The organism is Bacteroides sp. BFG-606 (assembly GCF_024788145.1).
Lineage (GTDB): Bacteria > Bacteroidota > Bacteroidia > Bacteroidales > Bacteroidaceae > Bacteroides > Bacteroides vicugnae.
This window is the reverse complement of the sequence record NZ_JANUIL010000001.1, coordinates 346,030-461,372: the sequence shown is the minus strand read 5'-3', so window position 1 is coordinate 461,372 and position 115,343 is coordinate 346,030. Positions and strand designations below refer to the sequence as shown.

Sequence of the window (115,343 nt, the reverse complement as noted above, 5' to 3'; positions counted from 1 at the left end):
GACCGTATTGGAAGTGATTTACAATGAGAAATAATAGAATCGAGAAATAATATAATAAGGTGTCGATATACTGGTGTGCCGTTTTTAAATACGGCATCTGTTATTCGCACATTGGTATATTGTCTAATTAAATAATTACTATAATGTCAATTAATGAACTACAAGACGAAGTGATTGCAGAATTCAGCGACTTCGACGATTGGATGGACCGTTATCAATTACTTATTGATCTCGGAAATGAGCAGGAACCACTTGAAGAAAAATATAAGACGGAACAAAATCTGATTGAAGGATGCCAGAGCAGGGTATGGCTTCAAGCGGATGATATAGATGGTAAAATTGTTTTTAAAGCAGAAAGCGATGCTTTGATTGTAAAGGGAATTATTGCCTTGTTGATTAAAGTCCTTTCCGGACATACTCCTGATGAAATCTTGAATGCAGATCTTTATTTTATAGACAAGATCGGACTGAAAGAGCATCTATCACCAACGCGTAGCAATGGTTTGCTGTCGATGGTAAAACAAATACGAATGTATGCATTAGCATTCAAAGCGAAAGAGAAATAAAATTCACCACAGAGGACGCTGAGTACACAGAGTCTTTTTGAATTACACATTTTGCGATTACTACATATCCCTGCTGTCAGTATAAACCTTTGTGTCCTCTGAGTCCTCTGTGGTGAAAACTCATGGTCAGTATGATACCGATAAACAGGAGGATTGACCCGAATAGGACGATGAGATACGGGGTACCGTTAATCAGGTCGTCCATATTTTCTGCTTCGGGATATTTGATACTAAGATACACTGACAATGAGTTGTTTAGTACATGCATGAGTATACAAGGTATCAGACTGCCTGTTTTGTAATAAGTCCATGCCAACAGGATACCGATCAGAAATGCCGGAAGGATCTGGGCGGGATTTATATGAAAGACACCGAACAGAAGTGCGGAAATCAGAATTGCTTTAGTCGGATTGTATTGCTGAAGTAAAGCGTGGGTGATGGCTCCGCGAAACAATAACTCTTCAAGTACGGGGCCTACGATAGCTATTGCAAGAATACCGCCCCAGCCGGATTGGAGAATGTTGAAAGATTGTTCCATGATATTAGGAATCCAATCCAGCAGGCTCATTAATGAGGAGACTGCAAACCCGCAAGTGAGGATTGCGATGGCACTGCAAACCAGATAAGAGGCCGATACTGGTAACCATGTTGCCCTCTTTTTACTGATATAACCGGCTTTCCATAGATAAATACCCATCATAATCTGACCGGCTAGCTGTGCCGGAATCATAATCATTTGCGTCAGAGTGACTTTATCCAGATTTCCCGTGGTGACGAACAAATAGATCGTACAAGGAATCATAATCAGGATTGGAGCAACAATCTGCGCAATGAGAAGGTCTATTAATACTAATTTGATAGCCGTTTTCATGGTTTTTTATTTAGTGGTAAAGAAACTATAGATAAACATTGCTAACATGGATATAGCTATTACCACCAAAGAGATACTCATAAATGACTTTTGCATAAGAATCTATTTTTTAAGAATTGTTTCTGTCTCTTCAGCATCCTTATGGAGCTGTGTTATTAACTCGTCGATACTGGAGAATTTCAGTTCGGGACGTGTCCGTTTTACAAAAGTAAGCCGGATGAATTTATCATATATGTCGGAATGGAAGTGGAGGATATTCACCTCAATCGTCCGGTTCGGACCATTGTCTATCGTCGGGCGGACACCTATATTCAGCATCCCCATATACGTTTTCTCGTCAAATGTCACCCATACGGCATATACTCCATCGGCAGGAATCAGTTTATCGGGATCATCCACCCTTAAATTGGCTGTTGGGAAACCTATTTTTCTGCCTACCTGATAGCCGCCTACTACTATCCCGTCGAGGAAATATTCATATTTCAGACAATGGGCGGCCAGGCTAACTTCTCCTTCATGAAGAAGTTTACGGATCAGGGAAGAGCTTACCGGAATGTTGGGCTCGTCCCCTATTTCTATATTGCTGGTATACGCTTTGGCGCGAATTACTTCTATGCCAATTTCTTTTCCATAACGTACATAATCCTCGAAACCTTCGCTGCGGTTATGCCCGAAACGATGGTCATAGCCGATTACCAGATATTTTACCAGATAACGCTCTTTTAGCAACTGTGTCATAAACTCCCGGGCAGTGAGCCGGGAAATTTCAGGAGTGAAGTCAAGCATCAGGCAGTAATCTACCCCGATGTCTGCAAGCAGGCTTATTTTTTCTTCGGGAGTAGTCAGCAGTTCCGGACGATACTTCGCATTCATCACTTTTCGGGGATGAACGGGAAAAGTAACCAATGCAGAGCGTAGACCTTTCGCGGCGGCTATCTCCTTCACTTGCTGAATCAGATAGCGATGTCCTGCATGCACCCCATCAAAGAAACCGATAGTAGCTACGCAGGGTTCCGGGGTAATTGCCGATGTGTCACGTATAATCTGCATATCTCTAAATTTATTTAAGGTTGAAAAGATGGCTCCAGTCTTCGCCTGCTTTCGCTGTATAGGTGGAAATTCCTAAATTTTGGGCTGTCTTACAGTTCATTTCAGAGTCATCAATAAAGAGCGTCTCTTGCGGTTCGATTCCGGCATCCTCTATGATTGCCTTGAAGATCTCCGGTTCGGGCTTGGCCATTTTCATTTCAAAAGAGAGGTATGTTTTTTCAAAATAATCTTCCACCTTAAAGGTGCGGTAAGGAAACAAATGAGCGCATGTCCATTCCCAATGAATTTGGTTAGTATTGCTCAATAAGTAGACGACATATTTCTCACGTAATTTTAATAATAAATCAAGTTTTTGTGTGGGTATATCTACTAGAAAACTATTCCAGGCTGCATCTATTTGTTTGTCGCTAACTGCTTTGCCTATCATTTTACGAACTCCGTCACGGAATTCGGCAGGTGTAATCAATCCTTTTTCTTGTTGCATCAGGATTCCGTCCTGATTCTGGATATCCAGCAAGTCATCCACGTTTTGGAGCCCTAACTTCTGAAAGTGCTCAATGCAACGTTGGCGGTCGAGATTGATAAGTACACCACCCAAATCAATAAGAAGGTTTTTTATTCCTTTACTTTTCATTTCTGTTTTTTTTGTGAATAATACGTTGAACAAGGCGAATAAGTTCTCCAACCCATAACACCGTGGACGAAACGCCTATAATAAGAAGCCAGGTTTGCCAGTCAAGCGGTTCCGTACGGAATACAGCTCCACCGAACTGTACGATGAGGAATTGTCCGCCAAGAATAGCCAATACAATAAGTTCCATTCCATACGATTTGGAAAGTCCCTTGAATGCCGAATCGGTAGTGCCGAATACACGGGCATTGAACAAATTCCAGAATTGCAGCATGACAAAGAAGGTGAAGAAAATGGTCAGGTTGTGCACATTCATTCCTTGTGTACTGTGGTCGAAATAATAAATCATTCCGAGCAATACGATGAGGAAGATAGAGCCCACACCTATTATATTAGATCTCATTGCCTTACTGATAATAAAATCGGTACTGCGACGGGGTTTCTCAAGCATGACAGTTTCGCTGGGTGGAATGGAGGCAAGAGCCAAAGCGGCAAAAGTATCCATAATCAGGTTCACCCATAACATCTGTGTTACAGTCAACGGAAGTTCCGTACCGATTACGGAGCCTAGCAGAACGATAAGCAATGCCACAAAGTTGATTGTCAGCTGGAAAACTATGAAACGCTGGATATTCTTATACAATGAACGTCCCCACATAACAGCGGTTCCGATACTGTTGAAGGAGTCATCGAGCAATGTGATATCACTGGCCTCTTTGGCTACAGAAGTACCTGTACCCATTGACAAGCCTACTTGGGCATGATTTAAAGCCGGGGCATCATTCGTTCCGTCTCCGGTCACAGCTACGACAGCTCCTTTTTGTTGAAGCAGTTGTACCAGACGCTGTTTGTCTGTCGGGCGGGCGCGGGACATGATTTTTAAGTCCATCACTCTGTCCAGTGCTTCTTCGTCGCTCAATTCGGCAAATGCAACACCGGTGATTCGATTTCGTTCCGTATCAGTTTCGGGGTTCCAGAGACCGATCTGGCGTGCGATTTCCGTGGCAGTTCCCGGAGTGTCACCGGTCACGATCTTGATGCCGATACCTGCAGACTGGCATTTCGCAACCGCAGCAGGCACATCCGGACGAATCGGGTCGGAGATGGCAACCACTCCCAAGAAATTGAGGTCGTTGGCTGAAACTAGTTCCGTGCAATCGTTCGGCTCATTTTCTCCGACAATCTTGAATGCAAATCCAAGTGTACGCATAGCCATATTTTGATAGCTCAACAGTTGTGCTTCCACTGTAGAACGATACTCTACCGCATCCACTCGCCGTCCATCCAGAACAACTTCTTTACACTTGCCCAGAACAATTTCAGGAGCTCCTTTTATATAAAGTATTTTTTTGCCGATCAGGGGAGATTCAACAAGAGTTGCCATGAATTTCCGTTCGGTAGAGAAGGTGAGTTGATCGAGGACATGTGCTTGCTCGCGGAGTTGCAGGTAATCTCTTCCCTGTTTGTTAAGCCAGAGCAATAAAGCCACTTCGGTTGGATTTCCTACACCTTTCGGTTTCTCTCCATGGGTTGATTCTTCAAGGAAAGCTGTTGAATTAGCACTGATTCCCTCTGCGATAAGTGCGCTGATATCATCATCAGACAAGTCGCTGCCATTTTTGATACCATAGAAATTGGGTTCGTGCACTTGCATCAGATTTTGCGTCAGTGTGCCGGTTTTATCCGTACAAATCACGGTGATGGCTCCCATTGTTTCGCAAGCGTGCATTTTCCGCACCAAGTTGTTGGTGGAAAGCATACGGCGCATATTCAATGCCAGACTAAGCGTGACACTCATTGGCAATCCTTCAGGCACAGCTACTACAATCAGTGTAACTGCCATCATAAAATATTTCAGTGTCCGTTCGAAAACCGGAAGCCACTCATGCCACCCGTTCAGCGAACCGAAATCAAAAAATAACAATACATCCTTGACAAAGAATATGAGAAAAGCAAGACCGGCAACGGTAAAGCCGATCTTTCCGATCAGATTTGCAAGTTTGGTCAACTGTATGTTCAGCGGGGTGGGCTCGAGGTTGTCCTCTGTGCTCTGCCGGGCTACTTTCCCGATTTCAGTAGCATCACCCACATGCAGCACACGCATGGTTCCATGACCATCCACTACTGTAGTACCACGCATCACCAGATTAGAAGCATAAGTCGCTTCTTCATCAAAATCCGTTTCTACAGTGGTTTTATTGATAACAGGTTCTCCGGTCAGATTGGATTCATTCACTTGCAGAGAGATAGCTTCCAGTAACTCTCCATCAGCGGGAATTTCTTCACCTGTTTCCAGAATCACAATATCACCTACCACTATGTCTTTACGAGGGATTTCCTGTACACGTCCGTTCCGGATCACTTTTACCAATGTTTCTTCATTGACTGCATTCAGCAAGTCAAATTTCTTGCTGGCATCATATTCGAAAAAGAAACCGATTCCGGTAGCCAGTAAGATAGCGGCTATGATTCCGATCGTTTCAGCATATTCGTTTTCGATGATGGAGATGATTAACGAGAAAGCGGCTGCCACTAATAACACACGCACAACCGGGTCTTCAAATTTTTCCAGATAGAGCTTCCAGAGAGAAGGACGCTTGGGGGGCGTTAACAGGTTAATACCATTTTTCTCCCTGCTTTGTAGGACTTCGTTATCCGTAAGTCCTAAATGATAATAGTCATTTTTATTTGTACTCATGCAGATACATGCGTTTAATTTGAACTGCAAAAATACAACATATAATTGTGATAGAATGTTTAATTAAAACTTTTTATGAAGTCGAATATGTTAGCGTGGTTTACCGCATGACCGATAAGGGATTGTAAACCAGAATGTGGAGCCTTTGCCCTCTACGGAATCCGCCCCGATTTGCCCGCCAAGTTTGGCGACAATGGTTTGAGAAATGGAAAGTCCCAGTCCCGCTCCCTTCTTATCTTTGTTCAGTTTCACGAAGCGCTCGAATACATCCGGTAATTTCTCTGCCGGAATTCCGGCTCCGGTATCCTTGACATAAAAGTAAAGTTCGGTGTCTCTGGCTTCATAGCCGAGGCGGATACTACCTTCATGGGTGAACTTAATGGCGTTGCCGGCAAAGTTGGAAAGCACTTGTGCCACCCGGTTCCGGTCTGTTTGAATCATGCAGGAAGAGCGAGACGGCTCTGCTATAATTTGTATCTTTCCTCCGACGTCATCAACTCTCATTTGAAAAAGTTGTTGTAAATCTGAGAGTAACAGATTGACGTCGACTGTTGCCTGCACAAATTCCAATGTTCCGGCTTCGATTTTTGACATATCGAGTATGTCGTTGACCAGTTGCATCAGGAGGTCGGCATTCATTTTTATGATTTCCTGATATTGAGCTTTCTCCTCTTCTGTAGTTGCACTGCCTAATACCTCTGCAAATCCGGTAATAGCATTGAGAGGGGTACGGATTTCATGGCTCATGTTGGCTAAGAAGGCAGATTTTGAAATATCAGCTTTTTCTGCTTTTTCCTTGGCTAGTAGCAGTTCCTTTTCAGCTTGTTTCCGCCGGGTAACATCGTGTACGGTGATTACCATATTCTCTTCTTCGTTAAGGAGGAAGTAAGAACCGGATATGACAGCATCACATTCTACGGTAGTATTATCAGACGTAACTACGGATAAAGTGGCTTCCAGATCCGTGAAGTTTCGCCTCTGTTCGAAAGCTTGGCGTATGGCGGTACGTATCGGACAAGAACCGCAGAAGCTATGTGTGCCGCAACCTCCCTCGGCTGCTAATGCATTGCGACATTGCAACAGGTCGCCCACTCTTTTTTCTTCTGTTCCTTTTTTGGTTCCGGTTTTTTGGTAATAGTTGGTTTTCAGAACTTTAAAGTCATTATCTATTAATAGGATAAAGGCGTGTACATTCTTTAAGATGGCACCGGCGATATGGCTGGTGCGTTCCAACTTTCTGGATTCACGGAACAATCGTTGTTGCATCCGCAGGCATTTTCTACGCTCCCATAAAAAACTGATTAGTAGGACTGCGCATAAAACTATTAAGGTAGACAATAGTGCTATAAGCATAGTATGATATTGTTGTTTTAGCTTGATAATATGGATACAAAGATAGTTTTTTTCTTTAGTTTGGAAATAGTGTTGAACAAATATCTTGCTGTTTGTGTTATATTATTTAGAAAACCAATTAAAAATACGAACGTTATGAAAAAGTACATTTGCACGGTCTGTGAATATATTTACGACCCCGAACAAGGAGATCCGGAAAGCGGAATTGAGCCAGGAACAGCATTTGAAGATATTCCTGATGATTGGACTTGTCCATTATGTGGAGTCGGAAAAGAAGACTTTGAACCGTACGAAGGATAAAACCAAGAGAGAGAATTATTAAGAGGAGAATGACTGGGTGTATGAATATATGCCCGGTCATTTTTTTATTTTTATGGCTGGAAATTATTCTGCTGATTATAAATGTAATATCTTTGACGCAAAAATCGGAAGTTATGTATAATAAAGCAACTGTTATGACCGATCTGAGGTGTTTTTTATCTCTCTCTCTGTTATTAATATGCGGCCTTCTGATGGCTGGTTGTAGTGATGATGAAAATGAAGAACAGCCTCCTGCTCCGGATGTTCCGGATTATAGCACGATCATAGTGAAAGATATACAGAATATACCTGCGGATTTTACATTCGACCGGGTTGAGGTGAAAGTGACGGGGGCGGATTGGCAAGTGATTGAGACTCTTGAATTTTCTTATAAGGACGGACAGATTGTGATGATACTTCCCACGAGTTTTCCTTCGGAAAAGCTTCAGGCGGTAGACCGGCGTAATGGCATGGGCGGTTACTGGACCGGGACCTCGGATGATGCGGATGCTCTTGTGGCGACCCTAGGGGATTTCTTTGTTTTTAATGGCGATAAGAGAGTGGGACGGATTGCTATTTCCAACTGGTCCGGTAAAGAGTCTTCTGCCGGAAAAGCTACACTGGTGGGGTATCAGTATGCCGACCGTCCTTTTACGTTGACAGGCAGTGACAAATCGTATTATTATAATAATTGTTCTTTTAATAAAGGGTGGAATATATTTGCCAATATCAATCCGACCTCGGAAGACGGGACTGCAAAAGTGCTTCGTACAACTACTGTTCCGGAATCTACGTTATTTTGGCGCTTGGCTGAATCATACATATACAATTAATTTATAAAAGATAATGCTATAAATAAAAAGGAGAATCAGTTGTATCAATACATACTTGATTCTCCTTTTATTTTCTTTATTTTATCTATTAAGAAGCTTTTTTCTCTTTCACATCACTGCTGGCTTCCACTACATTCACCACATAGTCACCAAGTTTTTCACATTCGGCGATGATATCCATGTAGTAAACTCCCATTTGATAATCATATTCTTTGTTGTTCACATCCAGAATATTTTGATTCTTCAATTGGTTGCGGTAGTTATTGATTTCGTTTTCAAGATTGAAGGATTTGTTAATGTCGATGCTTTGATGTTCCGGTTTCTCTACCACCACAATCATTTGAGCAAGCGCATCGTTAGTCAGTTTCATCATGAAGTGGATATGTTCGTATTGTTTTTCGGTAAAGTCCAGATTAGTCTGGCGTTTCCGGTTGATGGTACGTGCCAGGTTATAGCAGCTATCGCCGATGCTTTCGATTTCTGTCACTTCACGCAACATAGCACGTATTTGTAGCTTACTTTCAGAACTCAAACGGCCTTCGGACACCTGATTCAGGTAGTTGGCTATTTCAAGTTCCATATTGTCACTGATATTTTCATATTTCTCTATCCGGCTGAACAATTTATTAAAATCGTCATCCTTTTCCGTATGCAACAGATCCTGCACCATGCCGAACATCCGGTGTGTACGTTCTGCGAAAAGATGGATTTCCTTGCGTGCCTGAAGGATAGAAAGTTCGGCAGTGGAAAGCATACCGCCGGTGATAAATCGCAGGCGGGGTTCTTCGTCTTCTTCTTTCGGATGAATTAAAGCACATACGGTACGCTCAATCAGTTTCACAGCCCATATCAGTATACAAACGTTACAGATGTTGAAGATTGAGTGGAAAGCCGACAATTTGTAGGAGATGGCAACTTCCGGATTATTGCTTTGGAAAAAAGTATCTACTACCCAGTTTACCAGTTCCATGAAAGGATGGAAGACAATCAATACCCAGATAACGCCGAATACATTAAAAACAAAATGGGCCAATGCTGCCCGCTTAGCCTGTGTGTTGGCTGTAAGTGCGGCAAGATTGGCCGTGATAGTAGTTCCGATGTTTTCTCCCAATACGAGTGCTGCTCCCAGTTCCAGGCTGATCCATCCGTTGGCACACATAATTAATGTGATTGCCATGGTGGCTGCGGAGGCTTGCACAATCATCGTCAGTATCGTACCGATAAGCAAGAACAGAATGATGGAGAAAAATCCCATATCCGTGTAGTTCTGTACGAAGGCAAGCATTTCCGGGTTGGCATTCAGGTCGGGTGCATTTGATTTCAGATAAGAAAGCCCCATGAAAAGGAAAGAAAAACCAAAAATGAATTCACCGATGGATTTGCGGTTACTTTTACCGGAGAAGATAAATGGAAGGGCGATGGCTAGGAGAGGAAGGGCAAAGGCAGCCATATCAACCTTAAATCCGAAAATTGAAATGATCCAGGCGGTTACGGTAGTACCGATATTGGCACCCATAATGACGCTGATGGATTCGGCGAGTGTGAGTAGTCCGGCGTTAACGAAACTGACGACCATTACCGTCGTTGCTGAAGAAGACTGGATAAGGGCCGTGATTAACACTCCTGTTAGAACTCCCGTTACCCGGTTGGTGGTCATTGCCGTTAGAATACTTCGCAATCTATCACCCGCGACCTTTTGTAAGCCCTCGCTCATGATTTTCATTCCGTAGAGGAAGAGTCCTAATGAGCCTATGAGCTTTAAAAAATCATAAAAAGAATATTCCATCTATAATATTTTTAATGGTTATTTGTTCTCTATCTGATTATAAGTATATTAGTACCAAATTATTCACCTTTTAACGAACTCGATGAAACAGATGTTACAAATATGTTGCAAAAATAACAATATTTCTAAAGAATTCCCTATCGGAAGCTCACTTTTGGATATTTATTACGGTTTTAATCTTAATTTTCCTTATCAAGTAGTGAGTGCCAAGGTCAATAATCGCTCCGAGGGACTTAATTTCAGAGTATATAACAATAAGGATGTAGAGTTTCTGGATGTGAGAGATCAGTCCGGTATGCGTACTTATGTCCGTTCGCTTTGTTTTGTCTTGTTTAAAGCTGTCACGGAATTGTTTCCCGAGGGAAAATTGTTTGTGGAACATCCTGTGTCAAAAGGCTATTTCTGTAATTTGCGGATTGGGCGCCCTATTGAACTTGAGGATGTGAAGCGTATCAAGCAACGGATGCAGGAGATCATTGCGGAAAATATTCCTTATCACCGCATTGAATGTCATACGGCAGAGGCAGTACGGGTTTTCAGTGAGCGGGGGATGAATGATAAAGTGAGGTTATTGGAAACTTCCGGTTCCCTTTATACCTATTATTATACGTTGGGTGATACTGTTGATTATTATTATGGTAATCTGCTGCCCAGCACCGGATATCTTAAATTATTCGATATTGTGAAGTATTATGACGGGCTGCTGCTCCGGATTCCGAGCCGGGAAAATCCGGATATGCTCGAAGAGGTCGTGAAACAGGAGAAAATGCTGGATGTCTTTAAGGAATATCTGAACTGGAGTTATATCATGGGACTTAATAATGCCGGAGATTTTAATCTTGCCTGTGAGGAAGGACATGCCACTGACTTGATTAATGTTGCGGAAGCATTGCAAGAGAAAAAGATAGCGCAGATAGCCGATACTATTTTCCATCGTGGCGAAAATGGTAACCGGGTAAAACTGGTCTTGATTGCCGGACCGTCTTCTTCGGGAAAGACAACTTTCAGCAAACGGCTTTCTATTCAGCTGATGACAAATGGATTGAAGCCATTCCCGATCTCTTTGGATAATTATTTTGTAGACCGTGAAGAAACCCCTTTGGATGAAAACGGAAACTATGATTATGAATCACTTTATGCGCTCGATCTGGAATTGTTTAATCAACAGTTGCAGGCGCTTCTCCGTGGCGAAGAGGTGGAACTGCCCCGTTTTAATTTCTCTCTAGGCAAAAAGGAATATAAAGGGGATAAACTGAAAATAGAAGATAATACAATTCTGATTCTGGAAGGTATTCATGCCCTAAATCCGGAACTGACACCGCATATACCGGCTGAACGGAAATTCAAGATTTACGTTTCAGCATTGACCACTATTTCGTTGGATGATCATAACTGGATTCCGACTACTGACAACCGTTTGTTGCGCCGCATTATCCGCGACTTTAACTATCGGGGATACTCTGCACGTGAAACCATATCACGTTGGCCTAGTGTGCGTGCCGGTGAAGATAAATGGATATTTCCTTATCAGGAGAATGCTGATGTAATGTTTAATTCAGCACTACTCTTTGAATTTGCCGTACTTCGTTTGCATGCAGAACCTATTCTGATGGGTGTCCCGCGAAACTGTCCTGAATATTGTGAGGCCTACCGGTTACTGAAGTTTATCAAATATTTTATTCCGGTGCAGGATAAGGAAATTCCGCCTACTTCTTTGTTGCGTGAATTTTTAGGAGGAAGCAGCTTTAAATATTAAGTAGAAAAATTAGGATATATTCGTGATTTGTATTTCCTTTGCAGAAAATACAAATAAACCTTTTGTTGTAGTGAAGCAAAGGAACACAAAAATAAACAATATTTGAGTGATATTTAGGGAAAGAATGTTATGGTTGTTATACAAAACTTTAAAATATTGAACCTTTGATTGCTTTTGCTGTTAAGAAGGGACTACATGCAACAAAAAAAAATGTGAATATGATTTTTTATAATAGTCTTTTAGCGAAGTGGTTCTTAGGAAAAGGGAAGAAACACTATTTTATGTTAGGCTGGTTTTTCTTTACCCGCTATAAATATCTGGAAGTCTGGGAAGAAATGGAACTACGGATTCATGCCAGACAGTATTGGGAATGTTTTTCTTTAACCCTGATACCAGCACTTATTTTATCAATCCTGTTTTCATGGTGGTGGATGGTGTTGCCATTCGTGACTTATCACATACTTTATTGGTTTGAAAAGATCCTCCGTCCTCATTCTATCTTTAATTGGGAGGCGATAAAGCATAGTGGCGATACGCTTTATCTCAGGAAGAGAAAAGCGTATGCCTGGAAGAAATGGTACGGGAAGAAAGAATTGCCCGCATCCAGATGGAATGATTAAAACTTCACTTTAAATGCTTCTTTATCCAAAGCAGATGTCCATACTCGGTATCGTTGGAAGTCCAATGCTCATTAATGGGAGTAATCAGTGCTTCTTTCGGACAGTCTAGTACATTGTATACGATGTAGCTGGTTGTCGGAGGACATACATCATCGTTGAATCCCCATGTCATATAGGTATCTGCTTTGATTAATTTCGCAAAGTTCACAACATCATAATAGGCCATTGTCTTTATTTTTTCAGGAGTATCCATATCTACCGAATTCCTGAAGAAATGAGGATATCCGCCGGCACGTCCGGCTTTATAGCCTGCCATGTCACTTAATGCAGGATGATTGGCGACACAGGCTGTCACCCGTTGATCCAGTCCGGCAGTGATTAATGCCAAGGCTCCTCCCTGGCTACCTCCTTGTGCTATTACGTTTTTACCATCCCATTCAGGTAGGGAAGTCAGGAAATCAATAGCGCGTACACAGGCCAGATATACCCGTTTCATATAATAATTGTCGCGGCTGTCGAGTCCATTGGTTAAGTAGCCGTTCTCTCTGCCATTAAAAGCATTGCTGATTTCTTTGAATGCTTCGTCACTCATTTCCGGATGAAGGCCGTGTATCTCCATCTCAAAACGGATGCAGCCTTGCTCTGCATAATATTTGTGTCGCAGTGGTTCTTTGATTGTTTTGATTCCTGCTCCCGGAGGGCATAATACAACCGGAAATTTGCCCTCTTTCTTGGGATAGAACAAATATCCGTAGACGCATTGCCCGCGTTTGTTCAATTGCAATTTTACGAGATAACAATCTATTTTATCGGTTGAGTATTTTTCTACATGCTCTTTGGTGTACGTTAGAGGAAATTCTTTTTGTTCCGCTTTTGCTTTTTCCCAGAATTCATTGAAATCCGAAGGCATGGTAGTATATGGAAGAAGCTTTTCCGGCGAAAAACCGACTTTTACATGATGTGAGTAAGTCTTTCCATCTACGGTCGCTTTCAGCCGGCAATCACGGAATCCGGGTTCTTTCATTGTGCCGAGAGGAATTACGGCTTTGCCGTTTTTCAAAGTCACACTCCCTTTGGTGTCAGCGTTAGGCATCATGTCTCCTCCTATTTCATAGGTGACGGTTACGTTATCCCTGGGTATACCATATTTATAGAATTGTACTTCTACAGTTGCTTTTTCTCCTGTTTGATAGAGCCAGTCGGCATGGTTGGGAACTGTGACCCAAAGAACGTCACTTCTATAAGGGTAGTTTTCGGCTACGGCGGATAACAAAGTTAGTGACAATAGCCATACGGATAAAAGTAGTCTCTTCATGGTGTTATTCATTGTTTTTATGGATTTGAAATAGTAAGTTGTTTTAATTCTGTTGCAATATTACGCAAGATTCGGGAAAAGGAGGGTAGAAAAAATGTGATTTTAGATGGACTATTTGGTACTCTGACAAAAATAGCGGAAGTTTTTCACCCGGATGAAAAGCTTCCGCTATTGAACAGAAGAAAGGTTCTTCTTTTATCAGGATGGAACCTTTTATCTTAAGGCTTCCACCTCTTCCGGTGTCAATGGAATCTTTTTGCCTAATCGGCGGGCACCGGTTTCTGTAATCAGATAATCTTCTTCATTGCGGATACCACCGAAGTTTTTATAAGTTTCCACTACATCATAGTTAATGAAATCAGTGAACTTCTTTTCTGCTTTCCACATATCGATCAATTCAGGAATAAAGTAAATGCCCGGTTCTACGGTATGTACAAATCCCGGCTCCAATGGGATGGCGAGGCGTTGCGATTTGCGACCGAACTGTGTGCTCTTCGGCTGGCCGTTGTAACCTACCCATATCTCTCCCAGATTCTCCATATCATGTACATCCAATCCCATCATGTGACCTAATCCGTGTGGATAGAACAACGCATGGGCACCTTCGCGTACAGCATCCTCGGTATTTCCTTTCATCAATCCGAGCGTCTTCATGCCATCCACCATGACGCGGGCCGACAGTTCGTATACGTCCATATAAGGAATACCCGGGCGGAGAGCTTTTACAGATTCCAGGTGCATCGCATTCTGAATTTCGTATACTTCACGCTGACGGGTGGTGAACTTCTTATCGGCAGGAATGGTAGACGACATATCACCCGCATAACCGGATTCAACTTCTGCACCGGCGTCGATTAAGAACAAATCACCCGGCCTCACTTTATTTCCGTGATAATGGTTGTGCAGAGTCTGCCCGTTGATAGTGGCGATGGTGGCGAATGAAAGTTGGCAGTTGTTAGATTCGGCCACCCGGTTCATTTCAGCTACCACTTCATATTCATACATACCCGGACGAAGTACCTTCATGGCTGTAATATGCATATCGGCAGTAACATCGCAAGCCTTTTCTATCTCTGCGATTTCTTCTGCAGATTTATAGTTGCGTTGAGCGATCACGGCACGGATGAATGGAACAGAACCTTCCTGATGTGCGGGAGGAATACCCAGCCAGTCCATCAGCTTCAGCTTATGTTCAGGACGGTAAGGAGGCAGATAGTGAACTGCTTTCCCTTTCTGCACACACTGATGGAGATAGCTTACAATGTCAGCAGACGGCATCAGATTTTTTACGCCTACACGTTCGCATTTTTCGTGCAATGTCGGTTGTGACCCCATCCATACGATTGCGTCGATAGACAACTCATCACCAAAGATGATTTCTTTGTCTTCATCTATATCGATAATAGCCGAAAGTCCGGCACATGAAAGTCCGAAATAATAAAGGAAAGTGGAATCCTGACGATAACGGAACGTGTTATCTTCGTAATTCAGTCCGCACTCGTCATTTCCGAGAAATAACAACACTCCGGAGCCTAAGTTCTTTTTCAGCAGGGCTCTCCGCTGCATATACGTTTCTTTGGCAAACATATGGTCCTAGTTTTTAAGTTCGTGCAACAAAGATAACGAATTTTGTGTTATAGGATTAAAAATTATCTCCCTAATCTGTGTAATCTCTCGTTAAAAAGTTACTTTTGTAGCGAGAAACAGTAGAAAGCAAAAACGAATATGGCACAAGGTTCCCGTCAAATACAATCTCAGGCGCAACAGCAGGTACAGACGCTCTCGCCCCAGCAGATTCTGGTCGTGAAACTGTTGGAGCTTCCCGCAGTAGAGCTGGAAGACCGTATCCATGCTGAACTGCTTGAAAATCCGGCACTTGAAGAAGGTAAAGAAGAGAATGCTACGGATGATGAATATTCTGATACCGACAATGCAGAGGATGGCATGGATAGCGATGCCAACGACTATGATTCTTTGAGTGACTATCTGACAGAAGATGATATTCCCGATTATAAATTGCAAGAGAACAACCGTTCGAAAGATGAACAGGCGGAGGATATTCCATTTTCCGACTCCACCTCTTTTTATGAAATCCTGAAAGAACAGTTGCGTGAACGTAACCTGACAGAGCACCAGTGTGACTTGGTGGAATATCTGATCGGTTCATTGGATGATGACGGATTGCTTCGCAAATCTTTGGAAAGTATCTGCGACGAACTGGCGATTTATGCCGGTATCGAATCGACCGAGGAGGAACTGGAAGAAGCATTGAGCATCTTACAGGACTTCGATCCGGCAGGTATCGGTGCGCGTAGTCTTCAGGAATGTCTGTTGATACAGATTTGCCGGAAAAAAGAAGAAGAGAAAACTCCCAGTCCTATCTTGAATCTGGAAGAAAGGATTATCAGAGAATGTTACGAAGAATTCACCCGTAAACATTGGGAGAAGATTATAAAGAAACTGGATATTGATGAAGAGACTTTCCGGGAAGCCATTACTGAAATAACCAAACTGAATCCACGTCCGGGTGCTTCTTTGGGAGAAGCAATCGGCAGGAATCTCCAACAAATAGTTCCCGACTTTATGGTGGAAACGTATGATGACGGAACCATCAATGTAAGCCTCAATAACCGCAATGTTCCCGAACTCCGTATGAGTCGTGACTTCACGGAAATGGTGGAGGAGCATACAAAAAATAGGGCCAACCAGTCTAAGGAATCTAAAGAAGCGATGATGTTTCTGAAACAGAAAATGGATGCGGCACAAGGATTTATCGATGCTGTCCGTCAGCGTCAGAATACCTTGATGACTACCATGCAGGCGATTATCGACCTGCAACGTCCTTTCTTTTTGGAAGGAGATGAATCACTGTTGAAGCCGATGATTCTGAAAGACGTGGCGGAACGTACGGGATTGGATATTTCGACCATCTCCCGTGTGAGTAACAGTAAATATGTACAGACGAATTACGGTATCTATCCGCTCAAATACTTTTTCAGCGACGGATATACTACAGAGGATGGCGAAGAGATGTCTGTCCGTGAGATTCGTAAGATTCTGAAAGAGTGTATTGAAGGCGAGGACAAGAAGAAACCCCTGACCGATGATGAATTGGCGGATATATTGAAGGAGAAAGGGTATCCCATTGCCCGCAGGACAGTAGCCAAATACCGTCAACAGCTGAATATCCCCGTAGCACGACTGCGGAAATGAGAGTTTTTTAAGTATTAAGTATAAAGTATTAAGTATTAGTGCTGATGGACAGAGAGAGAGAACATATCATAGCGGATAAGACGATGTTGCAGGTGGCGAGAGTCACTTCGATGGTCTTTACTCCATTTTCTATTCCGTTTTTATCGTTTCTGGTGTTATTCCTGTTTTCTTATCTTCGTATCATGCCGATACAATATAAGTTGATAGTGTTGGGAATCGTTTACTGCTTCACCATACTGACACCTACTATTACCATTTTCCTGTTTCGTAAAATCAATGGATTCGCCCGTCAGGAGTTGAGTGAACGTAAGAAACGTTATGTGCCTATCCTGCTGACCATCATCTCGTATGTGTTCTGCCTGCTGATGATGCGCAAGCTGAATCTCCCGTGGTATATGACCGGTATCATTCTTGCTTCTCTGGTAGTGTCCATCATTTGCATTGCGGTAAACCTGAAATGGAAGTTGAGCGAACACATGGCAGGAATGGGCGGAGTGATCGGGGGATTGATCTCTTTCAGCGCCTTGTTCGGTTACAATCCGGTCGCATGGCTATGCCTGTTTATTTTGATTGCCGGTATATTAGGTTCTGCACGCATTGTGTTGGGGCATCACACGCTGGGTGAGGTTCTTTCCGGTTTTGCTGTCGGTCTGATATGTGCCCTTTTGGTACTTCATCCGGTGAGTAACATCTTATTTCGAGTATTTTTATTTTAAAACAGTATAAATCCTAAAAACTAATCATTATGAATTTTCCACAGAATTTGAAGTACACGAACGAACACGAATGGATTCGCGTTGAAGGAGACATTGCATACGTTGGTATCACCGATTATGCACAGGAACAATTGGGCGATATTGTGTTCGTAGATATCCCGACTGTTGGTGAAACGTTGGAAGCCGGTGAAACTTTCGGAACGATTGAAGTAGTGAAAACTATTTCCGATCTTTTCCTGCCTGTAGCAGGTGAGGTGCTCGAACAAAATGAAGCATTGGAAGAAAACCCGGAACTGGTAAATAAAGATCCCTATGGCGAAGGTTGGCTGATTAAAGTGAAACCGGCCGATGTAAAAGCGGTAGAAGATTTGCTGGATGCCGAAGCCTATAAAGCTGTGGTAAACGGATAATTCTTACCGTACTTAAATTGTAAATAGTAAATTGTAAAATAGTAAATTGAAATGACTCCAATTGTAAGTATTATCATGGGCAGCACGTCCGACCTTCCTGTTATGGAGAAGGCTGCACAGCTACTGAATGATATGCATGTACCGTTCGAAATGAACGCTCTTTCTGCTCACCGCACGCCAGAGGCTGTGGAAGAGTTTGCGAAGAATGCCCGCAACCGTGGCATTAAAGTAATTATCGCTGCTGCCGGAATGGCTGCCGCCCTTCCCGGTGTGATTGCGGCTAATACTACATTGCCGGTGATCGGAGTACCTGTAAAAGGTTCCGTGCTCGATGGTGTGGACGCACTTTATTCTATCATTCAGATGCCTCCGGGCATTCCTGTAGCAACGGTTGCCATTAACGGAGCGATGAATGCCGCTATCCTTGCCATCCAGATGCTGGCATTGAGCGATGAGAAACTGGCAGAAGCTTTTGCTGCTTACAAGGAAGGACTGAAAAAGAAAATCGTAAAAGCAAACGAAGAACTGAAAGAAGTGAAGTTTGAATATAAAACAAACTAATGTGATTTACGATTTGACAATTTACGATTTACGATTGAAATATCTTCGTGAATCGTTTATTGTCTGCACATTTGTTATACTCAAAGTGCTTTTAATCGTAAATCGTTAAATCGTAAATTAAAATGGTTGATCTATTCAATTATTTTCGAAGAGAAACCACAGAAGTAAATATTGGGGCTGTGCCGTTGGGCGGCCCCAATTCTATTCGTGTCCAGTCGATGACAAACACGTCTACGCAGGATACACAGGCTTGTGTGGAACAGGCGAAACGTATTGTTGATGCAGGTGGAGAGTATGTCCGCCTTACAACCCAGGGCATCAAAGAAGCCGAGAACCTGATGAACATTAATATCGGACTGCGTAGCCAGGGATATATGGTTCCGTTGGTTGCCGATGTGCATTTCAATCCGAAAGTGGCGGACGTGGCTGCTCAATATGCGGAAAAGGTGCGAATCAATCCGGGAAATTATGTAGATGCTGCGCGTACTTTTAAGAAACTGGAATATACAGACGAGGAGTATGCGCAGGAAATACAGAAAATCCATAACCGGTTTGTCCCGTTCCTGAATATCTGTAAAGAGAATCACACGGCTATCCGGATCGGAGTAAATCATGGCTCTCTGTCCGACCGTATCATGTCCCGTTATGGCGATACCCCCGCAGGAATGGTGGAGTCCTGCATGGAGTTTCTCCGTATCTGTGTAGAGGAAAACTTCACAGATGTGGTGATTTCCATCAAGGCCTCCAATACGGTGGTCATGGTAAAAACCGTCCGTCTGTTGGTAGACGTCATGGAGAAAGAAGGGATGGCTTTCCCGTTACACCTCGGAGTGACAGAAGCCGGAGACGGAGAGGATGGGCGTATCAAGTCCGCCCTTGGCATCGGTGCATTGTTGAGTGACGGATTGGGAGATACCATTCGGGTATCTTTGAGTGAAGCTCCTGAAGCTGAAATCCCGGTAGCCCGCAAATTGGTGGATTATGTTCTGTTGAGGCAGGACCATCCTTATATCCCGGGATTGGAAGCGCCGGAATTCAATTATTTGTCTCCCGAACGCCGCAAGACAAAAGCTGTCCGTAATATCGGAGGTGAACATGTGCCTGTGGTTATTGCCGACCGCATGGACGGGAAGACAGAGGTAAACCCGCAATTCACACCGGACTATATTTATGCCGGAAGAGCTTTGCCCGATCAACGGGAAGACGGAGTGGAATATATTCTTGATGCGGATGTATGGCAGGGAGAAGACGGAACTTGGCCTGCATTCAATCATGCACAGTTGCCGTTAATGGGAGAATGCAATGCAGAGCTTAAATTCCTGTTTATGCCCTACATGGCACAAACGGACGAAGTGATAGCCTGCCTGAAACATCATCCGGAAGTGGTGGTGGTTTCCCAAAGCAATCATCCGAACCGTTTGGGTGAGCACCGTGCACTGGTTCATCAACTAATGACGGAAGGTTTGCAAAATCCGGTTGTCTTCTTCCAGCATTATTCGGAAGATGATGCGGAGAATTTGCAGATAAAGTCCGCAGCCGATATGGGAGCCTTGATTTTTGACGGTCTTTGTGATGGCATCTTCCTGTTCAATCAGGGCAACTTGAGCCATGCCGTGGTCGATGCCACTGCTTTCGGAATCTTGCAGGCTGGACGTACCCGTACCTCCAAAACGGAATATATATCTTGTCCCGGTTGCGGCCGTACACTTTACGACTTGGAAAAGACCATTGCCCGTATCAAGGCAGCCACTTCACATTTGAAGGGACTGAAGATCGGTATCATGGGATGCATCGTGAATGGTCCCGGTGAGATGGCAGATGCAGACTACGGCTATGTAGGAGCAGGACGGGGGAAAATCAGTCTCTATAAAGGTAAGGTGTGCGTAGAGAAAAATATTCCTGAAGAAGAGGCGGTGGAACGACTTCTGGAGTTTATCCGGACAGATCGGGAAGAAAACCAACAATGATATTATATTGGGCACGGAATGCAGGTGATGAGGTACTGATCTCATAGAAAACCTGTAATCCGTGCCTGACTAAGTACTACATATCTTCCAACGACAAACACATTGTTTCAATGGTATAACGAGGCAGTAGCTTTTTCTTCAAATGTTCAACTTTCTGTTCCAGCAACTCCGGCTTAAAGTTTTTACGTTGGCGTTTTACTTCAGCAACTACTGCTTTGTTTTTTTCAAGACAGAGTGCAACAATGTCTATCTCGTTTTGATTCCCTTTGGCTTCCCACCATGACCCGATAGCACGGAATTGATAACTTTCAGCGAATTTCTGTTTGAAGTAAAGTTCTAATATCTTTCCGCTGTAGGTTGGATAATCAGCTTCTATGATATTACGCAGCCCTACAAAGTTTTTAATTTCTATCAATGAACGGTTACGGTCGAAGTAATTGAACCAAAACCTAATAAAATTATCGCATATTTCATATCGGACAGTTGTTGAGCTTTCTTTAGCTAAAATGGGACGTTGGCGTATGATAATATTATAATCGTCTATCAAGCGTTTCAGATAGCCGCCTACGCTTTTTTCTCCTAGTGTTGCCTCAATTTCTGCTTGTGTATTTCTACCTCCGGCAATTGCACTTAAAATAGAAAAGTAGGTCCCGTAATTTTTCCCAAATTCTTCTATCAACAGATTTTTTCCTTCTTCGGTAAAGGGAGAATTGTCGCGAGCCATAAAATGGATCATGCTTTCCACGTGGAGCGTATGGTTGTCACAGAAAAGTTCCACGTATTTAGGTACCCCGCCAGTAAAAGTATAAAGTGCTAAAAGATCATCATTCGAATGTGCCGGGGCATATTCACACATGATTTCTTTCAGAACAGAGAGCTTGAATGCTGACAGCTTGATTATGTTATCAGCTCTTCCGAAGAGCGGCTCTTTATTGTCTTGGAAAATTCTCTGCATCAGAGAATAGATGGAACCACTGACGATCAAATTCATGTGTGAGGACTTCCGATATTGGTCCCAAATATTTTGCATATCGCTGAATATGGATTCATTAATAGTATAGAATTCCTGAAATTCATCAATAACCAGATTGAAAGTCCGTTGAGTCGAAAGCTGCATTAGGTATTGGAATAAGTTTCGGAAACTTCTGATTTCTGTCGGAACAAAGATTTGCAGGGCTTGTGCGATAAGTGGGATGAATTCTTCGCACAAGGTTGCCTCATTTTTACGTCCTATAAATAGATAGACAGTGGGGGTCTGTTCAACAGCTTTCATGATGAGGCTTGTCTTCCCAATTCTACGGCGGCCGGTAACGACTGTCATTCTTGAACTTTCCTCAAATGCCAATTTCTGAATTCGTTTTAACTCTTTTAGTTCTTCTTCTCTATTATAAAACCTCATAGTCTGTGAATTGTATTAGTAACCGTGGTTACTGTAACCACGGTTACAAAGATATTTATTCTTAAGAGAACGGCAAACTTTTTCTTTCTTTTTATAAATTCTTTGCCCTTCCCTATTAAAAACTTTATGATTATCTCTATTGATTTATACCTGTTTTATTGTCAAACTGTCAGGATGATATTTAAGTATATGAATATCAGTATTATATTACTTGACAATAGATGCTGATAATAGGCTGACAATAAAATATATCTACTTTTACTGTCAGCCTGTTTTTATCTCTTATGCTACCTTTAATAACTTGATAAACAATAGCTTTATGGGCACCTTTCGAAATAATACCGCATTTTTATAACAGCTTTCCAAAGTGATATCCTTTCATTAATATACCTGTATAGTTCCGCTAACACGCCAGTATAGTTCCTCTAAAGTGTTAGTATTGTTCCACTAAAGCACCGGTATCTTTAGTTCGTCACAGCCGTGGTAACTTCTTCTCACGGCCGTGACAAATTCCTACCACAGCCGTGGGAAGATCTCGTCACGGCCGTGGGGAGTTAACAATACCGACACTTTAATGAAACAATACCTGCTTGGTAAGTGAAAGATACCGGCTATATAGCATTCATTTAATAGGGGCATACTCATTTTATAAAGCGTATGTGTTTCTTATGTCGATGATATTGTTACTGTAGACAATGATAGTCTTCAGTAGTTTATAACATGGATCAAGCTGGGAATTAAGTCAGAGTATATCGACACATTGGAACGAATCCCATAATCTTGCCCCAAAGGGGTCAAAGAACAGGCTGACAATAAAAGTTCTAATTTTTTATTGTCAGCCTATTGTCATGGCTTATTGTCAGCATGTAAACCGATGATAATCATTATACTATCGGGAAAAAACTTTGGTTGACAATAAGAATCATTAATTTTATATGTAAATCTGATATCTGTCTTTCCAATAGTACACATCTTTACAAAAATAGAGGGGAACTCCTGGATGAATCCATTTGTTCCCCTTGCAGGTGTAGCTAGCCTCTGTCTCTTATATTTTTAAAGGCAAGTAGCAACATATAGATGTTACGTTTTCGACTTTGCAGTCGTTCAAGTGCCGCTCCATTCGAATTGACTTGCCTTTGTGATTATTACTAATTTGTTGTTTGTATCTATTGTAGCAAATTTATAGGCACAAAAAAAGCGGAGAGCATTTGCCTATCCGCCAGAGAGGGAGTCCAAGCCCTAAACACACAAACAGGAAACACTCCCCGCATATTGCAAGGAGCATCTATCTGCTTCTCTGTGTGTTTGGAATTTTGGACTTTTCTCTGGCACAGAAATCAGCTAAACGCTTTTTTTCTTAAAACAAACAATACAGTCGCGCTACGACTGATTGTGCAAAGATAACAATTAATTAAGTTATACAGTCTTTCATTCTTTGTTTTTTCTCTGTACGGAGTGTTTTTGTTCTATATCTCGTAAAATCGTTTGAAATAGTCCGGTTCCCTTGCTATGACTATACCTCATAAGATTCATATCGTTTATTTTTTATATTTTCACCAAATCTCTCGGAGTTATGCGAATTATTGTTATTTTTGCCTCACATAATTTCTAAACAATAATTAAATTATTTATTCGTATGAAAAAGGCCTTATTATTATTCGCTTTAGTAGCGATAAGTGCGGTGAGTATCAATGCTCAAGATAATCTGAAATGGGGTGTGATGGCAGGTATGAATGTTAGTAAATACACCATTACAGGTTTTGACAGCAGGATAGGTTTTCACGCAGGTGTTAAAGCAGAGTTGGGATTGTCTCAGGATGCGAATGGTAGTGGTGCCTATATGGACTTCGCTGCATTGCTTACATTGAAAGGTGCTAAAATTGATGGAGGATCACTTGCGAGCATAAAATTTAATCCATACTATTTAGAAGTACCGGTACGTGTCGGGTATAAATATGCTGTCAATGATGATTTTTCGTTATTTGGTAGTGTCGGTCCTTATATGGCTGTCGGTCTGTTTGGAAAAGCAAAATTGAAAGTGGACGGTGATATTGCAGATATTGCGGAATTAGGAGATAACTCCATGTCTGAAGATATATTTGGAGATGATGGTCTGAAACGATTCGATTTCGGTCTTGGACTGAAAGCCGGAGTTGAGTTCAGTAAGAAATATCAAATTGCCATAAGCTATGATTTCGGACTTGTTGAAGTGGCAAAAGATTTAGGAATGAAGAACAGAAACCTGATGATCTCATTGGGATATATGTTCTAAAACCGATTTTGCAACTTTGTTGCATGAATCATTTGCTACCTTTGCATCAACTAAATGATGAATGTTATGGGACATTGTAGTTGTGGCGCTCATTCATGCGCAGCAGAAAAAAAGGTTGATGCAAAGGTTTCGGTATTTCATGAATATGGGAAAGTGATATTCTCTCTCCTGCTTCTGGCAGGTGGAATAATTATGAATGCTCTCGATTTAGCATTCTTCCGTGAAGGATCTGTTGCTTTGATATGGTATATCGTGGCCTATCTTCCGGTAGGAATACCGGTGATGAAAGAAGCCTGGGAAAGTATCAGGGAAAAAGACTATTTCAGTGAGTTCACTCTAATGATTATAGCTACTTTGGGAGCTTTTTATATTGGTGAATATCCGGAAGGAGTAGCCGTGATGTTATTCTATACAGTAGGAGAACTGTTTCAGGATAAAGCGGTAGATAAAGCCAGGCGTAATATCGGAGCCTTATTGGACGTAAGACCTGAAAAAACATTAGTGTTCCGGGAAGGCAATCTTGTTATTGAAAGCCCTAAAAAGATAAAAGTCGGTGAAATCATAGAAATAAAGGCAGGCGGACGGGTACCATTGGACGGAGCCATGCAGAATGAAGTGGCTGCCTTTAATACAGCCGCATTAACGGGCGAAAGCGTTCCTCGTAATATTCGGAAAGGTGAAGAAGTTCTTGCCGGAATGATTGTAACTGACAAGGTTATCCGGATCAAGGTAACGAGACCTTTTGATAAGAGTGCACTTGCCCGAATATTGGAACTTGTTCAGAATGCCTCCGAACGTAAGGCTCCGGCTGAATTGTTTATTCGTAAGTTTGCACGCATTTACACACCTATTGTTATAGTGCTTGCAGTATTAATTGTGTTGTGTCCATTTGTCTATTCACTTATTAATCCTCCATTTGTATTTGCATTTAATGACTGGCTATACAGGGCTTTGGTCTTTCTCGTGATTTCGTGTCCTTGTGCATTGGTGGTTAGTATTCCGTTAGGCTACTTTGGGGGGATTGGAGCAGCATCCCGATTGGGTATTTTATTCAAGGGTGGTAATTATCTGGATGCTATCACCAAGATCAATACGGTGGTATTCGATAAAACAGGAACCCTGACAAAAGGAACCTTTGAAGTACAGGCTTGTAAAAGTGCAGGTGAGATTTCTGAAGAAGAATTAGTGAAACTGGTTGCTTCGGTAGAAAGTGATAGCACACATCCGATTGCCAAGGCTGTTGTGAATTATGCGAAAGAACAAAATATTGAACGTGTAGCTGTTACCGGTACGAAAGAATTTGCCGGCTATGGTCTGGAGGCGACGATAAACGGGACTACGGTTCTGGTCGGTAACTGCCGGTTACTTTCTAAGTTTGATATATCCTACCCGGAAGAACTGTTGGAAATAACGGATACCATCGTAGTCTGTGCCGTTGGAAACCGTTATGCAGGTTATCTGCTGTTGGCTGATGCCCTGAAAGAGGATGCAAAGGCAGCTATTGACAATTTAAAAGCTTTAAATATTGAAAACATCCAGATACTATCCGGTGATAAACAGAGTATTGTTACTAACTTTGCAGAGAAGCTCGGTATATCGGAAGCTTATGGCGACTTGTTGCCGGAAGGAAAAGTGAATCATCTGGAAGAATTGCGGCGGGATGAGGCAAACCGGATCGCGTTTGTCGGTGATGGAATGAACGACGCACCGGTGCTCGCTCTAAGTCATGTCGGCATTGCTATGGGAGGACTGGGTAGTGATGCGGCTATTGAAACAGCCGATGTCGTGATACAGACAGACCAACCGTCGAAAGTAGCCGAAGCTATCAAAGTTGGAAGGCTGACACGAAGAATCATTTGGCAGAATGTATCACTGGCATTTGGAGTGAAATTGCTTGTATTGATTTTGGGAGCCGGTGGAATCGCTACTCTTTGGGAAGCTGTCTTCGCAGATGTAGGCGTTGCGTTACTTGCCATAATGAACGCCGTCAGAATACAGAAAATGATAAAATAGGAGAAAGATGGAAGAAGATATTTATTTGGATAAACTGGTCAGAAGAGACATCAAGCCAACTGCAATAAGGCTTTTGGTGATAAAAGAGATGATGCAGGCAGAGCGTGCAGTGTCATTGCTTGACCTCGAAACATTGCTCGACACAGTCGATAAATCGACCATATCCCGTACTATTGCTCTCTTCTTGTCTCATCACCTTATACATAGCATAGACGATGGAAGCGGCTCGTTGAAGTATGCCGTTTGCGACAACTCTTGCAATTGTGTGGTACAGGATTTACATTCGCATTTTTATTGTGAGAAATGTCATCGTACATTCTGCCTGGAAGGCACCCATATCCCGGTGATTGATTTGCCTGAAGGATTTACTTTGCACAGCATTAATTATGTCCTTAAAGGGATTTGTCAGGAATGTTCTTCTCAAAGATGAAATATCCATAACCTTGCATGGTTACTGGAATTGAGGTCTTGAAAGATTTATGGACTCAATGTATAGGGAGGGTATGTGAGTAATTGGAATAAAAGCCGAAAAAGAGAAAAAACATCTCTTTTTCGGCTTTTCGCTAATATTGTTTGATTAGTCAATATTTGGATTCAATGCATGCCAGTCTTTAATGGCTGGGATAATCCCCATTTCAATCACTTCGTCACGAAGTTTGCATAAATGCTCGTAGCTCTTTTCCAATTCTTCCTGTTCGGCAGGAGTTCCGGCTACTTCTTTATAAGTGACGCCGTCTTTAGTAATTGAAGTTTCCATCGCCATCATGATATGGTCGAATTTGCCATTGGAAACATACGTTCCGGCAGGCCAGCGGAAAGGTTGTCCACCCATAGCAGCGGCAATCATTTCGATAGAAAGATAAGCCGGGCTTTGGAAAGAAGAACGACCGCGCAGGTCGATAATATGCTTACCACCTTGGATGACACGTACTTTCAGTGCTTCCCAATCTGCCAGTGGAAGGCGGGTAGTGCCGATGAAATCGGTCAAAGGTTCTCCTTTTATTTTGGTTGTAGAGGCGAATACAGCCATTTGTTCGCCATGACCACCATACGTACGGCAATTCTGAATGTCGGAAGCCGGGATATGGAAGAATTTCACCAGTTCGTTTTGCAGGCGGGTGCTGTCCAGGGCAGCCAGTGTAGAAACTTGAGAGGGTTTCAAACCTGAATACAACAAAGTTATCAGTCCGGTGATGTCCGCCGGATTAAAGATCACAACGATATGTTTTACGTTCGGGCAATATTGATGAACATCTTTACCGAATTGAGCGGCAATTTCTGCATTTCCCTTCAGCAAATCTTCGCGGGTCATACCTGCTTTACGGGCAGCTCCACCGGAAGAGACAATGTAAGAAGCTCCTGTCAGTGCTTCTTTGATATCGGAAGTAAATGTAAGGTTGACACCTTCAAAACTGCAGTGATACAATTCTTCAGCTACTCCTTCCAGAGCCGGGGCAAATGGATCATACAGGCAAATATTCGGAGTGAGTTTCATCATCATGGCTGTTTGTGCCATATTGGAGCCGATCATTCCGGCAGCTCCTACAATCGTAAGTTTCTCGTTGGTTAGAAATTCCATAAGTTTATATGTTTAAAGGTGAATAATTTACTCTTTCTTTTTGTCGCTACAAAGTTAACATATTAGAAAGCAGATTGTTCATTGCAAATAGTTTTGCCCGATAACGAAAAGTTATGGCTGACTGTTTGAGGGATCTATTCAAAATAGATTATCTTTGTGTTTTATTACAATAAATAGATAAGAATATGAGCATCGAATTAGGAAAGTTCAATCAGCTTGAAGTCGTGAAAGAAGTAGATTTCGGCGTATATCTCGATGGTGAGGAAGAAGGTGAGATTTTGTTGCCTACCCGTTATGTGCCTGAGGACTGTAAGATAGGAGATTTTTTGAATGTGTTTCTCTATCTGGATATGGATGAGAGATTGATTGCTACGACACTGACTCCGTTGGTGCAGGTAGGTCAGTTTGCTTGTCTGGAGGTCTCCTGGGTAAATCAATATGGAGCTTTTCTGAACTGGGGATTGATGAAAGACCTGTTCGTTCCGTTCAGTGAGCAGAAGATGAAAATGCAGGTTGGGCGGAAATATGTGGTTCATGCGCATTTGGATGAAGAGAGTTATCGTATTGTGGCTTCAGCAAAGGTGGAACGTTATCTGTCGAAAGAAAAGCCGGAATATGCTCCGGAAGCAGAAGTGAATATCCTTATCTGGCAGAAGACGGATTTGGGCTTTAAAGCGATTATAGATAATAAGTATAGCGGTTTGCTGTATGAAAATGAAATATTCTGCCCGTTGGAAACAGGGATGGAGATGAAAGCTTTTGTGAAACAGGTGCGTGAAGATGGTAAGGTAGACCTGATTCTTCAGAAACCCGGTTTTGAAAAGATTGACGATTTTTCGAAAACGCTGCTCGACTATATCAAAGCGCATGGAGGACGAATCTACTTGAATGATAAAAGCCCTGCGGAAGATATTTATGACACGTTTAGTGTCAGCAAGAAAACCTTTAAGAAAGGGGTGGGCGACTTGTATAAGAAACGTCTGATTACCTTGCATGAGGATGGCATTGCTTTGGCGGATTCCTAAACAGAATAGGGATTTCCCTACATACGAATAGAGAGAATCATTGGGGTGGGGAGTTTCCTCACCCTATTTTTGTGCTATCAGATTAAAGATATAAATAATAAAAACTAGATAAGCTATGCGTAAGATTATAATAAGTTTCTGCATCCTGTTCGCTGCCCTCTCTTTACAGGCGCAGTCTGTTAACGGAATCCGTATCGATGGCGGGAATACTCCGATTCTTGTTTACTTGGGAGGGAACCAGATATGTTTACCCACTACTACCTGCTTTATAGCCAATTTAAATCCCGGACATTATACTGTTGAAGTGTTTGCCACCCGCTTTACCCGTGCGGGAGAGCGAGTATGGAAAGGAGAAAAATTATATAAAGATTTCGTTTATTTTGATGGGAGAGGAGTGAAAGAAATATGGGTGGACGGACGTGATAACATACGCCCGGAAAGACCCGGCCGTCCAGACCAGGGAGAACATCGTCCGGGATATGGTCATAACAGGGTGATGAACGATCAGCTCTTCCAAACGTTTTATAAAGAGATGAAGAATGAGCCTTTTAAAGATGATCGTATGAAGTTGCTCAATGCTGCATTGGCTGGTTCTGATTTCACATCTGCCCAATGTCTCCAACTGACCAAACTGTATACATTCGACGATGACCGGATGGAGATTATGAAGATCATGTATCCCCGGATTGTAGATAAGGAAGCTTTCTTTACGGTGATTAATACCCTGACATTTAGCTCCAGCAAGGAAAAGATGAAGGATTTTATGATAGGGTACGGTAAACGTTGATACTATTAACTAAAAACGATACGGTTATGAAAAAGATACATATTATGCTGTGTTTGGCGTTGGGAATATTGGTCAGTGGCTGTTTTACCAGCTATGTATCTACCAAACAGATGATGGGTATAAATCAGGGAATGACTCAATCGCAGGTAGAGTCCGTTTTAGGAAAACCTGATTTCCGGCGTTTTGACGGTGATATGGAAGAATGGGAATTCCATCGTGATAACGGTACGCCTGTACTTACTTCGGAACCTGTGACGATAATCGTTCAGTTTGTAAATAGAGAGGTGGTTAGTATGGATACGTTCAAAGGTTATGGCAGACCTTCACCGCATCCGGTCGTTATTCCTCCACCAGTCAGTAATACTGTTCAGGTCTTCCCTGACAATAATGAGCCGGTCAAGGAAATACGTTTAATGACTGATAGTGAGTTTAAAAGCTTCATAGATAAGCTGAAATTTACGATTCCGAGGGATGACCAAAAGGCGTTGATTGATAGTATGCTGGGAAACCATGATGTCAATTCAACTCAATGTGTGGCGATAGTAAAAGAATTTTCTTATACTCCCGATCAAGTGGAGGTGATGAAGAAGTTGTATCCGTATGTTAGGGATAAGCAGAATTTTAACAAGGTGATTGATATCTTATTCACTAACATATATAAAGACGAGGTGCACAAGTTTATCAGAGAATATCATCAGAATAATAAATGATAGGAGATTGAATTATGAAACGAATACTGTTTTTACTCTTTGCTGTCGGTCTGACTGCCAATATGACCGTAATGGCTGGAATGAGCACTAGCAAGGTACGTAAGGAGACGCGTTTTCTTACCGATAAGATGGCATATGAATTGAGCTTGAGTACACAGCAATATAATGATGCGTATGAGATTAATTACGACTTTATTTATTCTGTCCGTAATATCATGGATTACGTAGCACGTGGTTACGAATGGGCATTGGATGATTATTATGAAGCGCTGGATATCCGTAACGACGATCTTCGTTGGGTATTGAGTGATGCACAGTATCGCCGGTTCCTCGATGCCGAGTATTTCTATCGGCCGATCTACGTAACCGGAGGGAAATGGAGTTTCAGGGTTTATGTCAATTACCCGAATCGTAGTTTGTTTTATTTTGGTGTGCCTTACCATTACCGTACTTATTGTGGAGCACATTATCGTCCGCACTTTCACCATGTGAGTTATTATCGGGGCAGATATACTAATTTCAACCATTATTCTGCACCGCATCGGGTGAGAGATCAGCGAGTATTCCACTCGTATCGTCGTTCGGATTTCGGTTCTGTCCGGTTCCGTCCGAATACTTCCACTCGTCCGCATAATGCACCGACACGTCCGGGTAATTCTTCCCGTCCGGGTTCATCGACAACACGTCCTGGTACATCTCGCCCAAGTACCTCTACTCGCCCTGATGCTTCTACTCGCCCCGGAACGACAACAAGACCTGGTACGTCGACACGTCCCCGTCCGGAATCTGGAGCAGATCGGCCTTCGACTTCTGTCAGACCATCTACACCGTCCGGAAGTGGAAGACCTGGTAACAATGTTGCTCCTGATAAAAATGGGAATACGAATAGAGTAGAAAGTGATCGTAATTCTGGTCGTCGTCCGGAAACGGGTTCCGGTTCTTCAAGCTCTAATCGTAGACCAACAAGCGGAAGTTCAACTGGTTCCAGTTCCTCCAATCGTGAAAGTGGAAAAACAAGTAGCAGTTCGAGAGAAAGTTCAAGTAGACGAAACGATAGTAGTTCCTATAATAGAAATAACAGCTCCGATAGAAATAACAGCTCTTCCAGTTCCAGTCGTAGTAGCTCCAGTCGCAGTGATTCTGGTCGCAGCAGCGGTAGTACGACCAGTCGTAGCAGCAGTACCACTTCTAACCGGAGTAGCGGTAGCTCGAGTTCTACTCGAAGCAACGGTAGCTCTACCCGGAGCAATGTCTCTAGCGGACAAACAGAAAGACGCTCTTCTTCCGGAAGTACGAGAAGCAATAGCACTAAAAGCTCTTCCCGTTCCTCTGAAAGAAACAGCAGCAGTTCAAGAAGATAACCTATTCCTTTATTATTTATATCAATCTCATTACTCCTCAGCGGAAGGAGAACTAGACTCAGGGTTTTCACCGGCTAGACTATTCCGGGCAGCGCCCGTAACTTGGATATCGGGGCGGATACTATCCGCCTCGATTTCACTTATTATTCCTTTCTGTGCAAGCCGCTTGGCAATCAACTTATAATAGCCTTCCATATTCTCCTTTAACTGTCCGCCTTCTGCAAAAGAGCTGCGGAAATGCTTGGGCTTCGGGATAATGGAAGCCAGGAAAATACTTTCTTCCGTGTTCAGTTGTGAAGGGCGTTTATTGAAATAATAAATAGAAGCTTCCTGAATACCATAAACGAGCGGCCCCCATTCAACAATGTTCAGATATACTTCGTACATGCGTTCTTTAGAAGTTAATCTTTCATTCTCTATTAGCCATACAATCAATGCCTCTTCCAATTTACGTGCAAAGTTCTTATTACGGTTCAGGAATACATTCTTTACGAGTTGCATGGTGATCGTGCTTCCTCCACGTGCAAAGCGTTTCACTTGCAGGTCGTAAATCAATGCTTCCCGTAGGGCGTCGGGCAGGAAACCGCGATGGTAAAAGAATGCTCCGTCCTCACTTTGCATAACGGACATTCTTAGGATGGGGGAAATGCTATCCAATGGTGTAAAGTGTTCGCACGAAGGGCCAATAGGAAAAGTCCGCACCGGTATTCCGTTCTCATAAGCTGTATAAATGAACTCGTCGGACATTTTGGAGAGTGAAGTGGCCCCATAGCTTGTGATGCGGAAGTCTTTCTCTTTCAGTTCGGATTCCAGTTTGAGACTATCCAGTTGTGCAAAATCAATATCTAATAGAAAATGATAGGCTAGCTCGCCACTTGTCTTGATGCCTTCCAGATTGCTGAATAATCCTTTGGGGAGAGAGCTGAACAGATCATCTGCCGGAAACCAGGATTTGTTGACCGCAGCAGTGAAATGCCAGTTTCCTTTCTCTTTCTCGGCTCGCAAATAAGGATGAAACTGGAGTTTGTTGAAATCAACAATGGTCGTACTATCCAGCTCGAGTGAGTGCCCGCTTATGTTCATCTCGTAACAGAGTTGTCCACGATCGAGATGAATTACTTCAGGAGAGAGGGCTTTATGAAATACGTCAAGTCCGTTCACTCTCGCTTTTCCTTTGAGGAGCAGTTGATTGGATGCACGCTTATCTTTAGTCATATTATAAGATAGGGTGTCGAAAGTGACTTCTGCTCCAAAACGGCGGGTAATATAAGGTAGTGAGATTTTTCTTTTTTCCGGGGCAAAGAGAGATGCTTTTAATGTATAGTCTCTTCTGTTCAGTTCGCCTGCCGTTTCCCATAGTTGTTGAGGCAGTGTATCTTCTTTTATCTGAATGGTTGATTGGAAATGATTGTTCTCAATAATAAAAGAAGGAATGTTGACTGCAACGAAATTACTATCTTTACGTTCGGTTATATTGATTTGACTGAGTTGCCCGTTTTCAGGCAGGAAACCGTAAATGAGGTTTAATATCCGGTCAATACGGTTGGCATAGTCACTTTCTATGACAGGTTTGGGGGCTGCTTCTTGTTGCCGTTTAAAGAACAGGAAATCGTAGTTAGCTATGCTGTCATGCTTGATGAAGTTGATTGCCAGCCCGTTCATAAGTACATTCCGTACTTCGATTTCTCCTTTTAGCAATTCCCAAAAACTTAGTTTTACATTGACGGATTGTAATGTCAGGAGGGTATCCCGTTGGTTGGGAACAATAGAAAGTCCTTGTAAAGCCACTTCATTGCAGCCTTTCATTCGTAACTCCTGATAATGAATTTGCAGACCGTATGTTTGTTCGGCACGTGTAGTTCGTTTGTCAACGATATGGCATAAAATGACATTGCGGAATGCAAAGAGACAAATGAGGCTGGTAAGCAAGATACCGATAGCCGATAGAATGATAATTCTTTTTTTGCTGGACGTTTCCATCTTCTTTTTCTTGATGTGATAATCGCTGCAAAGGTAGATAATAATTCGGGCAACAGGCGGAGTATTTTCCTCTTTTTTAGAGTTATATCCATCAGTAGAAAAAAGAAAATACGAAAAAATGGTTGGTTGTTCGCTTTTGAGCGTACAACTGTCCGTTTTCGTACACCGCTCTGTTTTGTGATTCCGTTGATTATTAGTTGGTTATCTTTTTGGCACGCTCGTTGCATCTCTATAGTCGCAAGCGGACAACGAAGAAAAATGAGAAAAACTTCAGAAGGTTGCAACCGTTTGAGACGCTTGATCCGTCTAATAAACAGAAGAATAAAAACAGAATGTTGAACAAATAAAAAATATACAATTATGAAGACTACAGTATTATTCAGAATGATCGTTTTAGTTGCTATGGTATTTGCAGGAATCGCTAATGCAACAGTGAAGGCACAGGGTAATAACTTCATTACTAATGAAGAAAAAGTAGATGATCTCGTAGTATCGAAAGTGATTTACAGACTCGATGGTTCTCTCTATCGCCACATGAAATATGATTTTACTTATGACGATCAGAAGAGAATATCCTCCAAAGAAGCTTTCAAATGGGATGCTTCTATTGAAAAATGGATACCGTACTTCAAGATTGATTATACTTATTCATCTAATGAAATCACTTTGGTATACGCACGTTGGAATGACTCTCACAGAGCTTACGACGCATCTGTTGAAAAGAGTGTTTATGAACTGAACGACGCTAATATGCCGGTTGCTTATATGAACTACAAATGGAATGATAAATGGATTGAAGAATCCGGTTCCAGCTGGGCTATGAATGTGTCTGTTCCGGCAACTAATGAAGCAACTCTGCTGACTGCCAGCAGATAAAAATAAATCGGAGTTGTGAAACTCCTTCTCTCTCTTTTAATTTAACTACATTAAAAACGGTGGATTTCCTTATGGGATAATCCACCGTTCTGTTTATCTGATGAACAGTTATGATTAGCTTTTGTAACTCTTCAATATTTATTTAACGAGTGGTAGATATTCTCCATAACCTTCCTCTTTCATTTTATCTTTCGGGATAAAACGAAGTGAAGCGCTATTGATGCAATAACGTAATCCACCTTTCTCTTTCGGCCCATCTGTGAATACGTGTCCCAAATGAGCATCTCCGGTTTTACTGCGTACTTCCGTACGTATCATGCCGTGCGAAGTATCTTTCTTTTCTGCGATCAGATCTTTTTGAATTGGTTGGGAAAAGCTTGGCCACCCGCAACCTGAATCGAACTTGTCAGTAGAAACAAACAGAGGTTCTCCGGTAGTAATATCTACATAAATGCCGGGACGATGCTCATTCCAGTATTCATTGTGGAAAGCTGGTTCGGTGGCATTCTTTTGGGTTACGGCATATTGTTCCGCCGAGAGTTTCTTACGAAGGGTTGCATCATCCGCTTTTTGATACACTTTAGCTTTCGGCGCATTCGCTTTGCGTGCCATTTCGAATAAAGCAGGATTGATATGGCAGTATCCACCCGGATTTTTATCCAGATAGTCCTGGTGGTAAGTCTCTGCCGGATAGAAATTAGTCAATGGCTTTACTTCTAGGACAATAGGAGTTTTATATTGTGCGGATAATAATTGAATTGCCTGCTTGATGACAGGGAGATCTTCTTTATCTACATAATAAATTCCGGTTCTATACTGTGTTCCCCGGTCATTACCTTGCCGGTTGAGGCTGGTAGGATCTATTGTCTTGAAATATAGATCGAGCAGTAAATTCAAATCTACCGTTTTCGGATCATAAACCACCTTTACTGTTTCGGCAGCATTGGTTTTTCCGGAACAGACCTGTTCATAACTCGGATTGGCAACATTACTGTTGGCATATCCTACCTGAGTACTTTCTACTCCTCGAATTTGTTTCAGGAAATGTTCTGTTCCCCAGAAACATCCTCCCGCAAAATAGATTTCTGCTTGATTCTTCATTGGTTTAGCAACTCCTAAAAATATATTACTAATCATTATAATCACTATGACGATAAAATACTTCATATCCGTTAGTTCTTTCTATAATAACGAATGAACCAACGGATATGTTTTAAGGAACTACTATACTAAACTCAACTTTATTTCTTTTTTATTCAATGACCTGTCCTTTGTAGAAGTCCAGAATTTTAGTCCGGAACAGATAGTCGTATTTTGCCTGCAACTTATCCGAAAGAGCTTTCGTCAGATTAAGTTTGGCTTCATTGTATTCCACAAAGGTAGCTTTGCCGTTATTGAATTTCTCACTCATCAGGCGGAAAGACTCTTCGTTGGCTTTTACTGCCACTTCACTGGAGTTGTATTTACTTTCTGCTGCCAGAGCGTTGTACCAGGCTTGCTGAATTTCTTTGTAGAGTACTTTTTTACTGTTATCCAACTTCAAGGATAAGTCTATTTGTTGCAAACGAGCGGTGCGTATCCGGTTTCTTGTGGCAAAACGGTTGAAGATTGGAACACTCAAATTAAATCCTATATATTTATTCAGGTTGTTTTTCATCTGACTGCCGAAGCTGCTCTCTGATCTTCCGCTTACCGTATAATAATTACTTCCCAGACCGGCACTGAAAGAGAGTTGTGGATAAAATGCACTTTGGGCAATACGAATATTATTAAGACTACCTTGCAAACGATATTCCGCAGCCTTAATGCTTGGTTTGTAAGTAAGTGCCTGTGTATATATGTCATCCGGCGGAGTGAGAGATTCGAACTCTAATTCTTCCTTAGGACTTTCGAGTACAAATCCTTCAGGCGTGGGTAATTCCAAGAGTTGGGTGAGATCCAGTAAGGATAGTTTGTACGTATTGTCTGATTGTACAGCAGTCATTTCATCCTGTGCGACACGGGCTTGTGCTTCGGCCACTTCAGAAGATGATGCCTTACCCACTCCCTGAAGACCTTGAATACGTTTTAACTGGTCTTTGCTTAAATCGACCTGATTATGAGCAATTTTACTTAATTCTTGATTGAATAAAACCTGTAAATAAGCCGAAGTGACATTGATTGCAATATCTTCTCTGGCTTTATTCAAATCTTCTATGGCAGCTTTTAAATCCAGTTTGGCAAGTGAATATTGGTTGGACAATTGCAAACCGGTAAATATAGGTACGTTTGTTCCCAAGCTGAAACTGGTATTGGCACTGTTAATGTCACTATACGAGTTGTCTATCGGAGAAGCGGTACGGCCCCAACTCCAGTTTTGGCTGGCACTACCGCTCAAATTCGGAAGACGTGCCCATTTAGTGGTGTTTACACTCACTTTGCCTGCTTCGACATTGTTGGCCGATTGACGGATTTCTATATTATGCTCAATGGCATAGTCGATACATTGCCGCAGCGTCCACGCTTGCGAAAGGTTGTTCTGTGCCTCGATGGAGGTGATTCCGACTCCGGCAAGCAGAAGGGCTGATATGGTTTTACGAATTATTTTCATAGGATTCAATTATTTATCTTTTTTCTCTGCACCACGTATTTTGTCCTGAACGGTTACCCCTTTCTTGATTTCTATCTTGATTCCATCACTCATACCGGCAGTCACCTGTGTACGCTGGAACTTTTGTTCGGGCACTGAATCTGTCATGATGTACACAAATGTAGAGTCACCACTAAATTCAACAGTGCTTTCGGGCACTGCCAAAACCTGATTGGCTCTTTGTAACACGATTTCCGCATTAGCCGAATATCCGGAACGAATCTGAACAGAATCCGGAATGGTAATCGCAGCCTTGATTTCAAACTGGTTGGCTCCATTGGTTTCCACCCCTTTCGGAGAGATATATTCCAGAATGGCGTTGAATGTCAGATTCTGTAAAGCTCCGATGGTCAGCTTGATCGGCATTTGTTCGTGGATACGTCCCACTTCTGTTTCATCAATATTACCACGGAAAATCATGTCGTTCATGTTGGCTACCGTAGCAATCGTGGTTCCATCATTGAACGTGTTACTCATAATCACGGAATTACCCGCTTTTACAGGTACGTCCAGAATTAACCCGTCAATGGTAGAGCGAATCATCGTGCTACTGAAGGAGGCACTGTTTTTGGTAATTCCTTCTTTTACGATTTCCAGATTGTCTTTGGCCGTCTGTCTCTCTTCGCGAGCCTGCTTCAAAGCCACTTCACTTTTCTCGTATTCCTCCCGGCTGATTAACTGACCGTCATACAACTTCTTCACACGGGCGAAATCCGTTTCTGCCTGTGTTGCATTAATTTCTGCCAGGCGCACACGACTTTCTGCAGAATTCAGTTGTCCGAGTTCAGGGATTACTTTTACTTTGGCAATAACTTCCCCTTTTCTTACGGCTTGTCCGGCTTCTTTATATACTTCGTCGATAATGCCCGAAATTTGCGGTTTGATTAAAATTTCGTCTCTCGGTTCCACCTTTCCGGTAGCTACTGTCGTTTTTTGGAGGTCAGTCATTTCCGGTCTTACTGTTTCGTAAGTGATTACCTTAGGCTTGGATTTCTGATAAAGGAAAACGAATGTTCCGACAAGAATGATAGCAACGACTATCAATAATGTGATTTTCAGATACTTTTTCATGATTTTATTTATGATTTTATTATTTACGATTGATGATTGAAATCTCTTACGTCTCTAAACAACTGAACAACACCCGCTCTACAATGATTTCTCAATCGTAAATCGTAAATTGTCCAATCGTCCCATCTCCTTATTCATCCCGGATTGCTTCAATCGGTTTGATAGCCATGGCCCGGTAAGCAGGTGCCAGACCTGCCAACATGCCCAGTGCAATCAGAAGCGCACAAGTGCCGATTGCCAGTCCGAAAGTAACTTGAAAACGGACATCCCCTCCGTCAGCATTTGCTCCCATCTCAACCAGTTGCAATACCATGACGGCAAAGGAAATTCCACACATTCCCGCAATGGTAGTAAGTACCATACTTTCCGATAGAATTTGCTGCAGGATATCTTTCGGTCGTGCGCCGATCGCCCGGCGGATACCGATTTCGGTGGTACGTTCTTTGACCGTCACCATCATAATATTGGATACGCCGATGGCACCTGCCAGCAAAGTTCCCAATCCTACCATCCAAACCAGTATGTTGATACCGATAAACAAGTTATCGACCATAGAGAACATGGCTTCGGCATTCAGGCACATGACAGCTTGTTTGTCATCCGGAGAGATATAATGTGCGGCTTTAATGACCTGTTCCATTTTGGGTTGTACTTCAGACACTTTGACTCCATGCTTCGCGGTGAAACAGATCACATCGATTTGTCCTCCCATGTTGTAAGTCTGCTGCATCGTAGTGAAAGGAAGAGTGACGGCTTCCGACGCCCGCCCCTGTATATTCATGTTCCCTTCGGAAGAAGACATGCCAATCACTTGATAATAAATGCCATCTACTCTTACATATTTGCCACACGGGTCTTCTCCCGGTTTGAAAAGACTTTCATAAATTCGTTTTCCGATGACACATACTTTGCGTGCTTCCTTTATATCCACCTCATTGATGAACCTGCCGTATGCCATTTCCTGCGATTCAATGTGGAGATAATCCGGATACAGCCCTTTCACGCTACAATCATATTTCTTATCTTCATATACGGCTTTGGAACCCCAACGGGCTACGGACGGAGTAATGATCTCCACCTCTTTCACTTGGGAACGAAGACGGTCGATGTCAGTAGATTCCAGATTCCACCATCTCCCTTTGCGGAAGCCTTTGTAAGCCTCACCCGTTCTTTGCGAGGCAAGGAAACCGGAATTGGTGGCAAATCCTTCAAAGTTCTTTTTCATCATGTCCTCCAATCCTTGTCCGCCGCCGATGAGGGCGACGAGCATGAAGATTCCCCAGAAAACACCGAATGCAGTCAGCAGACTTCTCGTCTTATTTCTTGTAATGGTGATGAGGATTTCCTCACACGTATCCATGTCTATTCTCATAGTCTTAATCTGCTCTAAGTGCTTCGATTGGCCGGATGCTGACTGCTTTTCGGGCAGGGAATAATCCGGCTAACGTACCAGCTATTATTAATGTGAGTGTAGCCTGTATGGCGATTCTTATATCTACTGTCGGGTTCAGGAAAACAGTTTCCGTCCACATTCCGGTATCCATTGTCTGATTGCCGAAGGCACTGTTCATCCATTCGGTCACTCCGATACCGGCTACCATGCCGATGTATCCGAATATGGTGGTGATGGTGACACTCTCTACGATAATCAACCAGAGAATGGAAATAGGTTTGGCTCCCAAAGCCTTACGAATACCAAATTCGCGGGTACGTTCTTTTACGGTAATCAGCATAATGTTGGAAACTCCTACGATTCCGCTTAGCAATGTGAAGATACCGATTACCCAAATAGCAATACGTAGCATATTCGAGCCTTGCTGCTGTTGCAAATAGTTGGTAAACCGATTCCAGATCCAGATAGCGCTGTGGTCTGTCGGGTCAAAACGATGATTGGCTCCCAATACTTTGCGGTAATGGGCTTCAAAAGCCTCATTGGCCTCAATTGTTTCCAGATTTTTGGTAGTCATGACCAGGTTATTCAGCTTGTCTCCTTTGTTATAAATCGTTTGAAGAGTGGTAAAAGGAATGTATGCATCGCTGTCACCGCTATCTCCTTTATCATTGTAGAGACCTACTACCTGATAAACCACATTACCGGCATTGACAAACTGTCCGATTGGTTCGGTATGGGTTTTATCAAAAAGAATTTCTGCTGTCTTTTTATGGAGCACAATTACTTTCCGGCGCTCTTTAATATCAATCTCATTGATAAAACGTCCTTTGAAGAGTTTCACCACTTCTACCTCTGTATGGTTGGGATATACGCCGGAAAGGCTCAAACTGACGTATTCTTGCCCGAAGCTAAGATTTACATCTCCCTGCCATACGGTTGCTCCGGCCTTGATGACATGATTCGGGAAATAATGACTGGTAGCATCCATGTCTTTATTGTCCAGTTGCACCCGTCTTCCTTCTTTCAGTCCGTCGTATGATTTGCTGGTCCATCCCGGAAAAATCTTGATGGAGTTCATGGCACGTTCGGAAGCCGATTGCTCGAATGCGTGGATCAGTCCGTTGCCTGCACCTAGCAGGACGATAAGCATAAAGATTCCCCATGCCACGGCAAATCCTGTGAGAAAAGTCCTAAGCTTGTTACGTTTGATGGTACTATATATTTCTTGCCAGATGTCAATCATTTTTTTAAGTATTAAGTAATGAGTATTAAGTATTAAGTATTAGGCTGCGCTGTGGCCGCATGGAATTAATACTTAATACTTATTTCATAATCCCGTCTTTTCCGAAAGGAGAAGCGTCATGGTCGATATTATCTTCAATACGTTCGATGATTCCGTCTTTGATATGTATAATCTTGTCTGTCTGGTTGGCGACTCCACTTTCGTGGGTGACAACGACAATCGTCATTCCCTGTTTATGAAGATCTTTCAGAATCTGCATTACTTCTACAGAAGTTTTACTATCCAAAGCTCCTGTTGGCTCATCTGCCAGAATGATTTGTGGTTGAGTGATTAAAGCCCGTGCGATGGCCACACGTTGTTTCTGACCGCCACTCATTTCGTTCGGCATGTGATGCGCCCAGTCTTTTAAACCCAGGCGGTCGAGATATTCCAATGCAAGTGCATTCCGTTTTTTGCGACTTATTCCTTGATAGAATAAAGGAAGTGCTACATTCTCTACGGCATTTTTAAAGGAAATCAGATTGAATGACTGGAAGATAAATCCGATCATACGGTTGCGATATTCGGCAGCTTTGGTCTCGCTCAAGTTCTTGATGAGTACGTTGTTCAGATAATAATCTCCGGTATCGTAGTTGTCGAGGATTCCCAATATGTTGAGTAAAGTTGATTTTCCAGACCCGGATGCTCCCATGATAGAAACAAATTCTCCCTGTTCGATATTGAGATTGATACCTTTAAGTACATGGAGAGGCGCTCCGTTGTTGTAGGTCTTGTTGATATTCGTTAGTTGTATCACAATTTTCTTTATTTAGTTTCTGTTTTCTGATAATTTTCTACTATTAGACGTGTGAAAGATACGAAAAGTTGCAAACAGGTTGAACTTTTTTCAAAAAACATTTTGTAGACTCAATCTTCTTTACGTAATTTGTGTGCAGTAAACTTAATGATTAACTAACCCTTTTAAATAGAAGTATCATGAATTCAAACATGGAAAAACCCTACGTAGTAGGTATTGACATAGGCGGAACGAATACCGTCTTTGGAATTGTAGACGCACGCGGAACTATTATTGCCAGCAGTTCAATCAAAACATCCGGTTACCCTACAGTGGAAGAATACGCTGATGAAGTGTGTAAAAGTCTGCTTCCATTGATTATTGCTAATGGTGGTGTTGATAAAATCAGAGGTATCGGTATCGGTGCTCCGAATGGTAACTACTATACGGGAACGATTGAATTTGCTCCGAACCTGCCTTGGAAGGGAATTCTTCCGTTGGCAGCCATGTTTGAGGAAAGACTGGGTATTCCCACTGCTTTGACAAACGACGCAAACGCTGCTGCTATCGGTGAAATGACTTACGGTGCTGCCCGTGGTATGAAAGACTTTATCATGATTACACTGGGTACTGGTGTGGGTAGCGGTATCGTTATCAACGGTCAGATGGTGTATGGTCATGACGGTTTTGCTGGTGAATTGGGACACGTTATCGCCCGTCGCGATGGTCGTCTTTGCGGTTGCGGTCGTAAGGGATGTCTGGAAACCTACTGCTCGGCTACCGGTGTAGCTCGTACAGCCCGCGAATTCCTTGCTGCCCGTACGGATGCTAGCTTGCTTCGTAACATTCCAGCAGAAAACATCACTTCAAAAGATGTGTATGATGCAGCTGTACAAGGTGATAAACTGGCACAGGAAATCTTTAGCTTTACAGGTAACATCTTGGGTGAAGCACTGGCAGATGCTATTGCATTCTCCAGTCCTGAAGCAATTGTATTGTTCGGTGGTTTGGCTAAGTCCGGTGACTATATCATGAAACCAATTCAGAAATCAATTGATGATAATATTCTGAATATCTATAAAGGCAAGACTAAATTGCTCGTTTCCGAATTGAAGGATTCTGATGCTGCTGTATTGGGCGCCAGTGCATTGGCTTGGGAACTGAAAGATTTGAAAGAATAACATTTCATTATTATAATAAAGGTAATGAAGCCTCGGGAGTTTATGACTTTCGGGGCTTTGTTTTATTTAGTCCTTTCTGACGTGTACGGCTTATTCAGACAAAGGGTTATTCTCACCGTAGTGAGAAAATATTCTCATACCTATGAGAACTTATTCTCATTGCAGTGAGAATTTTTTCTCATGGGCATGAGAATGTTTGAGAAAATGCACAAAAAAAAGGGAACCTCATAATGAAGTTCCCTTTTTTATTTCGAATCGAAAAGTTCGGCTTATCCGTTAACTCTTTTTTCTTTGATTCTAGCTTTCTTACCAGTAAGAGCACGCAGGTAGTACAATTTAGCGCGACGAACTTTACCTACCTTGTTCACTTCGATGCTATCGATAGCCGGTGATTCGATTGGGAAAATTCTTTCTACGCCTACAGTTCCTGACATTTTACGTACAGTAAAACGTTTTTTGTCTCCGTGACCGGCGATTTTGATAACAACACCACGGTACAACTGTACACGTTCTTTGTTACCTTCAATAATACGATATGCTACTGTTACAGTGTCTCCTGCTTTGAAGCTCGGGTGCTGTTTTCCGGTAGCGAATGCTTCTTCTGCAATTTTAATTAAATCCATTGTTGTTATTATTAAATTGTTTCATCGTTACAACGCAACATACCAAGTATCTCTTCTCTTGACAGCGATTGCGCGAAAGCGGTGCAAAGTAACGAATTATTTGCCAGATAGCCAAATGTTTTTGTATATTTGTAGCTGTGAACCAGAAAGGGCTCATAGGATTATCAATAATTAATAAAGATGGAAACAAGCATACCCAATATACAATACCAAGTTCAATTTGACGAAATCAGATTAATAATTGATACACGTAAAAAGAGAGCTTATAGTGCTTTAAATAATGAGATCATTCTTAGTAATTGGGAGATTGGGCGATATGTATCTGATAAAATCAAGTCTGCGAAGTGGGGAAGTAGGGTCATAGATATGCTTGTTGCATATCTTAAAGAGAAGATTCCCGGCATCAAAGGTTATGAAAAGCGTTCCATTGAAAGGATGGTTAGGTTCTATAATGAATATTCTTCTGCAGAATTTGCGTCAGCCATTCCGACGGAAATCAAAGAACAGGTAATTGCGTCAGAGTATCTGACGCAATTTGGAGATGATGCTATTGTACTTTTTTTATTGGTGCAAGTCGGTTGGTCTGCCCATCTTGAGATAATGTCCGGATGTACGTCTCCTGAAGAACGTATTTTCTACATATTGTTGTGTAATAAAGAAAATCTTACTTATCAGGAACTTCGCAGGCAAATTGACGCTTGTGTTTATGAGCGGAGTTTGTTAGGGAATACTAATCAATCATTAGCATTGAAAAATACCTATCCGGATGTCGGACGGATTTTTAAAGACACATACATCGTTGATTTTCTTGGTTTGCCCGAGAATCATAGTGAGAAGAGCCTTCAGGCTGGCTTGGTGGGTCAGATGAAGAATTTTATATTAGAATTAGGAAAAGATTTTCTTTTTGTGGGTGAGGAATACCGTGTACAAGTCGGGATGAAAGATTTCCGGATTGATTTACTCTTTTTTCATCGTGGATTGCAATGTTTGGTTGCAATGGAGATTAAAACGAATGAGTTTAAACCGGAATATCTAGGACAACTGGATTTTTATCTTGAAGCATTGGACCGGGATGTAAAAAAAGAAAATGAAAATCCGAGTATAGGGATATTATTGTGTAAAAGTACGGATAGCCAAGTTGTTGAATATGCACTGAATCGTAGTTTAAGTCCAACAATGATTGCAGAGTATAAGCGGCAGTTAATTCCTAAAGAATTATTACAGAAGCATTTAAGAGAAATTCTTGATAAATAAAAAATAGCGAACATGAAACAGACTTATGCAAAGTATCTGATGGTGGCAGCGTTGACAGGAGGCTTCCTGTTTACTTCCTGCCGGACCGCACGCGAGACTACGGCTCAGTACGAAGTAACTAAAGTAGAGGGTAGCATGATAACGATTGATTCCGTTTGGGACACCCATCCCAACGCGAAAGCTGCCGAAATATTAAAGCCTTATAAGGAAAAGGTGGACGCGATGATGTATGAAGTCATCGGTACCAGTGCGATGAAAATGGAAAAAGGAGCTCCTGAAAGCTTGCTTTCCAACCTTGTTGCAGGTGTTTTACAACAAGCGGCGGTTCAGGTGTTGGGGAAACCTGCCGATATGGGATTGGTAAACATGGGCGGCTTGCGAAATATTTTGCCTGCAGGAGATATCACAGTGGGAGATGTTTTTGAAATTCTTCCTTTTGAGAACTCCCTTTGCGTGCTGACTATGAAAGGGACGGACTTGAGACGTCTTTTTGAAGCGATTGCATCTTTACATGGGGAAGGAGTGAGTGGTATCCGCCTTGAAATTACCAAAGATGGAAAGTTGCTGAACGCCTTTGTCGGTGAAAAGCCACTAAAGGATGACCTGCTTTACACGGTGGCTACTATCGACTATCTGGCAGATGGAAACGGACGGATGGATGCTTTTCTGCAGGCAGAAAAGAGAGTATGCCCTGAAAATGCAACCTTGCGCGGACTATTTCTTGATTATGTACGCAAACAGACTGCCGAAGGCAAAGCGGTTACCTCCAAACTGGATGGACGTATTACCATAAAATAAAAAGGAGAATCTAAAAATATATTGAATATGAAAAGATTTCAGATATTATTCCTGTTATGTCTTGCATTGGGCTTTACTTTCTCAATCTTTGCGCAAGATAAGGATACCAAAGAAGTGATTATTTTACAAACAAGCGATGTGCATAGCCGTATCGAACCTGTCAACCAGAAGGGGGACGAATACTATAACAAAGGCGGTTTTCTTCGTAGGGCTGCTTTTCTCGAACAATTCCGCAAGGAGCATAAGAATGTGCTGCTTTTCGACTGCGGAGATATTTCGCAGGGAACACCTTATTATAATATGTTCCGCGGAGAAGTGGAAGTTAAACTAATGAATGAAATGGGTTATGATGCTATGACTATCGGTAACCATGAGTTTGATTTCGATGTGGATAATATGGAACGCATTTTCAAGATGGCTAATTTCCCGGTTGTTTGTGCCAACTATAATCTGGATGCTACGGTATTGAAAGATATAGTTAAACCCTACGTCGTTCTTGAGAAATATGGTTTGAGAATTGGTGTGTTTGGTCTTGGAACCCAACCGGAAGGGATGATCCAGGCTAATAAATGCGAAGGAGTCGTTTATGAAGATCCTATCCGCGTATCCAACGAAATTGCTGCTTTGTTGAAAGACGAAGAAGGTTGTGATTTGGTAGTATGCCTGTCTCATCTGGGCATTCAAATGGATGAACATCTGGTTGCCGGGACACGCAATATCGACGTGATTCTGGGCGGGCACTCTCATACATTTATGAAAGGCCCCAAAACATACTTGAATATGGACGGAAAAGAGGTGCCTGTTATGCACACGGGAAAAAATGGTGTTCGTGTAGGCCGTCTCGATTTGACTTTGAAACATAAATGAAGATAATCCCCTCAATAGTAATTTTTTTATTCTTTATCGCAGCCGGCACGGTTTCAAGTCCGGCGCAAAATGCTACAACCGTTGAACCTCTGCTGGTGTATAAAGCCCTTCAGGACAAGGACTGCCGGCATTGGGTTGATTCGGTTATGGATAAGCTTTCCTTTAAAGAAAAGGTAGGGCAGTTGTTCATCTATACCATTGCCCCGGTAGATACCAAACGAAACCTGGAACTGTTGCGCGAAGTGATCGACACCTATAAAGTGGGCGGACTTCTCTTTTCCGGTGGGAAGATGCAAAATCAGGTTGAACTGACAAACCGGGCGCAACGGCAGGCTAAAGTCCCTTTGATGATTACCTTTGATGGAGAATGGGGACTGGCTATGCGTTTGCGTGGTATGCCTGTTTTTCCACGGAATATGGTATTGGGATGTATCCGTGACAACAAGCTGCTCTATGAATACGGGCGTGAAGTTGCCCGTCAATGCCGGCAGATTGGAGTACAGGTCAACTTTGCTCCGGTGGCGGACGTGAATATAAATCCTAAAAATCCCGTTATCAATACCCGTTCTTTTGGAGAAGATCCGATACAGGTGGCTGACAAGGTAATCGCTTATGCTTCCGGTTTGGAAAGCGGAGGGGTTTTATCTGTGTGCAAACACTTTCCCGGACATGGAGATACCGATGTCGATTCGCATAAGGCGCTTCCGGTACTTCCTTTCACTCGTGAACGTCTGGACAGTGTGGAACTTTATCCATTTAAAGAAGCCATCCGTGCCGGATTGGGCGGTATGATGGTAGGACATTTGCAAGTTCCGGTGATAGAACCGATTGGTGGACTTCCGTCTTCCTTGTCCCGCAATGTCGTATACGATTTGCTGACAGATGAACTGGCGTTCAAAGGACTGATATTTACGGATGCGCTTGCCATGAAAGGAGTGGCGGGAAATGGAAATGTCAGTTTGCAGGCTTTGAAAGCAGGTAATGACATGGTATTGTCTCCCCGAAACTTGAAGGAAGAGATACCGGCCGTATTGGAAGCCATTGAAAAAGGGGAGTTGACCCGCGAAGATATTGAAAGCAAATGCCGCAAGGTCTTGACTTATAAATATGTGTTGGGACTCAAGAAAAAGTCGTATGTACAATTATCCGGTCTGGAACAACGGATCAACAGTCCGCAAACGCGTGATTTGGTTCGTCGGTTGAATTTTGCGGCAATAACAGTTCTGAACAACAAGAATCATATTCTCCCTCTGCATACAGACAAAGAGCAGACGATTGCATTGCTCGAGGTAGGAGATCCCGGAGAAACTGATGCGTTGGCGAAACAACTTTCCCGCTATACGTCTTTGGCTCGTTTTTCCCTTCGTGCCAATCAACCGGAAGGGGTAAATCAGCGGTTGCGTGATTCTCTGTCTGCTTATAAACGGATCATTGTAGCCGTCAGCGAACAGCGGCTGGCTTCTTATCAGTCTTTTTTTGCGAAATTTGTTCCTGAAAGCCCGGTCATTTATCTGTTTTTTACTCCCGGGAAGATGATGTTGCAGATTCAGCGGGCGGTGGCTCATGCTTCGGCGGTGGTGCTGGGACATAGTTATAATAGTGACGTGCAGCGTCAGGTGGCAGATGTGTTATTTGCCAAGGCATCCGCAGACGGACAGTTATCGGCAAGTCTGGGAGAACTGTTCCCAACGGGAGCAGGAGTGACTATTACCCCTAAAACACCGTTGCATTTCGTTCCGGAAGAATACGGGCTTTCTTCTGTTCATCTAAAACGGATTGATTCCATTGCACTGGATGGTGTCCGTCAGGGAGCTTATCCCGGTTGCCAGGTGGTGGTGCTGAAAAACGGTCATATTATGTTCGATAAGGCTTTCGGTACTTATACGGGCAAAGGAAGTCCTCGTGTCGAATCTACGAGTATCTACGATTTGGCTTCCCTTTCAAAAACGACGGGCACCTTGCTTGCCATTATGAAACTCTACGATAAGGGACGTTTTAATCTGACAGATAAGATTTCGGATCATTTGCCGTTCTTGCAACGTACTGATAAGAAAGATATAACGATTCAGGAAATTCTGTATCATCAATCCGGTTTACCCTCTTGGATTCCTTTCTACCAGGAAGCTATTGACAAGGATAGCTATGATGGAAGGTTATTCAGTGCACGAAAAGATGCACACCATCCGTTACAGTTGGGGACCACCTCATGGGCGAATCCGAAATTCAAGTTCAAGAGTGAATATGTCTCTTCCGTTAAAACCGGTGATTATATTGTTCAGATCTGTGACAGCTTGTGGTTAAACCGTTCTTTCCGGAAGGTGATAGAAGAGAAAATAGCAGAAGCTCCGTTAAAGCAGAAACGCTATGTATATAGTGATGTAGGATTTATACTCTTGGGAATGTTGGTGGAACAATTGGCCGGTATGCCTATGGAAGCCTATTTGCAACGTGAGTTTTATGAACCGATGGGGTTGGAGCATACTGGTTATTTGCCTTTACGCCGTTTTGCCAAGTCGGAAATTGTTCCTTCTAATAAAGACCGTTTCTTGCGTAAAGAAATTTTGCAGGGATTTGTGCATGATGAGGCTTCCGCTTTCTTTGGCGGATTGGCCGGAAATGCCGGGCTTTTCTCTACTGCCCGTGATGTAGCCCGCGTTTATCAGATGTTGCTGAATGGAGGGGAAATAGACGGTCAACGTTATCTAAGTAAGGAAACCTGTCAGTTGTTTACTACTGAAACATCGAAGATCAGCCGGCGTGGTTTAGGCTTTGACAAGCCCGATGCAGATGATCCGAAGAAAGGGAATTGTGCTCCTGCCGCACCTGCCGAAGTGTATGGCCATACCGGATTTACCGGTACATGTGCATGGGTGGACCCGCTGAATGAACTGGTTTATGTATTCCTTAGCAACCGGATTTATCCGGACGTAACGAACCGCAAATTGAACCAGCTGCACATTCGTGAGCGAATACAGGGAGCTATTTATGATGCGATGAAGAAAAAATTTAAAAGAAAGGTAAAAGGTGCCTATATTAAAAGCTACCTTTTACCTTTTTTATTATTAACGTAATATTCTGATAGTTGCAGTTCTTTTTAGAACGATACACCCAAGCGGAAACCGAAGTTACTCAATCCGTCTACACTGTAATGCAGTACGTCAGCCTTGTTGGTACCATAGCTGTAGTACAAAGCAAAGTGCAAGCCCGGTCCGTAAACCCATGGGAATACATTGATACCTACTTCAGGAGAAGCGTAGAATCCCCAGCTGTTTTCTCTTGCTTCCAGCATATTGAAGTTAGAGCGGACTTTTGCATATTCAGCACCTAATTTAGCACTGACATAAGGTTGGAAAGACCCGCCACGATTCCACTGGTAACGTGCAGCAGCACCGAAAGGCAATTGGAAAATAGTATGCTGTTGGTCGGTAGTAACTTCACCGGCACCCATTTGGAAGGTTTCGCGGCCTACATATTCGTGGTTGCTGTGATAGTTCAGGAAAAGACCCAAGCCAATGTTAGGAGTAACGAAATAACCACCTTCGAAGTTCATACCCCAACCGCTTGCTTTATCTGCAAAGTGATTACTTAATGGAGCGTTGAACTGCCAGTCTATATTCGCATATCCGTTGTCTGATAACTGTGCCTTAGCCGGCATAGCGAAGGCGATGGCAATAGCCGCCAAGGCTACTACCTTGAAGTATATATTTTTTCTTGTTTTCATAACAGTTGTAGTTGTTTATTTGTTAGTAAGATAAGGTGACTGAGTGAATGATTGGTTGACAGCTTCTACTGCGAGAGTGCGGTTGATAGCTTTGGAACCAGTTTCAAATCCGGTCAGATAACTTGTCCATACAACAGGCAGTTTTTTACTGTCCCCTTGTTCAGCTTTCAAGTTCACCATTTCTGTCAGGAAGGAGTTAGTACTATAACTGTAAGTTACAGCGTACGGGTAGTACCATCCGCCACCCCAGTTGCCACCCCAGTAGCCAGGTCCCCAGTATCCGGGATAACCCCACCACCATTCAGGTTGTGCGTAGCTGGTGAAATAATAAGTACTTGCGATGTAGCTCACTTGGATACCAAGATCTGCACTTTCCTGGTCGGCTGCCGCTTCGTAACCTCTAGCTTCCATATTGTCTGTATAAGCAGCCAGAATTTGTTCTGCGCCTTCGCCTTCGAGATATTCCGGTTCTTTACTGTCACTAATCACCAGAATCTGGGGTGCCAGATAGAATGTAGGAACTTTGAAATCGGCTTTCTTGTCGTAGTTAGTGTATACCAGATAATTGTCATCCAGCTTACCCATGTCCGGGTCTTTTTCACATGAAGCGAGTGCAAAGACCGCCAATAAAATAGGAATTAATTTCTTCATATCTTTTATAATGTTTAGGTTATATAAAAATCGCGCCCAGGTACCTTGGGCTTTTGATAGAAACAACAAGAAAGGTGGAAAAAGGTTCAGATGGAAATTTCTTTTGCCGGAAAATTAACATATATCTTTTGCCCTGTTTAAAGAAAAACGGTGAGCACTCTGCCCCATTATCAGGGAGTTTGCTCACCGTTCATTATTTACAGATAATTGTTTGAAAATCCGTTTATTTAAACAGGGGTTTAAGTAGATCGGGTATCTCTACCTTATCAAGTTCCAGTTCATTTACTCGTTGCTTGCCCGTATGGGTCAGGTGGAAGTACATCTGTCTCCGGTCTTCACTTCCGAGCGACCGGATGATCAGCCCTTTTTCCTCCAGTATTCGCAGCATTTTGGATGTGTGTGAGGGGCTTAGCTCGGTTTGCTTGGACAGATTGGTAGCCGTCACTTTCTCCGATGCCTCTTTGAGGGCACACAATATCATTGCTTCATTTAGCGTTATCTGGTACATTTTTTCAAATGCTGTTTCAAAGTTTCCCATTGCTTTGAATACATCACGCATTGCACATATTGTTTTCATACCTTATTTGAATATTTTATTAGTTCATTTTTTAAATAAATAGATTAACGTTTGCGTTATCCGCCCGTTCCATATACGTTGCTACGCCGCCAATGGTCACCTCATCCAGAAGTTCTTCTTGTTTTACTCCCATCACATCCATTGACATCTGGCAAGCGATAAATTCCACACCGTTTTCCAAAGCTTGCCGGCGCAAAGATTCCAGTGAATCAATCCCTTTCTTGTTCATGATATACCGCATCATTTTTCCGCCCATTCCGCCCATGCTCATCTTAGAAAGTTTCAGTTTCTTGGAGCTGGAAGGCAGCATCATACCAAACATTTTTCCGAAAATATCCTTTTCGGTTTCCGGTTTGTGCAACTTCTTGATAACGTTCAGTCCCCAGAAAGTAAAGAAGATGGTGACTTTTTGTCCTGTAGCCGCTGCGCCGTTTGCCAGTACAAAAGTAGCCAAGGCTTTATCCAAATCATCACTGAACATGATGAAGGTTTTTCCTTTGCCCTCACATGAAGTAACAATATTGCACGATTTTGGTTCTCCTTTTTCTATGACAACAATAGATTTTCCTCCGGAGGTATCTTTCGAAATCAATTGATTACCCGTCGAACTGCACCATGCGGCGGCGTCGCGCGGAAAACCCGGATCGGTAGAGGTGATTTCCACCCGTTCGCCTGAAACCAGTGTATCCATTGTTTTCTTCATTTTCAGAATCGGACCGGGACATTGTAACCCGCAGGCATCCACCCGGACTGTTTTGGCGGGGGTAGCGGAAACATCAGTTGCAGCAGTAGTGACGGGAGCTGTAGAAACGTTGGCCTGACTGGCTTGGGAAGCAGTTTCCTGCTGTATGGGTGATTCGTCTATTGGGTTTCCATTTTCTTCCCGTATGATGATGGGAGCAGTGGCAGCCCGATAAGTCTTTAACCCTCCCGAGAGATTACGTACCTTGTCAAATCCGTGTTGTGTCAGTATACGGTAAGCAAGATAGCCCCGTAGCCCCACCGCACAGAATGTATAAATCATTTTATCTTTCGGCAATTCTGCCAACCGGTCGCGAAGTTCATCCAACGGAATATTCACGGCACCCGGTAAGCTACCCAATGAAAATTCATCCGGGGTGCGGACATCCAGCAGGAATTTATTTTCCATTTCAATGTCCCGCAGTTCTCTCCAGTATACAGGATTGGTTCTACCTGTGATTATGTCTTCAGCTACATATCCTGCCAGTGCTACCGGATCTTTGGCCGAAGAGAACGGAGGAGCATACGCTTGTTCAACTTTCATCAGATCGTAGATTGTTCCCTCGTGCTTGATGACAAGTGCGAGTTCGTCAATCCGTTTGTCCACCCCATCGTAACCGACGATTTGTCCGCCATACAATCTTCCTGTCTTTTTATCGAAAGTGATTTTAATGCTCATCGGCATGGCATCCGGATAGTAGCCGGCATGGGAAGCGGGATGAATGGTAGACGACATATAGTCTATCTCTTCCTGACGCAGACGCTTGCCGGGTAAGCCGGTTGAAGCAACGGTCATGTCGAAAACCTTTGCGATTGAAGTACCGATAGAGCCTTCGTAAGGAATCTTTGCTCCGAGGACATTGTCCGCAACGATACGTCCCTGACGGTTGGCAGGTCCGGCGAGATAGTTGAGCCAGGGTTTGCCCGTGATCGGGTGGCGGAACTCGATCGCGTCACCGATAGCATAAATAGACTCGTCAGAGGTTTGCAGGTAATCGTTTACGGCGATACCTCCTGCAGGGCCGATAGTCAGTTCGGCAGCCCGTGCCAGATTAGTTTCCGGGCGGACACCGATAGATAGAATAACGATGTCGGCAGAAATTGACTGGCCATTCTTGAAAGTTACTTTCAATCCTCTTCCATCCCGGCTAAAAGAGGCGACAGCTTGTTCCAAGTAGAGGTTTACTCCTTTATCCATCAGATGTTGGTGAACAAGTGATGCCATCGAAAAGTCGATAGGGGCCATCACTTGATTGCCCATTTCCACAATCGATACTTTCGCTCCCTGTGCCTGTAAGTTTTCCGCCATTTCAAGGCCGATAAATCCGGCTCCTACGACAACAGCTTTTCGTGGGGCGTGGTTCTTGATATATTCTTTGATCCGATCTGTGTCGGTGACATTCCTTAGTGTGAAGATTCCACTTAGGTCGATTCCGGGAAGAGGGGGCGTACCGGAGAGGCTCCGGTAGATATGACTAACTTATCATAGCTCTCTTCATAAGTATCTTCACTGCTTTGGCGGACAGTCACTGTTTTTCTTTTCCGGTCAATGAAAATCACTTCATTTTCTGTGCGTACATCTACGCGGAAGCGTGTAGAAAAGGCTTCGGGTGTTTGCACGAACAATTTATCCCGTTCCTCTATCACTCCCCCCTATATAATAGGGTAGGCCACAATTGGCGTATGATATGTACTTTCCTTTTTCTAAAAGGACAATTTCAGCTGTTTCATCTACTCGTCTGATTCGGGCAGCAGTGGTGGCTCCTCCTGCAACTCCCCCAATAATAATTATTTTCATCTGTTTATAGCGTAAATAGTTTCCTGCGGAAATAACAAACTGTATCGAAGAAATGTTCATGGATTCAGATAAAAAAACTATATTTGCGCACCCTGTTTTTCATTCTTCTATTTAATGTAGATAAATTGTATGAATAAAATTCTTATTATTGACGATGAAGTCCAGATTCGCAGCCTTTTAGCTCGTATGCTGGAACTTGAGGGCTATGAAGTGTGTCAGGCAGGTGATTGCAAAGCTGCCATCAAACAACTGGAAATTCAATCGCCCGACGTAGCTTTATGCGATGTTTTTCTTCCTGATGGAAACGGAGTAGATCTGGTGTTGAACATCAAGAAAATAGCTCCCAATGTAGAGGTGATTCTTCTTACTGCTCACGGCAATATTCCCGACGGGGTGCAGGCTATTAAAAACGGTGCATTTGATTATATAACAAAAGGAGATGATAATAACAAGATTATCCCTTTAATCAGCCGTGCCGTGGAGAAAGCAAAGATGAATGTCCGTTTGGAAAAACTGGAAAAGAAAGTCGGGCAGATGTACTCGTTCGATTCTATTCTGGGTGAGTCAAAGGTGTTGAAAGAGGCTGTATCTCTGGCGCAGAAGGTATCTGTGACAGATGTTCCCGTATTACTGACGGGGGAAACAGGAACAGGAAAGGAAGTTTTTGCGCAAGCTATACATTATAGTAGTAAACGGAGCAAACAGAATTTTGTGGCAGTCAACTGTTCGTCTTTCAGCAAAGAATTGCTCGAAAGCGAGATGTTCGGACATAAGGCTGGCTCGTTTACCGGTGCGCTGAAGGATAAGAAAGGACTTTTTGAAGAAGCTAATAACGGAACGATCTTTCTGGATGAAATCGGAGAGATGGCTTTCGAACTGCAGGCAAAGTTACTGCGTATCCTTGAAACGGGAGAATATATAAAGATCGGTGATACCAAGCCGACAAGAGTCAATGTGCGTATCATTGCTGCTACCAACCGCAACCTGCAGGAGGAGATCAAAGCAGGACATTTCCGTGAAGACTTGTTTTATCGTCTTTCGGTTTTTCAGGTGCATCTTCCTTCGCTCCGTGAACGTACCGGTGATATCCGGATTCTTGCCACTGCTTTCGCCAAGAGTTTCTCCGAAAAACTTTCGTATGCCATCAATGAGATGACTCCCGCTTTTCTGGAAGCTCTGGAACAACAGCCGTGGAAAGGGAACATCCGTGAATTGAGAAATGTGATTGAGCGTAGCCTGATTGTATGCGAAGGGGGACGGCTGGATATCTGCGACCTTCCTTTGGAAATCCAGAACACTCATTATGAATGTTCGGACGATAGTGTAGGCTGTTTTGAGTTGGCCGCAATGGAACGCAGACATATTGCACGTGTGTTGGAATATACGAAAGGGAATAAAACGGAAGCTGCCCGTTTGTTGAAAATCGGACTTACCACCCTGTACCGGAAGATAGAGGAATATAAAATCTAAGCATACATTTCCGGTTTCTTTTTATCCGGCTTTGAGTCAGGCTGCGCACTGACTCTCGAAAAATTGTTTGGATAACGAACTAATCAGTCTGTTTTTATCTGTGGTATGTACAGATAGTGTGAAACAATGATCGCTTCCTCCATAAGAAATGAGAGATACGGGGATATCTTTGATAGTATCCATAATATGACTTTCTACTTGTGTGCGTTCCCAATGAAGGGAGCCGATGATATGTATCACAGACATATTTTCGTCCATAACCATTTCGGCATATTTATGTAGTTCCCTTTGAATGATTCGCAGGGTGTCCCGGCTGGTTGTCAGCATCATCGAGATGGATACATTGGATGAGGCCATTGAGATGACATTGATTTGATATTTGTTGATAACTTCCAATATCTTACCCATAAACAAATATCCGGGCAATACATTTAATGAGGTAAAACGTACAAAGGTAGCCGAATCCTGTGAGAGGATGGCCTTGACACTGTTGCCTGTGTCATGGGAAGATATATAGAGGCGTTCTGTTGACAGATCGTGTGTATCGGTTAGGCGGATAGCTATATTGGAGCGTGCCGCAAGGGTGATACAATCTGCGTAGAGTAGGTGTACTCCGCTGTTAATCAGTTGTTCGGCTTCTATGTAAGTTAGTGAATGTTGTTCTCGCAGGCAATTCCGGTTTGCGTAGATATGATTGATAGGGGTGGATAACAGTATTTCGTCCGCTTTGAATAGGGTGGCAAGCACTGTTGCATAGTAATCATTGCGTTGTTCGCTCATGAAGTCTATTTCACCATACACATTCCTGCAAATGGAAAGTGGGGCGATAAAAATATCTACATTCCGGTTCTCGTCAATGTATTGTTGGATAGATTCCTGAATATATGGGATATCCGGCTTTCTTTCCAGATTGATCTGTATAAGTTTGCCGGTATCTAATGTTTGGGCACGAAGACCCTGTTGATGTAAGCAATAAGTGAATAAATCACTGGATAATCCGTATACTTCCGCTTTTATCATTTTATCAATCAGTAAATCTGCTTTGTCTTCTACAAGTATATGTATTTTCTTTATGCATTCCAGAATCCGGTTTTTAATTTCCTGATTTAGGTGCGAATCTGTAATGAGATGATTGGCAAGGGTACAGCAATATGTTTCGATGGCATTGACTGTGGCATGAGGAGCTTCATCTTCTTCGTGAAACCAACTGATGGAAATAGCCTGTAACCACTCCTGTAATTGTGCCAATATAGGGACTACAGCTACATAAGGATGTTCTTTCTGAATACAATTGATTACTTGCTTCATTTCATCCTCATCTTTAATTTTCTCGAATTTACAAACTTTCATTGTTATCTGGTTATTTATTGGTTACTACTCTTTTCAAAATGATATGCCCTTTTTCAAAAGAGAAAGATATTTAAGAATCATTCTTTAGCTTTAGAATATGGTATATCTTTATAAATCAATCTGTTAATATTGTAATCAATGTTTTTAATACATCTCTTTACTATAAGTAATCTGCTAATACCGTACCACATTGTGATATAAAGTAAGATTTATTATCTTTGGTATCCACTACGGGAGCGTTAGTCAGTAATTTGATTGGAGCAGGAGCGGGGAAAGAACTTTTTCCTGTTTGTCGTAAAGTTCTTAAGCTGGGCTATGTGGTGGGACTTCCGTTGATAGGGATAGCTCTTTGGAGCAATCAATGGATTGCTGGATTTTATACGAATAACGATAATCTGGTGAGATTAGCTTTCTATCCTTTTATAGTTATGCTGTTGAATTATACTTTTGCACTGCCCGGATATGTTTATATTAATGCTGTTACCGGTACAGGAAAGACGAAGCTCGCTTTTATCTTCCAGTTAATCACTATTCTGGTATATTTGATTTATCTGTATCTGTTAAGTGAATGTTTTCATGCTTCTCTGACTGTGTATATGACGGCAGAATATCTGTTTGCTATTTTATTAGGGATACAATCCGTCATTTACTTAAAGAGGAAATCCAACTAGAATATGTACTTTTGTGCTTTCAATACTTGATACTTTCTCAAAATGACTGAAGATATAAAGAATAAACTTTTGATGTGTGCGGAGATTTATCATCGTGCAGACTTTATTATAAGTGATCCGGTGCAGTTCCCTCATCGATATACGTTGAAACAGGATATTGAAATCAGTGGTCTGTTGACGGCAATTATGAGTTTTGGCAATCGTAAACAGATTTTGAAAAAGGCGGACGAACTGCATAGATTAATGGGAGATTCACCTTATCGATATGTATTGTCCCGCCAGTGGGAGAAGGATTTTCCTTCGGGAGCGACCAATAGCTTTTATCGGATGTTGTCGTATGCTGATTTTTATGGATACTTTCGGCGATTATATACAGCTTATACACAGTTTGAAAGTCTGGAGGAAGCTTTGATGTTATATCCCGGAATACCAATGGAAAAGTTATGTGCATTTCTTGAAGTCTCTGCTAAAAGTCCTCAAAAGAAACTGAATATGTTTTTGCGTTGGATGATTCGTCGGGATTCGGAGGTCGATTTGGGGATTTGGGAAAGTTTTGATCGCAGAGATTTGATTGTTCCTTTAGATACACATGTCTGCCGGGTAGCGCATTATTTCAAGTTGACAGATACGGAAACTTTTTCTTTGAAAAATGCCCGTCAGATAACGATGGCATTGGGTGAGGTCTTTCCGGAGGATCCTTGTTTGGGTGATTTTGCCCTGTTTGGATTGGGAGTGAATGGGGAGATTTAATATATGTCCTAATAAAATGAATTTTTCGATTATAATCGGAAAAGTGGATGTTAAACCAACTTTTGGGATTATAATCGAAAAAATAGAGAACTGTTAAAACGTTGTTATTTTGTTTGTGAAATCCCTCCAACCATTTGCATTCTTGTATTTTTCCACAGATCCGGCAGGAACACGAATGACAGTAATATCGTCCGGGAATCCGTACCATATTTTTTCAAATACCTGCGGAGGTGTTATCCCTTCTACCTTTACTTCTTTAATACCTGTATTATTGAAAGCTGAAAAATTAATCTGTGCGACGTTTGACGGAATGGTTAGTTGAGTCATTTTTCTATTACCACCCAGTAATCCCTGCCCCAATATACGAATACTTTTAGGGATTTCGAAGTGAGCTAATTTCGGACATCCTTCAAGGCAGTAGGCGTGAATCATAGCCTCGGGATCATCATTGAAAACGGTTCCGTAGGTTGTCACTTCCGTTAATTCCGGACAGTAATAAAAGGCTCTTTGAGCTATAGTTGTAATACCATTCGGCAGCTTCACGGTCGTAATACCACTTTCCCGAAATGCTTCCAAACCTATTGTTCTTACATTTTCCGGAATCTCAATCGTTTTCAGTTGGGAAGTATTAAGAAATGCCTGCGCATCGATTTCCTTCAATGTCACAGGTAACAGCACTTCTTCAACGCCTGCATATACAAAAGTGCTGGCGGGAAGTTTGGTGAGCTTAGTCCGGCTCAAATCTGCTTTTTTCAGATTCCGGCAATAATAGAATATGTTTTCTTCAAGTTGTTCCAGAGTCGTCGGAAATACAATTTCCTGAACGGTTGAATTGAAGAAAGCCATATCTCCAATAGATTGCAATCCTTCGTTGAGTACCACCTTGTTTATTTGACTACCTCTGAAAGCAGCCTTAGGAATGGACTTCACACTATTGGGAAGTGTGATTTCATTATGTCCTTTCAAAACTTCCGTCAATACTCCATTTTCTACACGGACGGGTGAAATCTGAACGGAAAAGCTTTTCTGTTTTCCTTCTATTGTGATGGTTACTTCCTGTTTTTCGACAGGCGCAGATGAAGAGAAACCACTAAGCTGTTCCGGAGAAACTTTCACAGGTCGTTGTTTCCCGTCATCATATTTTCCTGTCACGTTAAGGCCGGTTAAGTCTATATTCTCTCCTAATGCATAAATTGTTTTTGCGGGCAATTGTTCTATGGAGAAATCCTCAAGTAAGGCTCCGGTGGATTCAGAAGGATTTTCAGCCGAAGGTGAATCTTTCTTGTATTCATCATTTTCGGTGCTGCAACTTAATAATACAGCTCCTAAAATTATTTGCAAACAAGATGCCACAACTATATAGAGTCTAGTTTGTTTCATGTGATAAAAGTTTAGTTAGGGAATTGGGTTAAACGTATTTCAATTTTTATGACTTTTCCGGCTTCTACAGTTTTGCCGGCAGACCATATCTGGTAGTTGTCGGGACCGCCTCCTTTTTGTACCACGAATGTCAGTAACCGTTGCGATTGTGTTGCGAACCATTCTTCGCGTGGTAGTACAAAGGTTGCTATACCACTTTCATTTGTTTGGATGACTGCAGTAGGTCGGGTTAAATTATCTTTTTCAAAAATCCTATAATCTTTTTCATTATACATTTTCACGGGAACATCCGTTATAATTTTTCCATTCTCATCATAAACAGCTACTATTACCTTAGCTTCTCTCACTTCTTCATTTCCTTTTTCGCATGCTACCATGAAAAGCATGGTGCATAGTAGAATAACAATCTTTCTCATAATCTTTTCTTTTTTCATTTTTTCGAATGCAAAAATAGTAAGATCGCATCAATTTTGAGTTATGAAGTAATCTGATAAATCTAACACTTTGTTTTTGAATATGTTGGTATTCAGCGTATTAGTTAAACTGTGTTTTGGGGATTTCTAACACTGGTCTAACACCTATCCGAAAAGTGCTAAAAACAGGTCTTTATTAGTGGATTCTGCCGATTTGATACGTGATTTGAGTCGTGATTTACGGGCATATACATTAGCAACGGTATCTTTCATAAACAAACTGATTACTTGTGGAGAAAAACCTACGAAAATATAGCAGAGCAACCGGATGTCAGCTTCTTTCATTGCCGGAAAATCATTCCGTAGTTTTTCCATAGCATTGTCATGGCAGGTGTTCACGATAAGTTCCAGCTCTTGCAGCATTTCATTGTTCTCTGCAAAATCAGTGATAATCTGTTTCACTTCGTGGAACATGGCTGCCTGTTGCGATGCAGTATTCTCTCGCTCGTAGTAAGTTTTTCCCAGTTTGTCAATGATGTCAAAGCGTGAAGCTACCAAACCTTTTAAATGATTTTCCGCATTCTGCTGTCCTTCCATGTATTCTGTCAAGGTTTTGTATTGAGAGTTGGCTTCTTCTGCCAATAGCAGATAGCGGTCGGTACGTTCGCGTTGCAAGCGCAGACGTTGGCGGATGATGTAGTATGCTACCCCTATTATCAGAAGAATTACGGTTGCTACGGCAATCTCCCAAATAGTACGGTTCTTCATCCGGTATTCGGCAAATTTGGATCGTTCCTTGAAATAATCACGTTCCACCATACCGGCAGAGAATTGCATATTCGAACGTGTCAGTGAGTCAGTCAGATAGATATAATGATGTATCTTCTCCGTCGCTTTCTCGAAGTTCCTGGCCTGTGCTTCAATCCGATAAGCGGTGTATTGCAGGTCTGCCATATCACGAATATCGGTTGTGTGTGCTTCTGCGAGTGCCAGATAGTAGCGTGCGCTGTCTATACGGTTCTTTAGAAGATTCACATCTACTAATGTATGATATCCGTATAACGTATCTTGTCGGGCAGAGAGTTCGATACGTTGCAGCAGGTCATGAGGAATCTGTTTTTTGCTTGACACCACATAGAGAGAGGCAAGATTGGTGAGACTGGCTTTGGCTAACTTATCGTACTTGTGCTCATCAGCTAAATCAAGGGCGGCAGAATAGAGCCGCATAGCTTTCTCTATATCTTTCGAATGAAAAGTTGCGGCTGCCATATCAAGAGTTGATTCTGTTTCTTCGCGAGTGTTATCAGATTGTCGGAAGTTATTGCGAGCTTCGCGAAAATAATGATAAGCCCGGCTATAGTTCATCTGTTCATAATACACTTCACCGATCTGCCTGTATAAAAGCCCTGCATAATAAGGTTCATTGGTATCTTTCAATTTCTCTTCAACTTTCAGGAAAAGGCGTAACGCTCCCGGCTTGTCTCCTGCACGCAGTTTGACTTTTCCCCAATAATAGAGAGTTTTGCATTGACTGCGTAAATCTTTGGGATGATGTTTGTAATACTCCCAAGCCCGACGAATCAGCGAATCATTTGTTGCTTTGATATGATTTTTGTCTAAAGCTTCGGAATAAAGCAACGCATATCTGGCCTGTTCAGCCTGACTGCCTTCTGATTTGAGTTGTTGTAATATTGTTAAGGCACTATCCGGCTTGTTTTGTAACAGTGCTTCCGCCTCGTCGAGCCGGGAAATCTGTTCTCTGTTATAGCATCCTGTAAAAAAGAGAATAGCTAATAGTATGAGTATAATTCTGCATTTCATGCTGTGAATGTAATAAAAATATTTCGAGTTTAGTTAAAGGCGTCTATAAATATTTCGGCGCTTGTTTTGAGAGTGTGGAAATTGAAGAGATAATGAGTGCATTCTTTGTGTTTAATATTGTAATTCATGGATGATAATTTTTATCTTTGCATTAGGAATCATTTATCTTTTGTATTTAAATTTTGTTGAGGTATGGTAGACGTTTTAACAAAAGAGCAACGGCGGAAGTGCATGTCGAATATTCGTAGTAAAAATACGAGGCCGGAGATTCTTGTGCGGAAATATCTATTTTCCCAAGGTATTCGTTTTCGTGTTAATGTGAAAAAGTTGCCAGGAACTCCTGATATTGTGTTAAGAAAGTATAGAACAGTGATCTTTGTAAATGGCTGTTTCTGGCATGGACATGAAGGGTGTAAATATTATGTTTTGCCGAAGACCAATACAGAATTCTGGAAGGAAAAAATAGAGAAGAATAAAGAACGGGATCTAAAAGAACGAATGCAACTCCGGACTATGGGATGGCATGTTATTTTATTATGGGAATGTCAGTTGAAAAGTAAAGTTCGGGACCAAAATTTGAAAGGGTTGTTATATACTTTGAATAAGATAGTATTAGAAAACTATAATGCAAAACATATAGACTGACTGTATTAGTTTGGCTAATCGTTAAAAAAGTTAGAATGGAATGTTTTTCAGGGCAATGATGTACACCAGCTTTGTTCTCTCTTATTTAGGTTATTAATACTATTAGTGAAGATGGGATTCGTTATTCTCGATAAAAAACTATATTTTTGTATCCAAATCAATAATTGAATGACAGCTAAGCAACTAATCATACAAGATATAAAACTCGTTGACTTTCCGGAAGAGGTTGATGTACAAAATGGCATCAAGATATATGGCGAAACTAGTTGGGAGAACCAATTGGCAGTGTTAAGCCATTACCTGCATAATAATGATTGTGTTGGTAATGAACAAAGTAAGAAAGAAATATTATATACTATCCGGGAATTTTTGGAGCGAAAAAAAAGTAATAAGGAAGAGACGATAACTGAAGAGTATGTAATGAAGGTTGCTGAAAACCCTGTTGAGTATAGTCTCTTTTCTGACTTTTTTAGGGTTCCTTTCCCTAGTCCTCAATCTCCCCAATTTACTTTTATTGATTTATTTGCAGGCATGGGAGGTTTTCGTTTGGCGATGCAGGCACAAGGTGGAAAATGTGTTTTTTCTTCGGAATGGAATAAATATGCTCAAAAAACTTATTTGGCGAACTTTGGTGAAATGCCATTTGGAGATATAACGAAAGAAGTTACTAAAAGTTATATACCTCAATACTTTGATATTTTATGCGCAGGTTTTCCTTGCCAACCTTTTTCTATTGCCGGTGTTTCTAAAAAGAAAAGTTTAGGACGGGAAACGGGCTTTAAGGACAAAACTCAAGGTACACTTTTCTTTGATGTAGCGGATATTATTAGTCGTCATCGCCCTAAAGCATTTTATTTGGAAAATGTGAAGAATTTGTTGTCACATGATAAGGGCAATACCTTTAAGATTATAAAAGGTACACTGGAAGAATTGAATTATTCGATTCATTTTCTGGTTATGGATGGGCAGGCTTATGTACCTCAGCATCGGGAGCGTATTATGATTGTTGGATTTAATCGTGAAATTTTTCATGGGAAAGAACAATTCTGTTTTCCTGAACAAAAACAATCTACACGGGGCATACGGGAGATTTTAGAGCCGGATGTTGATGATAAATATACATTGAGTGATAAACTTTGGAGTTATTTACAGAACTATGCAGAGAAACATCGCGTAAAAGGAAATGGTTTTGGGTTTGGGATGGTTGATCTTAACGGTATCTCTCGTACATTGAGTGCCCGTTACTATAAAGATGGTTCAGAAATACTTGTTCCACAAGGAAATGGGAAAAATCCTAGAAGATTGTCACCTCGTGAATGTGCTCGATTGATGGGCTATCCTGATAAATATCGTTTAGATCAAGTCTCTGATGTACAAGCGTATCGGCAGTGTGGAAATTCTGTAGTAGTTCCACTCATAACTGCAGTTTCTGAACAAATTATTAAAACAATCAATAATTATGAGCAACATTCTGGACTCTGCGATACAGAGTGTGCAGCAATCTAAGGCTGCTTGGTGCCGGTTTATAACTGGAAATGATACAGGTGCAACAGGAAGTCATCAAGCAGGTTTTTATATACCTAAGTGTGCATCGAGTTTACTTTTTGATGAACCGGGAAAGAAAGGGGAAAACAAGGAGAAAACTGTACAAATAAAATGGCAGGATGACTTTACAACGGAAAGTTGTATGAAATATTATGGACAAGGTACACGTAATGAGTATCGTATAACCCGTTTTGGTCGTGGCTTTCCTTTTTTTCAAGATGATAATGTTGGAGATTTACTCATTATTGCTAAATATACTGAAGAAGATTATTTGGGCTATGTTCTTAGTGCTGATGAAGATATAGATGGATTTTTTGCTTATTTCAATCTTGCTCCAGACGAAACAAATCAATTAATAGATGTAGCGGGTGTTATTAAACCAGACGAAAAAATAGTGCAACTCTTCCATGATTTTGTTAGTCGTTTTGATAAATTTCCAGACACTCGACAAATGGCATTAGGAGCACGAGAATGTTATAATAAGGCTTATAAAATTAGTGAAAATGTTTTTAAAACTAATCCTGATGATGTCTTGTTGAATTGGGTAGATACTGAATTCCGACTGTTTAAATGTATGGAAGAAAAATTTTATGTGGATATAATAACACATTCTTTTGATAGTATTGATACATTTATACAAACAGCTAACGAAGTACTTAATCGTCGTAAGTCTCGTGCCGGTAAATCATTAGAGCATCATTTATCTGATATATTTGTACATAATGCACTTGTTTTTGAGGAGCAAGCTGTAACTGAAGATAATAAAAAACCGGATTTTCTTTTTCCAAATAGTAAATGTTATCGCAATATACAATTTCCGGCTGAGGACCTTATCGTTTTGGGGGCTAAGACTACTTGCAAAGATCGTTGGCGGCAAGTATTGACGGAGGCGGATCGTGTGGATGATAAATTTTTATTTACTCTTCAGCAGGGAATATCAAAGAATCAGTTAAAAGAGATGCACGATTCCCGACTTACACTTGTTGTTCCTCAAAAGTATATTTCAAGTTTTCCACGAGACTATCAAGATGAAATAAAAGATCTTCTAGGATTTGTCTTAATGGTAAAGGAGAAGCAGGAACATTTACCAAAACATTATTTTATATAAAAACCAGGAGTTCTTCATAACAGTATGGAGAGCTCCGAATTTTTTATTTTCAATATGAATAAATTTTAATCAACTGTTTGAGCGTAATCAATCGTTAGAATACTCAACATACTCATCAACTATACTATCATTCATATGTTCTAAATGAGGTTCTTTTCTCAATTCTTTCACTGATTCATAAGAAATGAAAGTACATATTTCCGCAAGAGGCCCTTTTTCCATAAAAGCAAAGACCGGTCGGTTGATTTGTTCGAATACAGCTTCCCTGCGTTCGATGGAAGCAACGATGTGGATTTTTATGTCAAGCATTGGTTGAAGGGCTAATAAGTCAGCCATTCTTAAAATACCGGAATAAATGGCGGTTGTTCCTTCTACCTCAAACGCTCTGACTATGGAATGTCGTTTTATCCATAATACATCTATATTCTCTATAACTTTAAGAGTTGGGCCATCAAACACTAATGGTAGATTTTCTAATAAGGTATTATTTTGTAATGGCTTCCACTTGTTTAAGACTCTACTTCTGTCTGATTTGGGCAACCAAATTTTATAGCCCAATTTTTCACCTATTTCGGCTAAAGTAGCTTGTATTTGAATGGATTCTCTTTCTTCTTTACTTGTATTGGCTTTATTTTGTGATGTTTCGTCAGGTATTTCTATGACCGTTTCTTTCTCACTGGAAACTCTGACCTTTGTCAATGAACGTACTTTTTTCTTTTCAGCTTCTGAAAAAGGATAGTTTTTCATTTCAGATTGTTGTTGTAAAATAACTTGTTCAAGGTATTCACAATCTTCTTTTGGCCAAAGTCTGGGACTGGAAAATACCATATAAGTCCATCTGGTACTATCACTTGGTAACTTTTGGGTAAATGATAGATGGTTCCAAATGATATTTTCGTGTATCGGAATTCCCTTTTCTAATGGTAGCCATGCAATTGGTTTTACTTTGAATCTCAAAGTGAAAGGATCATCCTCTTGGGTAAATATAGGTTTGGAGTCTATAAAGAAATTACTTGTAATTTCTAATATTCCGATAAAACGTTGAATTTTAGTGCAATAACATATAAACTTATCACCAATGTTTATGTGTTGATTTTCTACATATGCCTTACGAGATATGCGGAATCCGCTGATTTCTTGGTTAGATTCAGAAAATGCCAATGCAGTGTTAGGAGAAAAAAGATTTATGTAGTATTTCATGGCTTTATGTCTTATTTTTGACAAATTTATAAAAAGTATTTTGGATGATATGATATTTGTAGGATTTTTTTTAGATGAAAATTATTCTTCCTTCATTTTCTTCCTCCACCTCTGAAACCCTCTCATCAAACTTTCCTCTTCCACTGACTCCACCATATCGTACTTCACCACGAACTCATGCATTGACTTTATATACATCACCCCATTTTTGAACTTATTTTCTAGCAGGAATGAATAAAGCTCCGCTTTCATTTCCACCTCAATTTCCTTTTCAATAATAAAGATACTGTCCTGACCGAAATAATTATAAACTTCCGGATTCTTTCCTTGCCTTGGGCTGGGAAGAACAAAAGTGATATTTCCTGTTTCTTTCCAGGAGAGGCCTTGCGGATGGGGAACGGATAATTGATGTAAGAAGTGATAAATGGGAGTGAGGTGGGAGAGGTGGATTGGAATAGGGAGCCTTGAAGGCGGATTGTTGTGCGATAGAGGTTCTGAACTTAGTCCGTACCGGACATACATATACTTCGCCAGATATGGCTTAATGGCAAACGTAACTGTAACCATGGGATTTGAATTTTGAATTGTTGAAATTTCTTGTATGCTAATTGCCGCTTGAGTCGGCAGATTCCGTCGTGTTTGTTAGAGAAAATTCCATGGGTACGGGGACGGAATTTTAATTTAGTAAGAAGTTGAAATTCAAATGGTTACAAATGATGGCTTTCCTTTAAAACCAACGGGTCGTTCCTTTAAAAGGAACGACCCGTTGCACACCGAGGAATGACCTCTTCCTTTTAAAGGAACGGACGGCTCCTTAAAATCCATATTGCAAAGCTATACGTAATATTCTGATTTTTCAAAATGAATAATAGCTTGAATATATTATTCATGTAATAAAATATGACTATTTTCGTACTTATTTAATTTATGCGCATATATATAGAAGCTATGTAATTAAAACAGAATAAATATATGAGCGTATAATTTAACTATATTTATACTCCAAGTATTCTTGAACTTGCAAAACCTTTTATGGCACTCCTTGTTTTGGCTTGTGAGGGGCAGGTTGGAAATTTAAATAATGTGCAAATAATAGCAAAAAAGGAAGGGAAGAATATGACAACATCAGTTAGGCTTATGCTGAATAAGGGCAGGAGATTGAATAATGGTACTTATCCTTTGGTGTTTCAAGTGATACATAGTAGGAGAAAGAAACTGTTATATACCGGATTCCGGTTAAAAGAGGAAGCATTCAATGAGGCAGAGGAAAAGATTGTTGATGGTACGGATGCCACACTAACCGCTACGGACATCACAAAGATGAATCGTGAACTGCGGAAAATGAAAAATATGATTCATACACGGATCCGGCAGCTTGAACGGACAACGGAGCCTTTTACAGTAGAAGATGTATTGGCACAATTCACCCGTGCGAACGTAAGGCAGCAATTTTACATACTGCGTTATATTGATACACAAATTGAACGGAAGAAAAAGTTGAAGAAAGAGGGGACGGCTGCGGCATATAAAAGCACGCGTTCATCATTGGCTAAGTTTCTGGACGGTTCGGACATCCGGATGCCAGAGATTGATTTACGTTTTATCCGGCGCTATGAGGATTTTTTGTATAATAATGGAGTTGCCGAAAATACGGTGAGCTATTATTTGCGGAATTTGCGGACTCTTTATAATCAGGCTGTGGTGGATGGCTATCATCCTCATGGAGAATATCCCTTTGTGAAAGCGCAGACGCGTCCGGCTAAAACAGTGAAGCGTGCCTTGAGCCGTGAGGATCTTCAAGCTCTGGCGAATCTCAAACTAGAGGATGCTCCTGAACTGAAGTTTGCCCGTGACCTGTATTTGTTTAGCTTCTATGCGCAGGGAATGGCCTTTGTGGATATTGTCCTTTTGAAGAAATCTGATATTTATAATGGTGTGTTGACCTATTCCCGGCATAAGTCTAAGCAATTTATTCGCATTGCCGTAACGCCTCAAATGCAGGAGTTGATGGATAAGTATGAAACAGAAGGAAAATATGTATTTCCGATTATCCGTGACAATTCTTCTTCAGAATATACGCAGTACCGTCTGGCCTTGGGGCGTATAAACCGGCATTTGAAAAGAATAGCTGCCATGATTGATGTCAAAATACCTTTGACTACTTATACAGCCCGCCATACTTGGGCTACCCTCGCCCGTGACTGTGGTGCGCCGGTTTCCGTGATTAGTGCAGGATTGGGACATACATCAGAAGAAATGACCCGTATTTATTTGAAGGAATTCGACGTTTCTCAACTTGATAAGGTGAATAGTATAGTGACTAAATTGTTCTAAAAGTAAGATTTTTCATACTATAATTCCTGATAAAAAAATTGCAGATATTAATATTTTATATATATTTGCATTATTGTAATCTATTCCATAATAGAGAGTAGCACAAAAAGGGTTCTATTGATTTATTTGTTTTCACGTTGCAAAGTTAGCTTATATTTATTTTATATTAATTGCAATAAAGTCCGAAAATTTGTTCATTTTGTACAAACATGGAAAATACTTGCTAATTTGTTTCATTATTAGCCTGATAGCGCTTAATTAATTGTTTGGGAGTGCATCCGAAATGCTGCTTGCAGTAACGGCCAAAATAACCTTGTGACTCAAATCCCAGTTCTTCAATGACATCTTTTATACATACCCCGGGTTCAGTCAGTTTTTTCAAAATCAGTTGGTTTCTTTGTTTCAGCATCCATTGTTTGGCTGTCATTCCGAATACTTCGTTGAATCTTGCAAAAAAATAACTTCTCCCCAGATTGGACAGAGAAATAAGTTTCTCGATATTATTCACTTTGGTATAGTTGTTCATGATAAAATCTTTAAAGTCAATGCTTTTTCCAATAATAGGATAAAACAATGTTGCAATATCTTTTTTCTCATAAAACCCGCGAAGTAGGAAGAATAATTCCTGTTGCATCAGTGTGTGCAGGTGTAAACAGTTCATGCCATTTCTGATGCAGTGGATCAGCACCTCTAAAAAGGGAGTCAGCGGATAACGTATTCTAATTGGTTCGAATAGGTATTCCATATTTTCGCAAATATTTGATAATGATTGCAATAGTAGTTTGTCGCAGTTGTTTTCTGGTATATCGAAAAACATTAAAAGCAACTTCGAATCCTTGGGGGCCACTCCTTTAAATAATGAAGAACGTGGAATCAATACCATGTCGCCTGCTTGAAACGACTTGTCGCGAAACTGGTTGTAGCTTATAGTTATGTTACCTTTGAGAAAGAATAAAAGGTAGTTTTTATTTGTGTGGTCTTCTCCAAATTCTGCATCTTCCGTAAATTCAATAAATTTGAATCCGGTTTCGATGGCAGTCATATAGTTTTGACATGACAAATGCTCTTCGATGTATAGCAACTCGCTTTCCATATGTTTTGTTTTTATGAATATTATCAAAATTGTTTGACCTGTCCGATTTTCTTTGTTTCACAATTGTTTCAGAATCTATTTTCTTAATAAATTAAATATCAGCTTTTTGTTTGAACATTGTTTTGTTTTATTCTTCATTTATTGATTCTGAAACAGCTGTTACATTCGTAAACAATTGTAATGTATTGATATATAGTAATATACGGTGATGTATATGCAGTTTATTTGTGCTACTCTCTATTATGGAATAGAGATGGATAAAGGTGGAGTGAGCTATTTTAATTTAAAAGATATAGTTGTCAAATTTTTTTAAAAAAACTACTAATGAAAGTAAAAAGTTTATTTTTGTCGATGTGTGCGATAGCGGCATTGGCAAGTTGTTCACAAAGTGACGATGTGGCTCCTACAGGGGGTGATGCCCCGGAAGCAAAGGTTATCCTTAAATTGGAAGGAGATGGAGTAAACGCAACAAGGGCGGCGGATACCGAGGAAGCTGCTACCGAACCCGGTGCTGCTATTAAGAATGTTACTGTGTTTTTCTTTAACCCGACAGGCTTCATTGTGGGCAAACCACAGTTTAAGGCGGTTTCTGATCCCTCTCAGAAGATAACTATTTCTACTACTACGGATGCCGCTGACGTAGTTGTAATAGCCAATCTCGGTGACAAGACCCAGGATGGTACATTTGATGGCATAGCCAGTCTTTCCCAGCTCCAAAAGCTTGATTTCTCTTCTATTGCTACCGACGGTGCTGGTAAAGTTACTGTAAACCAGAGCAAGGACAATTTGTATTCAAGTGGAATGGGTGAAATCACATTTAATGATAATGAGGGTACAGCTAGCGTCCAGTTACATTTTGTGGCAGCTAGGATCAAGACGGTAAAGATTGCATGGACAGCTGACCAGAATTATGCTGCTACTGAAGCAGAATTGACTGCTGAAAAAACCAAATGGTTTACCATTAAAAAGGTTTATATGATGACGGCCCAGACAAATTCACCTCTTATTCCGGCCACTACTGGAACGTGGAAAGGATTTGTTCCGCAGAATTACGCTTTTGCAGGTGGTGTGGCATGGGGTGCTGCACCGTGGACATGGGCAGACAACAACATCGGTGAGCCGAAGCAAACAGATGATTATCTTGCACTCGCTGCGGATCTTGTGGAGAGCACTTCTAATACCAATCAAATAGATAACGCCCTTGCAAGTAAATCCTGGTATCTGTTTGAAAATTCATCTGCTTCTTCCCATCCGACCGGTCTTGTTATTGAGGTTTTATGGAGATCAAAAGAACAGTCAGAGAAACCGGAAGACCTTTTGACCAAGTACTTTACAATGTATTTTGGTGAATCTGGAACTAGTGGTGCTGCCCAACCGCTTCTTGAAGCCGGAAAGACTTATGCCATGACTCTGTCTTTGAAAGGTAGTTTTAAACCCGGCGGCAACGCAGGTGGCGGTGGTGACGATCCGACTAAGCCGAGTGTAGACGCTTCAGTTGAGGTAACTGTAAACGCTGCAAAATGGACAACTGCCGAAATCACAAAAGATTTCCAATAATTCTCGCATCCCCCTCTATTCTTTATAATTAAACAAAAGAAAAATTCTTAGAAATCGGTATGTGCCCGATTGTAATCCGCATTCGGGCACACTCCGTTCTTAGCAAAGATAAAAAAACAAGAAAGAATATCCATTATGACAGGTGACTACAAATTCCGGTTCATGCCGGGGATATTATACTCTATGTTCACACTATTGCTGTTATCAGGATGCATAGCTGAAAATAACGACGATTGTTTCAAGGGTGTCCCTCTGAAAGTGAAACTTCCTGCCGGTATTTCACAGGAAACCATCAAGGATATGAGCCTCTATGTATTTGATGACAAAGACTTGTTGCTTGACATACTCCCTGTGAACAGTACGGAACCTGTTAATCTGGATTATCCGGGTATTCCTACCCTTCATTGTGTAGCCTTGTGCAATACGCAGGACGGTACGATGCTCGTCAGCCCCCTGAAAAAGGGCGATTCATGCTCCGACGGTTTCATATCTATGAAACCCTCCGCACCCACAAGGGATGCACAGAGCATATCCTACACCCCTCCGGCCGATTTATTCTACGGAGAGCTTAAAATAGAAAACACTTCGACGTCCGCCCGTATAGAGGAACAGACTTTGGCTGTTTCACGGATGGTAGCGTCAATGAATATAACCGTACGCGGTCTGGAACTTCTTAGCGGAAGTAGTGACGGCGATTATTCGCTCGTTGTGCATGAAACTGCCAGCCGCCTGGATTTTGAAGGTCATTATGGCGGTACTCCCGCTTCCTATCGATTTTCGCCCCCTTTTGAAGCGGGAAAAGATTATAAGATTCCTCCTTTCAACCTGTTCCCTACTCTGGAAGGAGAAAACCAAGGAGTGACCATCGATATCTATCATGGCACAGAGCGGATCAAAAGTCTGAACACGGACAGCAGCCACCAACCCATCATCCCGGTCGTGGGACAAACCCTGAACGTGCTGTTGGATTTCAAATTGAGCGTCAGTGTAGAGGTCAAACTCACCGAATGGGGAGTAGAGACTGTCTGGAAAGAATATAATTGAATCACCGGACGGTGATTGTACATACAGAAGATAATGTCATAGAATATGAAGAATAACCATATATCGAATTTAAGAAAGTGGGCAATGATTGCCGCTGCAATGATATTGCAAATATCATGTCAGCAGGACGATTCATTCTCCCCGGCTGCGGATTCTGCCATCATCAACCTATCCGTATCCGCTGCCAATAGCGGAACGACAATGGATAATGATGATACCGCCTCGGCCATTAAGTCCCTTTGTATTCTTCAGTTCAATGCGGATGGAAATGCCTTCGGTACCTTGCGCCATGTGGGTATGGGTACGGAGACAGCTCCGAACAGTGGAAAATACAGCGCTACACTGCTGCAAAGTGTAGACAACAATGACAAATACAAACTAGTCATCCTTGCCAACTTTCCCGATGGCGATTACGGAATCTTTTATCGTATGGGGGGAAGAGCTATGCGGAAGTGCAGCAGGCCTGCCTGAGCGCGGAACTTAGTGGAGAAAGCAATGTGCTTGAATTTACTGCCGCTCAACCGTTTCCGATGTTCGGGATAGCTAAAGACGGAGCTCCCCAGATTATTACTGAGATGATGAATCTCGGCACGGTGTCATTGGTACGTGCGGTAGCGCGGGTAGATATCGGCATCGGGACAAAAAACGCCGATAACAATACCTGGAACAAAGGCGGCGTGCCGCTTGCCATGACCCAGGTCCAGATATGGAAAGATGGAAAACAATACGCGTATATGCCTGTAGAAAGCAAGTTCTCTTCTTCGGGAGGGGCATTGGCTATCAACAGTCCTTCCCCTGTCGGAGGTACGGAGACTAAGATCTACGGCAGCGCGTACATTACCGGTACCACTTACTGCTCGGAAAAGATCTACCTGCCCGAAGCCGATTTGCTATGGGGAGATGTATATGACGACAATCACTCCAGTCGCCTCGCGATTATCGTAGGAGGAAAGTATAACGGCTCGGATGCGGAAACGTTCTACCGTGTAGACTTCAACTACGATGAGGGGAGTAAGGCTAAGATGGACATCCTGCGCAACCACGTATACCGGTTTACCATCAAGAGCGTGAAAGACGCGGGCTATGCCACTGCCGGACTTGCGTACAACAGCAAGCCGAAAGGCTTGGATTTCAGCGCCGAAATCGAGCCCTGGGTATCAAACGAACCAACTTCCGTACCTTCCATCCAGGGATACTACCTGACTTATGAGGGATTTAATGGAGAGAATGTGAGATGGACTTACGGCAAACTATCAACCCAGCAAATTCCCAAGAAGAAGTCTTATTGGGGTACCAATGTATATCTTCCATTCGACTACAATAATTTTTATAAGGAAGGAAATAGTATTTATGCTCCGGATATGCCGGGAGGACAAAACGGGAGATTGTATACTACGGTGGAGGAGACCCTTAATTATGAAGGTACCTTTCCCAATCTGATGGTTTCCGGTGATGATATAGTGGATGAATCGGGTAATGATAAGGTCCAGTGGAAGACCGGAACTACGCTGACAGCCTTTGACTTATGCCGGGATCTGGAAGAAAACGGATATGACGACTGGAGACTTCCGCGACTCTCGGAACTGGCGTTTATCTATGTGAATCAGGAAAGCTTGGAAGCATTGCGAGGCTTCACACCGTTGTCCGGGACTTATTGGTGCGGGAGCGAGTTTCAGGAAGGTACAAGCGACGAGCAACGGAAAAAGTCCGAATCAGCGTGGGCTGTCGATTTTACTGGTGCTACCGCCGGATACGCGTCGCATCATAAGAAAGCAGAAACATTGAAAATCCGTTGCGTACGTCAGCAACAGGATAATCCGAGTTTGAAAAAAAGTGATTGAAACGATATACCAAGATGAATATGGATACAAACAAGAAATATACCTCGCCCCGGGCAATCCTCCTGACAGCCTTCTCTTTACTTCTGGCAGGAGCCTGTGACAACCGTATCTATGACGGACCGGAGCCGGATACTCCGGCAAGGGAGGTTTCTCTGGACTTCAACGCGTCCATAGAAAAGACGGAGACCGTTCAATCAAGAAATATTACACAGATAGATGGTTTTACCGGAACTTCCTATTCCTTTGGAATGTCCGTCACTAAACGTGATAACGGGAATGAGATTTTCAAGGGATCATCCGACATGAAAGCGACTATGGAACGCTCCGACGTCTCCGCACCGTGGAATTGGTCTTTTATTGATAATTCAACTCATACAAGTGTCACTCCCGTGGGGGGCGGAAGGTAAAGCGTTAAAAGTGGTTGCTTACTATCCGCCTGTCCCATCCGCTACCAAGGATGTCTATACGGATGGCATCCCGTTTGATTTCTCCGCCAGGACCGGTCTCCAACAGACGGATCTGCTCTACAATACCGACACCATCTATCCGTTCGCTCCATCCAACGACCCGAGGGTAACTATTCCTTTACGCTTCCGGCATGCCTATACGTGGATTGTTCTTAACATCACGAAATATGTGGATAAAGGACCGGAGTTCAAGCTGAGCAGTGTCTCCCTGGATAACCCGGGGGGGCGGCTGGATTAAAAACAAAGGAGCGATTGACCCGGAAACAGGGTTGGCAAAGGATGGAGCCACCGCCGGTCCGATAGGAGTAACCGTAGACCCTGCTGCGGTATTGTCCACTACGAAGGTTCTCACCTACGAGTTTCTGGTTCCCTCGTTCATGGATTCCAAAGTCGGTGACGGCGACCTGCTCATCGTATTGAATGTCAATGGAATTAATGAGCTGTTTACGCTGAGTAAGCTCTATCTTAACAAAAGTGACGATGGTAAGTCGTTCGGTTTCAGACAGGGATATAAAAACACGTATAATCTGGTCTATAATAACTCCGCTCTGAGTTTAAGTATTCAGAGCTGGAATTCAGAGGTAATTAGTGGTAATTTTGGAGATGATGTAACGCCTCCCGGCTCCGGAAGCTATATGCGGTTAGATTTATCAAAGATAAATACCGTTCCAGCTCCTAACGGATATTATTGGCCGAAGGCCCTTCTGCCGGGCGGTACATATGCAACTACATATCCTCCAAAACCGACCTTTTTAGCCGCCGGTACGCATACGTACAAAAACTACTTTACTACTGTGGCCTATGGCGGTAACGGATCTTATGTGGGTGTTAAAGCACCAGACCCCTCAAAACTGCCTACGGGCAACGACGCTATAAAGATTACGGATGATGTAAACGTCTATACAGACGAAAAAGCTTATCCGGTAATTCAGATAACCAAGGATGATGTCTCCGTCATGCCTGTTCCATGGCAAAATGAAAACGGCGAGTTGGTTGCGAAAGAACTTTGCAGAAAATATAACGGGGGTGGTTTTCATGACTGGAGACTTCCGAGAGCCACAGAGTTGCGGGCGGTATGGGTACTGGTAGCGTCTAATGGAAATATATATAAAGAATTGAACTTTGGAAAGGACGAGAATCGAAATAAACCATACTGGACCGGTACGGAAGTAGCTACAGGCGAAGCATGGGGCATGTCTTTTGATTATGGAAATGGTCTTGCCGATACTAAGTTGGTGATATCTCCGTATGATAAGAAAACGACGGGTTCTGTGCGCTGTGTCCGTGATGCTTCATAAGTAATGATATTATAACAATATGCAAATGAACGATATTATCATGATCAAAAAAATAATTCCGGTATGTATCGCCTGCCTGATCTTAGGGGGATGCACGGAGGACAGCCTGTTGCCCGGCCCGGGAACAGCTTCATCCCCGGAACCGGTGACCGTGAAGCTCACCCTGGGCATAGACGGTTATAATACCTCGTCCGACGGGAAAACACGTGCGGAGGAAATGCCTCCTGTGCTTAGGATGTCTTCGCCGGATATGGATGTGGAACTTGTGGCGACACCTGCCGTCACAAGGGCAGCTTCGTCTCCTGCCGTGACTATTGCTGAAGATTATGCCGTTTATTCGTACATGGGCTTCCAGTTTGACGGAACACTACCGGGCGGAACACTGGTGGAAAAGAAATATTTTACTTCTCCGGACGGCTCCATCAAGACAGATGAGGTGGAGATTCAATCTACGGGAGGAAAGAAAAACATGATTGTGGTTTTGGCCAACGTCAATGAGAGTGACTTTAGCGGTATGACAGTAGGCACTTCCACCTATGCGGATTTACAGAAACTCTGTATGACACGGGTGGCGGATAATGATACTATTTTCCCCAGAAAAAAGCTGATACTGACAAAGGACGGCGCCCCGCTACAGGAAAACGGAAAGGACATGGAAAGAACAGGAATCGTCATGTGCGGCCAGGTTGCCGCTGAAATCTCTGATGGCAAACAGCTATACGTCTCTTTGAAGCGCACCGTGGCAAGAGTGCAATTCAATATAACAACCACTTTTCAACATTTTATAGACGTTCCGCATACATGGGAGGTAGACTTGATGAACATTCCCAAGGAGAGTTATTATAATGTGATTGGAAGAAAAGCCGTTTTCCCTTCAGTGGATTTGAACAGATCCGACTTTTTTTGGTCTGAAAACCTCGCTGAGAAGACAACCGTCGCAGATCCTGTGATTAATACGGCGTCTGTATACATCCCGGTCAATCTCCAGCAGAGCGTACCGACCTCTACGCAGAGTACCCGCCGCGATAACTCACCGAAGGGCGGCACTTACCTTCAGATTATAGGACTGGAGAGTAAGAAGGTCGAGGGTACCGTTGATTTGCATATTATAAAAGATTTCTCTATCTACCAGTTGTTTTTGGGAAAGAACTTCACGACTGATTTCAGCGTGTACCCCAATTACGACCTGACTTACAACATTGTCCTGAAAGGAAATAGCGAGGAAGACACCAATGTAGTCCGGTTGATACCGGGCTATTTCTCGGGAGAACTTACGGCATACGACGCGAATGGTAATCGCTTGTCGTCGGTCACTGACGCGAATGCCGTTAAATGGAAATACCCGAACAAGATCGAGGTTTACTTTTCGGACGGATACTATCCGGCGGGAAGTACGTCCGCAACGCCGGGAGATAAGGAACTGAAATGGTATGCGGGAACGGCGCCACTCGACAAACAGGGAGCCACTTCGTTGACGGACGGACCTGCGAATACCGCACGGTTGCAAGCCGCCGGCGTTCCTTGGGAAGACTATGCGGCTGCCCATACCTGCTACCGCGGACTGAATGGATACGACCAGGGAAAACCGGCCGGTGATATCCTGTGGTATCTTCCTTCTATCGGCGAGTTGATAGGAACCTGGATTTCCTCTTCAAGTACGGCAAGCCAGCTGAGCCCCAGTTACTGGTCGTCTACCGCCTGTCCGGATACCGACGGGGCCTTTGTCATCACGAATGAAGGGAAGGTGTACTCCGACGCTGTCGGCAATACGCATTATGTCAGAGGTTTCCAGGACCCGGGCAAAGCCCAGCATACGGAACTCGGACAAATCCCCACATGGAGCAATTAGCGATAAGTAAACGAAATGCAACCTAATAAGAAATGAAGATGATGAGTTTCAATACCTGTTCCATTCTATGGACCGTTTTATTCTGCTTCGGCCTTCCTTCGGGAGTTTTCGGGCAGCATATCCAGAAAGAGACTGTCGGCGGAAAAACGTATGCCGTTATTTATGCGGACAGCCTGGCTGGAGCCGCCCAATGGGGAAGCGGAGTAATGATGATGCGGGAGGGCACTACCATCCGGCATCAGGTTTCCAAAGGAAACGGAGCAAATTTGAGCGTCAATGACAGAATACCGTTTCGCTTTATTGTGGCACCCGAGGATGTGGGGAACAATGATGAGAATTGGATGGTAGCGCAAGGAGTAAATATTGGCGGGAAGGATGAACTACCGGATTTTTCCAAGATTGCAGATACAGGATGCCGTTTGTATGGTAAGTCCGGCCAACCGGGTGCAGGGCGTAATTGGCGTGTTCCCACTCAACGCGAGCTGCAACTGATGTGGATGTTTCGTGAAACCATCGGGGTGATATATAACACCAAACCGATGGAAGAAGCCGGCAAGGCGAAAAGATACTGGACTTCCACTGAAAAGGGGGCAACAGATGCTTGGTTTTTTGATTTTACGCCGGGGAAACCTCACTGTGATACTCAGGCTAAAACTACGGCGACCGGTATGGTGAGATGTGTAAGTGATTATTAACCCAATGACAAAATGTAACATGAGAATTCCGGAATTAGTGTTCGACAAGGAAGGTGAAAACCTGTATCATATCTACCTGTTTTTCATCGAAGATAAGTGGTGGTGCTTCGGCTATTCCGCCCATTACCTGAGTATGATCTATCCGCAGCTGGAGGCTGTCAATGCAAAGAGTGAAGGTCCTGCCGAATCCATACCTTGTGTATATGTACCGGAGCGCTATCTGGTAAATCTTACCGACCGCTATGACACGCTGGTTTCGGACACATGCCTGCAGGTGAGTCCTCCGCCTGCCGTTTATAGTTACCGGAAAGAATATGACAATTGGTGTGCACAACTAACTGTCTGTTAATATAAACTCCTTATATTGAAATATCAATGAGACAAATTGTACGATATTGCTTATTGTCCTTTTTCCTGCTGTTTGCAGGCAGCCTGACGACCCCTCTTCGGGCGCAGTTCTATTCAGTACAGACCAATACGCTGAAATTGGCCACTATCACCTTCAACGCCGAGGGCAGCATGATGCTGAGTACCCACTGGACGCTGAACCTGGGCTTTTCCTATAATCCGTGGAATTTCAGCGACACGCGGAAGATCAGGCACTTCCTGCTGGAACCGGGCGCACGCTATTGGTTCTGGCAAACTTATGCCGGTAGCTTTATCAGCATGTATGCCATGGGAGCACGCTACAATGTAGCGTGGGAGGGCAAGTACCGTTACCAGGGATGGGGATATGGCGCAGGAATGACCTACGGGCGTTCGTGGCTGCTTAGCAAGCGCTGGAACATGGAAGTAGAAGCCGGACTGGGATTGCTTGTCGCCCCTTATACAAAATATCGTTGTGAACATTGCGGTGACAAAGTGAAGTCGGGGACCTATTTTCTTCCGGCTCCCAAAGTGGCATTTAATCTTGTGTATTTATTCTGAGGTTGATCCTTATCGTCAACCCATGGGTGTATGAAGAGTACTAAAAGTTTCTATATTCTGTTCCTGATCATGATCATCACTGCATGCTCTCCCTTCGGCAGGCTCTACAAAGAGCAGCCGAGGGTGACGCTGGCATTGCCCGCCGCGCGGAAGAGTCCGCCGAAGCGTCCGGTGGTGGTAAAACATGACTCGGTTATCTCTACCCCGTCTTCGAACTTCGTCTTTGTCACTTCCAGGCCGGGTGTGTCCATGGAATGGGACAGCATCCATAAAGAGAACCTGACTACCATGGCATTGGATGAAATTGTGATCTCTGCCAGTACCACCCGCAACACGGCGGAACGCAACGGGCTGATTGACGTTGAATTTGTAGTAACAGTGCCCCGCGCCTTGCAGCAGGATAACTGGATGGTGAATGTCCGTCCGGTTCTGATGCGGGGAGATACGCCCGATTCCCTGAAAGAACTGCGCTTCACCGGACAACGGTTTCGCGAGTTGCAGGAGCGCGACTACCGGCGTTATGACCGCTTTCTGGAAAAGATTATCCCGGATTCGGTCAATTTTTACCGGACCTATGTCGACTATCGCTCTTTCGAGCGCTATCTGGAACGCCTGAAATGGTATAAACGAGGCTTGGAGAAACGCTGGGCGATACAGGATGCCAGGAAACGCCGCCCGGACCCGTTGCTGCTGCGCTTTGAGATGTTCAACCGTCAGTCTGCCGAACGGGACAGCCTGCTGAAAGACCGTCTGCTGAGGAACTCGTACCGGATGATCACACGCCAGTGGTGGCAGTATGACCGTGCCTTGGCACGGGTGAACGACACGCTGCAATATCAAAGTAAATACCTGTTGGAACGCTTCCGCTTCTTCAACGAGAAATGGGCGAATTATGCCCGAAGCCTGGAAGATGATTCCCTCACCCGTGCGGAAAATGCCAAAGCCCGTGCGGAAGCATTGATTGCCCGTAAAAGCTACTTCCATGACCGGGCGTTGAGTGCCGCCGCCTGGCAGGCGGAACGCGGATTCAACCGGATACATGAAATAGGAGCGGAACTGGGAGCGGAACCCGGTGCGCGGATCTACTCTCCCCGCTTTGATTATTTCAATGAAAAGATGGAACGGCTGGACGCCGGCCTTTACCGGTATTACCGCATCAGGGGCGCGCGTGCCGAAAAGAAAGAAAACCTGAAATTCCTGCGCGCTTTTTTGGCAGGGAATGACACGACACACCTGAACCGTGAGCAACTCACGGAAAAATATATCCGCCGTTATGAGAAAGTAAGGGATTTCCTCCCGATGTTCCATTACCGCCGTCCGGATCTGGACACTCTGCCTCCTTCGTGGATCACGGAGACGCAATATCAGGAGAGGCCGGTACGGCCGGATACGGCACAGACGCGTAAGCTCCTGCTGTCGCAGTTCTCGAAAGAAGAAATATACGCATATTATGAATCGCACGCACAGGGAATGCCCGACAGGGGACCCGCCGGATTTTTCCGTGGATTGTCGCCTTTATTGACTTATCACCGCATTCTGCCCGACTCGGTGCAGCGACGTACTCCCGGACCTAAGGCATTCCGGAATTTAGAGCGCAGCCGGGTGGACTCGGCAGCTACGGTTGACCGCTACATGCGTCGTTACGAAACCCTGCGGTCAGCTTATCCGCAGTACCGCCTGAAACGCGAATTGTATAATATCAATCCGCCCGCCCTTCGTCATGCCGCCAGGCAGGCAGGCTATGGAGAACGGATAGCGCGCATCAATTCGCTCGATTCTACCACGCTGGTAAAGATGTTCTATAAAACGCAGAAGATTGCCCGCAATGAGGCTCGCAAAGCGATGAAAGACGAGAAATACCGTGATATTGTCCGTTTTCCGTTCAACCCGGAAGCTAAACTCGACACTGTGATTTATGCCGCCGACCAGGTACGCTTTCTCTATTCGCAGAAAGTGCCCGCGGATGAAAACTCGGCGCGCATGAAGGTCTATGTGGTGGGCAATGTGCTGAACAGCAACGGTAGCGAATACCCGCTTCCCAAATCGGATACGCTGACTTTTCTGGTGAGTTCGATGACGAAGTTCGTTGACAAGACTCCCCGCTTTGTGCGTAAAATCGTCACCCGCGACGCGGAAGCGAATGCCAGCGTGAATTTTTATTTTCCCAAAAACCGTTTTACTCTGGATGAATCCATCGACGTGAACCGGGAGGGAGTGAAACAGGTGCACGACCTTACCCTGGCGCTGATGACCGATCCGGTGTACATCATAGACAGCCTGACACTCTTTGCCACCTCTTCTCCGGAAGGTAACTGGCGCATCAACGGAGAGATAGCCCGGAAACGTGCTGAATCCATCCGTAACATTCTGGTGCGTGACTTCACGCAACTGTATGATTCCCTGTCTGTCGGTGCCGCCATGGAGATAGACGATGCGGGCAATATCCGGAAACGGGAGGTGAAAGACGAGATCCCGAACCTGCCGCAACTGATAAAAGTGCGTACCATTCCTGAAGGATGGGACAAGTTGCGACACCTGATCATGGAAGATGAGCATTTTGTCGGTGACAGGGGCGCCGTCTTGCGGATCATAGATAAGGAGACGGATCCCGACCGGCGTGAATGGCTGATTAAGAGCCAGTATAAGGCAGAGTATGCCTACATGCTCGACAAGCTCTACCCGTCCGTACGTGCGGTAGACTTCCGCTTTACCCTTTCCCGCCGGGGTATGCAGCAGGATACGGTGTATACCACCGAACCGGATACGGCGTATGCACGGGGAGTGGAGTGTCTGGAGAAACGCAAATATGCGCAGGCACTGGAAATTCTGCGCCCGTACGAAGATGTGAATACGGCCATTGCCTATATGTCACAGGGGTATGACAAAGCCGCTTTGCGGATATTCGGTAATTTGCCTCAGACAGCCGACGTCAAGTACATGCAGGCCATTCTTCAGGCACGTTTGGGGAATGAAGAACAGGCGGTACGGCTATTGCTCAGTGCAGTGGATATGGACGAAAAAATGAAATTCCGCGCGAACCTTGACCCCGAACTGTCTGCACTGGTGAAGAAATACGATCTCTTCAAGGAAGAGGATGATTGGTAATTAGAAAGAGTGAAACAGATGAATCTGGTTTGTCATTGATAATATTAAAAACTAAAAGGATGAATAAGAAAGAATTGATTCAAAAGGTCGCTATTCGTAGCGGCATGTCACAGGCAGATGTGGAAAGGGTCTTAAACCATATCACCGACACCGTCAGAGACAGTTTGCATAATGAAGAGTCCGTAACACTTGTGGGATTTGGAAGTTTCCGGGTACAGGAACGTGCGTCACGCGCGGGGTATAATCCGTCAGCCGGTCAGAAAATGCAGATTCCCGCAAAGAAGATTGTTAAATTCAGACCGGGTAAGGCGCTGGAAATTTAAACATGATTTTATATAATAGTATATGGGCGAAGGCCTTTTTAAATAAGAAGAAGTATTATTTCATGCTTTTCGGATGCTGTTTTACCCGTTACAAATATCTGGAAGCATGGGAGGATATGGAACTTCGTATTCATGAGAGGCAATATCTCGAATGTTTCTTGTTGGCGTTGTTGCCTGCATTGGTTCTTTCCCTGTGGCTTTCATGGTGGTTCATGTTATTGGCATTTGTCAATTATCATCTGCTTTATTGGATAGAGAGATGGTTCGGGCACCATTCTTCATTTGATTGGGAAGCGTTGGAGCATTGTGGCGATTCGCTTTATTTGAGGAAACGGAAATTTTGTGCCTGGATGAAGTGGTATGGCAAAAAAACGCTGCCGCCTTCCGAATGGGATGACTAAATAATTCTCTTGTTATATGTTAGTTGCTGTGAAGCAGCTTATTTCCCCAGAATCCATATCCCCTGCCATTCTTTGATATAAAGGAATGGATTTATGGATTCACTGCCTGTGAAGGTAGACTATTGTTTGTTTTGTTTGTGTGGTGCGCCTCTTTCCCGGTGGGGAAAAGGCGCACTTTTTTTGTTAAATGTATGTTCACAGGAATCGACAAATGCGCAAAGGACCAGAATAGGTTAAGGTAAGTTTGTGCATTGTTTGCCATGTGGGCAGAAGTGATGATGATACCTTTTATATAGGTTGAACTTTGGTCGGATAGCAGTGAAATACAATCTGTATATGGCTGGAGCTTTTGAACAAGTTCTTTCTGTTTGGTGCGATAGGCGTGCTAACAAATGATAATAATTGAACTTCTATTGAAAAATATAGAATAAAAACATCGTTATCTAATTTATTGTGTTACCTTTGTTCCCAGAGTTTGAGTTACGAATCATTATTGTACAGTTCTTCTTTTTAATATATTATTAGTAAGTAGTCCTCTTCTGTAATTATCCTCCTCACTCCAAATTAGTATTTATTTTAATAAAATTTTTAGATGAACATTTACATTTCAGGTTTAAGCTATGGCACAACTGATGCCGACTTAACAAATTTATTTGCAGAGTTTGGAGAAGTTTCTTCAGCCAAAGTTATTTTTGATAGAGAGACTGGCAGATCCAGAGGATTCGCTTTCGTAGAAATGACGAACGATGGAGAAGGACAAAAGGCAATTGATGAACTGAATGGAGTTGAATACGACCAGAAGGTTATTTCAGTAAGCGTTGCACGCCCTCGTACTGAAAGACCGTCAAACGGTGGAGGCCGTGGTGGTTATAATAACTCTAGAAGATATTAATATCCAGATAAAAGCAGAAGATTCTGTCTTCTGCTTTTATTTAAAAACTGTTTCCGTTTCATGATTTAACGGAGGAATCTCTACTGAATAGGGAGGACGAAAAATCATTTTACATTTAAGTTCTGCTAATTCTGGCTCTTCTATGCAAAATTAGGAATTTCTAATCCTGTACTTTCCATTCTGAAAATAGATTTATTAGGCTTTTTTGTAATACAATACTCCTGAAATAGTCAGGAGCAAATAGTTTAATAAATTATCCAATAAGGTAAATCGTTAGTGGCAGGCTAGTATTGAGTACTTGGATAAAGTATACTCACTTCTGTCTATCTGTTTTGCCCATACAAAATAAAACATATGAAATCGTTCTTTATAGGAAATATTGAAATTAAAACACCTGTTATACAAGGTGGAATGGGAGTAGGAATCTCACTGTCCGGTTTGGCATCTGCAGTAGCAAACGAAGGCGGAGTAGGGGGTTATATCATGTGCGGGTTTAGGGTTGTTATACCCCAAAGGAAAGGGCACCTATCCGGAGAAATGTATAAGCGGACTGAGAGAGGAAATTCGCAAGGCACGTACAAAGACAAAAGGTATAATCGGAGTAAACGTCATGGTTGCCTTATCTAATTATGCCGATATGGTGCGTACTGCGATTGAGGAAGAGATTGACGTGGTATTTTCAGGTGCGGGACTTCCGCTCGATTTGCCATCATACCTGCCCTCGGGAAGTGTTACAAAATTGGTTCCTATCGTATCTTCTTCAAGAGCAGCGAAAATTATTTGTGACAAGTGGCAAAAGAACTATAACTATCTGCCCGATGCAATCGTGGTAGAAGGACCTAAAGCCGGTGGGCATTTAGGATTTAAAAAGGAACAAATACAGGATCAGCATTATGCTTTGGAAGCATTGATTCCGGAAGTGGTAATGATTGCATCCAGCTATAAAGAACAGAAACAAATTCCGGTGATTGCAGCCGGAGGGATTTCAACAGGTGAGGATATAGCGCATTTTATGGAACTGGGAGCTTCAGGTGTGCAGATGGGAAGCATTTTTGTAACTACTCTTGAATGTGATGCTTCAGAAACATTTAAAGAAGTATATATTCATTCCAAATCTGAAGATGTTCTTATTATTGAAAGTCCTGTCGGGATGCCGGGACGGGCTATTGATGGAGAATTTATTCACAATGTGAATAATGGTTTGGAGAGACCTAAGAACTGTTCGTTCCATTGTATCAAGACCTGTGACTACACAAAAAGTCCCTACTGCATTATCAAGGCTTTATATAATGCAGCTAGAGGAAATATGAAAAAAGGATATGCATTTGCCGGTAGCAATGCCTTTCTCGCAGAAAAGATTAGTAGCGTAAAAGAAGTAATGGCTACATTGGAACGCGAGTTTTTCTTGGCAACCCATAAACTGGCTTAATTAGGAGGACTTTGCATTTCCATTCCGGATTTGTTTGCGTCTTTCAATCTATAAAAACAAAATCGCTGTTTCAATACAGTATAAATAACAATTATGACATTTAAAGAATTAAATATAACCGAACCGATTTTAAAAGCTATTGAAGAAAAAGGATATGCCGTACCCACTCCTATACAAGAGAAAGCAATTCCGCCTGCATTAGCAAAAAGGGATATACTGGGCTGTGCGCAGACGGGAACCGGGAAGACTGCTTCATTTGCAATCCCTATTATCCAGCATTTGCAGATGAATAAAGAGCTGACGAAACGTCAGGGAATTAAAGCTTTGATCTTGACACCTACCCGTGAACTTGCATTGCAGATCAGTGAATGTATTAACGACTATGCCAAATATACCCGGGTACGTCACGGAGTTATCTTCGGAGGAGTGAATCAGCGCCCGCAAGTGGATATGTTACACAAAGGAATTGATATTCTCGTTGCTACCCCCGGACGTTTACTCGACTTGATGAATCAGGGGCATGTACATTTAGATAGTATCCGGCATTTCGTACTTGATGAAGCAGACCGTATGCTTGATATGGGATTTATTCACGATATCAAACGGATATTACCAAAACTTCCGAAAGAAAAGCAGACTTTGTTTTTCTCGGCTACAATGCCTGATACGATTATTTCTCTAACTAACTCTCTGTTGAAGAATCCTGTGCGAATCAGTATAACTCCGAAATCATCGACTGTGGATTCTATTGAGCAGATGGTCTATTTTGTAGAGAAAAAGGAGAAGAGCCAGTTGTTGATTTCGATTTTACAGAAGTCGGAAGATCAATCGGTACTGGTATTCTCACGTACGAAGCATAATGCGGATAAGATCGTCAAAATATTGGGCAAGGCAGGGATTGGCAGTCAGGCTATTCATGGAAATAAAAGTCAGGCGGCACGACAGTCGGCATTGGGCAATTTTAAGTCCGGGAAAACACGTGTGATGATCGCTACTGATATTGCTGCCAGAGGTATTGATATCAATGAGCTACCTTTGGTGATTAACTATGATCTTCCCGATGTACCGGAAACGTATGTCCATCGTATCGGACGTACCGGAAGAGCTGGAAACACTGGGACGGCACTTACATTCTGTTCGCAGGAAGAGCGTAAGCTGATTAATGATATTCAGAAATTGACAGGAAAAAAACTGAATAAAGCTGATTATGTAATCTAGAGATCGGTTTTATTGCATTATTCATTCATATCTAGTATAAATAAAAAATAAGTTCTATGGCAAAATCCATGACAGTTGGTAAACGTGAAAATGAAAAGAAGAGACTCGCTAAGCGGGAAGAGAAACAAAAAAGAAAAGAAGACAGGAAGTCATCTAACAGGGGCAGTAGCCTTGATGATATGATTGCTTATGTAGACGAGAACGGGATGATTACTTCAACTCCTCCGGCAAATAATACAAAGAGAGAAGAAATTAATGCCGAGGAAATCATTATTGCCACTCCTAAAAAGGGAAAAGAGGAACCGGTTATTTTAAGAGGAAGAGTCGAATTCTTTAATACATCAAAAGGATATGGCTTTATTAAAGATCTTTCTGGCGTTGAGAAGTATTTTTTTCATGTGAACAATGTGGTTACCGCAATTTCGGAGAATGACATTGTGACGTTTGATCTGGAACGTGGACAAAAAGGGATGAATGCAATTAATATTTGTCTGGAAAATAAACTGAAACCGGAAGATACGGTTAAAGCCGATCCTGTATAAAAACATGGATTTATATTCTGCTTGTGTAATCGTGTATAAACAAAGATATTCAATTGATATATGAAAAAAGGTAATGTAATGCGTGAGTTTGTTTCTTCCAGCCAAGTGATGGAGAATGCAATCAAAGAGTATAAAAAAAGTGTAGGTAAGGTAGTATTGGTTGCCATTACTCCACGAACTACCATTGAACTTCCTGCGCATTTAACCCAGGCAGAAATAGACGCTCGAGTAGAGGTTTATAAAAAACTACATAGTTCAAAAGTGTAGCTGCTTGTACTACGGAAGTCGGTGCAAAATGGACAAGACAAAAATCCCTTGAATTTTTAAAGTTCAAGGGATTTTTGTTATTGGTCTATTGGCGTGTCTTGAATTGACGGGGAGCCATGTCCCCTATGCTGTTCAATGATTCTCACAATATTGTTCCATTGGTATTGACTTAGATATTCCATTTCTATAACTTACTTGTTTTCTTCCTTTTCTTATGGATTGAATATGTTAAAACTTCTGCAATTTGAGATACATTTGCTTGCAGAAGTGTTTTAACCCCGTATTCATCAAAAGACAGTTGTATGTATATTCAGAAGATTCTATTAGTAGTGACGGGAACCGGGACTTATGCGAATAGTAGCCTGGCAACCGGATTATGGCTTAGTGAGTTTACTCACATCTATCATTGTGCCGGAGAAAGAGGATATGAAATGACGATAGCCAGTCCCGAAGGAGGAAATACGCCTGTTGATCCTGAGAGTTTAAAAACAGTCGTTCTGGATAAGATATCCAGGGAGTATTGGGAGAATCCTGAGTTCAGAGAAATGCTGCGTCATGCCAAAAAACTGGATGATGTTCGGGAGCAGCTATTCGATTGTATTTATTTGGCTGGCGGACACGGAACCATGTACGACTTTCCGGATAATGCCGTTTTGCAGGCAATCATTACGGAACATGATGAAAACAACAAGCTAGTGGCTGCAATCTGTCATGGAGTATGCGGACTGTTGAATGTCAAATCATCCAATGGTGAATATCTGATTAAAGGCAAAGAAATAACAGGGTTCAGTTGGCTGGAAGAAAGCCTTGCCAATCGGAAGAAAGAAGTTCCTTTCAATCTTGAAGCATCACTCAAAGCGAGAGGGGCCAACTATCAAAAGGCATTGATACCTATGACCTCAAAAGTAATTGTTGACAATAATCTGGTGACGGGACAAAATCCGTTTAGCTCTAAAGAAATGGCGGAGGTTGTGCTGCAACAGTTGCATGAGAGGGAGATGACAGACCAGTGAAAGAATGAGATATCTATAAAATATAAACTAATGATTAAGCCTATGAATTTAGATGAAGTACTCCAGTATCGCCGCTCTGTGCGTGTGTATGATAAAATGAAACCGATAGATACGGAGAAGGTGAAACATTGTCTGGAACTGGCAACACTAGCTCCCAACAGTTCGAATATGCAGTTGTGGGAATTCTATCACATCACACAGCCTGAACTGTTGGCGAAAGTTTCGAGAGCCTGCCTCGACCAGAAATCGACTGCCACTGCACCGGAAGTGGTGGTTTTCGTGGTCCGCCGGGATGTCTACAGGAAGCGTGCGCGGTTTGTACTCGACTTTGAACGGGATAACATTCATCGCAACAGCCCGAAGGAACGTCAGGCAAAACGAATCAAAGACCGTGAATTGTATTACGGAATATTAATGCCATTTGTGTATGCCCGCTTCTTGGGGCTTCTGGGGCTGTTCAGGAAGCTGTTGGCTAATATTATCAGCATTTTCCGTCCGATGATGCTTGAAGTGTCCGAGAATGATATGCGTGTGGTTGCCCATAAGTCCTGTGCGCTTGCTGCCCAGACATTTATGATTGCAATGGCGAACGAAGGGTATGATACTTGTCCATTGGAGGGGCTGGACAGCCGTCGGCTAAAAAGAGTGCTGAAGCTACCGCATGGTGCCGAAATAAATATGGTTATCCCCTGCGGAATACGGGATGGGAATAAAGGTATTTGGGGTGAACGGTGCAGAGTGCCGTTTGATGAAGTTTATCGAAAGATTTCTTCTTCTTGATTTTCGAAGTGCTGACGAACTGTACTTACCTGCAAATAAGCAATTATCATAATTGAAATGATTTCACTAGTGTCCCAATTTTAATGGGACACTAGTGTCTTGTCTCATATTCTGACAGATTATAATGGTCAATGCTTATATTATATAAGAACGACTACACTGACTGGATTCCTGTATTACCCTTAGTTCGGACTATATGTTTGATACTCCTCCGAACAGTACTCCACTTCGGGAATATCGCAAATGGTCGTACAGGTCCATAGCTGGCGAGTATAATCAAGAGCGATACTAATGCCGTGATAAGCAGCCAACCGTAGATTTCTTTCATAGAGACAACGAGAGCCTGCGTCTGCACCATTCCATAAAGTTGACCGATAGGCACATGGTCTATGGCAGGATTGAAATCTACGATATTTGAACTGAGTAGTGAAGCGTTTTTAGCCATTGTATGTCTTAGGAATTCCCCAATGAGTGCCGGCCCGAGTGTCGCTCCCATAACCGCTCCTGTGAATCCGTTGATGGTAAGGGCCTGTGGAAATACCTGAAATGGAAGTCCGCTCTGTACAATTGAGGTAAGGAAAACAATGGAGATTATCACGGATGCGGCACCACGAAAAAACAGCGGAATGAAAAGCATCTCTTTCTCAATGCCATAATCTATGAAGAAATAGAAACAGGCAAGGTAACAGGCAGCAAGGACAAATGCTATTGCCGCCATGGTCTTGTACCTCCATTTACGTAGTGCGAAGGTGAAATATGTGAACGCACACCCGGCGATGATTCCAGCGAAAACATACCAGTTCAAGTCGATCAGATTGGTTTCATCAAATCCGAGTATATTTGCTGCATAACTGTGTTCAAACACATGTTCAGTGGCAATCAGGGTGAAGAAAACGAGGTAGATGCCCGTTGCTCGTATCACGTTGTGGTTTCTCATCGCCCTGAATGATATGTAGGGATGGTGAAGGAATGTGGCTCTCCACAGGTTTATGCCGAGACAGGCAAGCCCGATAACTGTTGCACCTCTTATCTCCGTGGCATCCCACCAGTCATAGAAATTGCCATAGACGCAGATGAAAGTAAAACAAAGCATGAATCCCGCCCATAAGATTGCGCCTATCCAGTCGATACCGAGCAAAGGAATGAACATTGGCCCGCGTACAGGCTTCACTAATATCATAACCAGCAGTACCATTAGGGCGAGCAGTCCGGTCATAATCCAGTGCATATATTCCCATTGCGAGAAGAATATAATATAGACGGTGGTGATACCGTTCAATTGTATTACGCTGTCAACTATTATATAGACGTAGCAAAAGAATATCGCCATGTCACGTACAGGAGTCAGCCATAACTGTATTGTGGAGTTACAGGCAAGTGTGGCCTGCATCCTGAACCATCCCGCCACGAAACAAGTGCCGACAAGCAACGGTACACTTGTTGTGTGGGCACATATAATATTGGCAACTATCAGGACTATACCTGAAGTAACCAACTGGGTTCGGGTAGAGAAACGGAACTTGATGCGGAACATGACGGCAAAATTGATGGCCAACCCTATCAGTGAGGCATAGCCTGCCATGAGAATATCCTCTTGCATAAGTGCCGTACTACCTACCATGTCAGATGCGGCGGCAAGATAAACTCCGCTTGAGAACTGGATTATCAGTACAAAAAGAATAAACAGATACGGCTTTAGCTGTCGTGGAATGAAATTGGGAACATCCGGAATGTCGAATGGTCCCTGTGGAACGTGCCAGTCTGCCATATCAATACTTTACGTAACATTCCACATTCATACCAGTACGGAGCCGTTCCATATCTTCCGGCTTGTTGTCTTCCGTAAATTCAATCCTTACGGGTATTCGCTGACGCACCTTTACGAAATTTCCGGCTGAATTGTCCTGCGGGATCAGTGAAAGTGAAGCACCGGTAGCTGTGGAGATTGACCGGATATTTCCGTTGAAAAGAACTCCCGGGATAGCATCCACCCTTATTTCCACCTTACTTCCGGGAACTATGTGGTGGAGTTGAGTTTCCTTATAGTTGGCGGCAACCCACACGTCGCCTGATTCAATAATATCGAGCAGTGTTTGGCCCGGTTGTACGAGTTGACCGACCTGTATCTCCTTACGTGAAGTGTAGCCGTTGCACGGGGCGGTAATTATAGTGTAGCTGAGATTAAGTTCTGCAGTTTCAAGGAGAGCTTTGGCAAGTTCAATTCCTGCTTCTGACTGCGATATGCGTTGACGGTTGACATCGACGACCGATGAGGTTGCCGAACGTTGCCTCACAAGCATTTCGTATCGGGCTTTTTTTACCCCATAGTCCGTCTTGGCACCATCATACTGCTGGCGGGTGACGGCATCCTGTGCCAATAGTTTTTCGTATCGGGCCAAATCTGTAGCTGCATTATCCATCAGCACTTTGGCTTCAGTGATAGATGCCTCATTGACGGCTACATTTGCCGAAGCTGATACAACTGTCCGGTCAGCGACACCGCGTCCGGCGAGGGCATTCTGGTAATCTGCGTTTGCACGGGCTACATTAAGGCGCATATCGGCATCGTCAATTATCACAAGTGTGTCCCCTTTCTTAACCTTCTCGTATTCTTTGAAACGGATTTCTTTGATGTAACCTTGTACGCGGCTATTGAGGGGCACTATCTGCCGACGCACCTGCGCATTGTCGGTAAATTCTACATTGCCAAGGTGAATGAACTTGCTGCCGACCCACAATGCTGCGACAGCGATTACTGCGATGGTGATGATATAAGAAAGTATCTTTTTGCTACGGTGTTTCATATTTTTCCGGTGGTGAATAAAAGTTTATAATAATAGTAGATGATGTTTATACGAGCGTTAACCAGCTGCTTCTCCGCATCGAGTTTTGCATTGGCCGCGTCGAGCATATCGGTAATCAATGCCATATCTGCCGAGTATCGCGTAGAAATCGTGCGGTAATTTCGTTCGGCAAGCTCTGCGCTTTTCCGTTGGTTCTGTAGCTCTTCATAGGCCTCTAAATAGTGTATATGGTCGGCTCTTACAGCAAGCGAGACACTTTCACGTGTGGCGGCAAGTTCTTCTATTGTCCTTTGTGTGGCAGCACGGCTCTTTGCCAAAGACTTGTTGCTTTTATATAGTGAGGAAATGTTGTAGCTGACCCCGACCCCGATATACCAATAGCTTAAGTTGCGATTGATTGGCGGTACTTCCACAAGAATGGGACCGTCAATGCTCCAACCTGCCTGAAGCCCTATCTTGGGCAGACGCTCGGAACGGATGATATTTTCCGCTTTGCGACTTATGTCAACACCGGAACGTGCGAGGCTTAATGACGGAGAGTTCAACATAGCCTCCTGCTGCCACCATTGTTCTCCATTCATCGGTAAAGAACGAGTCAGAATGGTGGAATCCGGTACAACGACAGTTCCCTCGGGCAATCCTGCCGTTGTTACAAGATTGACATTAAGGATGTCGAGAGTATTGTTTATCTTGACAAGCTGTAATTCAAGATTCGATACCAAGAGTTCATAGCGTGTGATGTCATTTTGAAGAGCTGTCCCCTGCTCATAGCGTGCCTGCATTTCTTTCAATACCTTTTCGGCTGCGGATATATTGCTTTCCATAACCCGGCGCAGATTAGTATATTTATAGATGTCAAGATAGAATCCTGTAAGTTGGAAGCGGATATTGTCTCGCTGAAAGTCGGTAGCATACCGTGTGGCTGTTGATTTCAGCCCGGCAAGTTCTATGGCATTTGCCACGGCTCCGCCTGTATAAACCGGCTGGGTGACATTCAACGACAGTCCATTTCCCAGATGTGGTATGGGAGCTTTCTGATAGTCGCTGAAATTGCGTTTGGTTGTAAAGCCATCGCCTATATAACTGATCGAAAGCGATGCTTTGACATCTGGTAGGCGACCTGCACGCGCAACGCTTATTGCATGCCCGGCTTCGGTCTGTGCAGAAAATGAAGGGCGGAGTTGTGCACTGTTGGCTTCAGCGGTCTCGAAAATTTTTTCCAAAGTTATTACCGACTGGGCATAAGAGCACACCCCACCGCTCAACAAGGTCACGGAAAGCAACCCTGTGAGCAATCGAAGATTGTTCATGAAGAATTTGTTTTTTATGATATAAATTGATTATTTTGTCAGTCATGGTGTATGACCGAACCTAACTCGCAGATTTACGAGCCATAAACTGAAGCTGTGCTTTTCCAGTTTTCCAAATATCCCCAGTTTCTTACAGGGATATCAATAGTTGTGATACATTTATTCTTTATAATCATACAAGTGCAACTTTTTGTGAATTGCGTTGCAAAATTACAAAAATATGTTGATTTTATGATTATATTGGACTATTATTTTATGTACAAATGGTGGTAATGCAAAATGTAAGACTGGGCACTCATTTGGACTCCCGAAAAGAAAAAGCCTTGTAAGTCGTTGTCTTACAAGGCTTTTTGGCTTTCGTTTGTGGTGCCACCAGGAATCGAACCGGGGACACAAGGATTTTCAGTCCTTTGCTCTACCAACTGAGCTATGGCACCATAATATTAACTTGATTCAGTTAAATCTCTTTTGCGGTTGCAAAGGTAGTGAAACTTTTGGATTCTGCAAGTCTTCTGGAAATAAAAAACACTGATAAAAAGTTAGTCAGCTAATTATCAGTGTTGTATAAGATGAAAATATTTCAGGTATGTGATGAAATCTATTGCTTATTCTCCTTTAATGGATTCCATCCCTGCGCTTTTAATTCGAATTCTTGTCCATCACGAGTAATCAATGCACAGCCAAGTTCGGGCTTGGTAATATGTCCAATGAGACGGACTCCTTCCATTTGTGATACTTTCTCATGATCGGCGATGGAAACAGTAAAGAGTAGTTCATAATCTTCTCCGCCGTTTAAGGCACAGGTTGTAAGATTCATATTAAACTCTTCAGCCATAACAGCCGTCTGATAATCGATTGGAATATGCTCCTCGTAAACGCGGCAACCAGCATTGCTTTGTTTACAGATATGCATCAGCTCTGATGACAGACCGTCGGAAATGTCCATCATAGAAGTTGGGACAATATTGGCGGTTGCCAATTTCTCGATGATATCTTTGCGGGCTTCCGGTTTTAACTGGCGTTCCAATAGATATTCTTTGCCGGTGAAATCCGGTTGAATGTCTTTATCGCCTTTTAATACCACTTTTTCACGTTCCAAGAGTTGTAACCCCATATAGGCTGCTCCCAAGTCGCCGCTGACACAGATCAGGTCAGTGTCTTTAGCTCCATTACGGTAAACTACTTTATCCTTGTCGGTATCGCCGATACAGGTGATGCTGATAGCAAGACCTGTCAGGGAAGAAGTTGTATCACCTCCCACAATGTCGACATTGTATTGCTGGCAAGCCAGACGGATACCGGAATAAAGTTCATCCATATCTTCCACGCTGAAACGCTTGGAAAGACCAAGAGATACCGTAATCTGCCGGGGAGTACCGTTCATGGCATAAATATCGGAGAAATTAACTACTGCTGATTTATATCCCAAATGTTTCAAGGGAACATAAGTCAGGTCAAAATGCACACCTTCCATAAGCAGGTCGGTTGTTACCAATACTTGCTTTTCTGAAGGGTAGGAGAGAACGGCGGCATCGTCGCCCACTCCATATTTGCTGGATTCGTTTTCCAGTTTGATTCCCTCGGTGAGGCGGTCAATCAGACCAAACTCACCGAGAGATGCTATTTCAGTTCTCATAAATCGGGATGGTTGTTTAGGCACGGTTGATAAGTTCGCGCATGATCGTGGTCATTTTCGGTTGAGCAGCGTCAGCGGCTTTCTGAACTTCTTCGTGTGTTACTTCTACGATCTTTCCTTCTACTCCCAAGTCGGTGATGACGGAAATACCAAATACTTTGATACCACAATGGTTGGCTACGATAACTTCCGGAACGGTAGACATACCAACCGCATCAGCACCAAGGATATGGAATAGCTTATATTCAGCAGGAGTTTCGAAAGTAGGACCTTGCGTACCAATATACACTCCGTGTTGTACTTTAATTCCTTTTTCTTTGGCAATCTCGTCAGCCTTACTAATCAATTCCTTGCTGTATGCTTCGCTCATGTCCGGGAAGCGAGGTCCGTAAGGGATATTTTTTCCGCGAAGCGGGTGTTCGGGGAAATAGTTGATATGGTCAGTGATGATCATCAGGTCACCGATTTCGAAATCTGCATTTGTACCGCCACTGGCATTGGATACAAACAAGGTTTTGATACCTAACTCTCGCATGACACGTACAGGGAAAGTTACTTCTTTCATGGAATAACCTTCGTAATAGTGGAAGCGTCCCTGCATAGCCATGATATCCTTATTGCCTAGTTTGCCGAAAATCAGCTTACCGCTATGACCTTCGACGGTAGATACCGGGAAGTTGGGGATATCCGAATACTTTATTTCATACTTCTCGGTGATTTCGTTTGCCAAACTGCCAAGCCCGGTGCCTAGTATAATGGCAGTTTCCGGACTGGTATGCATCTTACCTTTCAGATAAGCTGCGGTTTCTTGTATTTTCTCTAACATAGTCAATAATATGTTGGTTAAATTTATCTTGTTGATTTTGTAATATTTCAATTTCAATAGGCAAGGCGTAGATAAATGGTTTCAACTCCTTGTCCAAAGCCGGATGGTTAATCAGGCGTGTTGCATCTTTCTCGGTGGTAATAATCAACCGGTGTTCTCCTTTCAGTTTATGAAACCGTTCTTTGATAAGCTGTATATCCCGATGAGTGAAATTGTGGTGATCGTCAAACGATAGTAAATCTATCTGTTTGCTACAACCTTCCAGTCTTTCGAGAATGGGAGCAGGTGAGGCAATTCCCGTCATCAATAATATATCAGTGTTTGCCAGTGAGGACAAAGTAATCTCATGGTTTGCCGGAATGGCATTTGTGTCCGGAGACATGGTAGGGAACACAGGTTGCAGGTTACCATACCGGAACGATGAGAAGAATAACTGTTGATATGGATAAAGATTCAGTCGTTTCGTGATAATGTTGTAATCAATAGGCTTGATGTCTTGCGGGCATTTGGTGACAATAACGATTTGCGCCCGGTTCTTGCCGCTAATTGGTTCACGAAGCCGTCCTGCGGGGAGCAAAGTGTCATCACAGAATAACCGGTGATAATCCGTTAACAGAATACTCAATCCCGGTTTGACGTATCGGTGCTGAAAAGCATCGTCCAATAGGATAACATCTACTGAAGGCTTTTGCAGTGCAAGCAACTTCTCTATGCCATGACAACGCTTTTCGTCGACAGCTACTGTGACAGACGGGAATTTTTGATGCATCTGGTAAGGTTCGTCGCCAATGCTTCTTGCCGTACTTTCCGGAGTTGCCAGTACATAGCCTTTCGTGTGCCGTTTGTATCCCCGGCTTAATACAGCTACCTTATATTGGTTACAAAGAAACTTTATCAGATATTCAGTGTGCGGAGTTTTTCCTGTCCCTCCTACAGCGAGATTACCTACGCTGATGATAGGTATATCAAAGCTCTTTGATTGGAGAACTTCCCAGTCAAAGAGTTTATTTCTCATCATTACCACTGCTCCGTAGAGCCAGGAGGCAGGGTAGAGCCACTTATGTATCTTGATAAAGTGTTCGTCCATGTATTACGGTTTATTTAATATTCAGTTCGAACGGAATACGTGCCTGAATCATGGATTGTTCTTGCAGATTTTTCAGTAAACCGAATTGCTGGTAGTACTCTCCTAATTTACTTTTCAGTAATTGTGATTCTACATAATTCGTCGGTTTCGTATCAAGCAGGGAAGACAGGAAATCTTGTTTCTCCGGATAAGACACAACGGTATAACCTTCGATACCGGCTTTTGCAACAGCAATATCCAGTGCCTTGTCAATACCACCTAATTCGTCTACTAATCCCAGTTCTTTAGCAGTTTCTCCAGTCCATACGCGACCTTCAGCAATCTTCTCAATAGCTTCCTTCGTCATGTGACGTCCTTCGGCACAACGAGTTACAAAGGTATCATATCCTTCAGTTATCATCATTTGAAGCAATGATTTCTCATCCTCGTTAAACGGACGCATGATATTTCCGAAATCAGCGTATTTATTCGTTTTTACGACATCATAACTTAAACCGATTTTATCAGTCAATCCTTTCACATTAGGAATCATACCGAAGATTCCGATAGAACCGGTCAGGGTAGTAGGCTCTGCAACAATCGTATCGGCAACGCAAGAGATATAGTAACCTCCTGACGCAGCATAATCACCCATAGAGACAATGACCGGTTTCTTTGTTTTCAGCTCTTTCACAGCATGCCAGATTTGTTCCGAGGCGAAAGCACTTCCACCTGGAGAGTTGACACGGAGTACAACAGCTTTCACATCATCATTATCTTTCAATTTGCGCAAGTCACGAATGACTTTCGAACCGACAATCCCATCTTCGGAAGTTGCAGAGCTCGGATAGTCTGTAATCTCACCGGATGCATAATAAACAGCTACGATATTACCGCTTTTATCTTTCGGCACATTTTTCCTTACGTTCATCATGTCGCCCAATCCTAATATAGGAAGATTATCATCTTCATTGATCTCTACCAATTTCTTAAGATAATTGCGCACATCATTGCGATAAATCAGAGTATCAGCCAATCCGCATTTTACACTCTCTTCTGCCGGATAGAACATGAGCATGCGATTTGCATAAACATTCAGTGAGTCTACAGAAATATTACGTGAAGTAGATACCCCTTCCGTAACCTGTCCCCAGATAGAAGTGATAAATGTGGTAACCTGTTCGCGGTTGGCAGGACTCATTTCCGTAGCAATAAACGGCTCTACGGCAGATTTGTAAGTTCCCACCTTGAACACCTGCATCTCAACTCCTATTTTTTGTAGCAGATCCTTGTAGAACAGGGGAGCAGAGGCGATACCCCGCCATTCAATCATTCCCTTGGGATTGAGCAACACCTTATCGGCTGCGCTGGAAAGATAATAAAGTCCCTGCGTGTAGGAGTCGGCATAAGCAATAACGAATTTTCCACTTTCTTTGAAGTCGAGCAGTGCGTTACGGATTTCCTGTAAAGAAGCATAGGAGGTGCCTAATGAATTTGCCTGCAGATAAATCCCTTTAATATTTTCGTTTTCTTTAGCCTTCTGGATGGAAGAAAGAATATCGTCCAGTCCGTATGTGTTAGATCCGTCACCCAACAACTGTGATAAAATACCCAGCGGATCTTCTTGCGTACGTTCAACCAACGTTCCGTTTAAGTCGAGCATCATTACAGAATTCTTTTTTACGATTGTTTCTGTGTCCGAAGCAGACATGATGCCAAACAACGTTACCATGCTGATTATAAATAATACAATACTTGACAAAATGATACCTGTCACCGTGGCAAGTGTAAATTTCAAGAAATCTTTCATTATACTTATTGTTTTTTGCGCCAGCTTGTTATTAAGCTAACAAAGATAAATAATTGAGTTGATATTTATTCAATAAGTCGTACGAATTTTTGTTTTATCACAGCGAATCCACATAAAAAGGAACTTCCTCCATTTAAGATTTAAGTATATTTGTCTGTATCAAATCCTTTTAAATGAGAAGAAATCTCTAATTTTGTGGCACAACTATTAATACATTGAATAATACTATCATGAAAAAACTCACGTCTATTCTTTTATTGCTCTTGTTTGTATGGACGGTACAAGCGCAAACTGCTCGTGAAGAGATCCGTGCAAACCGGTATTTATCCGCTAATAATTATTATGCATATCCTACGCCTACTGCTAAGCAGACAGCTGCTCCTAAGGGGTACGAACCTTTTTATATCAGCACATATATGCGTCATGGCTCACGGTATCTGATTGATCCGAATGATTATCGTTTCCCCAAGCAAACTTTATTAAAAGCCGACTCTTTAAACAAACTTACTGCAACAGGTAAAAACACACTGGATATTGTTTTGCGCATGGCTGATATGGCGGAAGGTCGTCTTGGTGAACTGACTTCGGTGGGAGCACGCCAACACAGAGGAATTGCAAAGCGTATGTATACTAATTTCCCACAGATATTTGCTGATGGAACAGAAGTGGATGCCCGTTCCACAGTTGTCATCCGGTGTATTTTATCCATGACATCCGAATGCCTCCAATTGCAGGCGATGAATCCTAATCTATGTATCAAGAATGATGCAAGTTACCATGATATGTATTACATGAATCCTCCTGCCAAGGATTTGAGTAAAATAGCTGGTTCCGATAAAGTGAAAAAGGTTCAGAAAGATTTTGAAGCTACCCATGTACGTCCGCAACGCTTGATGAAAACATTGTTTACAGACGAAGCGTATGTAAAAGCAAATGTTGATGAAGCGCGCCTGATGAGACGTCTTTTTGATTTGGCTTGTAATATGCAGAGTCATGATACAGATATGCAGCTATATTCTCTTTTCACAGATGAAGAGTGTTATGATCTATGGAGTTGTAACAACTTATATTGGTATCTGACACACGCTTGTTCTCCTGTAACGGATGGTTTGATGCCCTATCGGGAAGCCGACTTGTTGCGTAATATTTTAGATAGGGCAGATGCTGCTTTGAAAGAAGGTAAGAACCAGGCCACTTTGAGATTTGGCCATGAGTCTTGTCTGTTACCGTTAGTCGCTTTATTGGAACTGAATCATTATGGAGAATCTTACCCTGATGTAGAAAAGTTATCCGAACAATGGAGAGCGTATGATATTTTCCCGATGGCTAGTAACGTGCAATTCGTCTTTTTCCATAAAAAAGGAAGTAACGATGTATTGGTAAAAGTATTACTTAATGAAAAGGAAACTAAACTACCGGTGAAAACAGACGTAGCTCCTTATTACCACTGGAAAGATGTAGAAAGCTACTATCGTGAAAAATTAGATAAATATCAGCATATATAATGCGACATTAACTTAACATTATTATATTTACCATGAGAAGAAAAACCCCTTTTATGGCTGCAACTCTGGCAGCAGGCTTGTTCTTTTATTCTTCTTGTACTCCGGCTGAAAAGACGGATACAAAAGATTATACTCAATACGTTAATACCTTTATTGGTGGCGCGGACAACGGGCATACATTTCCCGGCGCATGTTATCCTTTCGGTATGATACAAACCAGCCCTGTGACGGGTGCAGTCGGTTGGCGTTACTGTTCTGAATATGTTTATGAGGATTCTCTGGTTTGGGGATTTACACAGACACATCTGAATGGAACAGGCTGTATGGATTTAGGCGATATTCTAGTGATGCCGGTCACGGGTACACGTGTCCGTGCGTGGGATGCTTATCGTAGTCATTTCCCTAAAGACAAAGAAGCGGCTACTCCGGGATATTACACTGCGGAACTTTCCGATCCACAGGTGAAAGCGGAACTGACAGCATCTATCCATGCTGCCCTCCACCGCTATACTTATCATAAAGCGGATTCTGCCTCTATATTGATCGACCTGCAGCATGGTCCTGCATGGAGAGAAGAGCAATATCATTCACAGGTCAACAGTTGCGAAGTAAATTGGGAAGATGCGCAGACACTGACAGGACATGTCAATAATACGGTATGGGTGAATCAGGATTATTTCTTTGTGATGAAATTCAACCGTCCAGTAGTCGATTCGATTTATCTTCCGATGGGAGAGACAGAAAAAGGCAAACGTATTATTGCCTCTTTCGATATGCAACCGGGAGACGAGCTGATGATGAAAGTGGCTCTTTCTACCACCAGTGTAGATGGGGCTAAAAAGAATCTGGAAGCAGAAATTCCTGCCTGGGATTTTGAAGGAGTGAAGACTGCTGCCCATAATGAATGGAATAACTATTTGAGTCGTATTGAAATAGACGGTACGGATGATGAAAAAACTAATTTCTACACTTGTTTCTATCATGCATTGATTCAACCCAATCAGATTTCGGATGTTGACGGTATGTATCGCAATGCCGCTGATTCTATAGTAAAAGCCGGAACGGGTACTTTCTATTCCACGTTCTCTTTGTGGGATACTTATCGTGCCGCTCATCCATTTTATACATTAATGATTCCCGAACGTGTGGATGGCTTTGTTAATTCTCTCATTGAACAAGGTGAAGTGCAAGGCTTCTTACCCATTTGGGGATTGTGGGGGAAGGAGAATTTCTGTATGATTGGTAATCACGGCGTATCAGTTATTGCCGAAGCCTATCGTAAAGGATTCCGTGGTTTTGATGCTGAACGTGCTTTCAATATAATAAAGAAGACGCAGACGGTGTCTCATCCGTTGAAGTCCGATTGGGAAGTTTATACAAAATATGGTTATTTCCCGACAGACCTGATAAAAGCTGAATCTGTATCTTCTACTTTAGAATCGGTATATGATGATTATGCTGCTGCCGATATGGCACGTCGTATGGGTAAAGAGGAAGATGCGGCATATTTTGCAAAACGTGCTGATTATTATAAGAATATGTTCGATCCGCAAACGAAGTTCATGCGTCCGCGCAAGGCTGACGGAACTTGGAAAGCTCCATTTAATCCAAGTGCACTAGGACATTCTGAAAGTATCGGTGGAGATTATACAGAAGGAAATGCATGGCAATATACCTGGCATGTACAACATGACGTACCGGGATTGATCCAGTTGTTTGGCGGTGAAGAGCCTTTCTTGAATAAACTGGATTCTTTGTTTACAGTTCAACTGGAAGGAGAGAGTTTGGCAGATGTTACCGGATTGATTGGACAGTATGCTCATGGCAATGAGCCAAGTCATCATGTTACTTATTTATATGCACTGGCAGGTCGTCCGGAACGTACACAAGAACTGGTTCGTGAAATATTTGATACTCAATACAAGAACAAACCTGACGGACTTTGTGGGAACGATGATTGCGGACAGATGTCTGCCTGGTATATGCTTAGTGCGATGGGATTCTATCCGGTAGATCCGGTGAGTGCGGAATATGTATTCGGTGCTCCGCAATTACCGAAGATGACTTTGCATTTGGCTGATGGCAAGACTTTCACTATTATTGCAGAGAATCTATCGAAAGAACATAAATATGTAGATAGTATTACATTGAATGGTGAACCATATACGAAGAAAACAATCTCACACGAAGAGATTGTAAAAGGTGGTACACTGGTGTATAAGATGAAGTAAATTCTCAAGTATTCTCACTGTGATGAGAAAAAATTCTCATCACAGTGAGAAACTTTTCTCATTACTATGAGAATTTATTCTCAATATGGTGAGAATAATATCCTTTTTAAAGCATACGGAAACGCCTTTTTGAATCAGTCGGAACCCTCTTTGCTTATTATTGCACAGTCTTGCTCACCTCTATACGTTGCTTTTCAAACTTCTCGCTATTGTTACTACGGTTACTGACTTCTTTGCACTGGATGGGTGCACTCATTTCGAGCAAGCGTAAGATCTCATTCAAAGATTCACCCTCAAAAGTCGCCTTATAGGAATATTTTCCTAATTCGGCATCTTTCAAAATAAACTCCACATTATAAGTTTGCCCCAAACGCTTGAATACATATTCCAGTGGATCGTCTCTAAAAATGAGTACTCCATCTTTCCATGAGCACCATTTGTAAGTATTGGTTTTGTTGACGTTATACAAAGAAGTTACCAGATTATAGTCAATCTTCTCTCCCGGTGAAAGGGAAATTGTTTTTTTCTTGTCAAGAGTTACTGCTACCTTTCCTTTTACTAATGTCACAGCTGTTACATTGTCCGAAGTATATGCGTTCACATTGAATGCTGTGCCGGTAGCTTCTACAGTCAGTTCTTTCGTTTGTACGATGAAAGGATGTTCCTTATCGGATTCTACTTCAAAATAGGCTTCACCTTGCATTGAAACCACTCTTTGCTTATCATTGAATTGAGTAGGATATTTTAGAGAACTTCCGGCATTTAACCAAACCTTAGAGCCGTCGGGCAGATTCACTACCGACCAAGTGCCGTAAGGAGTGAATAACTCCTGATAAGTTTCCGCAATTTGTTGAGCTGGCCTAAAATAAAGATAAGCGGATAATATCAGTAGAGGAAGAAGTAAGATAGCTGCAATTTGCTGCCAGTAGTGCAGGAAAGATAACTTAGGACGGACCGCTGCCGGTTGATTTTGATGAAGAATCTGCTCCATAACTTTTCTGTGCGCGCTGTCCACATCTATCTCTTCCGGATTAAAAGCCGGGTGACTGACTTCCCACACATTCTTTTGTGACAGAAAGCTCCTGTAGTTTTCGGGAGTAGCCGATATCCAATCTTCCAGTACCTTTATTTCTTCTGGTGTAGCCTCTTTCGAGAGATATTTGGAAATTATAATTTCTATGTCTGAATCTTTATTTATCATATGCATTTTACCTTATATATAATAGACGTTTCAGAAAGAAAATCCCACATCCATTAGTGGAAAAGAAAGAAGAGAAGTAGCAAATAAAAATCTTTTAATAAAAAGCGAAGCTGCTTCAATGCCTTGCTGATGCGTACTTCCACTGTTCTGACAGAGATATTGAGGCGATTGGCTATTTCCTGATATTTAATATTTTCTAACCGGCTCATTTCAAATACTTCTCTTTCCTGGGGAGGTAATTGCTCCAATGCATTTTTGAGTTGCCGGCATAAATCGGAGTACAGTATGTAGTTTTCCGTTGTATCTATATCTATAGAGCCCGATTTAAGTTCATAAGCAACGTGTTCATCTATAATCCTGCGATGGCGCAATTCATCCAGGCAGTAGTTCCGGACTGCTTTCAGTAAATATGATTTTAGTGAATTCTCAATTTCCAGTGTTTTCCGGTCATTCCATAATTTGAGAAAGATATTCTGTACAATATCCTCGCAGGTAGATTTCTCTGGAATGTAAGTACCGCCAAACAACACCAGATCTTTATAATAGGCATGGAATAATCGGGTAAAAGCCTGTTTATCATCCTTTTTCAGTGCTATTACCAGAAAACGGTCGTCGGAAGTCTGTTGTTGGATATTTGACATAGTATTGTAGTAGAGATTCTATTGTTGGGGGTAAAAATAGAAAGATTATTTGGGATAAACGATAGTTTGATGAAAAAATAGTCAGGATGAAAAAATTATGTGATATGGAATGTGGCTTTTATTTTTAGAAACGTCTTATTGATAGCTACGAGAGAAAAACACATTTATTAACCTTTAAATAATACAAGCCATGGGAAAGACATAATCAGTGAATCTTACTTCCGAAAAAACTGATAAAAAAGGAAGGTCTGACTCACCTTCCTTTCCAAAGATTCAGTTATTCGTTAATCAACTTATTTGTAGAACCAATAACCAAACATGTAAAGGTATGAAACTTATTTCAATTAGAAAAATGAAAAAGAGAATTAATGTACCTGCGAATGTAAAAATGGGGAGAATTTGTGCTATATGGTTGTTTTGTATAGCTCTGCAAGCCGTCAGTATACCTATCCTTGCACAATCCGCCAAAATTACATTACGACTGAAGAACGTGACTGTAGAGGAGGTCTTGACTAGTATCGAAAATCAGACAGAATATCGCTTCCTGTATAACAAAGATATTGTTGATGTTAGCCGTATAGTAAGCATTTCTGTGAAGAATGAACTGATGACTCTGGTACTGGATAAACTTTTTAAAGGCGAAGGAGTATCTTATACGATTGAAAAACGCCAGATTGTATTAAACAAGGTTTCATCTCAACAGCAGGATAACAAGCCGACAGTCAAGGTGACAGGAAAGGTCGTGGACGAATCTGGAGAGACTCTTCCGGGAGTGACTGTGATGATAGAGGGGGTGACTCAAGGAACCATCACCGGTATAGACGGCAATTATCAGTTGCAGGTTCCGGAAGGTTCGACACTGAAATTTACTTCAATAGGTTACACTACATATACGCAGAAAATAACCAGGCCGATGACGTTGAACGTGACGATGAAAGAGGATTCAAAACAATTGGATGAGGTTGTTGTGGTAGGTTATGGAACGACCACCCGTAAGAATCTGACCACTTCTATTGCAACGGTCAAAACAGAAAAAATATCAAGAGCCGCAACAAGCAATATGTCACAGATGCTGCTTGGGCGGGCCGCCGGACTGGAGGCTACATTAACAAGTCCACAACCGGGTGGAGCAGTTGATCTTTCAATTCGTGGTGCAGGAACTCCTATATTTATTGTGGATGGAGTGATGATGCCTTCCACCTCTTTAGAGGTTGGAAACGGAAATCAGGTCATGCCTAATTCGATCAGTCGTTCGGGGTTGGCCGGACTTAATCCTGCTGATATTGAATCTATTGAAGTATTAAAGGATGCCTCTGCCTCCATTTATGGAATTGGCGCGGCCAATGGAGTCGTATTAATCACCACGAAGAAAGGTACTGAAACCCGTCCACAAATCACTTATGAAGGAAATTATTCTATTGTGAAAAACTATCCGTATCTGGAGCCTTTGAGCGGAGAGGAATATATGAATGTTGCTAACATTTTCAATAAAGAAAACTATTTATTTACGAACGGCATGTATCCCTATGGCGATAAACCTTTTGATAATAAATGGGTGCCTCAATTCTCACCTCAACAGATAGCTGCCGCTCAAACAACAGACTGGCTGGATTGTGTGTTGAAAGATGGTAGTATCAATAACCATAACATCACAATTACAGGAGGATCTAAACTTCTGAAATATTACTTGTCCGGAAACTATTATAAACAGGAAGGTACGGTAGAAAACTCTGCAATGGAGCGTTATGCTCTTCGGACGAACATATCTTCACAATTGCTTCCATTTCTTAAGTTGACTGCAATTGTCAATGTAAATGAGAATGAATATACAAACTCAACTTCCGGTGGTGGAGGTGGTGGTAATGGTTATGATGCTATCCAATCGGCATTGACTTATCCTTCTTATTTGCCGATCAGGGATGCGGCAGGAAATCCTACTTTATATTCGAACTATCCCAATCCTGCAGAAATGGTAAAAGTGAGCGACCGCACCAAAACGAGCGGTTATTATCTAAACTTTGCTGCCGATGTGGATATAATCAAGGATATGCTGTCGTTCCGTTTGATGTATGGTATCAATAAGGAGAATGCTAATCGTAACCTTTATATTCCTTCTGATATTTATTTTATGGATATGTATAAATCGAGAGGACATCTGGGATATGTTGAGCGTAGAAACCAAACCATGGAAGGTACGCTGACTTTCAAAAAGCAGTTTGGAGATTTGTTGCGTGTTGATGCCGTAGTGGGTATGGGAAGATATACAAACGATTCAAATGGACTTGAACTTGACTACGAGCAGATTAACGATCACATTGCGGCTGATAAAGTGGAAGCTGCGGAAGGTGCTTTCTATCCGACTTCTTTCAGGGCAGCCGACGAACGTCGTTCTCAATTTGCCAGGGCAAGTGTGGATTTGCTTGACAGGTATGTGGTTGCGGCTACTATCCGCCGGGATGGAACGGACAAATTTTTTCCGGGAAAGAAATATGCCTATTTCCCTTCAGTGTCATTAGCCTGGAAATTATCTAACGAACCGTTTATGAAGCATATATCATGGATTGACCAGTTGAAGATTCGTGGCAGTTATGGACAGACAGGTAATGACAACTTGGGCAGTTCACTTTATGGAACTTTCAGTCTGGCAGCCCAATACATCAAGTTCTCTAACAATTCAGTGACTTATGTACCCTATCTGCTTAGCGGTCCTGATTACCCGAATGTAACTTGGGAAAAGACTACCATGAAGAATATAGGTGTAGACTTTTCTGTGTTGAAGGATAGAATCTGGGGAAGTTTCGATATGTTTCGTAATGATGTGACCAACTTGCTGGGATATGATTCTTCCTCTCCGCTTAGTATGACATCTTCCGTCCCGATGAATTATGGACATTATGTACGTTATGGATGGGATGCAACTATCAATTCACTAAACTATGAAATCCCCCGTGTGTTTAAGTGGACGTCACAATTGACCTTATCACATCATAATGCCGTTTGGAAAGAACGGATGCCCAATTATTATTATGAAGAATATCGAATCCGTAAAAACGAGCCGGTGAATGCTTATTACTATTATGAAACGGAAGGCATAATCAATATAGATAAAAGCAATATGCCCGAATCGCAGAAATCTTTACCGGCAGATGCGCAACAACCCGGCTATCCGATTATAAAGGACGCGAATGGGGATAATAAAATAACGATTGATGATGTAAAGATGCGGAATACACTTCCGAAAATTCACATCGGATTTGGAAATACGTTCGTATACAAAGATTTCGATCTGGATATATTTATGTATGGACAATTCGGGCGTACACGTTATAATTATGCATATCGTTGGGCGCTTGTCGGAGATGTGTATTACACAAGCCCGAAGAACTCGAACAAATATGTATATACTATCTGGAACTCTCAAACGAACCAGAATGGAAACCGGCGTGGTATTGCTTCGACAAAGGCTGTCGCTTTGCCCGGTAACGTAGGGTTTGAAGAAGATTATCAGAATGCTTCGTTCGTACGTGTCAGGAATATTACTCTAGGATATAATCTCTCGGGGAAGAAGCTGGGAAGAATAGGTGATTATGTAAGTTCTATCCGTGTTTTTATTGATTGTCAGAATCCGTTGACTTTTACCAAGTTTGTTGGGGTCGATCCTGAAATAAAGACGGGTGGCGACGGCTCCAAGGCGGAATATCCGATGACAAGAACATACTCCTTCGGAGCAAAAATATGTTTTTAAGAGAACCTGTAACGAAAGAAAAAATTGAAAATATGAGCAAGAATAAATTATTTAAAGTATTTATCATGATTGCATTTATCATGTGCAGTTGTGAGGATAATTTTGATCCGAAGATGTATGGCACATTGAATGTTTCTAATTATCCGGTGACTGAAGCCGAATACGAATCATTTATGATGACCTGCTATATGCCTTTTACTACTACATGGACCTATTGGATTGGTGCCGGTACGAGTGGCAACCAGCATGGTTGGTATATACCTGCCGGAGGCGTACTGAAATTCTTTGATTATCCGACCGATGAGATGGCGGTGTGGAATAATGGTTGGGGAGGTGGATACTACTTCCTTTCCAAAGCCGATTTCAGTCAGTGTGTCTATTATACGAGTGGTACGTTAAGTGACGAAAGCCCGAATCATTTTCCGAAAGTAAGTGAGATTTCCTACTTCACCAATGTGATTGGTACTTTGGAGAAAGCTTCTACCGAGGTCGTTTCCGAGGAGCGTAAAAGGGAGTTTATTGCCGAGGCCCGTCTTTGCCGGGGATTGATGATGTATTATTTATTGCATGTATATGGACCTGTTCCTTTGATTGTTGATCCGAACGATCTGATTAATCCTTCAAAACTGGAGAATCTGGTACGTCCGACATTGCAGCAAATGACGGAATGGATTATGGCTGATTTTGATTATGCTTATCAGTATATTGCAGATACTCAGCCGGAACAAGGACGTTACAATAAGGACTATGCACGTGTGTGCATCATGCGGCATTGCTTGAATGAAGGTTATTATATGTCCGGTTATTATCAGAAAGCGATTGATATGTATAGCGAGTTGAAGGGGCGGTATAGCCTTTTCAAAAAAGGAGATAATCCTTATATCGAGCAATTTAAAAATGCCAATAATTTCAATTCGGAAGTGATTATGGCTGTCAGTTGTGATGAAACGGCGGATGGTACGAATAAGTCCGGTAATTTTAATCCGCTGATGATGCTCGCTACTCCTGATAATGCGGCGAGAGTGGACGATCAGGGAAATCCCACTCCTTTTTATCTGCAAGGGCAGGGATGGGGACAAACCTTTAACGTGTCTCCGAAATTCTGGGATACGTATGATCCTTCGGATAAGCGTCGTGATGTCATCCTGACTAAATATTATACGACAGCCGGAACTTGGATTGACCGGAATACAACCACATGGGACGGATTTATAATTAATAAATTCCCGGTTGAAACGGCTACGGCTTTTCAGGGGACTGATATACCGTTGGCCCGTTGGGCGGATGTCTTGTTGATGTATGCGGAAGCTGAAGTTCGTAAAAACAATGCTGCTCCGTCTGCTGACGCTGTTGCTGCAGTGAATGAAGTGCGTAAACGCGCCGGACTGGATGATCTTCCGGCATCGGCAACAGCTAGTGCCGAAGCTTTCCTGGATGCTTTACTTACCGAAAGAGGACATGAAATGTTGTATGAAGGAATGCGTAAAATAGACCTCATCCGGTTTAATCAATATGCACAGCGTACGGCGAAGATAAAAGGAGTGGCTCCTACACATCAATATGTGCCTATTCCCAATTATGCGGTTCAGCAAGCTTCGGAATCTTATGGAAAAGTGCTGGTACAGACATTTGAGCGTGAGGGATGGAAAGCAGATCTTGCGGCAGCTCGCAATTAATGTCGTCATTCATGATTGTTAAACTAGAGATCTTAAGAAAAATGAAAAAGATATACGTACTATTCATATCATCGTTACTGCTCTTTTCGTGTGCAAAAGATGATATTAGTAAGCCAAGTGAATGGCCGGAGTGGCCTACGCCTTCAAAACCTAAAATAGAAAATGCTGTATTGCGGGGAGTGAATGGTGAAACGGTTGTGGCGGCTGGTGATAAAGTTAAATTCACCGCACAGATAAGTGATGAGTATAATGATCTGGTTTCATTCCAATTACTGGTAACAATGGATGGAGCCGAGATTTTGAACTTGTCCAAGGGATTGAGCGGACGTTCTGTAGTTATTGAAGAGGAAGCAACTTTGCCCTTTGTTGCCGGTTTTCAGAACGGACGTCCTGTGGTAACCATCAAAGCTGTAAATGATTTAGGAGGCAATGAATCGACCCTGACCTTGGATGAGGCCGCAAGTGTGGCGGTGACCCGTCCGGAAACACCTTCCAAATTATACCTTGTTGATGATTTGGGAAATGTGTATGAAATGGACAAGGAGAATCAGAATGAAACGGATTATAGTTTCCGGACGAGTGCAGCGGATTTGACTGGAATTGGAGACCATTTTAAAGTTGCCGAAAAGATAGTAAACAATAAACCTGATTATTCCGGTTTGGTATGGGGGTATTCGGACAATAAGATTTCGATTGTGACTGATGATACAGCTACTTCGATTCCGACTCCTAAGGTGGGGAGTTATATATTGGAGAATATCACTTTTGATATGTTGAGTTTCTCGACCGATAAGACACTGGCATATAGCATTGATATTGACAAGTCCCGATTCTTTGATGTGGGAGGCGGATATATTCAGTTGGATATTGAATTGGTAGAGAGTGCCAAGATTAATTTTATAGGTTTTGGCAGTGATGTCACCAATATGCTCCGGCCCGAATTTTTTAAAGATGTTTCAGGGAGTAAAGCAAAATTCGATGGTCCGTCGGTACTTTATAACTTGAAATATAATACATCAAATGGTTTCATGTATATGGAACGGCCGCGGGATGTTTTCTATCCGGAGGTGATGTATATTCTTGGTACTGGAGTTGGCTTTCCACGTGAACCTTATGTGGCTACGCTTGCTTGGGACTTCGCATATCCTCACCAATGGTTCTTCTTTAAAAAGGTCGGTGCAAGTACTTTTGAAGCAGTCGTATACATTGACCAAACGATGGGATTTAAATTTTATAGAGGATATGGTTGGGCACAAGAGGAGGATACAAAGAATTTATATACAGTGGAGCCTGTTAACTTGATAACAAGAAATGCTCCCGGTGATCTAATTCCGGGTCCTGATTTTAAAGCCGGACTTTATACGATACATATTGATAAAGCCAAAGAAGTGATACGATTGACTCCTTATAATTAAGAGAGAATCAATATTAATAGTCTTTAATTTAATATTCAATAGAATTATGTATATATCAATGAAAGCATATAGTAAGAAGTTGTTGGTTGCATTCTTTTTTTCGATGTTGCCAATGGTATTGATGTCTTGTTCGATGGATCCGGAGAAAGCCTCTTTCTCTATTTCCGGAGATTTGGGGAAGTTGCAGATCAGCAATGACGGGTTTACGGAAGTTTATTCGATAAAGTCTAATACGGAGTGGAAATTTGTTAACGAGACCGATCAGTCTTGGGCTACCATTTCTCCGACTAAAGGGAGCGGGAACGGAAAAGTGACAATTACTGCAAGTGCGAATGCGGGAGCCGGACGTACGGCTGTATTTCGTGTGGTACCTAATGGGGTGAAGACACAGGAAATAGAGATTGTTCAGGGCAACTCCTATATCCCTACAACTGATGGGGAGTTCCCGATTATAGCATGGACTGGGGTGGAAGCGGACAAGTCGTTGGAGAAATTTCCGGTAATGAAAGCATCCGGCATTAATATTTATCTGGGATGGTATGATGATTTGGAGACAACATTGAAGGCGCTTGACGCTGCACAGAAAACCGGAGTGAAAATGATAACTTCTTGTAAAGACCTTTTGTCTGTTGCTACTGCTGAAGAGGTTGTAAAAGCAATGATGAACCATCCGGCTTTGTATGCCTATCATTTGAAGGATGAACCGGAAGTGAATGATTTGCCGGGCTTGGGCGAATTGGTGAAGAAGATTAAAACCATCGACAGTCATCATCCTTGTTATATAAATCTGTACCCCAACTGGGCCTGGGGAAAAGAACTTTATTCTGAAAATGTAAAGTCGTTTATAGAGCAGGTGCCTGTACCGTTTATATCCTTTGACAATTATCCTATTGTATCTATAAATGGTGCTCCCAGCATTGTCCGCCCGGACTGGTATCGGAATTTGGAAGAAATATCAGCGGCTGCCAAAGAGAGTAATAAACCTTTTTGGGCGTTTGCACTTGCGCTTTCCCATAAACTGGATGAAACTCATTTTTATAAAATACCGACATTGCCCGAGTTGAGATTACAAGTTTTCAGCGATCTGGCTTACGGTGCACAGGCAATCCAGTATTTTACTTATCGCGGACTTCAACATGATGAGCCGACCGAAGTATATGATTTGGTCAAGACTGTCAATCAGGAGGTGCAACAGCTTGCAGGTATATTCTTGGGAGCGCAGGTTATTTCAGTGTCTCATACCGGAAGTGAAATACCGGAAGGAACTACAGTGTTGGGAAGTTTGCCGGCCCCTATAAAATCATTGACAACGAGTGATACGGGTGCTGTTGTTTCTGTATTGGAGAAAGATAATAACCAGTATCTTGTAGTTGTAAATAAGGATTTTCGTAATGTGATGAATCTGGCAATTGATGTGGACGGTTCTGTAAGCAGAGTGCTGAAGGATGGTTCAACTGTAAGTCCGGACGGTTCTACGATAGTGGTTGAACCGGGGGATATGGTCATATTTACATGGAGAAAATGAATAAAGGTTTCTAATTAGATAAAGTAAAATTCGATTATGAAAAAGATATTACTCTCGTTTTTTATTGGTATTATGTTAATTGCCTGCAGTCAGAAAACAGTCTCTGTTCGTGAAATCTGGACAAAAGAGCAGGCTAATGAATGGTATCAACAATGGGGATGGCTCCGTGGGTGTGATTTTATTCCGAGCACGGCAATCAACCAATTGGAGATGTGGCAGGCTGATACTTTTGATCCGGTGACTATTGACCGTGAACTAGGCTGGGCAGAAGACATCGGAATGAATTGTATGCGTGTATATTTGCACCATCTGGTTTGGGAAACGGATCAGGAAGGTTTTAAGAAACGTCTTAATGAATACCTTACTATTGCCGATAAGCATCATATCTCTACCATCTTTGTCTTTTTGGATGATTGCTGGAATCCTACTTACCAGGCAGGAAAACAACCGGAACCACAACCGGGAGTACATAATTCGGGATGGGCGCGTGATCCGGGGGATCTGTATTATAAAGGTGATACGGCAGTGATACTTCCGGTCTTGGAGAATTATGTGAAAGACATTCTTACCACCTTTAAGGATGATAAGAGAATTGTGTTGTGGGATCTATATAATGAGCCCGGTGGTTCGGGTGGATATAGATACGGTGAAAGAAGTCTGCCGTTATTGCAGAAGATATTTACGTGGGGACGAACGGTTAACCCGTCGCAACCTTTGTCGGCCGGAGTCTGGGATATGAGTTTGACTAATTTGAATAAGTTTCAGTTGGAAAATTCGGACGTGATAACCTATCACACATATGAAGGTTTGGATTCGCATCGACAGCTCATTGACACGTTGAAGCAATATGGGCGTCCGATGATTTGCACGGAATATATGGCACGTACTCAAAACAGTACTTTTCAGGATATCATGCCAATGCTGAAGAAAGAAAATATTGGTGCAATCAACTGGGGACTTGTAGCCGGAAAGACAAATACAATCTTTGCATGGGATACTCCGTTGCCTGACGTAGCTGAACCGTCCTTGTGGTTCCATGATATTTTCCGTGGCGATGGGACACCTTATTCAATAGAAGAAGTGGAATGTATTCGTTCATTAACTAAATAATTCCCTTATGATAACTATGAGGAATATATGGATAATGATGTTGGGGATATGCTTGTTTGGTTGTGGGGCTGGTAAACAGCCCCCTTCCTCACAGCTCTCTTTAACATGGAAACTGGAAAAAGATAGTGTGGAAGCCAGATATTTTAAGAATACATTCTGTTTGACGAATAACGGGAATAAAGCTCTGGCTGATAATTGGGTGATCTATTTTAATCAGACGCCAATTTATTATCAGCAACCTGTTAATGCACCGTTGGAAATTGAATGTATCGGTTCGACTTACTATAAAATGTATCCTACTGAACACTATCAGGCGTTGGCACCGGGTGAAACACTCTCTTTTACTATAATGAGTGAAGGAAATGTGATTAATGTGTCTTCGGTTCCTGAAGGGGCTTATATTGTAGCTACCGATGAAAAAGGGAAAATGTTGCAGCCGCAAAATATTCCGATTGAGATCGGGCTTTTTAGACCCGATGCTCAATGGATTAGTTCGAAGAACAGTTTTCCCTATGCAGATGGAAATTATTTGTATAAGCAGAATGATGATTTCAGCAAGCCTGTAGATTGTGATATGCTTTCTCTCTTTCCTACTCCTAAAAAAGTAGAGAAGACGGGTGGTGTTTCTACTTTCTCTCCAAAGGTCGGTCTGAAGTTTGACGGTGTATTTAAAGAAGAAGCTCTTTTGTTGAAAAAGCAATTGACTTCACTGTTTGGATGTATCGTTTCTGACAAAGGTGAAGAAACAATCATTGAATTGAAGAAAACAGAGCTTCCTGCCACCTGCCAGTATCCCGATGAGTATTACGAAATTGTGATAAAGAATAATCTGCTGACTTTGAAAGCTAATGATGCGCATGGCATATTTAATGCTGGCCAGACATTGGTTGCTTTATTGGATAACATGAAACTAGCTTCCTCTCCGCTTCCTAATCTTCATATTACCGATTATCCGGACATGGGACATCGGGGAATCATGCTGGATGTAGCCCGCAATTTTACAAAGAAGACGGATTTACTGAAACTGATAGATATATTGTCATTCTATAAAATGAATGTACTGCACCTGCATTTGAGTGATGATGAGGCTTGGCGTGTGGAAATACCCGGATTGGAGGAATTGACAGCAACAGCTTCTCTCAGAGGACATACCACAGATGAACAGACATGTCTTTATCCTGCATATGCCTGGGGATGGAATGAGGCAGATACCACCTCATTGGCTAATGGGTATTATTCCCGCAGTGACTTTATGGATATTTTGAAATATGCAAAAGAAAGGCATATCAGGATTATTCCTGAAATAGATATTCCCGGCCATTCACGGGCAGCAATAAAAGCCATGAATGCCCGTCACCGGAAATATATGGGTAAGGATCAGTCGAAAGCGGAAGAATATCTTTTGATTGACTTTGCAGATACTTCCCAATATCTATCGGCACAA

The 115,343-nt window shown here is 42.4% G+C and carries 94 protein-coding genes, 1 tRNA gene and 4 pseudogenes (2 of these 99 only partly in view); 60 read left to right on the top strand and 39 right to left on the bottom strand.

The window, feature by feature from the left end:
* Together NXV01_RS01815 and NXV01_RS01810 are read left to right on the top strand one after the other, a co-directional pair.
* On the top strand, positions 1-34 hold the 3' portion of the coding sequence (locus NXV01_RS01815) for a M28 family peptidase (RefSeq protein WP_074636473.1). It extends 962 nt beyond the left edge of the window; only the last 34 of its 996 coding nucleotides appear in the window; its start codon lies off the left edge, out of view; it ends in the stop codon at positions 32-34.
* Positions 35-143: 109 nt separating this feature from the next.
* Positions 144-566 carry a SufE family protein gene (locus NXV01_RS01810; protein WP_217722357.1) on the top strand — a complete coding sequence of 141 codons (423 nt, stop codon included), beginning with the start codon at positions 144-146 and terminating at the stop codon, positions 564-566.
* Positions 567-642: 76 nt separating this feature from the next.
* Here the strand turns inward: NXV01_RS01810 and NXV01_RS01805 are convergent, their stop codons facing one another.
* The 5 genes from NXV01_RS01805 to NXV01_RS01785 all read right to left on the bottom strand — a co-directional run bounded on the left by NXV01_RS01805 (position 643) and on the right by NXV01_RS01785 (position 7,082).
* The gene (locus NXV01_RS01805) at positions 643-1,437 is read right to left on the bottom strand and encodes a CPBP family intramembrane glutamic endopeptidase (RefSeq protein WP_217722359.1); all 795 of its coding nucleotides are present in this window, start codon (positions 1,435-1,437) and stop codon (positions 643-645) included.
* A 102-nt stretch (positions 1,438-1,539) separates the two neighbouring features.
* Entirely contained in the window at positions 1,540-2,487 is a 948-nt protein-coding gene (locus NXV01_RS01800; RefSeq protein ID WP_259021624.1) for a bifunctional riboflavin kinase/FAD synthetase, read from the bottom strand.
* Between the two features lie 10 nt (positions 2,488-2,497).
* Positions 2,498-3,121 (bottom strand): HAD family phosphatase, encoded by a 624-nt coding sequence (locus tag NXV01_RS01795; RefSeq protein WP_074636464.1) that lies wholly within the window; start codon positions 3,119-3,121, stop codon positions 2,498-2,500.
* Positions 3,111-5,816 (bottom strand): calcium-translocating P-type ATPase, PMCA-type, encoded by a 2,706-nt coding sequence (locus NXV01_RS01790; protein ID WP_195357904.1) that lies wholly within the window; start codon positions 5,814-5,816, stop codon positions 3,111-3,113. Before NXV01_RS01790 ends, NXV01_RS01795 begins: the two co-directional genes overlap by 11 nt.
* A 90-nt stretch (positions 5,817-5,906) precedes the next feature.
* Entirely contained in the window at positions 5,907-7,082 is a 1,176-nt protein-coding gene (locus NXV01_RS01785; RefSeq protein WP_099146908.1) for a HAMP domain-containing sensor histidine kinase, read from the bottom strand.
* Between the two features lie 222 nt (positions 7,083-7,304).
* Here NXV01_RS01785 and rd point away from each other — a divergent pair, with 222 nt between their 5' ends.
* Positions 7,305-7,469, top strand: coding sequence for a rubredoxin (rd, locus tag NXV01_RS01780; protein ID WP_004306971.1), 165 nt, complete (start codon positions 7,305-7,307; stop codon positions 7,467-7,469).
* Between the two features lie 212 nt (positions 7,470-7,681).
* On the top strand, positions 7,682-8,302 hold the full coding sequence (locus NXV01_RS01775; RefSeq protein ID WP_259021623.1) for a hypothetical protein: 621 nt from the start codon (positions 7,682-7,684) through the stop codon (positions 8,300-8,302).
* Between the two features lie 88 nt (positions 8,303-8,390).
* Here the strand turns inward: NXV01_RS01775 and NXV01_RS01770 are convergent, their stop codons facing one another.
* Positions 8,391-10,088 (bottom strand): Na/Pi cotransporter family protein, encoded by a 1,698-nt coding sequence (locus tag NXV01_RS01770; RefSeq protein ID WP_074636458.1) that lies wholly within the window; start codon positions 10,086-10,088, stop codon positions 8,391-8,393.
* Positions 10,089-10,170: 82 nt separating this feature from the next.
* Here NXV01_RS01770 and NXV01_RS01765 point away from each other — a divergent pair, with 82 nt between their 5' ends.
* Positions 10,171-11,844 (top strand): nucleoside kinase, encoded by a 1,674-nt coding sequence (locus tag NXV01_RS01765; RefSeq protein ID WP_074636456.1) that lies wholly within the window; start codon positions 10,171-10,173, stop codon positions 11,842-11,844.
* A 218-nt stretch (positions 11,845-12,062) separates the two neighbouring features.
* A complete protein-coding gene (locus NXV01_RS01760) occupies positions 12,063-12,464 on the top strand; it encodes a hypothetical protein (protein ID WP_099146918.1) in 402 nt (133 codons plus the stop codon).
* A 4-nt stretch (positions 12,465-12,468) separates the two neighbouring features.
* Here NXV01_RS01760 and NXV01_RS01755 read toward each other — a convergent pair whose 3' ends face one another.
* Together NXV01_RS01755 and NXV01_RS01750 are read right to left on the bottom strand one after the other, a co-directional pair.
* Positions 12,469-13,779, bottom strand: a complete 1,311-nt coding sequence (locus NXV01_RS01755) for an acetylxylan esterase (RefSeq protein WP_167511886.1) — start codon at positions 13,777-13,779, stop codon at positions 12,469-12,471.
* Between the two features lie 213 nt (positions 13,780-13,992).
* Positions 13,993-15,366, bottom strand: a complete 1,374-nt coding sequence (locus tag NXV01_RS01750; RefSeq protein WP_195649931.1) for an aminopeptidase P family protein — start codon at positions 15,364-15,366, stop codon at positions 13,993-13,995.
* A 138-nt stretch (positions 15,367-15,504) separates the two neighbouring features.
* On the opposite strand from NXV01_RS01750, the gene rpoN reads away from it, so the two are divergent.
* The 5 genes from rpoN to NXV01_RS01725 all read left to right on the top strand — a co-directional run bounded on the left by rpoN (position 15,505) and on the right by NXV01_RS01725 (position 20,646).
* Complete coding sequence (gene rpoN, locus NXV01_RS01745) at positions 15,505-16,992, top strand: RNA polymerase factor sigma-54 (RefSeq protein WP_074636450.1); 1,488 nt, start codon at positions 15,505-15,507, stop codon at positions 16,990-16,992.
* Between the two features lie 44 nt (positions 16,993-17,036).
* Complete coding sequence (locus NXV01_RS01740; protein WP_074636447.1) at positions 17,037-17,708, top strand: phosphatase PAP2 family protein; 672 nt, start codon at positions 17,037-17,039, stop codon at positions 17,706-17,708.
* Between the two features lie 29 nt (positions 17,709-17,737).
* Positions 17,738-18,118 (top strand): glycine cleavage system protein GcvH, encoded by a 381-nt coding sequence (gcvH, locus tag NXV01_RS01735; RefSeq protein WP_074636444.1) that lies wholly within the window; start codon positions 17,738-17,740, stop codon positions 18,116-18,118.
* A 51-nt stretch (positions 18,119-18,169) separates the two neighbouring features.
* Positions 18,170-18,679 (top strand): 5-(carboxyamino)imidazole ribonucleotide mutase, encoded by a 510-nt coding sequence (gene purE, locus NXV01_RS01730; protein ID WP_004296231.1) that lies wholly within the window; start codon positions 18,170-18,172, stop codon positions 18,677-18,679.
* Between the two features lie 122 nt (positions 18,680-18,801).
* Complete coding sequence (locus tag NXV01_RS01725) at positions 18,802-20,646, top strand: 4-hydroxy-3-methylbut-2-en-1-yl diphosphate synthase (protein WP_217722363.1); 1,845 nt, start codon at positions 18,802-18,804, stop codon at positions 20,644-20,646.
* A 76-nt stretch (positions 20,647-20,722) separates the two neighbouring features.
* Here the strand turns inward: NXV01_RS01725 and NXV01_RS01720 are convergent, their stop codons facing one another.
* Positions 20,723-22,045, bottom strand: a complete 1,323-nt coding sequence (locus NXV01_RS01720) for an ATP-binding protein (RefSeq protein WP_074636440.1) — start codon at positions 22,043-22,045, stop codon at positions 20,723-20,725.
* A 1,636-nt stretch (positions 22,046-23,681) separates the two neighbouring features.
* Between NXV01_RS01720 and NXV01_RS01715 the strand changes: the two genes are divergently transcribed.
* From NXV01_RS01715 to NXV01_RS01705, 3 genes are all read left to right on the top strand, one after another.
* Positions 23,682-24,317, top strand: a complete 636-nt coding sequence (locus NXV01_RS01715) for a porin family protein (protein WP_148367076.1) — start codon at positions 23,682-23,684, stop codon at positions 24,315-24,317.
* Positions 24,318-24,383: 66 nt separating this feature from the next.
* On the top strand, positions 24,384-26,330 hold the full coding sequence (locus tag NXV01_RS01710; RefSeq protein WP_167511887.1) for a heavy metal translocating P-type ATPase: 1,947 nt from the start codon (positions 24,384-24,386) through the stop codon (positions 26,328-26,330).
* 7 nt (positions 26,331-26,337) lie between these two features.
* Complete coding sequence (locus NXV01_RS01705; protein WP_259021622.1) at positions 26,338-26,760, top strand: Fur family transcriptional regulator; 423 nt, start codon at positions 26,338-26,340, stop codon at positions 26,758-26,760.
* Positions 26,761-26,907: 147 nt separating this feature from the next.
* Here NXV01_RS01705 and NXV01_RS01700 read toward each other — a convergent pair whose 3' ends face one another.
* Entirely contained in the window at positions 26,908-27,909 is a 1,002-nt protein-coding gene (locus NXV01_RS01700; RefSeq protein WP_259021621.1) for a malate dehydrogenase, read from the bottom strand.
* 185 nt (positions 27,910-28,094) lie between these two features.
* Between NXV01_RS01700 and NXV01_RS01695 the strand changes: the two genes are divergently transcribed.
* From NXV01_RS01695 to NXV01_RS01680, 4 genes are all read left to right on the top strand, one after another.
* Complete coding sequence (locus tag NXV01_RS01695) at positions 28,095-28,934, top strand: S1 RNA-binding domain-containing protein (protein WP_148367095.1); 840 nt, start codon at positions 28,095-28,097, stop codon at positions 28,932-28,934.
* Positions 28,935-29,049: 115 nt separating this feature from the next.
* Complete coding sequence (locus NXV01_RS01690; protein WP_195649923.1) at positions 29,050-29,721, top strand: DUF4476 domain-containing protein; 672 nt, start codon at positions 29,050-29,052, stop codon at positions 29,719-29,721.
* 26 nt (positions 29,722-29,747) lie between these two features.
* Positions 29,748-30,431, top strand: a complete 684-nt coding sequence (locus NXV01_RS01685) for a DUF4476 domain-containing protein (protein WP_259021620.1) — start codon at positions 29,748-29,750, stop codon at positions 30,429-30,431.
* 14 nt (positions 30,432-30,445) lie between these two features.
* Positions 30,446-31,792, top strand: a complete 1,347-nt coding sequence (locus NXV01_RS01680) for a hypothetical protein (protein ID WP_259021619.1) — start codon at positions 30,446-30,448, stop codon at positions 31,790-31,792.
* 30 nt (positions 31,793-31,822) lie between these two features.
* Here NXV01_RS01680 and NXV01_RS01675 read toward each other — a convergent pair whose 3' ends face one another.
* Positions 31,823-33,772, bottom strand: coding sequence for a transglycosylase domain-containing protein (locus NXV01_RS01675; RefSeq protein ID WP_259021618.1), 1,950 nt, complete (start codon positions 33,770-33,772; stop codon positions 31,823-31,825).
* A 360-nt stretch (positions 33,773-34,132) separates the two neighbouring features.
* On the opposite strand from NXV01_RS01675, the gene NXV01_RS01670 reads away from it, so the two are divergent.
* A complete protein-coding gene (locus NXV01_RS01670; protein ID WP_004296208.1) occupies positions 34,133-34,648 on the top strand; it encodes a DUF3836 domain-containing protein in 516 nt (171 codons plus the stop codon).
* Between the two features lie 138 nt (positions 34,649-34,786).
* On the opposite strand, the gene msrB is transcribed toward NXV01_RS01670, so the two are convergent.
* The 6 genes from msrB to NXV01_RS01640 form a co-directional block, all read right to left on the bottom strand.
* Positions 34,787-35,815: a peptide-methionine (R)-S-oxide reductase MsrB gene (gene msrB / locus NXV01_RS01665; RefSeq protein ID WP_148367099.1), complete on the bottom strand. Its 1,029-nt coding sequence runs from the start codon at positions 35,813-35,815 to the stop codon at positions 34,787-34,789.
* 85 nt (positions 35,816-35,900) lie between these two features.
* A complete protein-coding gene (locus NXV01_RS01660; RefSeq protein WP_148367100.1) occupies positions 35,901-37,238 on the bottom strand; it encodes a TolC family protein in 1,338 nt (445 codons plus the stop codon).
* Between the two features lie 9 nt (positions 37,239-37,247).
* Entirely contained in the window at positions 37,248-38,348 is a 1,101-nt protein-coding gene (locus NXV01_RS01655; RefSeq protein ID WP_217722382.1) for an efflux RND transporter periplasmic adaptor subunit, read from the bottom strand.
* Between the two features lie 130 nt (positions 38,349-38,478).
* Positions 38,479-39,720, bottom strand: a complete 1,242-nt coding sequence (locus tag NXV01_RS01650) for an ABC transporter permease (RefSeq protein WP_259021617.1) — start codon at positions 39,718-39,720, stop codon at positions 38,479-38,481.
* 4 nt (positions 39,721-39,724) lie between these two features.
* On the bottom strand, positions 39,725-40,984 hold the full coding sequence (locus tag NXV01_RS01645; RefSeq protein WP_148367102.1) for an ABC transporter permease: 1,260 nt from the start codon (positions 40,982-40,984) through the stop codon (positions 39,725-39,727).
* Positions 40,985-41,063: 79 nt separating this feature from the next.
* Positions 41,064-41,780: an ABC transporter ATP-binding protein gene (locus NXV01_RS01640; protein WP_117512775.1), complete on the bottom strand. Its 717-nt coding sequence runs from the start codon at positions 41,778-41,780 to the stop codon at positions 41,064-41,066.
* A gap of 179 nt (positions 41,781-41,959) precedes the next feature.
* Here NXV01_RS01640 and NXV01_RS01635 point away from each other — a divergent pair, with 179 nt between their 5' ends.
* Positions 41,960-42,940, top strand: a complete 981-nt coding sequence (locus NXV01_RS01635) for an ROK family protein (protein ID WP_117512773.1) — start codon at positions 41,960-41,962, stop codon at positions 42,938-42,940.
* Positions 42,941-43,209: 269 nt separating this feature from the next.
* Here NXV01_RS01635 and rplS read toward each other — a convergent pair whose 3' ends face one another.
* Entirely contained in the window at positions 43,210-43,563 is a 354-nt protein-coding gene (gene rplS / locus NXV01_RS01630; protein ID WP_022011470.1) for a 50S ribosomal protein L19, read from the bottom strand.
* A 180-nt stretch (positions 43,564-43,743) separates the two neighbouring features.
* Between rplS and NXV01_RS01625 the strand changes: the two genes are divergently transcribed.
* The 4 genes and pseudogenes from NXV01_RS01625 to NXV01_RS01610 all read left to right on the top strand — a co-directional run.
* Positions 43,744-44,817 (top strand): YhcG family protein, encoded by a 1,074-nt coding sequence (locus NXV01_RS01625; protein ID WP_164727278.1) that lies wholly within the window; start codon positions 43,744-43,746, stop codon positions 44,815-44,817.
* 12 nt (positions 44,818-44,829) lie between these two features.
* Positions 44,830-45,615, top strand: coding sequence for a 5'-nucleotidase C-terminal domain-containing protein (locus NXV01_RS01620; RefSeq protein ID WP_217722383.1), 786 nt, complete (start codon positions 44,830-44,832; stop codon positions 45,613-45,615).
* 27 nt (positions 45,616-45,642) lie between these two features.
* The gene (locus tag NXV01_RS01615; RefSeq protein ID WP_148367104.1) at positions 45,643-46,482 is read left to right on the top strand and encodes a bifunctional UDP-sugar hydrolase/5'-nucleotidase; all 840 of its coding nucleotides are present in this window, start codon (positions 45,643-45,645) and stop codon (positions 46,480-46,482) included.
* A pseudogene (locus tag NXV01_RS01610) lies at positions 46,479-49,487 on the top strand (glycoside hydrolase family 3 N-terminal domain-containing protein); the annotation flags it as partial. The gene NXV01_RS01615 and the pseudogene NXV01_RS01610, both read left to right, overlap by 4 nt.
* Before the next feature lie 89 nt (positions 49,488-49,576).
* On the opposite strand, the gene NXV01_RS01605 reads toward NXV01_RS01610, so the two are convergent.
* From NXV01_RS01605 to NXV01_RS01590, 4 genes and pseudogenes are all read right to left on the bottom strand, one after another.
* Positions 49,577-50,203 (bottom strand): porin family protein, encoded by a 627-nt coding sequence (locus NXV01_RS01605; protein ID WP_004307005.1) that lies wholly within the window; start codon positions 50,201-50,203, stop codon positions 49,577-49,579.
* Between the two features lie 15 nt (positions 50,204-50,218).
* Positions 50,219-50,854, bottom strand: a complete 636-nt coding sequence (locus tag NXV01_RS01600; RefSeq protein ID WP_074558601.1) for a DUF4136 domain-containing protein — start codon at positions 50,852-50,854, stop codon at positions 50,219-50,221.
* Between the two features lie 223 nt (positions 50,855-51,077).
* Positions 51,078-51,431, bottom strand: coding sequence for a MarR family winged helix-turn-helix transcriptional regulator (locus NXV01_RS01595; RefSeq protein ID WP_148367106.1), 354 nt, complete (start codon positions 51,429-51,431; stop codon positions 51,078-51,080).
* A gap of 31 nt (positions 51,432-51,462) precedes the next feature.
* Positions 51,463-53,970 (bottom strand): annotated as a pseudogene (locus NXV01_RS01590) (FAD-dependent oxidoreductase).
* A gap of 129 nt (positions 53,971-54,099) precedes the next feature.
* Between NXV01_RS01590 and NXV01_RS01585 the strand changes: the two are divergent.
* Positions 54,100-55,440, top strand: coding sequence for a sigma-54 dependent transcriptional regulator (locus tag NXV01_RS01585; protein ID WP_259021616.1), 1,341 nt, complete (start codon positions 54,100-54,102; stop codon positions 55,438-55,440).
* Positions 55,441-55,476: 36 nt separating this feature from the next.
* Here NXV01_RS01585 and NXV01_RS01580 read toward each other — a convergent pair whose 3' ends face one another.
* Positions 55,477-56,790: an aspartokinase gene (locus NXV01_RS01580; protein WP_259021615.1), complete on the bottom strand. Its 1,314-nt coding sequence runs from the start codon at positions 56,788-56,790 to the stop codon at positions 55,477-55,479.
* 215 nt (positions 56,791-57,005) lie between these two features.
* Between NXV01_RS01580 and NXV01_RS01575 the strand changes: the two are divergent.
* Together NXV01_RS01575 and NXV01_RS01570 are read left to right on the top strand one after the other, a co-directional pair.
* A pseudogene (locus tag NXV01_RS01575) lies at positions 57,006-57,461 on the top strand (MATE family efflux transporter); the annotation flags it as partial.
* A 42-nt stretch (positions 57,462-57,503) separates the two neighbouring features.
* Positions 57,504-58,211: a TIGR02757 family protein gene (locus NXV01_RS01570; RefSeq protein WP_259021613.1), complete on the top strand. Its 708-nt coding sequence runs from the start codon at positions 57,504-57,506 to the stop codon at positions 58,209-58,211.
* Positions 58,212-58,304: 93 nt separating this feature from the next.
* Here NXV01_RS01570 and NXV01_RS01565 read toward each other — a convergent pair whose 3' ends face one another.
* The 3 genes from NXV01_RS01565 to NXV01_RS01555 form a co-directional block, all read right to left on the bottom strand.
* Positions 58,305-59,591 (bottom strand): leucine-rich repeat protein, encoded by a 1,287-nt coding sequence (locus NXV01_RS01565; RefSeq protein ID WP_167511888.1) that lies wholly within the window; start codon positions 59,589-59,591, stop codon positions 58,305-58,307.
* A gap of 11 nt (positions 59,592-59,602) precedes the next feature.
* Positions 59,603-60,007 carry a hypothetical protein gene (locus NXV01_RS01560; RefSeq protein WP_195649910.1) on the bottom strand — a complete coding sequence of 135 codons (405 nt, stop codon included), beginning with the start codon at positions 60,005-60,007 and terminating at the stop codon, positions 59,603-59,605.
* Positions 60,008-60,169: 162 nt separating this feature from the next.
* A complete protein-coding gene (locus tag NXV01_RS01555; RefSeq protein WP_148367112.1) occupies positions 60,170-61,825 on the bottom strand; it encodes a hypothetical protein in 1,656 nt (551 codons plus the stop codon).
* Positions 61,826-62,017: 192 nt separating this feature from the next.
* Between NXV01_RS01555 and NXV01_RS01550 the strand changes: the two genes are divergently transcribed.
* The 3 genes from NXV01_RS01550 to NXV01_RS01540 all read left to right on the top strand — a co-directional run bounded on the left by NXV01_RS01550 (position 62,018) and on the right by NXV01_RS01540 (position 65,123).
* The gene (locus NXV01_RS01550) at positions 62,018-62,470 is read left to right on the top strand and encodes a very short patch repair endonuclease (RefSeq protein WP_148367113.1); all 453 of its coding nucleotides are present in this window, start codon (positions 62,018-62,020) and stop codon (positions 62,468-62,470) included.
* A 168-nt stretch (positions 62,471-62,638) separates the two neighbouring features.
* Positions 62,639-63,976: a DNA (cytosine-5-)-methyltransferase gene (gene dcm, locus NXV01_RS01545; RefSeq protein ID WP_148367114.1), complete on the top strand. Its 1,338-nt coding sequence runs from the start codon at positions 62,639-62,641 to the stop codon at positions 63,974-63,976.
* Entirely contained in the window at positions 63,930-65,123 is a 1,194-nt protein-coding gene (locus NXV01_RS01540; RefSeq protein WP_148367115.1) for a type II restriction endonuclease, read from the top strand. Before dcm ends, NXV01_RS01540 begins: the two co-directional genes overlap by 47 nt.
* A gap of 87 nt (positions 65,124-65,210) precedes the next feature.
* Here NXV01_RS01540 and NXV01_RS01535 read toward each other — a convergent pair whose 3' ends face one another.
* A complete protein-coding gene (locus NXV01_RS01535; protein ID WP_259021611.1) occupies positions 65,211-66,323 on the bottom strand; it encodes a hypothetical protein in 1,113 nt (370 codons plus the stop codon).
* An 81-nt stretch (positions 66,324-66,404) separates the two neighbouring features.
* Positions 66,405-66,890, bottom strand: a complete 486-nt coding sequence (locus NXV01_RS01530) for a hypothetical protein (RefSeq protein ID WP_258978553.1) — start codon at positions 66,888-66,890, stop codon at positions 66,405-66,407.
* Between the two features lie 549 nt (positions 66,891-67,439).
* Here NXV01_RS01530 and NXV01_RS01525 point away from each other — a divergent pair.
* Entirely contained in the window at positions 67,440-68,657 is a 1,218-nt protein-coding gene (locus tag NXV01_RS01525; protein ID WP_195650413.1) for a site-specific integrase, read from the top strand.
* Between the two features lie 223 nt (positions 68,658-68,880).
* Here NXV01_RS01525 and NXV01_RS01520 read toward each other — a convergent pair whose 3' ends face one another.
* On the bottom strand, positions 68,881-69,765 hold the full coding sequence (locus NXV01_RS01520) for an AraC family transcriptional regulator (protein ID WP_259023419.1): 885 nt from the start codon (positions 69,763-69,765) through the stop codon (positions 68,881-68,883).
* 309 nt (positions 69,766-70,074) lie between these two features.
* Here NXV01_RS01520 and NXV01_RS01515 point away from each other — a divergent pair, with 309 nt between their 5' ends.
* From NXV01_RS01515 to NXV01_RS01420, 21 genes and pseudogenes are all read left to right on the top strand, one after another.
* Complete coding sequence (locus NXV01_RS01515) at positions 70,075-71,307, top strand: fimbrial protein (RefSeq protein ID WP_259021609.1); 1,233 nt, start codon at positions 70,075-70,077, stop codon at positions 71,305-71,307.
* Between the two features lie 135 nt (positions 71,308-71,442).
* A complete protein-coding gene (locus NXV01_RS01510; protein WP_259021608.1) occupies positions 71,443-72,351 on the top strand; it encodes a FimB/Mfa2 family fimbrial subunit in 909 nt (302 codons plus the stop codon).
* A gap of 45 nt (positions 72,352-72,396) precedes the next feature.
* Entirely contained in the window at positions 72,397-72,822 is a 426-nt protein-coding gene (locus tag NXV01_RS25875; RefSeq protein WP_309569290.1) for a hypothetical protein, read from the top strand.
* Between the two features lie 26 nt (positions 72,823-72,848).
* A complete protein-coding gene (locus NXV01_RS01505) occupies positions 72,849-74,192 on the top strand; it encodes a DUF1566 domain-containing protein (RefSeq protein ID WP_309569289.1) in 1,344 nt (447 codons plus the stop codon).
* 14 nt (positions 74,193-74,206) lie between these two features.
* Positions 74,207-74,599 carry a hypothetical protein gene (locus NXV01_RS01500; RefSeq protein WP_259021607.1) on the top strand — a complete coding sequence of 131 codons (393 nt, stop codon included), beginning with the start codon at positions 74,207-74,209 and terminating at the stop codon, positions 74,597-74,599.
* Entirely contained in the window at positions 74,571-74,897 is a 327-nt protein-coding gene (locus tag NXV01_RS01495; protein ID WP_309569288.1) for a fimbrillin family protein, read from the top strand. Before NXV01_RS01500 ends, NXV01_RS01495 begins: the two co-directional genes overlap by 29 nt.
* Positions 74,860-75,957, top strand: coding sequence for a DUF1566 domain-containing protein (locus tag NXV01_RS01490; protein ID WP_259021604.1), 1,098 nt, complete (start codon positions 74,860-74,862; stop codon positions 75,955-75,957). The genes NXV01_RS01495 and NXV01_RS01490 overlap by 38 nt, the downstream gene beginning before the upstream one ends.
* Before the next feature lie 25 nt (positions 75,958-75,982).
* On the top strand, positions 75,983-77,806 hold the full coding sequence (locus NXV01_RS01485; protein ID WP_259021603.1) for a DUF4906 domain-containing protein: 1,824 nt from the start codon (positions 75,983-75,985) through the stop codon (positions 77,804-77,806).
* A gap of 32 nt (positions 77,807-77,838) precedes the next feature.
* Positions 77,839-78,501: a DUF1566 domain-containing protein gene (locus NXV01_RS01480; protein ID WP_259021602.1), complete on the top strand. Its 663-nt coding sequence runs from the start codon at positions 77,839-77,841 to the stop codon at positions 78,499-78,501.
* Between the two features lie 19 nt (positions 78,502-78,520).
* The gene (locus NXV01_RS01475) at positions 78,521-78,850 is read left to right on the top strand and encodes a hypothetical protein (protein ID WP_259021600.1); all 330 of its coding nucleotides are present in this window, start codon (positions 78,521-78,523) and stop codon (positions 78,848-78,850) included.
* A gap of 26 nt (positions 78,851-78,876) precedes the next feature.
* Positions 78,877-79,428: a DUF3575 domain-containing protein gene (locus tag NXV01_RS01470; protein WP_259021598.1), complete on the top strand. Its 552-nt coding sequence runs from the start codon at positions 78,877-78,879 to the stop codon at positions 79,426-79,428.
* Between the two features lie 30 nt (positions 79,429-79,458).
* Positions 79,459-82,533 carry a hypothetical protein gene (locus tag NXV01_RS01465; RefSeq protein WP_259021597.1) on the top strand — a complete coding sequence of 1,025 codons (3,075 nt, stop codon included), beginning with the start codon at positions 79,459-79,461 and terminating at the stop codon, positions 82,531-82,533.
* Positions 82,527-82,856, top strand: coding sequence for an HU family DNA-binding protein (locus tag NXV01_RS01460; RefSeq protein WP_309569287.1), 330 nt, complete (start codon positions 82,527-82,529; stop codon positions 82,854-82,856). The genes NXV01_RS01465 and NXV01_RS01460 overlap by 7 nt, the downstream gene beginning before the upstream one ends.
* A gap of 2 nt (positions 82,857-82,858) precedes the next feature.
* A complete protein-coding gene (locus tag NXV01_RS01455) occupies positions 82,859-83,257 on the top strand; it encodes a hypothetical protein (protein WP_148367127.1) in 399 nt (132 codons plus the stop codon).
* 592 nt (positions 83,258-83,849) lie between these two features.
* The gene (locus NXV01_RS01450) at positions 83,850-84,149 is read left to right on the top strand and encodes an RNA-binding protein (RefSeq protein ID WP_004315028.1); all 300 of its coding nucleotides are present in this window, start codon (positions 83,850-83,852) and stop codon (positions 84,147-84,149) included.
* A gap of 354 nt (positions 84,150-84,503) precedes the next feature.
* Positions 84,504-85,578: pseudogene (locus NXV01_RS01445) on the top strand (NAD(P)H-dependent flavin oxidoreductase).
* 93 nt (positions 85,579-85,671) lie between these two features.
* Positions 85,672-86,796, top strand: coding sequence for a DEAD/DEAH box helicase (locus NXV01_RS01440; RefSeq protein ID WP_148367129.1), 1,125 nt, complete (start codon positions 85,672-85,674; stop codon positions 86,794-86,796).
* A 56-nt stretch (positions 86,797-86,852) separates the two neighbouring features.
* Positions 86,853-87,338: a cold-shock protein gene (locus NXV01_RS01435; protein ID WP_148367130.1), complete on the top strand. Its 486-nt coding sequence runs from the start codon at positions 86,853-86,855 to the stop codon at positions 87,336-87,338.
* A 60-nt stretch (positions 87,339-87,398) separates the two neighbouring features.
* Complete coding sequence (locus NXV01_RS01430; protein WP_148367131.1) at positions 87,399-87,605, top strand: hypothetical protein; 207 nt, start codon at positions 87,399-87,401, stop codon at positions 87,603-87,605.
* 302 nt (positions 87,606-87,907) lie between these two features.
* Entirely contained in the window at positions 87,908-88,618 is a 711-nt protein-coding gene (locus tag NXV01_RS01425) for a type 1 glutamine amidotransferase domain-containing protein (RefSeq protein WP_164727234.1), read from the top strand.
* A 42-nt stretch (positions 88,619-88,660) separates the two neighbouring features.
* The gene (locus NXV01_RS01420) at positions 88,661-89,398 is read left to right on the top strand and encodes a nitroreductase family protein (RefSeq protein ID WP_164727235.1); all 738 of its coding nucleotides are present in this window, start codon (positions 88,661-88,663) and stop codon (positions 89,396-89,398) included.
* A 154-nt stretch (positions 89,399-89,552) separates the two neighbouring features.
* Here the strand turns inward: NXV01_RS01420 and NXV01_RS01415 are convergent, their stop codons facing one another.
* The 8 genes from NXV01_RS01415 to sppA all read right to left on the bottom strand — a co-directional run bounded on the left by NXV01_RS01415 (position 89,553) and on the right by sppA (position 98,850).
* Positions 89,553-91,166 carry a hypothetical protein gene (locus NXV01_RS01415; RefSeq protein ID WP_195650403.1) on the bottom strand — a complete coding sequence of 538 codons (1,614 nt, stop codon included), beginning with the start codon at positions 91,164-91,166 and terminating at the stop codon, positions 89,553-89,555.
* 1 nt (position 91,167) lies between these two features.
* Positions 91,168-92,202, bottom strand: a complete 1,035-nt coding sequence (locus tag NXV01_RS01410) for an HlyD family secretion protein (protein ID WP_148367136.1) — start codon at positions 92,200-92,202, stop codon at positions 91,168-91,170.
* Positions 92,199-93,512: a TolC family protein gene (locus NXV01_RS01405; RefSeq protein ID WP_148367137.1), complete on the bottom strand. Its 1,314-nt coding sequence runs from the start codon at positions 93,510-93,512 to the stop codon at positions 92,199-92,201. The genes NXV01_RS01410 and NXV01_RS01405 overlap by 4 nt, the downstream gene beginning before the upstream one ends.
* 364 nt (positions 93,513-93,876) lie before the next feature.
* A tRNA-Phe gene (locus NXV01_RS01400) sits at positions 93,877-93,949 on the bottom strand.
* Between the two features lie 161 nt (positions 93,950-94,110).
* Positions 94,111-95,148: a thiamine-phosphate kinase gene (thiL, locus tag NXV01_RS01395; protein WP_217722919.1), complete on the bottom strand. Its 1,038-nt coding sequence runs from the start codon at positions 95,146-95,148 to the stop codon at positions 94,111-94,113.
* Between the two features lie 16 nt (positions 95,149-95,164).
* Positions 95,165-95,974 (bottom strand): purine-nucleoside phosphorylase, encoded by an 810-nt coding sequence (locus NXV01_RS01390; RefSeq protein ID WP_004327187.1) that lies wholly within the window; start codon positions 95,972-95,974, stop codon positions 95,165-95,167.
* Positions 95,931-97,061: a tetraacyldisaccharide 4'-kinase gene (gene lpxK / locus NXV01_RS01385; RefSeq protein ID WP_148367140.1), complete on the bottom strand. Its 1,131-nt coding sequence runs from the start codon at positions 97,059-97,061 to the stop codon at positions 95,931-95,933. The genes NXV01_RS01390 and lpxK overlap by 44 nt, the downstream gene beginning before the upstream one ends.
* A gap of 10 nt (positions 97,062-97,071) precedes the next feature.
* Positions 97,072-98,850: a signal peptide peptidase SppA gene (gene sppA / locus NXV01_RS01380; protein ID WP_234133833.1), complete on the bottom strand. Its 1,779-nt coding sequence runs from the start codon at positions 98,848-98,850 to the stop codon at positions 97,072-97,074.
* Between the two features lie 230 nt (positions 98,851-99,080).
* Here sppA and NXV01_RS01375 point away from each other — a divergent pair, with 230 nt between their 5' ends.
* Together NXV01_RS01375 and NXV01_RS01370 are read left to right on the top strand one after the other, a co-directional pair.
* Positions 99,081-100,355, top strand: coding sequence for a histidine-type phosphatase (locus NXV01_RS01375; protein ID WP_148367142.1), 1,275 nt, complete (start codon positions 99,081-99,083; stop codon positions 100,353-100,355).
* Positions 100,356-100,387: 32 nt separating this feature from the next.
* Entirely contained in the window at positions 100,388-102,586 is a 2,199-nt protein-coding gene (locus NXV01_RS01370) for a GH92 family glycosyl hydrolase (protein ID WP_195650400.1), read from the top strand.
* A 157-nt stretch (positions 102,587-102,743) separates the two neighbouring features.
* Here the strand turns inward: NXV01_RS01370 and NXV01_RS01365 are convergent, their stop codons facing one another.
* Both NXV01_RS01365 and NXV01_RS01360 read right to left on the bottom strand, forming a co-directional pair.
* Positions 102,744-103,787, bottom strand: coding sequence for a FecR family protein (locus NXV01_RS01365; RefSeq protein ID WP_234133835.1), 1,044 nt, complete (start codon positions 103,785-103,787; stop codon positions 102,744-102,746).
* A gap of 53 nt (positions 103,788-103,840) precedes the next feature.
* Positions 103,841-104,428 (bottom strand): RNA polymerase sigma-70 factor, encoded by a 588-nt coding sequence (locus NXV01_RS01360; protein ID WP_148367145.1) that lies wholly within the window; start codon positions 104,426-104,428, stop codon positions 103,841-103,843.
* Positions 104,429-104,756: 328 nt separating this feature from the next.
* Between NXV01_RS01360 and NXV01_RS01355 the strand changes: the two genes are divergently transcribed.
* The 6 genes in view from NXV01_RS01355 to NXV01_RS01330 are tightly spaced (at most 46 nt apart) and all read left to right on the top strand, a layout consistent with a single transcriptional unit that may run on beyond the window.
* The gene (locus tag NXV01_RS01355; protein WP_148367146.1) at positions 104,757-108,173 is read left to right on the top strand and encodes a SusC/RagA family TonB-linked outer membrane protein; all 3,417 of its coding nucleotides are present in this window, start codon (positions 104,757-104,759) and stop codon (positions 108,171-108,173) included.
* A 32-nt stretch (positions 108,174-108,205) separates the two neighbouring features.
* A complete protein-coding gene (locus NXV01_RS01350) occupies positions 108,206-109,849 on the top strand; it encodes a RagB/SusD family nutrient uptake outer membrane protein (RefSeq protein ID WP_259021596.1) in 1,644 nt (547 codons plus the stop codon).
* Positions 109,849-111,264: a DUF5125 domain-containing protein gene (locus NXV01_RS01345; protein WP_195650414.1), complete on the top strand. Its 1,416-nt coding sequence runs from the start codon at positions 109,849-109,851 to the stop codon at positions 111,262-111,264. The genes NXV01_RS01350 and NXV01_RS01345 overlap by 1 nt, the downstream gene beginning before the upstream one ends.
* Positions 111,265-111,310: 46 nt before the next feature.
* Entirely contained in the window at positions 111,311-112,789 is a 1,479-nt protein-coding gene (locus tag NXV01_RS01340) for a BACON domain-containing protein (protein WP_195650397.1), read from the top strand.
* 36 nt (positions 112,790-112,825) lie between these two features.
* Entirely contained in the window at positions 112,826-113,899 is a 1,074-nt protein-coding gene (locus NXV01_RS01335; RefSeq protein ID WP_195650396.1) for a cellulase family glycosylhydrolase, read from the top strand.
* Positions 113,900-113,906: 7 nt separating this feature from the next.
* On the top strand, positions 113,907-115,343 hold the 5' portion of the coding sequence (locus NXV01_RS01330; RefSeq protein ID WP_259021593.1) for a family 20 glycosylhydrolase. 1,089 nt of this gene lie beyond the right edge of the window; 1,437 of the gene's 2,526 nt are visible here — the first part of the coding sequence; it begins with the start codon at positions 113,907-113,909; its stop codon lies off the right edge, out of view.

What these genes read in the sequence shown, in the direction of transcription:
- NXV01_RS01755 (WP_167511886.1), bottom strand. Translation starts at nt 13,779, where the DNA reads ATGAAGAGACTACTTTTATCCGTATGGCTATTGTCACTAACTTTGTTA.
- NXV01_RS01415 (WP_195650403.1), bottom strand. Translation starts at nt 91,166, where the DNA reads ATGGCAGACTGGCACGTTCCACAGGGACCATTCGACATTCCGGATGTT.
- NXV01_RS01650 (WP_259021617.1), bottom strand. Translation starts at nt 39,720, where the DNA reads ATGAGAATAGACATGGATACGTGTGAGGAAATCCTCATCACCATTACA.
- NXV01_RS01450 (WP_004315028.1), top strand. Translation starts at nt 83,850, where the DNA reads ATGAACATTTACATTTCAGGTTTAAGCTATGGCACAACTGATGCCGAC.
- NXV01_RS01515 (WP_259021609.1), top strand. Translation starts at nt 70,075, where the DNA reads ATGAAAGTAAAAAGTTTATTTTTGTCGATGTGTGCGATAGCGGCATTG.
- NXV01_RS01770 (WP_074636458.1), bottom strand. Translation starts at nt 10,088, where the DNA reads ATGGAATATTCTTTTTATGATTTTTTAAAGCTCATAGGCTCATTAGGA.
- NXV01_RS01510 (WP_259021608.1), top strand. Translation starts at nt 71,443, where the DNA reads ATGACAGGTGACTACAAATTCCGGTTCATGCCGGGGATATTATACTCT.
- NXV01_RS01430 (WP_148367131.1), top strand. Translation starts at nt 87,399, where the DNA reads ATGAAAAAAGGTAATGTAATGCGTGAGTTTGTTTCTTCCAGCCAAGTG.
- NXV01_RS01810 (WP_217722357.1), top strand. Translation starts at nt 144, where the DNA reads ATGTCAATTAATGAACTACAAGACGAAGTGATTGCAGAATTCAGCGAC.
- NXV01_RS01390 (WP_004327187.1), bottom strand. Translation starts at nt 95,974, where the DNA reads ATGTTAGAGAAAATACAAGAAACCGCAGCTTATCTGAAAGGTAAGATG.
- NXV01_RS01620 (WP_217722383.1), top strand. Translation starts at nt 44,830, where the DNA reads ATGAAACAGACTTATGCAAAGTATCTGATGGTGGCAGCGTTGACAGGA.
- NXV01_RS25875 (WP_309569290.1), top strand. Translation starts at nt 72,397, where the DNA reads ATGAAGAATAACCATATATCGAATTTAAGAAAGTGGGCAATGATTGCC.
- NXV01_RS01715 (WP_148367076.1), top strand. Translation starts at nt 23,682, where the DNA reads ATGAAAAAGGCCTTATTATTATTCGCTTTAGTAGCGATAAGTGCGGTG.
- lpxK (WP_148367140.1), bottom strand. Translation starts at nt 97,061, where the DNA reads ATGGACGAACACTTTATCAAGATACATAAGTGGCTCTACCCTGCCTCC.
- gcvH (WP_074636444.1), top strand. Translation starts at nt 17,738, where the DNA reads ATGAATTTTCCACAGAATTTGAAGTACACGAACGAACACGAATGGATT.
- NXV01_RS01550 (WP_148367113.1), top strand. Translation starts at nt 62,018, where the DNA reads ATGGTAGACGTTTTAACAAAAGAGCAACGGCGGAAGTGCATGTCGAAT.
- NXV01_RS01365 (WP_234133835.1), bottom strand. Translation starts at nt 103,787, where the DNA reads ATGATAAATAAAGATTCAGACATAGAAATTATAATTTCCAAATATCTC.
- NXV01_RS01555 (WP_148367112.1), bottom strand. Translation starts at nt 61,825, where the DNA reads ATGAAATGCAGAATTATACTCATACTATTAGCTATTCTCTTTTTTACA.
- NXV01_RS01530 (WP_258978553.1), bottom strand. Translation starts at nt 66,890, where the DNA reads ATGGTTACAGTTACGTTTGCCATTAAGCCATATCTGGCGAAGTATATG.
- NXV01_RS01375 (WP_148367142.1), top strand. Translation starts at nt 99,081, where the DNA reads ATGAAAAAACTCACGTCTATTCTTTTATTGCTCTTGTTTGTATGGACG.
- NXV01_RS01760 (WP_099146918.1), top strand. Translation starts at nt 12,063, where the DNA reads ATGATTTTTTATAATAGTCTTTTAGCGAAGTGGTTCTTAGGAAAAGGG.
- NXV01_RS01350 (WP_259021596.1), top strand. Translation starts at nt 108,206, where the DNA reads ATGAGCAAGAATAAATTATTTAAAGTATTTATCATGATTGCATTTATC.
- msrB (WP_148367099.1), bottom strand. Translation starts at nt 35,815, where the DNA reads ATGAAGTATTTTATCGTCATAGTGATTATAATGATTAGTAATATATTT.
- NXV01_RS01425 (WP_164727234.1), top strand. Translation starts at nt 87,908, where the DNA reads ATGTATATTCAGAAGATTCTATTAGTAGTGACGGGAACCGGGACTTAT.
- NXV01_RS01600 (WP_074558601.1), bottom strand. Translation starts at nt 50,854, where the DNA reads ATGAAGAAATTAATTCCTATTTTATTGGCGGTCTTTGCACTCGCTTCA.
- NXV01_RS01795 (WP_074636464.1), bottom strand. Translation starts at nt 3,121, where the DNA reads ATGAAAAGTAAAGGAATAAAAAACCTTCTTATTGATTTGGGTGGTGTA.
- NXV01_RS01790 (WP_195357904.1), bottom strand. Translation starts at nt 5,816, where the DNA reads ATGAGTACAAATAAAAATGACTATTATCATTTAGGACTTACGGATAAC.
- NXV01_RS01585 (WP_259021616.1), top strand. Translation starts at nt 54,100, where the DNA reads ATGAATAAAATTCTTATTATTGACGATGAAGTCCAGATTCGCAGCCTT.
- NXV01_RS01410 (WP_148367136.1), bottom strand. Translation starts at nt 92,202, where the DNA reads ATGAAACACCGTAGCAAAAAGATACTTTCTTATATCATCACCATCGCA.
- rd (WP_004306971.1), top strand. Translation starts at nt 7,305, where the DNA reads ATGAAAAAGTACATTTGCACGGTCTGTGAATATATTTACGACCCCGAA.
- NXV01_RS01360 (WP_148367145.1), bottom strand. Translation starts at nt 104,428, where the DNA reads ATGTCAAATATCCAACAACAGACTTCCGACGACCGTTTTCTGGTAATA.
- NXV01_RS01805 (WP_217722359.1), bottom strand. Translation starts at nt 1,437, where the DNA reads ATGAAAACGGCTATCAAATTAGTATTAATAGACCTTCTCATTGCGCAG.
- NXV01_RS01470 (WP_259021598.1), top strand. Translation starts at nt 78,877, where the DNA reads ATGAGACAAATTGTACGATATTGCTTATTGTCCTTTTTCCTGCTGTTT.
- NXV01_RS01775 (WP_259021623.1), top strand. Translation starts at nt 7,682, where the DNA reads ATGGCTGGTTGTAGTGATGATGAAAATGAAGAACAGCCTCCTGCTCCG.
- NXV01_RS01475 (WP_259021600.1), top strand. Translation starts at nt 78,521, where the DNA reads ATGAGAATTCCGGAATTAGTGTTCGACAAGGAAGGTGAAAACCTGTAT.
- NXV01_RS01565 (WP_167511888.1), bottom strand. Translation starts at nt 59,591, where the DNA reads ATGAAACAAACTAGACTCTATATAGTTGTGGCATCTTGTTTGCAAATA.
- NXV01_RS01595 (WP_148367106.1), bottom strand. Translation starts at nt 51,431, where the DNA reads ATGAAAACAATATGTGCAATGCGTGATGTATTCAAAGCAATGGGAAAC.
- rpoN (WP_074636450.1), top strand. Translation starts at nt 15,505, where the DNA reads ATGGCACAAGGTTCCCGTCAAATACAATCTCAGGCGCAACAGCAGGTA.
- NXV01_RS01335 (WP_195650396.1), top strand. Translation starts at nt 112,826, where the DNA reads ATGAAAAAGATATTACTCTCGTTTTTTATTGGTATTATGTTAATTGCC.
- NXV01_RS01560 (WP_195649910.1), bottom strand. Translation starts at nt 60,007, where the DNA reads ATGAGAAAGATTGTTATTCTACTATGCACCATGCTTTTCATGGTAGCA.
- NXV01_RS01700 (WP_259021621.1), bottom strand. Translation starts at nt 27,909, where the DNA reads ATGGAATTTCTAACCAACGAGAAACTTACGATTGTAGGAGCTGCCGGA.
- NXV01_RS01525 (WP_195650413.1), top strand. Translation starts at nt 67,440, where the DNA reads ATGACAACATCAGTTAGGCTTATGCTGAATAAGGGCAGGAGATTGAAT.
- NXV01_RS01370 (WP_195650400.1), top strand. Translation starts at nt 100,388, where the DNA reads ATGAGAAGAAAAACCCCTTTTATGGCTGCAACTCTGGCAGCAGGCTTG.
- thiL (WP_217722919.1), bottom strand. Translation starts at nt 95,148, where the DNA reads ATGAGAACTGAAATAGCATCTCTCGGTGAGTTTGGTCTGATTGACCGC.
- NXV01_RS01800 (WP_259021624.1), bottom strand. Translation starts at nt 2,487, where the DNA reads ATGCAGATTATACGTGACACATCGGCAATTACCCCGGAACCCTGCGTA.
- NXV01_RS01420 (WP_164727235.1), top strand. Translation starts at nt 88,661, where the DNA reads ATGAATTTAGATGAAGTACTCCAGTATCGCCGCTCTGTGCGTGTGTAT.
- NXV01_RS01645 (WP_148367102.1), bottom strand. Translation starts at nt 40,984, where the DNA reads ATGATTGACATCTGGCAAGAAATATATAGTACCATCAAACGTAACAAG.
- NXV01_RS01540 (WP_148367115.1), top strand. Translation starts at nt 63,930, where the DNA reads ATGAGCAACATTCTGGACTCTGCGATACAGAGTGTGCAGCAATCTAAG.
- purE (WP_004296231.1), top strand. Translation starts at nt 18,170, where the DNA reads ATGACTCCAATTGTAAGTATTATCATGGGCAGCACGTCCGACCTTCCT.
- NXV01_RS01615 (WP_148367104.1), top strand. Translation starts at nt 45,643, where the DNA reads ATGAAAAGATTTCAGATATTATTCCTGTTATGTCTTGCATTGGGCTTT.
- NXV01_RS01670 (WP_004296208.1), top strand. Translation starts at nt 34,133, where the DNA reads ATGAAGACTACAGTATTATTCAGAATGATCGTTTTAGTTGCTATGGTA.
- NXV01_RS01655 (WP_217722382.1), bottom strand. Translation starts at nt 38,348, where the DNA reads ATGAAAAAGTATCTGAAAATCACATTATTGATAGTCGTTGCTATCATT.
- NXV01_RS01765 (WP_074636456.1), top strand. Translation starts at nt 10,171, where the DNA reads ATGAAACAGATGTTACAAATATGTTGCAAAAATAACAATATTTCTAAA.
- NXV01_RS01680 (WP_259021619.1), top strand. Translation starts at nt 30,446, where the DNA reads ATGAAACGAATACTGTTTTTACTCTTTGCTGTCGGTCTGACTGCCAAT.
- NXV01_RS01355 (WP_148367146.1), top strand. Translation starts at nt 104,757, where the DNA reads ATGAAACTTATTTCAATTAGAAAAATGAAAAAGAGAATTAATGTACCT.
- NXV01_RS01485 (WP_259021603.1), top strand. Translation starts at nt 75,983, where the DNA reads ATGAACGATATTATCATGATCAAAAAAATAATTCCGGTATGTATCGCC.
- NXV01_RS01695 (WP_148367095.1), top strand. Translation starts at nt 28,095, where the DNA reads ATGAGCATCGAATTAGGAAAGTTCAATCAGCTTGAAGTCGTGAAAGAA.
- rplS (WP_022011470.1), bottom strand. Translation starts at nt 43,563, where the DNA reads ATGGATTTAATTAAAATTGCAGAAGAAGCATTCGCTACCGGAAAACAG.
- NXV01_RS01580 (WP_259021615.1), bottom strand. Translation starts at nt 56,790, where the DNA reads ATGAAAGTTTGTAAATTCGAGAAAATTAAAGATGAGGATGAAATGAAG.
- NXV01_RS01500 (WP_259021607.1), top strand. Translation starts at nt 74,207, where the DNA reads ATGAATATGGATACAAACAAGAAATATACCTCGCCCCGGGCAATCCTC.
- NXV01_RS01455 (WP_148367127.1), top strand. Translation starts at nt 82,859, where the DNA reads ATGATTTTATATAATAGTATATGGGCGAAGGCCTTTTTAAATAAGAAG.
- NXV01_RS01340 (WP_195650397.1), top strand. Translation starts at nt 111,311, where the DNA reads ATGTATATATCAATGAAAGCATATAGTAAGAAGTTGTTGGTTGCATTC.
- NXV01_RS01405 (WP_148367137.1), bottom strand. Translation starts at nt 93,512, where the DNA reads ATGAACAATCTTCGATTGCTCACAGGGTTGCTTTCCGTGACCTTGTTG.
- NXV01_RS01605 (WP_004307005.1), bottom strand. Translation starts at nt 50,203, where the DNA reads ATGAAAACAAGAAAAAATATATACTTCAAGGTAGTAGCCTTGGCGGCT.
- NXV01_RS01480 (WP_259021602.1), top strand. Translation starts at nt 77,839, where the DNA reads ATGAAGATGATGAGTTTCAATACCTGTTCCATTCTATGGACCGTTTTA.
- NXV01_RS01570 (WP_259021613.1), top strand. Translation starts at nt 57,504, where the DNA reads ATGACTGAAGATATAAAGAATAAACTTTTGATGTGTGCGGAGATTTAT.
- NXV01_RS01535 (WP_259021611.1), bottom strand. Translation starts at nt 66,323, where the DNA reads ATGAAATACTACATAAATCTTTTTTCTCCTAACACTGCATTGGCATTT.
- NXV01_RS01720 (WP_074636440.1), bottom strand. Translation starts at nt 22,045, where the DNA reads ATGAGGTTTTATAATAGAGAAGAAGAACTAAAAGAGTTAAAACGAATT.
- dcm (WP_148367114.1), top strand. Translation starts at nt 62,639, where the DNA reads ATGACAGCTAAGCAACTAATCATACAAGATATAAAACTCGTTGACTTT.
- NXV01_RS01690 (WP_195649923.1), top strand. Translation starts at nt 29,050, where the DNA reads ATGCGTAAGATTATAATAAGTTTCTGCATCCTGTTCGCTGCCCTCTCT.
- NXV01_RS01750 (WP_195649931.1), bottom strand. Translation starts at nt 15,366, where the DNA reads ATGTTTGCCAAAGAAACGTATATGCAGCGGAGAGCCCTGCTGAAAAAG.
- NXV01_RS01435 (WP_148367130.1), top strand. Translation starts at nt 86,853, where the DNA reads ATGGCAAAATCCATGACAGTTGGTAAACGTGAAAATGAAAAGAAGAGA.
- NXV01_RS01740 (WP_074636447.1), top strand. Translation starts at nt 17,037, where the DNA reads ATGGACAGAGAGAGAGAACATATCATAGCGGATAAGACGATGTTGCAG.
- NXV01_RS01705 (WP_259021622.1), top strand. Translation starts at nt 26,338, where the DNA reads ATGGAAGAAGATATTTATTTGGATAAACTGGTCAGAAGAGACATCAAG.
- NXV01_RS01465 (WP_259021597.1), top strand. Translation starts at nt 79,459, where the DNA reads ATGAAGAGTACTAAAAGTTTCTATATTCTGTTCCTGATCATGATCATC.
- NXV01_RS01660 (WP_148367100.1), bottom strand. Translation starts at nt 37,238, where the DNA reads ATGAAAATAATTCGTAAAACCATATCAGCCCTTCTGCTTGCCGGAGTC.
- NXV01_RS01635 (WP_117512773.1), top strand. Translation starts at nt 41,960, where the DNA reads ATGAATTCAAACATGGAAAAACCCTACGTAGTAGGTATTGACATAGGC.
- NXV01_RS01685 (WP_259021620.1), top strand. Translation starts at nt 29,748, where the DNA reads ATGAAAAAGATACATATTATGCTGTGTTTGGCGTTGGGAATATTGGTC.
- NXV01_RS01725 (WP_217722363.1), top strand. Translation starts at nt 18,802, where the DNA reads ATGGTTGATCTATTCAATTATTTTCGAAGAGAAACCACAGAAGTAAAT.
- NXV01_RS01675 (WP_259021618.1), bottom strand. Translation starts at nt 33,772, where the DNA reads ATGGAAACGTCCAGCAAAAAAAGAATTATCATTCTATCGGCTATCGGT.
- NXV01_RS01625 (WP_164727278.1), top strand. Translation starts at nt 43,744, where the DNA reads ATGGAAACAAGCATACCCAATATACAATACCAAGTTCAATTTGACGAA.
- NXV01_RS01440 (WP_148367129.1), top strand. Translation starts at nt 85,672, where the DNA reads ATGACATTTAAAGAATTAAATATAACCGAACCGATTTTAAAAGCTATT.
- sppA (WP_234133833.1), bottom strand. Translation starts at nt 98,850, where the DNA reads ATGAAAGATTTCTTGAAATTTACACTTGCCACGGTGACAGGTATCATT.
- NXV01_RS01710 (WP_167511887.1), top strand. Translation starts at nt 24,384, where the DNA reads ATGGGACATTGTAGTTGTGGCGCTCATTCATGCGCAGCAGAAAAAAAG.
- NXV01_RS01785 (WP_099146908.1), bottom strand. Translation starts at nt 7,082, where the DNA reads ATGCAACAACGATTGTTCCGTGAATCCAGAAAGTTGGAACGCACCAGC.
- NXV01_RS01345 (WP_195650414.1), top strand. Translation starts at nt 109,849, where the DNA reads ATGTCGTCATTCATGATTGTTAAACTAGAGATCTTAAGAAAAATGAAA.